Origin of the sequence: Sphingomonas sp. CFBP9019 (genome assembly GCF_034045155.1) — a bacterium.
Lineage (GTDB): Bacteria > Pseudomonadota > Alphaproteobacteria > Sphingomonadales > Sphingomonadaceae > Sphingomonas > Sphingomonas aerolata.
Window position 1 is genome coordinate 849,571 of record NZ_JAXCWK010000001.1, and the last position, 115,343, is coordinate 964,913.

94 protein-coding genes and 1 pseudogene (2 of these 95 only partly in view) are annotated in these 115,343 nt (G+C 64.2%); 28 read left to right on the plus strand and 67 right to left on the minus strand.

Going from position 1 to position 115,343, the window contains the following annotated elements:
• From SOM18_RS03615 to SOM18_RS03645, 7 genes and pseudogenes are all read right to left on the minus strand, one after another.
• Nucleotides 1-1,193: the 5' portion of an MFS transporter gene (locus SOM18_RS03615; RefSeq protein ID WP_320481295.1), read on the minus strand. It extends 112 nt beyond the left edge of the window; 1,193 of the gene's 1,305 nt are visible here — the first part of the coding sequence; it begins with the start codon at nt 1,191-1,193; its stop codon lies beyond the left edge, outside the window.
• A gap of 9 nt (nt 1,194-1,202) precedes the next feature.
• Complete coding sequence (locus tag SOM18_RS03620; protein ID WP_031441442.1) at nt 1,203-2,138, minus strand: alpha/beta hydrolase; 936 nt, start codon at nt 2,136-2,138, stop codon at nt 1,203-1,205.
• Nucleotides 2,139-2,189: 51 nt separating this feature from the next.
• Nucleotides 2,190-3,593: an FAD-binding oxidoreductase gene (locus tag SOM18_RS03625; protein WP_031441443.1), complete on the minus strand. Its 1,404-nt coding sequence runs from the start codon at nt 3,591-3,593 to the stop codon at nt 2,190-2,192.
• Between the two features lies 1 nt (nt 3,594).
• A complete protein-coding gene (locus SOM18_RS03630) occupies nt 3,595-5,754 on the minus strand; it encodes a TonB-dependent receptor (protein ID WP_031441444.1) in 2,160 nt (719 codons plus the stop codon).
• Between the two features lie 129 nt (nt 5,755-5,883).
• Nucleotides 5,884-6,768: pseudogene (locus SOM18_RS03635) on the minus strand (SDR family NAD(P)-dependent oxidoreductase).
• On the minus strand, nt 6,656-8,140 hold the full coding sequence (locus SOM18_RS03640) for a carboxylesterase/lipase family protein (protein WP_320481296.1): 1,485 nt from the start codon (nt 8,138-8,140) through the stop codon (nt 6,656-6,658). The pseudogene SOM18_RS03635 and the gene SOM18_RS03640 overlap by 113 nt, the downstream one beginning before the upstream one ends.
• A 131-nt stretch (nt 8,141-8,271) precedes the next feature.
• On the minus strand, nt 8,272-8,721 hold the full coding sequence (locus SOM18_RS03645; RefSeq protein WP_031441447.1) for an NUDIX domain-containing protein: 450 nt from the start codon (nt 8,719-8,721) through the stop codon (nt 8,272-8,274).
• A gap of 322 nt (nt 8,722-9,043) precedes the next feature.
• Between SOM18_RS03645 and SOM18_RS03650 the strand changes: the two genes are divergently transcribed.
• Together SOM18_RS03650 and SOM18_RS03655 are read left to right on the plus strand one after the other, a co-directional pair.
• Nucleotides 9,044-10,216, plus strand: a complete 1,173-nt coding sequence (locus tag SOM18_RS03650) for an alpha-hydroxy acid oxidase (RefSeq protein ID WP_031441448.1) — start codon at nt 9,044-9,046, stop codon at nt 10,214-10,216.
• Nucleotides 10,217-10,602: 386 nt separating this feature from the next.
• Nucleotides 10,603-12,450, plus strand: coding sequence for a M61 family metallopeptidase (locus SOM18_RS03655; protein WP_031441449.1), 1,848 nt, complete (start codon nt 10,603-10,605; stop codon nt 12,448-12,450).
• Between the two features lie 266 nt (nt 12,451-12,716).
• On the opposite strand, the gene SOM18_RS03660 is transcribed toward SOM18_RS03655, so the two are convergent.
• From SOM18_RS03660 to SOM18_RS03670, 3 genes are all read right to left on the minus strand, one after another.
• Nucleotides 12,717-13,079 carry an ArsR/SmtB family transcription factor gene (locus SOM18_RS03660; protein WP_200874055.1) on the minus strand — a complete coding sequence of 121 codons (363 nt, stop codon included), beginning with the start codon at nt 13,077-13,079 and terminating at the stop codon, nt 12,717-12,719.
• The gene (locus SOM18_RS03665) at nt 13,076-13,543 is read right to left on the minus strand and encodes an SRPBCC domain-containing protein (protein WP_152555530.1); all 468 of its coding nucleotides are present in this window, start codon (nt 13,541-13,543) and stop codon (nt 13,076-13,078) included. Before SOM18_RS03665 ends, SOM18_RS03660 begins: the two co-directional genes overlap by 4 nt.
• Nucleotides 13,544-13,774: 231 nt before the next feature.
• On the minus strand, nt 13,775-14,449 hold the full coding sequence (locus SOM18_RS03670) for a DUF1349 domain-containing protein (protein ID WP_197975291.1): 675 nt from the start codon (nt 14,447-14,449) through the stop codon (nt 13,775-13,777).
• Between the two features lie 53 nt (nt 14,450-14,502).
• Between SOM18_RS03670 and SOM18_RS03675 the strand changes: the two genes are divergently transcribed.
• Together SOM18_RS03675 and SOM18_RS03680 are read left to right on the plus strand one after the other, a co-directional pair.
• Nucleotides 14,503-15,084, plus strand: coding sequence for a TetR/AcrR family transcriptional regulator (locus SOM18_RS03675; protein WP_235188425.1), 582 nt, complete (start codon nt 14,503-14,505; stop codon nt 15,082-15,084).
• Nucleotides 15,085-15,235: 151 nt separating this feature from the next.
• Nucleotides 15,236-16,336, plus strand: a complete 1,101-nt coding sequence (locus SOM18_RS03680; RefSeq protein WP_031441454.1) for a biotin carboxylase — start codon at nt 15,236-15,238, stop codon at nt 16,334-16,336.
• A 129-nt stretch (nt 16,337-16,465) separates the two neighbouring features.
• On the opposite strand, the gene SOM18_RS03685 is transcribed toward SOM18_RS03680, so the two are convergent.
• Entirely contained in the window at nt 16,466-18,931 is a 2,466-nt protein-coding gene (locus SOM18_RS03685; RefSeq protein ID WP_052380981.1) for a zinc-dependent metalloprotease, read from the minus strand.
• A 119-nt stretch (nt 18,932-19,050) separates the two neighbouring features.
• On the opposite strand from SOM18_RS03685, the gene SOM18_RS03690 reads away from it, so the two are divergent.
• From SOM18_RS03690 to SOM18_RS03700, 3 genes are all read left to right on the plus strand, one after another.
• Nucleotides 19,051-19,545 (plus strand): Lrp/AsnC family transcriptional regulator, encoded by a 495-nt coding sequence (locus SOM18_RS03690; RefSeq protein ID WP_031441456.1) that lies wholly within the window; start codon nt 19,051-19,053, stop codon nt 19,543-19,545.
• Nucleotides 19,546-19,804: 259 nt separating this feature from the next.
• The gene (locus SOM18_RS03695; RefSeq protein WP_320481297.1) at nt 19,805-22,921 is read left to right on the plus strand and encodes a TonB-dependent receptor plug domain-containing protein; all 3,117 of its coding nucleotides are present in this window, start codon (nt 19,805-19,807) and stop codon (nt 22,919-22,921) included.
• Between the two features lie 52 nt (nt 22,922-22,973).
• The gene (locus tag SOM18_RS03700) at nt 22,974-24,608 is read left to right on the plus strand and encodes an amidohydrolase (RefSeq protein WP_031441458.1); all 1,635 of its coding nucleotides are present in this window, start codon (nt 22,974-22,976) and stop codon (nt 24,606-24,608) included.
• Between the two features lie 473 nt (nt 24,609-25,081).
• On the opposite strand, the gene pcaD is transcribed toward SOM18_RS03700, so the two are convergent.
• The 16 genes from pcaD to SOM18_RS03780 all read right to left on the minus strand — a co-directional run bounded on the left by pcaD (nt 25,082) and on the right by SOM18_RS03780 (nt 42,176).
• Nucleotides 25,082-26,260 (minus strand): 3-oxoadipate enol-lactonase, encoded by a 1,179-nt coding sequence (gene pcaD / locus SOM18_RS03705; RefSeq protein ID WP_031441459.1) that lies wholly within the window; start codon nt 26,258-26,260, stop codon nt 25,082-25,084.
• A gap of 4 nt (nt 26,261-26,264) precedes the next feature.
• Complete coding sequence (locus SOM18_RS03710; protein WP_235188427.1) at nt 26,265-27,365, minus strand: lyase family protein; 1,101 nt, start codon at nt 27,363-27,365, stop codon at nt 26,265-26,267.
• A gap of 48 nt (nt 27,366-27,413) precedes the next feature.
• Entirely contained in the window at nt 27,414-28,139 is a 726-nt protein-coding gene (gene pcaG / locus SOM18_RS03715) for a protocatechuate 3,4-dioxygenase subunit alpha (protein ID WP_320481298.1), read from the minus strand.
• A complete protein-coding gene (gene pcaH / locus SOM18_RS03720) occupies nt 28,129-28,836 on the minus strand; it encodes a protocatechuate 3,4-dioxygenase subunit beta (RefSeq protein ID WP_031441462.1) in 708 nt (235 codons plus the stop codon). Before pcaH ends, pcaG begins: the two co-directional genes overlap by 11 nt.
• Nucleotides 28,833-29,513, minus strand: coding sequence for a 3-oxoacid CoA-transferase subunit B (locus tag SOM18_RS03725; protein WP_200874057.1), 681 nt, complete (start codon nt 29,511-29,513; stop codon nt 28,833-28,835). Before SOM18_RS03725 ends, pcaH begins: the two co-directional genes overlap by 4 nt.
• The gene (locus tag SOM18_RS03730; protein WP_031441464.1) at nt 29,510-30,220 is read right to left on the minus strand and encodes a CoA transferase subunit A; all 711 of its coding nucleotides are present in this window, start codon (nt 30,218-30,220) and stop codon (nt 29,510-29,512) included. Before SOM18_RS03730 ends, SOM18_RS03725 begins: the two co-directional genes overlap by 4 nt.
• The gene (gene pobA, locus SOM18_RS03735; RefSeq protein ID WP_031441465.1) at nt 30,217-31,398 is read right to left on the minus strand and encodes a 4-hydroxybenzoate 3-monooxygenase; all 1,182 of its coding nucleotides are present in this window, start codon (nt 31,396-31,398) and stop codon (nt 30,217-30,219) included. The genes SOM18_RS03730 and pobA overlap by 4 nt, the downstream gene beginning before the upstream one ends.
• Nucleotides 31,399-31,425: 27 nt before the next feature.
• Nucleotides 31,426-31,818 carry a C-glycoside deglycosidase beta subunit domain-containing protein gene (locus SOM18_RS03740; RefSeq protein ID WP_031441466.1) on the minus strand — a complete coding sequence of 131 codons (393 nt, stop codon included), beginning with the start codon at nt 31,816-31,818 and terminating at the stop codon, nt 31,426-31,428.
• A gap of 11 nt (nt 31,819-31,829) precedes the next feature.
• Nucleotides 31,830-32,852, minus strand: coding sequence for a sugar phosphate isomerase/epimerase family protein (locus tag SOM18_RS03745; RefSeq protein ID WP_031441467.1), 1,023 nt, complete (start codon nt 32,850-32,852; stop codon nt 31,830-31,832).
• Between the two features lie 25 nt (nt 32,853-32,877).
• On the minus strand, nt 32,878-34,059 hold the full coding sequence (locus SOM18_RS03750) for an MFS transporter (protein ID WP_235188428.1): 1,182 nt from the start codon (nt 34,057-34,059) through the stop codon (nt 32,878-32,880).
• Nucleotides 34,060-34,162: 103 nt separating this feature from the next.
• Nucleotides 34,163-35,236, minus strand: coding sequence for a fumarylacetoacetate hydrolase family protein (locus SOM18_RS03755; protein WP_320481299.1), 1,074 nt, complete (start codon nt 35,234-35,236; stop codon nt 34,163-34,165).
• Nucleotides 35,136-36,575, minus strand: a complete 1,440-nt coding sequence (locus SOM18_RS03760) for an MFS transporter (RefSeq protein WP_031441470.1) — start codon at nt 36,573-36,575, stop codon at nt 35,136-35,138. The genes SOM18_RS03755 and SOM18_RS03760 overlap by 101 nt, the downstream gene beginning before the upstream one ends.
• A gap of 2 nt (nt 36,576-36,577) precedes the next feature.
• The gene (locus tag SOM18_RS03765; protein ID WP_031441471.1) at nt 36,578-38,263 is read right to left on the minus strand and encodes an FAD-dependent oxidoreductase; all 1,686 of its coding nucleotides are present in this window, start codon (nt 38,261-38,263) and stop codon (nt 36,578-36,580) included.
• Complete coding sequence (locus SOM18_RS03770) at nt 38,260-38,892, minus strand: gluconate 2-dehydrogenase subunit 3 family protein (RefSeq protein ID WP_031441472.1); 633 nt, start codon at nt 38,890-38,892, stop codon at nt 38,260-38,262. The genes SOM18_RS03765 and SOM18_RS03770 overlap by 4 nt, the downstream gene beginning before the upstream one ends.
• 11 nt (nt 38,893-38,903) lie before the next feature.
• Nucleotides 38,904-40,991, minus strand: coding sequence for a TonB-dependent receptor (locus tag SOM18_RS03775; protein ID WP_235188429.1), 2,088 nt, complete (start codon nt 40,989-40,991; stop codon nt 38,904-38,906).
• 516 nt (nt 40,992-41,507) lie between these two features.
• Nucleotides 41,508-42,176, minus strand: coding sequence for a TetR/AcrR family transcriptional regulator (locus tag SOM18_RS03780; protein ID WP_042467529.1), 669 nt, complete (start codon nt 42,174-42,176; stop codon nt 41,508-41,510).
• A gap of 154 nt (nt 42,177-42,330) precedes the next feature.
• Here SOM18_RS03780 and SOM18_RS03785 point away from each other — a divergent pair, with 154 nt between their 5' ends.
• From SOM18_RS03785 to SOM18_RS03825, 9 genes are all read left to right on the plus strand, one after another.
• Entirely contained in the window at nt 42,331-43,437 is a 1,107-nt protein-coding gene (locus SOM18_RS03785) for an LLM class flavin-dependent oxidoreductase (protein WP_031441475.1), read from the plus strand.
• The gene (locus tag SOM18_RS03790) at nt 43,434-44,000 is read left to right on the plus strand and encodes an NADPH-dependent FMN reductase (protein WP_031441476.1); all 567 of its coding nucleotides are present in this window, start codon (nt 43,434-43,436) and stop codon (nt 43,998-44,000) included. The genes SOM18_RS03785 and SOM18_RS03790 overlap by 4 nt, the downstream gene beginning before the upstream one ends.
• Nucleotides 43,997-46,357: a beta-glucosidase gene (locus tag SOM18_RS03795; protein ID WP_031441477.1), complete on the plus strand. Its 2,361-nt coding sequence runs from the start codon at nt 43,997-43,999 to the stop codon at nt 46,355-46,357. Before SOM18_RS03790 ends, SOM18_RS03795 begins: the two co-directional genes overlap by 4 nt.
• 48 nt (nt 46,358-46,405) lie before the next feature.
• The gene (locus SOM18_RS03800; protein ID WP_192070880.1) at nt 46,406-47,308 is read left to right on the plus strand and encodes a VOC family protein; all 903 of its coding nucleotides are present in this window, start codon (nt 46,406-46,408) and stop codon (nt 47,306-47,308) included.
• Entirely contained in the window at nt 47,287-47,751 is a 465-nt protein-coding gene (locus SOM18_RS03805; protein WP_244654671.1) for a nuclear transport factor 2 family protein, read from the plus strand. The genes SOM18_RS03800 and SOM18_RS03805 overlap by 22 nt, the downstream gene beginning before the upstream one ends.
• A gap of 11 nt (nt 47,752-47,762) precedes the next feature.
• Nucleotides 47,763-48,917 (plus strand): alpha/beta hydrolase family protein, encoded by a 1,155-nt coding sequence (locus tag SOM18_RS03810; protein WP_031441480.1) that lies wholly within the window; start codon nt 47,763-47,765, stop codon nt 48,915-48,917.
• Complete coding sequence (locus SOM18_RS03815) at nt 48,914-49,693, plus strand: cyclase family protein (protein ID WP_031441481.1); 780 nt, start codon at nt 48,914-48,916, stop codon at nt 49,691-49,693. The genes SOM18_RS03810 and SOM18_RS03815 overlap by 4 nt, the downstream gene beginning before the upstream one ends.
• Before the next feature lie 538 nt (nt 49,694-50,231).
• On the plus strand, nt 50,232-52,871 hold the full coding sequence (locus SOM18_RS03820) for a TonB-dependent receptor (RefSeq protein ID WP_320481302.1): 2,640 nt from the start codon (nt 50,232-50,234) through the stop codon (nt 52,869-52,871).
• Between the two features lie 22 nt (nt 52,872-52,893).
• The gene (locus tag SOM18_RS03825; RefSeq protein ID WP_031441483.1) at nt 52,894-54,486 is read left to right on the plus strand and encodes an alkaline phosphatase D family protein; all 1,593 of its coding nucleotides are present in this window, start codon (nt 52,894-52,896) and stop codon (nt 54,484-54,486) included.
• 103 nt (nt 54,487-54,589) lie between these two features.
• Here the strand turns inward: SOM18_RS03825 and SOM18_RS03830 are convergent, their stop codons facing one another.
• The 11 genes from SOM18_RS03830 to SOM18_RS03880 all read right to left on the minus strand — a co-directional run bounded on the left by SOM18_RS03830 (nt 54,590) and on the right by SOM18_RS03880 (nt 66,978).
• Nucleotides 54,590-56,161, minus strand: coding sequence for a sensor histidine kinase (locus SOM18_RS03830; RefSeq protein WP_042467531.1), 1,572 nt, complete (start codon nt 56,159-56,161; stop codon nt 54,590-54,592).
• Nucleotides 56,152-56,862: a response regulator transcription factor gene (locus tag SOM18_RS03835; RefSeq protein ID WP_081874380.1), complete on the minus strand. Its 711-nt coding sequence runs from the start codon at nt 56,860-56,862 to the stop codon at nt 56,152-56,154. Before SOM18_RS03835 ends, SOM18_RS03830 begins: the two co-directional genes overlap by 10 nt.
• A 25-nt stretch (nt 56,863-56,887) precedes the next feature.
• Complete coding sequence (locus SOM18_RS03840) at nt 56,888-57,388, minus strand: hypothetical protein (protein WP_042467533.1); 501 nt, start codon at nt 57,386-57,388, stop codon at nt 56,888-56,890.
• Nucleotides 57,385-58,176 (minus strand): exosortase/archaeosortase family protein, encoded by a 792-nt coding sequence (locus tag SOM18_RS03845; RefSeq protein WP_320481303.1) that lies wholly within the window; start codon nt 58,174-58,176, stop codon nt 57,385-57,387. The genes SOM18_RS03840 and SOM18_RS03845 overlap by 4 nt, the downstream gene beginning before the upstream one ends.
• Entirely contained in the window at nt 58,131-60,440 is a 2,310-nt protein-coding gene (locus SOM18_RS03850; RefSeq protein ID WP_031441489.1) for a VIT domain-containing protein, read from the minus strand. The genes SOM18_RS03845 and SOM18_RS03850 overlap by 46 nt, the downstream gene beginning before the upstream one ends.
• Nucleotides 60,441-60,885: 445 nt before the next feature.
• Complete coding sequence (locus SOM18_RS03855; protein WP_031441490.1) at nt 60,886-61,752, minus strand: RDD family protein; 867 nt, start codon at nt 61,750-61,752, stop codon at nt 60,886-60,888.
• The gene (locus SOM18_RS03860) at nt 61,730-62,752 is read right to left on the minus strand and encodes a stage II sporulation protein M (protein WP_031441491.1); all 1,023 of its coding nucleotides are present in this window, start codon (nt 62,750-62,752) and stop codon (nt 61,730-61,732) included. Before SOM18_RS03860 ends, SOM18_RS03855 begins: the two co-directional genes overlap by 23 nt.
• Nucleotides 62,749-64,059, minus strand: a complete 1,311-nt coding sequence (locus SOM18_RS03865) for a DUF58 domain-containing protein (RefSeq protein WP_031441492.1) — start codon at nt 64,057-64,059, stop codon at nt 62,749-62,751. Before SOM18_RS03865 ends, SOM18_RS03860 begins: the two co-directional genes overlap by 4 nt.
• Complete coding sequence (locus SOM18_RS03870; RefSeq protein WP_183936660.1) at nt 64,056-65,012, minus strand: AAA family ATPase; 957 nt, start codon at nt 65,010-65,012, stop codon at nt 64,056-64,058. The genes SOM18_RS03865 and SOM18_RS03870 overlap by 4 nt, the downstream gene beginning before the upstream one ends.
• On the minus strand, nt 65,009-66,223 hold the full coding sequence (locus tag SOM18_RS03875; protein ID WP_320481304.1) for a hypothetical protein: 1,215 nt from the start codon (nt 66,221-66,223) through the stop codon (nt 65,009-65,011). The genes SOM18_RS03870 and SOM18_RS03875 overlap by 4 nt, the downstream gene beginning before the upstream one ends.
• Nucleotides 66,220-66,978 (minus strand): DUF4129 domain-containing protein, encoded by a 759-nt coding sequence (locus SOM18_RS03880; RefSeq protein ID WP_320481305.1) that lies wholly within the window; start codon nt 66,976-66,978, stop codon nt 66,220-66,222. Before SOM18_RS03880 ends, SOM18_RS03875 begins: the two co-directional genes overlap by 4 nt.
• 105 nt (nt 66,979-67,083) lie before the next feature.
• Here SOM18_RS03880 and SOM18_RS03885 point away from each other — a divergent pair, with 105 nt between their 5' ends.
• The 5 genes from SOM18_RS03885 to SOM18_RS03905 all read left to right on the plus strand — a co-directional run bounded on the left by SOM18_RS03885 (nt 67,084) and on the right by SOM18_RS03905 (nt 72,072).
• Entirely contained in the window at nt 67,084-67,896 is an 813-nt protein-coding gene (locus SOM18_RS03885; RefSeq protein WP_031441288.1) for a hypothetical protein, read from the plus strand.
• 249 nt (nt 67,897-68,145) lie between these two features.
• Nucleotides 68,146-68,661: a hypothetical protein gene (locus SOM18_RS03890; protein ID WP_152555518.1), complete on the plus strand. Its 516-nt coding sequence runs from the start codon at nt 68,146-68,148 to the stop codon at nt 68,659-68,661.
• Nucleotides 68,662-69,023: 362 nt separating this feature from the next.
• Entirely contained in the window at nt 69,024-69,791 is a 768-nt protein-coding gene (locus SOM18_RS03895; RefSeq protein ID WP_031441286.1) for an SDR family NAD(P)-dependent oxidoreductase, read from the plus strand.
• Entirely contained in the window at nt 69,788-70,684 is an 897-nt protein-coding gene (locus tag SOM18_RS03900) for a glycosidase (protein WP_320481306.1), read from the plus strand. The genes SOM18_RS03895 and SOM18_RS03900 overlap by 4 nt, the downstream gene beginning before the upstream one ends.
• Nucleotides 70,685-71,151: 467 nt before the next feature.
• The gene (locus SOM18_RS03905) at nt 71,152-72,072 is read left to right on the plus strand and encodes a TonB family protein (RefSeq protein WP_081874354.1); all 921 of its coding nucleotides are present in this window, start codon (nt 71,152-71,154) and stop codon (nt 72,070-72,072) included.
• Nucleotides 72,073-72,277: 205 nt separating this feature from the next.
• Here SOM18_RS03905 and SOM18_RS03910 read toward each other — a convergent pair whose 3' ends face one another.
• The 12 genes from SOM18_RS03910 to SOM18_RS03965 all read right to left on the minus strand — a co-directional run bounded on the left by SOM18_RS03910 (nt 72,278) and on the right by SOM18_RS03965 (nt 86,460).
• Complete coding sequence (locus SOM18_RS03910; protein ID WP_031441284.1) at nt 72,278-73,198, minus strand: VOC family protein; 921 nt, start codon at nt 73,196-73,198, stop codon at nt 72,278-72,280.
• 382 nt (nt 73,199-73,580) lie between these two features.
• Nucleotides 73,581-75,113 (minus strand): hypothetical protein, encoded by a 1,533-nt coding sequence (locus SOM18_RS03915; protein ID WP_320481307.1) that lies wholly within the window; start codon nt 75,111-75,113, stop codon nt 73,581-73,583.
• Nucleotides 75,113-76,507 carry a DUF4139 domain-containing protein gene (locus SOM18_RS03920; protein ID WP_031441282.1) on the minus strand — a complete coding sequence of 465 codons (1,395 nt, stop codon included), beginning with the start codon at nt 76,505-76,507 and terminating at the stop codon, nt 75,113-75,115. Before SOM18_RS03920 ends, SOM18_RS03915 begins: the two co-directional genes overlap by 1 nt.
• A 618-nt stretch (nt 76,508-77,125) precedes the next feature.
• Nucleotides 77,126-77,509 (minus strand): IS5 family transposase, encoded by a 384-nt coding sequence (locus SOM18_RS03925; RefSeq protein WP_081874353.1) that lies wholly within the window; start codon nt 77,507-77,509, stop codon nt 77,126-77,128.
• Nucleotides 77,470-78,018, minus strand: a complete 549-nt coding sequence (locus SOM18_RS03930) for a hypothetical protein (protein ID WP_128082159.1) — start codon at nt 78,016-78,018, stop codon at nt 77,470-77,472. The genes SOM18_RS03925 and SOM18_RS03930 overlap by 40 nt, the downstream gene beginning before the upstream one ends.
• An 820-nt stretch (nt 78,019-78,838) precedes the next feature.
• A complete protein-coding gene (locus tag SOM18_RS03935) occupies nt 78,839-79,921 on the minus strand; it encodes a TauD/TfdA family dioxygenase (RefSeq protein WP_320481308.1) in 1,083 nt (360 codons plus the stop codon).
• Between the two features lie 11 nt (nt 79,922-79,932).
• On the minus strand, nt 79,933-81,054 hold the full coding sequence (locus SOM18_RS03940) for a PLP-dependent aminotransferase family protein (RefSeq protein ID WP_320481309.1): 1,122 nt from the start codon (nt 81,052-81,054) through the stop codon (nt 79,933-79,935).
• A complete protein-coding gene (locus tag SOM18_RS03945; protein ID WP_081874350.1) occupies nt 81,047-82,183 on the minus strand; it encodes an alpha-hydroxy acid oxidase in 1,137 nt (378 codons plus the stop codon). Before SOM18_RS03945 ends, SOM18_RS03940 begins: the two co-directional genes overlap by 8 nt.
• Nucleotides 82,174-83,196, minus strand: a complete 1,023-nt coding sequence (locus SOM18_RS03950) for an amino acid--tRNA ligase-related protein (protein WP_031441276.1) — start codon at nt 83,194-83,196, stop codon at nt 82,174-82,176. Before SOM18_RS03950 ends, SOM18_RS03945 begins: the two co-directional genes overlap by 10 nt.
• 12 nt (nt 83,197-83,208) lie before the next feature.
• The gene (locus tag SOM18_RS03955; RefSeq protein WP_152555516.1) at nt 83,209-84,177 is read right to left on the minus strand and encodes a hypothetical protein; all 969 of its coding nucleotides are present in this window, start codon (nt 84,175-84,177) and stop codon (nt 83,209-83,211) included.
• A 113-nt stretch (nt 84,178-84,290) separates the two neighbouring features.
• Nucleotides 84,291-85,610 carry an aspartate--tRNA(Asn) ligase gene (aspS, locus tag SOM18_RS03960; protein WP_052380961.1) on the minus strand — a complete coding sequence of 440 codons (1,320 nt, stop codon included), beginning with the start codon at nt 85,608-85,610 and terminating at the stop codon, nt 84,291-84,293.
• Between the two features lie 478 nt (nt 85,611-86,088).
• A complete protein-coding gene (locus tag SOM18_RS03965) occupies nt 86,089-86,460 on the minus strand; it encodes a hypothetical protein (RefSeq protein ID WP_160172651.1) in 372 nt (123 codons plus the stop codon).
• A 305-nt stretch (nt 86,461-86,765) separates the two neighbouring features.
• Here SOM18_RS03965 and SOM18_RS03970 point away from each other — a divergent pair, with 305 nt between their 5' ends.
• Nucleotides 86,766-87,494, plus strand: a complete 729-nt coding sequence (locus tag SOM18_RS03970) for a response regulator transcription factor (protein WP_320481310.1) — start codon at nt 86,766-86,768, stop codon at nt 87,492-87,494.
• Nucleotides 87,495-88,626: 1,132 nt separating this feature from the next.
• Here SOM18_RS03970 and SOM18_RS03975 read toward each other — a convergent pair.
• From SOM18_RS03975 to SOM18_RS03985, 3 genes are read right to left on the minus strand one after another with little or no spacing between them, the layout of a single operon-like run.
• On the minus strand, nt 88,627-89,310 hold the full coding sequence (locus tag SOM18_RS03975) for a TetR/AcrR family transcriptional regulator (RefSeq protein WP_200874046.1): 684 nt from the start codon (nt 89,308-89,310) through the stop codon (nt 88,627-88,629).
• Between the two features lie 37 nt (nt 89,311-89,347).
• Complete coding sequence (locus SOM18_RS03980) at nt 89,348-90,121, minus strand: SDR family oxidoreductase (RefSeq protein ID WP_031441272.1); 774 nt, start codon at nt 90,119-90,121, stop codon at nt 89,348-89,350.
• Entirely contained in the window at nt 90,118-91,812 is a 1,695-nt protein-coding gene (locus SOM18_RS03985) for an AMP-binding protein (protein WP_235188410.1), read from the minus strand. Before SOM18_RS03985 ends, SOM18_RS03980 begins: the two co-directional genes overlap by 4 nt.
• Before the next feature lie 243 nt (nt 91,813-92,055).
• Between SOM18_RS03985 and SOM18_RS03990 the strand changes: the two genes are divergently transcribed.
• Together SOM18_RS03990 and SOM18_RS03995 are read left to right on the plus strand one after the other, a co-directional pair.
• Complete coding sequence (locus SOM18_RS03990) at nt 92,056-93,672, plus strand: flavin-containing monooxygenase (protein WP_031441270.1); 1,617 nt, start codon at nt 92,056-92,058, stop codon at nt 93,670-93,672.
• Nucleotides 93,659-94,636, plus strand: a complete 978-nt coding sequence (locus tag SOM18_RS03995) for an alpha/beta hydrolase (RefSeq protein WP_320481311.1) — start codon at nt 93,659-93,661, stop codon at nt 94,634-94,636. Before SOM18_RS03990 ends, SOM18_RS03995 begins: the two co-directional genes overlap by 14 nt.
• On the opposite strand, the gene SOM18_RS04000 is transcribed toward SOM18_RS03995, so the two are convergent.
• From SOM18_RS04000 to SOM18_RS04025, 6 genes are read right to left on the minus strand one after another with little or no spacing between them, the layout of a single operon-like run.
• Complete coding sequence (locus SOM18_RS04000) at nt 94,596-95,357, minus strand: SDR family NAD(P)-dependent oxidoreductase (protein ID WP_320481312.1); 762 nt, start codon at nt 95,355-95,357, stop codon at nt 94,596-94,598. The genes SOM18_RS03995 and SOM18_RS04000 overlap by 41 nt on opposite strands.
• A gap of 10 nt (nt 95,358-95,367) precedes the next feature.
• The gene (locus SOM18_RS04005) at nt 95,368-96,561 is read right to left on the minus strand and encodes a lipid-transfer protein (RefSeq protein WP_320481313.1); all 1,194 of its coding nucleotides are present in this window, start codon (nt 96,559-96,561) and stop codon (nt 95,368-95,370) included.
• Nucleotides 96,558-96,977, minus strand: a complete 420-nt coding sequence (locus SOM18_RS04010; RefSeq protein WP_042467409.1) for a Zn-ribbon domain-containing OB-fold protein — start codon at nt 96,975-96,977, stop codon at nt 96,558-96,560. Before SOM18_RS04010 ends, SOM18_RS04005 begins: the two co-directional genes overlap by 4 nt.
• On the minus strand, nt 96,974-97,495 hold the full coding sequence (locus SOM18_RS04015; RefSeq protein ID WP_031441265.1) for a MaoC family dehydratase: 522 nt from the start codon (nt 97,493-97,495) through the stop codon (nt 96,974-96,976). Before SOM18_RS04015 ends, SOM18_RS04010 begins: the two co-directional genes overlap by 4 nt.
• Nucleotides 97,492-97,935: a MaoC family dehydratase gene (locus SOM18_RS04020; protein ID WP_042467407.1), complete on the minus strand. Its 444-nt coding sequence runs from the start codon at nt 97,933-97,935 to the stop codon at nt 97,492-97,494. The genes SOM18_RS04015 and SOM18_RS04020 overlap by 4 nt, the downstream gene beginning before the upstream one ends.
• Nucleotides 97,935-100,460 carry a TonB-dependent receptor gene (locus tag SOM18_RS04025; protein WP_235188409.1) on the minus strand — a complete coding sequence of 842 codons (2,526 nt, stop codon included), beginning with the start codon at nt 100,458-100,460 and terminating at the stop codon, nt 97,935-97,937. The genes SOM18_RS04020 and SOM18_RS04025 overlap by 1 nt, the downstream gene beginning before the upstream one ends.
• 188 nt (nt 100,461-100,648) lie before the next feature.
• Here SOM18_RS04025 and SOM18_RS04030 point away from each other — a divergent pair, with 188 nt between their 5' ends.
• Nucleotides 100,649-101,809 carry an acetyl-CoA C-acetyltransferase gene (locus SOM18_RS04030; protein WP_031441262.1) on the plus strand — a complete coding sequence of 387 codons (1,161 nt, stop codon included), beginning with the start codon at nt 100,649-100,651 and terminating at the stop codon, nt 101,807-101,809.
• Between the two features lie 443 nt (nt 101,810-102,252).
• Here the strand turns inward: SOM18_RS04030 and cobA are convergent, their stop codons facing one another.
• The 8 genes from cobA to SOM18_RS04070 all read right to left on the minus strand — a co-directional run bounded on the left by cobA (nt 102,253) and on the right by SOM18_RS04070 (nt 112,961).
• On the minus strand, nt 102,253-103,083 hold the full coding sequence (cobA, locus tag SOM18_RS04035; RefSeq protein WP_152555514.1) for a uroporphyrinogen-III C-methyltransferase: 831 nt from the start codon (nt 103,081-103,083) through the stop codon (nt 102,253-102,255).
• Nucleotides 103,070-105,679: a molybdopterin-dependent oxidoreductase gene (locus SOM18_RS04040; RefSeq protein ID WP_320481314.1), complete on the minus strand. Its 2,610-nt coding sequence runs from the start codon at nt 105,677-105,679 to the stop codon at nt 103,070-103,072. The genes cobA and SOM18_RS04040 overlap by 14 nt, the downstream gene beginning before the upstream one ends.
• Nucleotides 105,676-106,023: a nitrite reductase small subunit NirD gene (gene nirD / locus SOM18_RS04045; RefSeq protein WP_031441259.1), complete on the minus strand. Its 348-nt coding sequence runs from the start codon at nt 106,021-106,023 to the stop codon at nt 105,676-105,678. The genes SOM18_RS04040 and nirD overlap by 4 nt, the downstream gene beginning before the upstream one ends.
• Nucleotides 106,020-108,488: a nitrite reductase large subunit NirB gene (gene nirB / locus SOM18_RS04050; RefSeq protein WP_320481315.1), complete on the minus strand. Its 2,469-nt coding sequence runs from the start codon at nt 108,486-108,488 to the stop codon at nt 106,020-106,022. The genes nirD and nirB overlap by 4 nt, the downstream gene beginning before the upstream one ends.
• Entirely contained in the window at nt 108,485-109,702 is a 1,218-nt protein-coding gene (locus tag SOM18_RS04055; protein ID WP_031441257.1) for an alginate export family protein, read from the minus strand. The genes nirB and SOM18_RS04055 overlap by 4 nt, the downstream gene beginning before the upstream one ends.
• Nucleotides 109,702-110,985, minus strand: coding sequence for a nitrate/nitrite transporter (locus SOM18_RS04060; RefSeq protein WP_081874355.1), 1,284 nt, complete (start codon nt 110,983-110,985; stop codon nt 109,702-109,704). The genes SOM18_RS04055 and SOM18_RS04060 overlap by 1 nt, the downstream gene beginning before the upstream one ends.
• Nucleotides 110,986-111,177: 192 nt before the next feature.
• The gene (locus SOM18_RS04065) at nt 111,178-112,386 is read right to left on the minus strand and encodes an ABC transporter substrate-binding protein (protein ID WP_031441255.1); all 1,209 of its coding nucleotides are present in this window, start codon (nt 112,384-112,386) and stop codon (nt 111,178-111,180) included.
• The gene (locus tag SOM18_RS04070) at nt 112,383-112,961 is read right to left on the minus strand and encodes an ANTAR domain-containing response regulator (RefSeq protein WP_031441254.1); all 579 of its coding nucleotides are present in this window, start codon (nt 112,959-112,961) and stop codon (nt 112,383-112,385) included. Before SOM18_RS04070 ends, SOM18_RS04065 begins: the two co-directional genes overlap by 4 nt.
• A gap of 429 nt (nt 112,962-113,390) precedes the next feature.
• Here SOM18_RS04070 and SOM18_RS04075 point away from each other — a divergent pair, with 429 nt between their 5' ends.
• The 3 genes in view from SOM18_RS04075 to SOM18_RS04085 are tightly spaced (each overlapping or abutting the next) and all read left to right on the plus strand, a layout consistent with a single transcriptional unit that may run on beyond the window.
• Nucleotides 113,391-114,518 carry an ABC-three component system protein gene (locus SOM18_RS04075; RefSeq protein ID WP_042467405.1) on the plus strand — a complete coding sequence of 376 codons (1,128 nt, stop codon included), beginning with the start codon at nt 113,391-113,393 and terminating at the stop codon, nt 114,516-114,518.
• The gene (locus SOM18_RS04080) at nt 114,515-115,015 is read left to right on the plus strand and encodes an ABC-three component system middle component 2 (RefSeq protein WP_320481317.1); all 501 of its coding nucleotides are present in this window, start codon (nt 114,515-114,517) and stop codon (nt 115,013-115,015) included. Before SOM18_RS04075 ends, SOM18_RS04080 begins: the two co-directional genes overlap by 4 nt.
• Nucleotides 115,015-115,343, plus strand: the 5' end (the start) of a protein-coding gene (locus SOM18_RS04085) for a hypothetical protein (protein ID WP_031441251.1). 1,528 nt of this gene lie beyond the right edge of the window; 329 of the gene's 1,857 nt are visible here — the first part of the coding sequence; it begins with the start codon at nt 115,015-115,017; the stop codon falls past the right edge of the window. Before SOM18_RS04080 ends, SOM18_RS04085 begins: the two co-directional genes overlap by 1 nt.

Sequence of the window (115,343 nt, forward strand, 5' to 3'; positions counted from 1 at the left end):
CCGCCCAGCATGCCGCTTGCAGCCGCGACCAGCGTGGGTGCGAGGCCGTAGCCGATCAGCCCAGCGATCGCGATGAGCGCGCCGATGCACAACCCGCGCAGTTCGTTGGGAATCAGCACGGTCAACGCCACCGAAGTCACAACGCCCGTCACCGCACCGCACGTTACCAACAGACCCACGGCGACCCCGAACAGCGGGACCGAGGGCATGATCGGGAACAACGCCGCGGGTACGCCGAGCGCGGCGGCAAGGATCGCACCGATCAGCAGGCCACCGCGGCGGACGCTCTTTTGCCCGCGATCGGCGGACAGACCACCGACGATCGCACCGACCACGCCGGCACCGAACAGCAGCGCGCCCATCCAGCCGGCGAACTGGTCGGGTTGGAGGTGGAACGTTCGCGACAGGACCGGCGAAACCCAGATCCCGGCCGCGGCATCGGCCATCACGACGCTGATCTGGCCGACGAACAACGGGATCAGGAACACGCGGCGCGCCCAGAGTTCGCCGGCCACGACCTTGAACGGCGCATGCGTGCCGGCCGCAACCTCCTGCCGCACCGGTTCGCGCAACAGGAACAGTGGCAGGATGGCGAGCACGCTGACGACCGCCAGGCACAGATGCACACTTCGCCACGGCATCATGCCTGCGAACCAGGCTGGCGCGCGGCCATGTGCGAACAGCCCGAACAGTGCGCCCGACAGTGCCAAGGCGAGCGCGACGCCGAGCGACTTGCCGAGGTTGACGATCAGCATCGCCCTGCCCCGCTGCGTCGGAACGCAGAAATCGGCGCACAGCGAGAGCGCCGCGGTCAGCGCGCCGGTCGTGCCGATCCCGGTCAGCATGCGTGCGACGAACAGCAACGGAACGCTATGCGCGAGCCCGGTCAGCACCGTGCCCAGCGTCCACACGAACGCGAGTGCGATCACCATTCGCACGCGGTTGTAGCGATCGACCATGATGCCGATCGGGATCGAGAACACCGCCAGCGGCAGCGCCGCCGACAGCCCCTGGATAAGGCTCAGCGTATAGTCGCTGAGGTGAAGTTCGGCTTTCGCGCCTTCCTGCACCGTGCCGAATGCGCCCATCATCGTGAAGCCGACCGCCATGGCCAGCGCGAGCGCGAGCAGCGGCAACAGCGTCTTGGCAAACGGCGGTGCGGCCGCCTCGATCGGTCGGGCGAAATCTGTCATTCTGGATCCTTATGCAAGCGCACGGCGCAGAGCCTCGTGGCTGTCGCGGCGTGCCTGTTGCGAGACCGGACCGTCGGCGAAGATGTCGAAGGCGTGATAGCCGCCGGGATAGACGTGAAGCTCGACCGGCACTCCGGAGCGGATCAGCCGCGTCGCATAGTCGATGTCCTCTTCGACGAAGAGATCGAGCGCACCGGTCGCGATATAGGCGGGCGGCAGGTTGCCCAGATCCGTCGCCCGCGCTGGTGCGGCATAAGGTGACACGGCGTCGCCACCGGGCGCGTGGCCGAGCAACGCGGTCCAGCCAAAACGATTGCTCTGCGCAGTCCAGACGAACTCGCCGGCATAGGGATGCGGCGGTGCGGTACAGCTACGGTCGTCGAGCATCGGGTAGATCAGGTGCTGGAATGCAAGCGCATGTTCGCCCCGGTCGCGCACCATCAAGGCCAGTGCCGCGGCATACCCGCCGCCCGCACTCTGCCCCATCACGCCGAGCCGCGCCGGATCGATCCCGAGCCGGTCGGCATGGGCGATCGTCCATACCAGTCCTGCGTAGCAATCCTCGATCGGGCCGGGAAAGTTCGTCTCCGGCGCCAGCCGGTATTCGACCGACACCACGACGCATTGCAGATCGGCGACAAGCGGACGAAGCAGCGGATCATAGTCGGACACCTTGCCCATCACATAGCCGCCGCCATGGATGTGATAGATGCACGGCAGGGCGCCGGTGACGCCCGCCGGGCGGAAGACGTGCAGGTCGATATCGGGCGCCCCGGCAGGCCCTGGAACCGTATGGATCTCCAGCGTCGCCAGGGTTTCGTCGGCAGGCGGCAGCATCGACGGTCGGTCGCGCATCGCCGGCAGGATGTCGGCGGTGAGCGAGATCTGCGGCATCATCTCGAGCAGCGGGCGCAGCGTCGGATCCACCAGGTGCAGGCTGTCCATCATTCTCTCCACGATCCTTGTTGTGACGCGCGTCCGATACCGGAACGGCGTTTAGAACGCGAAGATCTTGCCCGGATTGAACAGATTGTCGGGGTCCAGCGCGTGCTTCAGCGTCCGCATCAGTTCGACCGCGTCGCCCAGTTCAGCGACCAGCCAGTCCTGCTTGCCGATGCCGATGCCGTGTTCGCCGGTGCAGGTGCCGTCCATCGCAAGCGCGCGCTCGACCATCCGCGCGTTGATTGCCGAGACCTCGGCCAGTTCCGCCTCGGACTCCGGATCGATCGAGAAGACGACATGGAAATTCCCATCGCCGACATGCCCGAGAATGGTCGCGGGGACCGACGACGCCTGGAGGTCGGCCTTGGTCTCGCCGATGCACTGCGCCAGGCGGCTGATCGGCACGCACACGTCGGTCGCCCAGCCGACTGCGCCCGGACGCAGGTTGACCGCCGCGTAATATGCCTCGTGCCGGGCCTTCCACAGCTTGGAGCGTTCCTCGGGCAGATTCGACCAGCGGAAGTCGCCGCCGCCATTCGCCGCCGCGAGCTCGCGCACGGTCTCCGCCTGTTCGTCGACATAGCTTGGTGAGCCGTGGAATTCGAAGAACAGCGTGGTCAGTTCGGGGTAATCTAGCTTCGACCAGGCGTTGACCGCCTTCATCTGCATGTCGTCCAGAATTTCGACGCGAGCGAGCGGCACGCCGATCTGGATCGCCTGAACCACCGTATCGACCGCGCCGTTCAGCGTCTCGAAGCTGCACACCGCGGACGAGATCGCCTCGGGAATGCCGTGCAGCCGCAGCGTCACCTCGGTGATGATGCCGAGCGTGCCTTCGGAGCCTACGAACAGCCGGGTCAGATCATAGCCCGCCGCCGACTTCCGCGCGCGACGGCTCGTACGGATCTCGCGGCCATCGGGCGTCACCACGCGCAGGCTCAGCACGGCCTCGCGCATCGTGCCATAGCGCACCGCATTGGTGCCGCTCGCGCGCGTCGCAGCCATTCCGCCGATCGTTGCATTCGCACCGGGATCGATCGGGAAGAACAGCCCCAGGTCGCGGATATGCTCGTTGAGCTGCTCACGACGGACGCCGGCCTGTACCGTACAATCAAAGTCCTCGGCGTTGATCGACACGATCTGGGTCATCTCGGACAGGTCGACCGAAACGCCACCATGCACCGCCAGCGTGTTGCCCTCGATCGAGGTCCCCGCACCGAACGGGACGATCGGCACCTTGGCCGCGGCGCACAGCCTGACGAGATCCACCACTTCCTCGGTCGACCGCGCGAAGACGACCGCGTCGGGCAGCATCGGGGCGAAATGCGCCTCGCTGCTGCCGTGGTGGAGCCGCATCGCGTCGCTCATGTGCAGCGCAGTGCCGAAACGCTGCTGGAGCGCTGTGACGAACGCCGGATCGAGCGGCGCCCTTTCGATCTGTTCGACGTGCATGGTCATCCTAGAACCGGAAGCTCGCGCGCACGCCGTATCGGCGGCGGTCGCCCTGGATGGCGAGGTTCGACGCCAGCGGCGCAAGCCCGGCCCGCACCAACGCCGATTTGTCGATATAGCTTTCGATGAATTTGGTATTGAACAGGTTGGTGCCGAACGCGGTTACCGTCAGGCCACTGGAGAAGCGGAAGCCGAGCGAGGCGTTGGTGATAGCATAGGCCGATAGTCTTGGCGCGACATCGGGGTCGAGCGACGACCCGATCCGGCTGCCCTTCCCGAAGATCCCCGCGTCCAGCAACACCGCGTTATCGCCGACCGGGACGGTGTAGGTGGTGTTGAAGTTGAAGTTGTAGTCGGGCGTGAAGATCACACGGTCGCTCGATACATGGACGCCGGTGGTCGCGAAATACTGGCTGTCGTCGGTGATGCGGGCATGGAGATAGGAGGCGCCAGCGTCGATCCGCCAATGATCGGTAAGGCGGAGGTGCGCTTCCAGTTCGGCGCCGTAACTCTTGACGGTGCCGGTGTTCAGGTTGATCGCGACGAAGCCGCCCGTGGCACTCGGCGCCAGCGAGTTCTGACCGATGAAGTCCTTGTAGTCGTTGTAGAATATGTCCGCGTTGATCGTCAGGCGGCGGTCGAATGCATCGAACTTCGTGCCCAGCTCATAGGTCCAGACATTATCGCCCTTGTACGTCGCGTCCTGCGGGCGCGTACCCGGACCGTTCTGGCCACCGCCGCGGATTCCCTTGGCCACCGAGGCATAACTCATCACCGCCGGCGTCCAATGCTGGGTCAGCGTGACGCGGGGTTGGAACTGGTCCTTCTTATAGACCGGCGCGGTATAGGGCGTCACGCCGTTGACTTGGCTCGCGACCAGCTTCTGATGATCGTAGCGGCCACCGACCGCTAGATCGAGCGTGCCCACTTTCAGGAAAGCGGTCGCGAAGATCGCGCGCGTGTCGTTGCGGACATAGGTCGACGAGGGCGTGGTCGAGGCGGGCAGCGGAAAGGCCGGGCCCAGCAGCGCGCGGAAATCGATCGTCGTCAGCTGATCACTCACCTGCGTGTAACGGTTGCCATACAGCCCGATGAGCGTCGAAAACGCATCGCTCCACTGCGTATCGAAGCGCAATTCGGCCGTCTTGGTCTTCAAGGTCGAACCACCGCGGGTACGGAGCAGGTCGACCGCACCGAAATCGCCGTCATTGACCCCGAAGAGGTTCTTCTGGTTGTACGCCCCGATTGCGGTGATCTTGGTCTTGAGCGATGCGACGTCGAACTCGCCTTTCACGTTCGCGCCGTAATAATCGATCACCGCCCGGTTCAGCACGTTGGTTGCGCCATCGAGCCGGTAATCGGTCGGCCCGGCGACATGGATGTACGACGTGCTACCGCCTGCGGCCCGGTCGTAATTGCCGTTGACGGTGAACACCGCCCAGTCGGCGGGCGTGAAGCGGAGCGTGCCACCGACGCTCTGCTGCTTCAGCGGGTTCATGTCGCCGATCGTCAGCGTGTTGCGCATGAAGCCGTCCTGCTCGTGATAGGACGCGCCGATCCGGAACTGGAGCAGGTCGCGGACGATCGGCCCGCTGACCGACCCCGAGACCGAGGCGTAGTTGTCCGTACCGGCGATCGCGGCGTCGAACCGCCCCTCCCACTCATTACCCGGCTGGCGTGTGATGACGTTGATCGCGCCGCCCAGCGTGTTGTTGCCGAACAGCGTCCCCTGCGGCCCGCGCAAAACCTCGATCCGCGCGACGTCGACGATCGGAGAGTTCAGGTATGATGTGTTCGGCTGATAGACGCCGTCAATGAAAATGCCGACGCCGGGCTGCACCGTGTCGATCAGCGTCGTACCGATACCGCGGATCGACACGAATGCGCGGCCGACGCTGTCGGAATTGATGTTGAGGCCCGGCGTGTAGGACGCGATGTCCTTCACCGTATTGACCTGCAATTCCTTCAGTCGGTCGCCGGAGATCGCCGTCACCGCGATCGGCACATCCTTCAACGATTCCTGGCGCTGACGTGCGGTGACGATGATGTCGTCGGAGCGTGCGGGAGGTGTCGCCTTTGCCTGATCGGCGGCGTCTTGCGCGGATACCGGCGTGGTGACGAGCGCGGCGACGGCGCATCCTCCGGCGAGCAATGTCTTGAAGCGCATTGGATCCTCATCCCCTCAGAGCGCCGATCCATCGCCGGCTACTTCTAGGCTCCAAGCTATCTGATAGCTGACCTGTCTGAAAGGTTATCGACTGTGCCGCCCGGCTCGCGGGCTTCGCCGATCGGTACGCTACCAGCAGCTATAGCCGCCATCGGCGAGCACGATGCTGCCGGTCATCAGACTGGCCGCGTCCGAGGCAAGGAAGGCGACGATCGCCGCGACTTCTTCAGGTTCCCCCAAGCGCCCCTGCGGCGTACCGTCGATCTAACGCTTGTACATCTCCCCCTCGCGGTCCGCGAAGCTGTTGAGGACGGTGTTGATATAGGTCGGCGCGACGGCGTTCACGCGCACACCTCGCGGCGCCCATTCGGCCGCGAGGCTCTTGGTGAGCTGATGCACCGCGGCTTTGGATGCGTTGTAATAGCTTTGCGGTTGCGGCCGGTTGACGATGAAGCCGCTCATCGAACCGACATTAACGATCGCGCCCTTCCCTGCCGCCAGCATGTGCCGTCCGAAGGCGCGTGCGCACCAAAAGGTGCCGTTGAGATTGACGTCGAGCACATTCAGCCAATGCTCGTCGGCGACGTCCTCCGCGGCGGTTTCGCTCCGCGCGATGCCGGCATTGTTGACGAGAATGTCGATCGCCCCGAGCCGATCGGCCAGGGCGGTGACCTGTGCAGCGTTCGTCACGTCCATCACATCGCCGTCGACCGCGTAGCCCTTGTCCGCAAGCGCAGCCCGCCCCGCCGCGATCGCCACCGCGTCGCGGTCGGCTAACGTCACGTGTGCGCCCATTTCGGCTAACGCCTCGGCACAGGCGAGACCGATTCCCGCCGCGCCACCCGTCACGACAGCACGGCGGCCGGTCAGCTTTAGTCGTTCGAGATACATGACCCGTCCTTTACGGCAGATAGGGTGCGGCGGGCATGACGGGCTCATGCCGCGCCTCCTGCCGAACCAGGGAATAGACCTGCCGAGTCTTGGTATCGAATTCGGCCCAAGGCAGGCTGCCATCCGTTGCGAACCGGATCCACAGCGCGTGAATCCGGTTGGCGAGGTCTTGCGGTGGGTTGGGTCCGCACAAGCCCTGCTCGCCGGTTGCGGTCGCCAGCGTGTCAAACACGAACGGCAACTCCATCCCGTGCGACGCACCGAGTTGGCCGCCGAACATCGGCGAACGCCAGTCGAACTCGTACATGTGCGTGCGCCCTTGGTGCGCCTCAGCAAACCTGCGTGCGGGCCAGCGAAAGACGAGGTCGTTCATCGCGTCGGTCAGCGCTTGGCCGGACTTCCTGCCCTTCGCCCCGATACCATATGCCTTCAATACCTTGCGGGCATGCGGTTGCGACTTGTGGAGGACATAGGTGGCCAGCAACCGCCCGATCTTGTCCCGCACGCCGGTCGGGACGAGGTACAGGTTCATCTCTTCCGCGTTGGTGCCGATCAGCAGGTCGACTTGCGCGCCCGCACCGTTCGCTAGCGCATCGAGCGGACGCTGCGGCAGCACGTCGTCGCCGTGGACGGGCACGAAGCGGCTGATTCCGAACACCGGTTCGTGCCCGCCCTCGTCGCGCAGATCGATCCGTGCGGTCGGCGCGGATACCGCCTCTACCGCGTCGATCAGCGCATCGTACGGTACGCTGCCAAAACCACTGACGTCGGGAGTGATTTTCAGGATCTTCGCCAGCTTCTTCACCAGACGCTGCATCACCGGCACCGAGCGCGTCATCCCGCCATGGCCGCTCTGAACGATCGCGCGCCGGAACAACCCCCTTGAGAGCGGGGATGCCATCAGGTCGGCGATCGCCATCGCGCCGGCGGATTCGCCGAACACCGTGACGTTGCCCGGATCGCCGCCGAACTGGGTTATGCCGTCCTGTACCCACGTCAACGCCGCGATCATGTCGCGCAGGCCAAGGTTCGTCGGCACGCCCGGGATCGGCAGGAAGCCGTCCACCCCCATCCGATAGTTGATCGCGACGCAGATCACGCCGTCGCGCGCGAAGGTGCCGCCGTCCTGCACGGGCGCATCCTTGCTACCGATCACGAAGCCGCCGCCGTGGATGAACACCATCACCGGCAAACCGGTCCGGTCGTCATCGGGGCGCCAGATATTCGCCGTCAGATATTCATCGCCCGACACCCAGCCTTTGCCGATCAGCGGTACGATATCGAGGCCGGGAAATGCCCTGGTCCGCTGCGGCGCGTTGGGTCCGGCCACCGTCGCGTCGCGCACCCCGGACCACGGCGTGACCGGTTGTGGCGGCGCGAACCGGTTCGCACCCACCGGCGCCGCGGCGTAAGGCACGCCGAGGAACCGCAGAACACCGCCCGCAGCGTTTCCCTGCACGATACCGTCGGCGGTCGAGACCATAGGTTCGCTCACGATATTCTCTCCTTCGGATCCGCAGCAGCGGTCGGAGGCAAAGGTAGCAGCCGCGGGACGCCCGTCTCGAACTCAGGCTATGCCAATCGTTGTTTTGATCGTGCCGTACGGCGGGCCAGCAGCCGCCCGCATTACCAGGCCCCCGTTCCGGTCGCGCCCTGCCGGTATTCGGCGATGCGCCGTCGGGTCGCCGAGGACGTAGTCTCAGGAAGGTCGTCCACCGGGAACCAGTCAGCCTGTTCGATCTCTTGCAGATCAGCACGACCCAGGGTTCCGCTTGCTGCCGTTCGCACGATAAAGATCACGATATGGTCGTCCTTGCTCTCTCGGCGACTGTGATAGACGCCCAGCACCCGCTCGATCACCGGGTCGGCAATCGCCACTTCCTCGGCAAGCTCCCGCACAAGCGCGGCGGCGATACTTTCGCCCTTTTTCACGCCGCCGCCCGGAAGATACCATTGATCGACATAGGTATGCCGCACCAACGCGACCCTCTCGTCCAGATCCAGCAACACAGCGCGGACACCGATCGTGCGCGGCCGGCTGATCCGCCAGACCAGCCTTGCTACCCTGCCGACCATCCGATGATATATCCCCACGCGCTCGTTTCCCTGCCTGTAGTCGACGCTTCGCGGTGATACCCTAGAACAGGGCCGTACGCTCCAAATGCCTTCGGTGCGCATAGTCATGCAGCGGTCTTGCACAGTAATTGGTTTCGTCGCCTGCCCCGAATGCGCGCAGACTGCGACAGCTCTCCTGATATCCGGATCACGGGGACGACGCGTCGGGAATACGTCTGCTCGCCGTGCTTGCCATCCCGGACATCGGGGAGGGGTCAAGACGTGGGAGAGTGATGGTGAATCAGGGTGCGCAACTGTTTGCGATCAAGACGCGGGCACGGCCATGAGGCAGCTTCACCGGGCGAACAATGTTGCTGACCTGCGCCTCATGGCACGCAAACGGCTGCCACGACCGATCTTCGACTATATCGACGGTGGCGCCGACGACGAAGTGTCGCTGCGCCGAAACGTCACCGCATTTTCAAACTACGAGCTGGTGCCGGACATACTGAACGACGTCTCTGCAGTCCGGACCGGCACGACGCTGTTCGGACAACCATCGCGCTGGCCACTGATGCTGGCGCCGACGGGGCTCACCCGGATGTTCCACGGCCATGCCGAACTGGCCGTCGCTAGGGCTGCTGCGCGTCACGGCATAGTGTACAGTCTGTCGACGATGGGAACGACGCGGCTGGAAGACCTTGCCCAGGCATTTGCCGGACCGAAGGTTTTCCAGATCTATATCTTCAAGGACCGCGGTCTGACCGCAGAGTTCGTCGCGCGTTGCCGGGATGCAGGCTTTCACGGGCTGGCGCTGACCGTCGACACGCCGGTCGCCGGCAACCGCGAGCGAGACAGACGTAGCGGACTGTCCCTGCCGCCCAAGCTGACGCTGAAGTCGTTACTGAGTTTCGCGCGGCATCCGTCATGGTCGCTGCCCGCGCTGACAGGGTCCAAGTTCGATCTTGCGAACGTGAGCCACAGGATCGACGCGCTCGCGTCGGGGCCGATGAGCCTGTTCGATTATATCGGCGGCCAGTTCGATCGGTCGGTCGGTTGGCGCGACGTCGAATGGCTCGCACGCGAGTGGAACGGGCCGCTCGCGATCAAGGGCGTGATGACACTCGAGGACGCGCGACGTTCGATCGCGTCGGGCGCGACCGGCGTGATGGTATCGAACCACGGCGGACGCCAGCTCGATGGAGCGCCCGCCCCGATCGACCAGATCGCAGCGGTACGCGACGCGGTTGGCGGTGGGCCGGACGTCATCTGCGACGGCGGCATCCGACGCGGCTCGGACGTGGCGAAGGCGTTGGCGCTCGGGGCAACCGCCTGTTCGATCGGGCGCCCCTATCTGTACGGCCTCGCAGCCGGCGGAGAAGCAGGCGTCGATCGCGCTCTGACGTTGTTGACAGAAGAGTTCGAGCGCACGTTGACGCTCGCCGGTGTGAGCGATGCAGCAGCCCTGTCACGTGGCCATGTTCGGACTCGGGAGAACCGGCGTGATATGGCGTAGCTCTCGGCTTGAATGAGAGCGCCATGTTCGCTTGCGCTACTGCGCAGGCTTAACGATGCGTGTGTATCCGACGCCTGCCGCCTTGGCCGGATCTGATCTGTTTCTGCATAACTATACTCAAGAAACCAGCCTAACGCCTTGATCTAACCAACCAAAATTCGGGCTCTTGCTCCAATTTGCTCCAAAATCAGATTCGCCTCCAAGACCGGCCGTTCCGACGGCTTTCAGCGTCTCGCAACTCCGGACGCTCGTTCATATCCGTCACACGACTACGCGATAATCTCGGCTTTAGGTCTTTCCTGCCGTTCCTCCTCGGCTGGCGGGAGCATTGACAAGGTGAATGTCGATCGATCCTAGGTGCCGATAGACGATTCGGGGGACCATCCATGAAGACGATTTTTGCGACCTGCACCGCCACGCTGGCGTTGCTCGCCGGCCCCGCGATTGCACAGACCAAGGCGCCAGCGGCGACCCGGTACGAGATCGCTTTCCCCAACGCGGTCCATCATGAGGCACAGGTGACCGTCACCTGGCGCGACCTCGGACCGGCCCCCTTGCGCGTCCAGATGTCGCGCTCCTCGCCCGGCCGCTACGCGATCCACGAATTCGCCAAGAACGTCTATTCGCTCGCCGCCAAGGATGGCCGCGGTCGCGCGCTTGCGATGACGCGGACCGACCCCTATGGCTGGACGATTCCCGGGCACGACGGGACGGTAAGCGTCACCTACACGCTGTTCGGCGATCACGGAGACGGCACATATGCGCAGATCGACGCAACCCACGCGCATCTCAATATGCCCGCGACCTTTTTGTGGGCGGTCGGGCAGGACGCGCGCCCGATCAGCGTCCGGTTCGTGCCCTTCGACGCCAAGTGGAAGGTCGCGACCCAGCTCCAGCCGACGGGCGACCCCTACACGTTTGCCGCGCCCAACTTCCAATATTTCATGGACAGCCCAACCGAGCTGTCCAATTTCGATTTGCGCGAATGGCAGGTCGGAGAGGGATCGACGCGCGCCACGATCCGGCTCGCGGTCCATCACGACGGCTCGCCCGCCGACCTCGATCGCTTCGCCGCGACCGCCAAAAAGGTCGTCGCGCAGCACATAGCGATGTGGGGCGAACACCCCGCCTACGACTTCGGCACCTACACCTTCATCGCCGACTATGTGCCGCAGATCAGCGGCGACGGCATGGAGCATCGCAACTCGACGATCATATCGCAGCCGCGTTCGTTCACCGCGGCGAATTTTGCGCAGATCGACACACTCAGCCACGAATTCTTCCACAGCTGGAACGTCGAGCGCATCCGCCCTGCCGAGCTCGAACCGTTCGACTTCACCCGCGCCAACCCGACCCCGTCGCTCTGGCTTGCGGAAGGGTTCACCCAATATTACGGGCCGCTGATAATCCGCCGAGCGGGCGAATCCGCGGTCGACGCGTACCTGCGCGGGGTCGGCTCTACCGTCAACGCGCTAACCACTGGCACCGCCCGCCGTTACGGCGGTCCGCAGGAAATGAGCCTGCGGGCGCCGTTCGTCGATGCGGCAAAGTCGATCGACGCGACGAACCCCAACATCTTCGTGTCTTATTACACCTATGGCGCCGGCCTCGCGCTCGCCCTCGACCTGACATTGCGCCAGCGTTACCCGGGCATCACGCTCGACACGTTTATGCGCCACCTGTGGCAGACCTTCGGCAAGCCCGAGCGCCCCTATACCCGCGCCGACCTGTCGCGCGCGCTGGGCGAGGTTACCAAGGATCCCGCCTTCGCGGACGCCTTCTTCAGGACCTCGGTCGATGCCGAGGCGCTCCCCGACTATGCCCCCCTGCTCGACCAGGCGGGTCTGAAGCTCCGTCCCGCCAACCCGACCGCCGCGTGGCTCGGCAACGTCCGCCTCAAGACTACCGGCAACGACGTTCGCATCGACGGCGCGCCCGCCCCCGATACTCCGCTCTACCGCGCCGGCCTCGACAACGGCGACCAGATCGTCAGCCTAGGCGGGACGGTGATCACCAGCGATGCTGACGCGGCAGCGGCGCTTGGCCGTTACAAACCCGGCCAGACCGCCGACATCACCTACCGCCAACGCGGCCTCGACCGCCGCGCCACGCTGACGTTCCTCGCCGACCCCACCGTTGAGGTGGTCCGCTACGAAACCGCAGGGGTTAAACCAACCGCCCAACAACTCGCGTTTCGCGCCGCGTGGCTCGGGCCGGATGTGGTGGCCAACTAGGCAGGGTCGACACTCAGCGTTTCAAATGCGCTGAAGGCTGGCCCTTGGATGTCCAAGGGATCGGCAGCGCATGACGACGGAGGAGAAAACTGTTGGGCTACTTAGAGGCCACGACGACCCGTTGCGGACGTTCGCGGGCTCGTTTCGGCTTCTCAACTTCGGCCGCTCGTTCATATCGCAAAAGCCCGATCCGAGCGGCTTGGTTGGGGACATTCCCGCCGATTGCAGTGATAACCCGAACGACAGCTCTATGCAGAAGCCGACGTTCAGGCGCAGTCTTCGTTGGAAACGATGCCGCTGATCAAATCATCAAGGCGGTTCAGCCGCGCGTTCCATTCCTGACGGTGATAGTCGATCCAATCCTGCAACGGCGCGAGCCCGGCAGGATCGAATTGACAGGTGCGCACCCGTCCAAGCTTGGTCGAGCGGGCGAGCTTGGCTTCCTCAAGCACGGCAAGGTGCTGGCCTATTGCCGTCTTGCTGATCGCCAGTACCGCAGCGAGTTCCGAAACGCTCGCGGGCCGCTCCGCAAGATGACTCACCATGCGACGGCGATTGGCGTCACCGAGCGCATGAAACAGAAGGTCGACCCTCGACGAGCGGACAGACTCTACGGCAGGCTGCATCATGCGGGCTGCAGTTCCGAAGCCATCGTGTCGAGCAGGAAGTCCCACCCCATCCGGCGCATTGCCGGGCCGTCGGCGCCTTCGAAATAGACCGCCTGGTGCGTCAGCAAGACCTCGCTCTTGTCGTCGAGCGGCGAAATTTCCACGGTGACCACGGCAGCAGACACGCGGGCCTGATCGACGTCGAGCGTTTGGAAGAACACGATCCGCGCGTTATCGACGATCTCAGCATAGGTTGAGGTCCAGCACAGCTCCCTTCCCGCGATCGGAGTGCCTGGCAGCATCCTGGCGGTGAGCTTCTCCTCACCGCCCGGACGAAAGTCGAAGCTATAGGAGAGCGGCTCGTGTCCGGGACTGGCGGCGTACCACCTGCTCTTGCGGTCCTGAAAAGCGAAGGCGCCAAAAATCGCGGGCGGAGCGGCATCGCAGGTTTTGCGGATTTCGAAGGTATCGTGTGTGATGGTCATCGACTTGCTCCTCAGTGAAGCTTTGACTTCACTAAATTTCAGGAGCTCTTTGGTCAAGTCTGTACTTCACTATTGCGCCCGCGACTGTTGGATCGGCGATGGCCACGGGAGGACCGAGGCGTCACCGGCACCGATGGTTGTCACGCACCGTTCAGGCGGGCAGGCCTTTTTCGCGATCACGATCGCTGTCGATGCGCGATTATAGCGGTCGAGCCACCCAGCGGCGCGCGATCAACTCAGGTCGTGGAGGTCCTTGCCCAACGGGGCTGTAATGCTCAGGTCCGAGAAATGCACTTCCAGTCCGGCACGTTCCGGCGTGCAGGCCATCGGTCCAACCTGATAGGCGGGGGCGATCGGAAAGGGTGCCAGTCTGACCAAAGGCCACGTCTTGCCGTCCGCTGAGACCTGTAACCGCAGGACGCCCTTGGCGACCGTCGCGCGCATCCAGAAATCCTGCGCGTCATGCTCATAGGGGCCGGTCGCCCAGTCGGACTTGCCATCGGTCAGCACGCTGCTCATCATGGCGCGCCCGTCGGACAATTCAATCCCCGCCTTGACCCAGCGCCGTTCGTCGACCCGCACCATGATGCCGGCCTGATCGTAGAGTTTCTGATACTGGCCGCGAATGCGCAGTTGGGCGGTGAACGCGGCAGGCGCGGTGAAGCCGAGGAAATGACCGCTGTCACGGGTGAAGCCGTAATGCGTCTCGCGCCAGAAATCGCTGCCCTTGTCGGTGACGAGCGTCAGGTCTCCGCCGGGTGCGGCCTTCCAGGCCTTGGGCGCATTCAGCCAGCGACCGTCACGGCGCCCAAGCGCCGAGATTGCCGAGCCCTGCGCGGTCGCGACGCCGGCATTTCCCGCGATCGCAAGCGCTGCGGCACCACCGATTACCGCTCGCCTGCTCACCCGATCCTCCGTCATAGCCGCTGCCTTCCAATCACCCTCAATATTATGTACATATGTACACATGCCGAGATCGAGGTAAAGAGGCGATGACCCAAGAGTCCCGGCGCAACGATCCGACACGGCGGCAGCGCATCGTCGATGCGACGCTAGGAGTCATTGCCGATCTTGGAACCGCGGCAACGACTCATCGCCGCATCGCCGAGGCGGCGCAGGTGCCGCTCGGCTCGGTCACCTATTATTTTGCGACGCTGGAGGACCTGCTCGCGGCCGCCTTCCTGCAACTGGCGGCGGAATCCTCTGCGGCGTTCCGCGCGCGCCTGGAGTCCGCGACGGACCGCGCAGAGGCGTGTACGGCAGTCATCGACATCATCGCGAACCAGGTCTGGGCGGAACCGCGCACGTTGTTGTTGAGCTACGAACTCTACGCCTTCGCGGCCCGGCACCCACCGGTCAGCGCGGTCATGCAACATTGGATGGACAGCAGCCGAGGCGCCCTGGGCCGCTTCTTCGACCCGCTAACGGCGCGCGCGCTTGACGCGCTGATCGAGGGTATCGGCATCCACAATTCGATCGACCGCGCCCCCCTAGAGCGCGATGCGATCAGGACCATCGTCGAGCGGATTGCCGGGTGTTAGCCGGTCCGATCCATCAGGGCACCCCAGCGCAAATGGCGCGACGGTCAGGGTCAAGCCGATGCATGAGGTATCACTGCCGCATGACCGCATTCGGTGCCCCTTTCACGCGCGCGCCGCTCCGGGCTAATGCGCGGTGCGCAGGAGATTATTCATGAAAACAGCACCGGTCGCCCTTCTCTACCAAGCGCTTCCACCACCGCTGATCGACGGACTGCGAAAGGACGCGAAGCCGGGCGGATATTCAGATGGCGGCGCCGACATTGCTTTCGCCTTGCGGACGGCTGGGGTGGATGTTGTCACACCCGCCTCCGCGCCAGACCCTTCAAAGGCACTCGACTGGGTATTCCCGGACACGGCCGAGGGCATCCGTAGCGCAGGCGCGGCCGGCGCATCGGTCCTGTGGGCGAACACGGTCTTGTTCGAAGGACATCCGCTCGAGACGGCGATGGTCGACTTCGACATCGTCGGGCAGCTTCCTGCGGCGATGCAGGCGTTCGACGACAAGTTCGAGACCAACCACCTTCTTGCCAAGGCTGGCCTGCCGGTAGCACGATCGTTTCTGCTGTCCGGCACGGCGAAGGAGAATGTCTGCGCACTGGCCGATGTCGAGGACGCGTGCACTACCCGCGGCATGTCCTTTCCGATGATCGTCAAGCCGGTGCGCGGCCGTGGTAGTCAGGGCGTAACCCTGGTGGAGAGCCTCGGTGCCCTGCGCGATGCCGCGACTGCGTTGATCGCAGCCGCCACCTTCGGCGACATGCTGATGGTGGAAGAATTTCTCGATGGTGACGAGATGACCGTCACCCTCATGCCGCCCGCGTCCCCGCGCCCGGATGGTTCGCGCGCACCGACGCACTGGGCCCTGCCGCCCGTGTACCGCTTCGATCAGCGCGGCGGAGTAGCCCCTTATAATGGCGACGTTCCGGTCACCGCCAACAGCATCGCAATCAGCCCCGGGCGGCTGCGCGATCCCGCGATCGTGGCGATGATCGACAGTTGCGTCTCGGCAGCCGCGCTGGTCGACGCGCGGCAATCGATCCGGATCGATTGCCGCGCCGATCGTCATGGTCTGTTCAAATTGTTCGACCTCAACATGAAGCCCAACATGACGGGGCCGGGCCGCCCGGGCCGCGAAGATCAGGATTGCCTCTCGGCGATCGCCGCCCGTGCCGACGGTTGGAGCTACGTCGATCTCTTGCAGGCGATGCTTGCTGCCAAATGGAGGTTCGAGCCGCCAGGGGAGCTTAGCTGAGAACATCAGCTACGGGGCGGAAGTACCGGCCCATGCTTCCGGCCAGACCCACAAGCGGTCGTCCAAAGCGTTCGTTCCACCTCCCGACTTCCGACATTCGTTCATCTCGATCCGACGTGATCGGATCGCTCAATCGTCGAACCAGCCCGTATCGCCCCCGATCGGCATGCCCGGCGGAATGGTCGGCACCGCGCGCCGCTTGTCGAGTTCGCGCGTCAGTCGGTCCTCGTCGGTCAGGAGCAGCGCGACGTGGCGGCTCCAGGCGCCATCCTCGTCGCTGCCGGCCTTGGCCAGTCGCGTCGCGATCCCGCGCAGCCGATCGCCAAGCAGCGCCGCGACGTCGGGCGACGTCGCATCGTCGCGCGCCGTGGCGGCCAGCGTCATGATCGTGCGATAGGCGATCCGGCGGCCGACCGCGTCGCGCCGTGCCGCGACCGTGGCGGCGATCAGCCGGTCGAGCAGCGCGTCGACGCCGGGCATTCCCGGGTCGCGACGATGCTGTTCGTACACCCGCGCCAGCCGCGCCGGCGCCAGCAGCGAGTCCAGCGTCACCTGCGCGGCGACATCGGCCGCGACCAGCGGGTCGAACGCGGCGGCGCCGGCATTGCGGAACACCTCCTGATCGAACTGCACGTCGCTGCGGCCGTTCATCGGCGACGACAGCGGCATCACCAGCGTCGCGGGCACGGTCAGCACATCCGGCGAAAGCGTCGCCAGCAAGGCGGCGATCGCCGCGTCCTGCGTGGCGGCGGCAACCGGCGCGGCGGCCGGATGATTGTCGCCCGCGACCGCATAGGCATAGTCGATGCCGCCGACCAGCTTGCCCACCGCATCGATATCATAGCGATGCAGCAGCCATACCGGCACGAACTTGCGCCGCAGATCGGACAGAGCCTCGCCACTGCGCAACACGCCGGGCCCGAACTGCGCAATCGCGATGCGGCGCACCGCCATCATGTGGTTGAGCGAGGCGACCGGATCGGGGCCGTCATCCCACATGCTGCCCCAGGGGCTCGGCGTATCGGACGCGCGGCCGTCGATGTCGGTGATGAAGCGGACGCCCTTCGCCTGGATCGCGAGCGCCTTGGCCCGCGCGGCCACGTCCGGATCGGTACCGGGCGCGGCATCGGCATACAGCCAGTCGACGGTGAAGTCGTCCCACACCCCCCCGCCCTTCGCATAGGCGTCCGACAGGTCGATCCGGCCATCGGTCAGCTTGATGCGTGGTCCGGGATAATCCATCACCGTCGTCCGGTCCTGCGTGCTGCCCGCGAAATTGTGCATGAAGCCGATCGCATGACCGACCTCATGCGCGCCGAGCTGGCGGATTCTGTCGAGCGACGCCCTGACCGGATCATTGCCGCTGCCGCTGTTGGTCTGCGCGGCGCCGACCAGCCCCTCGAAGATCGCCATGTCCTGCCGCACGCGCAGCGCGCCGATCACGACATTGCCCTTGATGATCTCGCCGGTCCGCGGATCGACGATGCCGCCGCCATAGGACCAGCCGCGCGTCAGCCGGTTCGACCAGTTGACCATGCTGTACCGCACGTCGAGCGGATCGGCGCCGGCGGGCAGGATCTCCGCACGGAACGCGTCGATCAGCCCGGCCTTGTCGAACGCGGTCGCCCAGTAATTGACCCCTTCCAGCAATGCGGTGCGGATCGGCTCGGGCGCGGCGCGGTCGATGTAGAAGATGATCGGCTTCTTGACGCGGGAGCGGGCGGCGGCCGGATCGACCTTTTCCAGCCGGAAGCGGTTGGCGAACTGCTGGACGACATCCTCGCCCAGCGGCGTCCCATAGTCGTAATATTGATTGCCCCCCGCCGCCGACCGGATGTCGAACTTGCGCGAGACGAAGCCGGGCGCAGGCAGCCGGACGAAGCTGTGGTGGACGGTGAAGCCGATCTGCCGTGGCTCCGCCGCGATCCGCTCCACCTCGCGGCCCGGCGTGTCGGTCTGATAGGTCTGGAGCGCATCGACCTCGATATTGTCGGGGAAGACCTTGACCGAGCCGGCATCCGCGACGCTGAGCGCATCGACCAGGCGGAACCCCTTGCCCGCCGCCGATCCGCCGCCCGCGCCGGCCATCGCCCAGCTCGCGTTCAGCGACTCGGCGATCCCCACCGTGTCGCGCGTCAGGAACGGGGCGATGTCGACCGTCACGCCGCCATCGGCTTCGGTCGCGACGATGTCGAGCATCGCCATGATGCTCGTCGGAAAGCTGGTGCGCCCGCCCGTCGCGACGCCGGCATCACCGGTCGCGCGAAACTGGTGGTTTTCGAACGTCACCGCGACCTTCTTGCCGATCCGCCGGAACGCGACGATGTGTTCGGGCCCCAGCATCCCGCGGTCGAGCCGCAGATTGGCCGAGCCGATACCCGTCCGGAGCGAGGTCGCGTAGAGGAACCGTCCCGACGCTCCGTCCGCATCGGCGGCGGGCAGCGTGACGAGGATACGTCCCTCGGCCGGCAACGCCCTGACCGGCAGCAGCGCCGCCTGCGTCGCCGCCCGCGCGACCTGCTGCGCTGCAACGGGTCCGCCCCCGCTCGCTGCGGCCACCAGCCCGACCGTCGTACCCCAGATGATCCCGCGCATCGCCTCGTCCCCCAATTGCTGCCATGCAGCAAACTAGCATGATCCAGGTTGCGGTATCCGGTGATATTGCGCATTTTCGAAGCTTGGGTGACGTAATTCGGCAATAATCGGGGTAAATGATGCACGAAACCGAAAACAATCTTGTCGATCCTACCGATTACCGGCTTCTGCGCGAACTGATCCGCGATGGCCGCGCATCCGACGTGATGCTGGGCGAGCGCATCCATCTCTCGAGCACCGCGACCGCTCGGCGTCGCAAGATCCTGGAGGAAAACGGCGTCGTCGCGGGCTACACCGCGAAGCTCGACATGGCGAAGCTGGGGTTCAGCATTACCGCGATGGTCTCGATCGAGCTCAGTTCGCAGGCCGAACATGTGCTGAACGAATTCGAATCCGCGGTGATCCTGTGTCCGTCGATGTCGTTCTGCAGCTTCGTGTCGGGCGAGGTCGACTTCATCATGATCGTCCATGTCCGGTCGTTCGAGGATTACGACCGTGTCTATCGCCGCGAACTGTCGATGCTGCCGCATGTCGCCCGGATCCGCAGCAGCTTCCTGATGCGCGAGGTCGCGCAGCGCTCGGTCGCGCCGGCGGCGGTCAACGATCAAAGGTGACGTTCAACGCGCCGAAATCACAACTTAATAATATCCGGCACGCCGCAAAACATCAATGATTGCTCAAAACGTCGCCGATTCCGCAAAAGTAACATAGATTTCATCTCCATATTGCGAGGAAGCGGCAGGCGGCATCTGATAGTCTCCGGGTCGGAACAGGACCGGGATACCCGGCCATCGAGTCCAACAGGCAGGAACCAGCGAAAACATAAACGAGGGGATATCTGGACGGCACCCGATCACCTGAAGGGGGCTCTCCATGACTGTTCTGTATGGCGCCGACGCCGGCGCCTTCTCGATGCGCGCCCGGCCGACCAAGCGTTTGAAATCGGCCAGCCTCGTCAGCGTGGGCGTGCTGGCGCTGTGTCTCGCCACGCAGACTGCGTCCGCCCGGACGGTTGCGGGCCCGCCCGATACGGCGCTCCAGACCGAACGTGGCCCGGCCAAATCCTCCCCGACGGATCAGGAGACGACGAACGTCCCGGGCGGCAAGCCCGAACTCGCGACCGATCCCGTCACCGGCGACGTCGTGCCCGGGGACGACACGATCGTCGTCACGGGATCGCGGATCGAACGCGACGGCTATAGCGCCCCCACCCCCGTCAGCGTCATCACCGCCAAGGAACTCAAGGCGGAAGCGCCCGCCAACATCTCCGATTTCGTCAATACGCTGCCCGCCGTGCGCGGCAGCGGCACCTCGGCCAGCAGCAACGGCTCTCTCAGCAACGGTGCCGCCGGCATCAACTCGGTCAACCTGCGCAACCTCGGCGCGAACCGCACGCTGGTGCTCTTCGACGGCCAGCGCTCGGTCGCCTCGACCACCACCGGCCAGGTCGACGTCAACACCTTTCCCCAGGCGCTGATCGAGCGGGTCGAGGTCGTGACCGGCGGCGCCTCGTCCGCTTATGGCTCGGACGCGGTGTCGGGTGTCATCAACTTCATCCTCGACCGCGACTATACCGGTTTCAAGATGGAGTATGAGCACGGCGTCTCCACCTATGGCGACGCGCCGAACCACAAGGTGACGGCGACCGGCGGCAAGGCGTTCGCGGAAGGGCGCGGCCATCTGATCGTGTCGGGCGAGCATTTCTCGCAAAAGGGCATCCAGACGATCGACCGCGACTGGAACGACAGCGGCTATTTTCTGGCGAACAACCCCGCCTATTCCGCGGCACGGTGCACCGACGCCGCGTCGCTGAACACGCCCTGCGTCAATGAATTCCTGATCGCATCGGGGATCGGCACGGGCCAGTTCACGCCGGGCGGCCTCGTCAGCACCGGCCCGTTGCGCGGCACCTATTTCGGCTCGGTTGATCCCGCGACTGGCAAGGCGAGCGTCAACCAGCTGAACTTCGGCGCCACCAGCGGCCAGTGGATGGTCGGCGGCGACACCGACATCACCACCGCCGGCCATCGCAGCAGCGCGACGTTGCAGCCCGAGGAAAAGCGCAGCAGCGTGTTCGGCCGGCTGAGCTACGAGGTCTCGCCGCTGGTCGAACTCTACGGCCAGTTCTCGTACAGCAACTATCGCGGCCAGAGCTATTATCAGCAGACGCCGACCACCGGCGTGACGATCCAGCGCGACAACGCCTATCTGCCCGATGCGACGCGCGCGGCGATGGCGGCGAACAACCTCAGCTCGATCCAGATCGGCACCAGCAACATCTTCCTGCCGCCGCAGGGCAGCGACAACGAGCGGCAGGTATTCCGCTACGTCGCCGGCGCCGACGGGGCCTTCTCGACCGGCACGATCGACTGGAAATGGGGCGGCTATTACCAGCTGGGCAAGACGAAGACGAACGAGCGTTTGACCAACGCCTGGAATGTCTCGCGGATGGCGGCGGCGACCGACGCGGTCGTTGCCGTAGCGGGCAACAGCGGCGGATACGCTCCCGGCACAATCGTGTGCCGGATCAACGTCGATGCGAATGCGGGCAATAACGACCCGTCCTGCGCGCCGCTCAACCGGCTCGGCACCAACGGCGCCTCGCCCGAAGCGATCGCCTATGTCCTCTACAATGGCCGCCAGCCGCTGCGGAAACAGGAATTGAAGCAGGAAGTCGCGGCGATCAACTTTTCGACCAACAGCCTGGTCGACCTGTGGGCAGGCCCGATCTCGGTGGCGTTCGGCGCGGAGTCCCGCAAGGAATCGGTCACCGGATCGGTCGACCAGCTCTACCAGCCAAACGTCGCCAACGGCGTCACCACCGGCACCTGGATCTACGGCAACTACCTTCCGACCAAGGGCCGGTACACCGTCAAGGAAGCCTATCTCGAATCGGTCGTCCCGATCTTCAAGGGCATGGATTTCAACGGCGCGTTCCGCTTCACCGACTATTCGACCTCGGGCACCGTCGAGACGTGGAAGACCGGCCTGACCTGGCAGGTCATCCCGGACATCAAGCTGCGCGGCACGATCTCGCGCGATATCCGTGCGCCCAATCTCAGCGAGCTGTTCGCGCCCGGCACGGGTCGCACCAACACCGTCAACGTGCCGCAGGTCAACGGCAGCATCGCGGCCAACCAGTTCAACGAATCCACCGTCGGCAATCCGGACCTGCGCCCCGAAATCGCCAAGACCTATGGCGCAGGCGTGGTGCTGACGCCGACCTTCCTGCCGGGCTTTGCCGCCTCGGTGGATTATTACGACATCAAGCTCGACGGGGCGATCGACTCGCTGCTCGCGCAGACGATCGTCGACCAATGCTATCAGCAGGGCATTGCCGATGCGTGCTCGTTCATCTCCACGACCGGGGGGCGCGGCGCGACCGCTCTGGGGCTGCCGGTGACGAGCATCGAGGTGAAGCCGACCAACTTCGTCAGCGTGAAGACGCGCGGCTTCGATATCGAGTCGAGCTATCGTCGGCAGGTCGGTCCCGGCACGATGACGCTGCGCGCGCTGGCCAGCTACGCGTTCGAGATGACCAGCAATAACGGCGTGACCGCGACCACCGATCTGGCCGGCCAGAATACCGGTGGCCTGCCCGACTGGACCTATCGTTTTACCGCCGGCTATGATCTCGATTCCGGGTTCAGCGTCCAGGGCATCGCCCGCGGCGTCAGCGGCGGGGTCTACAACAACAACTACGTCGTCTGCTCCACCGACTGCCCGCTCTCGACCGCCGATTACCGCACGGTCAACATGAACCGGATCGACGGCCAGTTCTTCTACGACGTCAACGCAAGCTACGCGTTCGAGACCGGCGGCGCGAAGGCACAGGTCTTCCTGTCGATCCGCAACGTGCTGAACAGCGATCCGGTGCTCGTCGCCAACGGGCCGACCGGCAACAACACCCCCGCCTATCCGCAGACGAACCGCGCGCTCTACGACGTGCTCGGGCGCGTGTTCCGGATGGGCGTGCGGATCGGCCTCTGAGGGCAGGCGCCCTCTCCCACCCCTACGACATCACCGTTCAGGAGATAAAGACATGGCCGATACCCGCCCAATGCTCGCCGCGCTGATCGCCGCCGGCCTGTGCAGCACCGCCGCTGCCGCCGAACCCGCCCCGATCCAGGCGTCCACCGCCGCAACAGGCATCGATCGCGACGCCTTGAAGAAACAGGCGGTCACCGATGTCGAGGCGCATGCCAAGCTGATCCAGCAGATGGTCGATTCCCTCTTCAGCTTCGCCGAACCGGGCTTCCAGGAATTCCAGACGATGGACTATCTGACCGGCATCCTGAAGAAGGAAGGCTTCACCATCACCCGGGGCGTCGCGGGCATCCCGACCGCCTGGACCGCGACCTGGGGCACCGGCGGACCGCTGGTCGCGCTCGGCAGCGACGTCGACGGACTGCTCGGCCTGTCGCAATATCCCGGCTCGCCGACGCTCAAGCCGATGATTGCGGGCGCACCGGGCCATGGCGAAGGGCATAATTCGGGCATGCCGATGATGATCGCCGCCGCGATCGCGGCAAAGGACGTGATGGTGAAGAACAGGATCCCCGGCCGGCTGATGCTGTGGCCCGGGGTCGCCGAGGAACTGCTCGCGACCAAGGCGTGGTATGTCCGCGAAGGCCTGTTCAAGGGCGTGGACATGTCGATCTTCGCGCATGTTAGCAGCGATTTCAGCACCGGCTGGGGCAATAGCGGCAACAACGCGCTGGTGTCTGCCGAATATACCTTCCACGGCAAGACCGCGCACGCGGCGGGGATGCCGTGGGAGGGGCGCAGTGCACTCGACGGGGTCGAGGTGATGGACGTCGCCTGGAACATGCGCCGCGAGCACCTGCCCGTCACGCAGCGCTCGCACTACGTCATCACCAATGGCGGCGGGCAGCCCAACATCGTCCCCGACCTCGCCAGCGTCTGGTATTATTTCCGCGACCTGGATTTCGGCAGCGTCCGCGATCTCTACACGACGGGCAACGAGATCGCCGATGCGGCCGCCAGGGCGACCGGCACCACCGTCGAACACAAGCTGCTCGGCTATGCCGCGCCCAATTACGGCAACAAGCCGCTGGCGGAAGCCGCCTATGCCAATATCAGCGCGGTCGGCATGCCGAGCTGGAGCGCCGACGACCAGGCCTTCGCCAGGACGGTGCAGCAGACCAACAAGCGAACCGTCAAGCCGCTGCCCACCACGGTCGCCGAACTGTCGACGCCGGCCAACCGCGAACGCTCGCTCGGCGGCGGATCGGACGATATCGGCGACATCATGTGGACCGTGCCGACGATCACCGTGCGCTATCCCTCCAACATCCCCAGCATGATCGGCCACAACGTGCTGTCGGCGATCGCGATGGCCACGCCGATCGCGCACAAGGGCGCGGTGGCGGGCGCCAAGGCGGTGTCGATGACCGTGCTCGACATCATGACGACGCCGCAGCTCGTGACCGACGCCAAGGCGTTCCAGCAGACCGTGCAGTTCAAGGACCAGAAATACGACCCGGTCGTCACCGCCAACGATCCGCCGGCCATTCACTTGAACACGGAAATTATGGAACGGATGCGGCCGGCGATGAAGAAGTTCTACTACGATCCGGCCAAACACCCGACCTATCTCGATCAGCTCGGCATCAAATATCCGGCGCTGGCAGCGTCGACGCCGACGTCCGACTGACGACCGTTACCAGGCTCGGGGCGATGGTGACGGCGCAAGCTGCTCTGTCACCATCGTCTTCCCAATGAGCAGACACTGCCGGGCGATGTTGGCCGCCACGTATTCTACCAGATCCTCGCCGCGACAAATGCATGCCTTGCCACGTCGATCGCACGCGTGGCCAAGTTGCCCGACGACACAGCCTGAAGGGACGGAGAGGCGTCGGCGGGAATCCTGCCGGACGGACGGGTCCAGACGCCTGCCGAGGGGCGATTTCGTCGTCTTACCTTACGGGGCCGTTCTCGGCGGCGTGCGCCTCCTCGCGAGAGCTTCCAGATGACCCATAACCGGTCATTCAAAGCGCCCGTCCCCATTCCCAATTTTGGCCATTCGTTCATCGCCGCGCCAGAGCTCTGCGCCCCTATTTCATCGTGGCCGCGCCGTCGTCAAGGCCGGTTGACGAACCGCCAGCCGAGCGTCGTGTCCTTCAAATTTCAACTGTCAGAATCGAGCTCGGCAATGATCTTGCCCGCTTCGGCGAAGGCGGTATTTGCCGCGGGGACGCCCGCATAGATGGCCGATTGCATCAGCACTTCCTTGAGTTCCTCACGGGTGAAGCCGTCACGCATCAATCCGGTGCGAACGTGAAGCGCGAACTCCTCCCAACGACCGAGTGCTATGGTGATCGCGAGCACGATGAACCTACGGCTCCGGTCATCGAGGCCCGGCCGGCCCCAAATTTCATTCCAGGCGATCCGGGTGATCATCGCCTGGAAATCGGCGGTGAAGTCAGTCCGCCCGGCCAGCGACGCGTCGACCCACGCATCGCCGAGTACCCGGCGCCGGTTGAGCAGCCCCGCCTCGAACAATGTGTTTGCGGCACCGTGGGTATCGGCCGGTTTCAGGAAATCGCGAAGCGTTACTGCAAGCACAGCGGGTGTCTCAATTGGTGCGAGATGTGCGGCGTCGAGATGCACCACCCTTGCGTCGGGAACCGCTGCCACGATGCGTTCGCCATGCCCCGCAAACGGCGTCGAGATATCACGATCGCCCGCGACGACGAGCGTCGGCATATCGATCGCCGGCAACCGCTCGATCAGCGCCATATCGCGGATCGCCGCACCGCAACCCGCATAGCCGGCATCGGCCATCGCGATCAGCCCCTGCCGCACGCTTTCGGCCGCGCCACCGTGCATCGCCACGAAGCGCGGCGACAGGAACCGGCCCATGGCCATATCGGCTATTGCTGCCGTACCCTCTGCGCGTACGAGCTCAATCCGGTCACGCCATGCGCCAGCGTCCATCGTCGCCGACGTGCAGACGAGCGCGAGCGCGGTAATTCGCGTCGGGTACGCCAGTGCCAGTTCCATTGCGATCATTCCGCCGAGCGACACGCCGGCAACGGCCGCGGTCTGTACCCCCGCAGCGTCCATCACTGCGACGACATCGTCGGCCAGCATCGCGAGGCTGTAGTCACCATCAGGTGCGTCTGATGCGCCGTGCCCGCGCGTGTCGATCCGCAGGAGCCGGAAGGCGGGCAGCAGATGCGGGACGCTGGTCTCCCACAACGCCATGTCCGTGCCGATCGAATTAAGCAGGACGAGCACGGGCAGGTCGGAGGCTCCGTCGAGCTTCCAGTAAAGGCGCGCGTCGTCACGGATCGCGAATGGCATGAAGTTATCCTTCGTCTCTGGCGACAAGCGCGCGGACAATGGCCCCGCTTTCGCCGATATCGGTACCGATATCGGCATCGCACAGGTTGCGCGCGATCGCGTCTTCGTCGATCTCCAAACCTTCGGCGACGCTAGCCATTGCATCGGCCGCACCGGCCGCGAGCAGGAACAGGTCCGCGAGTACCGGTCCCTCCGCCTGCCAGCCGCCAAGCCCGCGCTCTTCCTCCTGCGGCAGTCCGACAAGTAGGGTCGCGGCCAAACCCGGTACACGGAGCGCTGCCGACAGCGCGATCTGGCAACCGGTCGGATTGCGCTTGTGCGCCATGGCCGATGATCCACCGCGACCTGCAACGGCCGGTTCACGCGCCTCCCCAACAGTGTTTTGCGACAAGAGCGCTATGTCGCGCGCCATCTTGCCGATTGCGCCAGTCGCTATGGCCAAGCTCGTGCCGATGGCGGCAATGCCGATGCGGCGCGCATGCCATGGCTCGCTGACAGCCAGGCCGAGATCGCTGGCCATGATCGATGCAATGGCCAGACCCGCGCCATCGAGCCCCGCCCGCGCACCCGCAGCGCCTCCAAGCTGAATTCGCGCATGGTCCTCGACGTCGCGCCGCAGCCGCTGAGCAGCATCGGCGACGCTGGCCGCCCAGTGCGCGATCCGCAGACCGAACGCGACGGGTAACGCATCCTGCAACAACGTGCGGCCGACCGCCGGTGTCTCAGCGTGACGCAGGGCCAAACGACCAAGCGCATCGACGATGCGGTCGAGGTCCAGGAGTACCAGGTCGGTCGCTCTCCGCGTCTGCATCATCAATACGGTATCGGCGACATCCTGGCTGGTCGCACCCTTATGGACCGCTTTCCTGGCATCACCATCCAATGCGCCACGTAAGCGCGTGACGAGGGGTATCGCCAACGTGCCAGCCAGCGCCGCTTCCTCGGCCAATGTCGCAGAATTGATCGGCACCGTCATGCAGGCGTCGACAATTGCCACCGCCAGCTCGTCCGAGATCACTCCTTCCGCCGCCTGCGCTTTCGCCAAAGCGCCTTCGAATGCGAGTGCGTGAGCGATGGTGGCGTCGTCGTCGAAGACGGCCAGCATCGCAGGGGTCGTTGCAGGCCGCATGCGGAGGCGATCAGTCATCCGCCATCATACCGCAAAGAAGACCGTTTCGGCATCGCCTTGCAACCGGATGTCGAACCACCAACGCCCGCCGTCTCGCCGGTTAGCCACCAGTGTATTGCGACGGTCTGCCGGAACCGCGGTGAGCACCGGATCCTCGTCATTGCCTTCGCCATCAGCGAAATACAGCCGCGTCGCGAGCCGTTTGATGATACCCCGCGCGAACACCGACACTGCCAGATGGGGTGCCTGCAGCGTGTTGCCGGGTCCCGGCACGCGCCCCGGTCGAATGGTGCGAAACCGGTAGACCCCGTCCTGATCAACCGACGCGCGGCCGAAGCCAATGAAGTGGGGGTCGATCGGCACCGTCTTTCGTCGATCATCGATGCTCATATAACGCCCCGCGGCATTGGCTTGCCAAATCTCGATCATCGCATCGAGAATCGGCACGCCCTTCCCGTCGAACACCTGCCCCGCGATCTCGATCACCTCCCCCTCGGGCGTGCCGGTCGGTGACGACAGGTTGAGCAAATAGTGCTCTTCGCCGAACAGGTCCGTACGGGCGCCCATGTCCGACTTGCCGACGAGATCGGCGCCGCCTTTCCATGGCAGGCCGTAATGGAAGAAGGGTCCGACGGTCTGCCACGGGGTCTGCCCGAAAATCGCCGGATCCTGGTTATCCATCCGCGGTGGTGCCTCTCGGTCCTCGATGGCGATCCTGAAGGCGATCCCCGGGGAGATCTCAATGGTCATGGTCGTCATCCTCGAACGGCGTCTCGTCACGCCCCTTCAGCACAATGTCGAACAGATAGCCAAGCGCCCAGGCGGGCTTCGTGCTCTTGATATCGAAGCGGCCGACCATCCGCTGCCGGGCGGGCATCGGTATGGCGTTGGCGATCGGATCGATCTCGACCAGCGGATCGTCCGGGAAATACATCTGCGTCACCAGCCGCGTCGCAAACGCAGGGCCCAGCAGCGACAGGTGAATGTGCGCCGGCCGCCACGCATTCTTGTGATTGCCCCACGGATAGGCACCGGGCCGTATCGTGACATAGCTGTATCGCCCGTCGGCATCGGTGACGACCCGCCCGGCCCCGGTGAAGTTCGGGTCGAGCGGTGCGTCCCAGGTGTCTGCGGAATGAATATAGCGGCCCGCCGCATTGGCCTGCCAGATCTCGATGACGGTGTTGGCAACCGGGCGTGCGCGATCGTCGAGCACGCGCCCGGAGACGATGATCCGCTGACCTTGCGGTACGCCCGGATGTTGCGCTGTAAGATCGATTCCCGAGGGCCCTACCATCAGGCGGTCCCACGCGCTGGGACCGGTCGTCTCTGTCAGCGTCGGTGGGATCGCGATCAGAGGCTGGCGCGGGCTGCGATCGACGCTCGAGCGATAGTCGGGATGCAGCGAGGGCGACAGCCCCGCCTCATCCGGCGAATAGGCGATCACGCCGCGCTCTCCTGCGCGAAGGCGCGCGCGTCGAATGCCGTACCCGTCTTCGTCCGCACCTCCTCCAGCGTCACGCCCGGCGCCAGTTCCACCAGCGTCAGGCCGCCCGCCTGCTTGTCGCAGGCGAGCACGCACAGGTCGGTAATGATCAGGTCGACCACCCCCTTGCCGGTGAGCGGCAGCGTACACGCCTCCAGGATCTTGGGTTCGCCCGCCTTGTTGGCGTGATCCATCACCACCACGACCTTACGGACACCGGCGACCAGGTCCATCGCGCCCCCCATCCCCTTCACCATCTTCCCGGGGATCGTCCAGTTTGCGATGTCGCCGTTGGCGGCGACCTCCATCGCACCAAGCACCGCCATGTCGATATGCCCGCCGCGGATCATCGCAAAGCTGTCCGCGCTGGAGAAGAAGCTCGACGTCGGCAGCGCGGTGATCGTTTGCTTGCCCGCGTTGATCAGGTCGGGATCGGCCTCACCCTCGAAGGGGAATGGTCCCATGCCCAGCATGCCGTTTTCCGACTGCAGCGTGACGTTCACGCCGTCCGGAATATAGTTAGCGACCAGCGTCGGAATGCCGATGCCAAGATTGACGTAGAAGCCGTCCTGCAATTCGTGCGCCGCGCGCGCGGCCATCTGCTCCCTGGTCCAGCCTTTGGTTTGGTCGGCCATCATGTCGTCTCCCGGTGGCGCTCGGTAAGCTTCTCGATGCGCTTCTCGTTGATCGTGGACAGGACGATGCGGTCGACATAGATGCCGGGAACGTGGATGCAGTCGGGATCGAACGCGCCTGCCTCGACGATCTCCTCCACCTCTACCACCGTGACCGCGCCCGCGGTCGCCATGTTCGGGTTGAAGTTGCGCGCGGTCTTGCGGAACATCAAATTGCCGGCCGGGTCGGCACGCCACGCCTTGATGATCGACAGGTCTGCCTTTAGCCACGTCTCCCGCACATAGTCCTCGCCGTCGAAGGTCTCGACCGGCTTACCTTTCGCGACGACCGTGCCGACACCGGTCTTGGTGTAGAACGCCGGAATGCCCGCACCGCCCGCGCGGATACGCTCGGCAAGCGTCCCCTGCGGCGTCAGTTCCAGTTCCAGCTCACCGCTGAGATATTGCTGCTCAAACAGCTTGTTCTCACCGACATAGGACGAGATCATCTTTGCAATCTGGCGACTTTCCAGCAGCATCCACAGGCCGAACCCGTCCGCCCCCGCATTGTTGGAAATGACGGTCAGTCCCGTAACGCCTGCTGCGCGAATTTCGGGGATCAGGCTTTCGGGGTTGCCAGACAGCCCGAAGCCGCCCGACATGACGGTCATGCCGTCGAACAGCACGCCTTCGAGCGCGATCGCAGGGCTGTCGTAGATCTTGCTCTTCATGCTGCCCCCAGGGGAAGTCCGACATAATTCTCCGCGAGCGACCGCTGCGCCGCCTCGGAGCCGCGAATGTAATCGAGTTCGGCGATCTGGATCCGGCGATCGAATCCGTCCATCGCCGGAAACCGGTGCGTGACGGACGTAAACCACCACGAGAACCGCTCGGCCTTCCAGACCCGGGCTAGCGCGCGCGCCGAGTAGCCGTCGATGCCGGCGTCCGATCGATCCTTGTATTTCTCGACCAGTGCCTCGGCGAGCATCGTCACGTCCGATACCGCCAGGTTCATGCCCTTCGCCCCGGTTGGCGGGACGATATGCGCTGCATCGCCTGCAAGGAACAATCTTCCCCACCGCATCGGCTCGCTGACGAACGATCGCAGAGGCGCGATAGCCTTCTCGAACGACGGCCCCCGCGTCACCTTCGCACCGACTTCAGGGCCGAGGCGCAAGCATAGTTCATCCCAGAACCGGTCGTCAGACCAGTTGGCGATGTCATCGTTGAGCGCGCACTGCACATAATAGCGGCTGCGCGTGGTCGAACGCATCGATGCGAGTGCGAAACCGCGTTCATGGTTCGCATAGATAAGTTCGTGATCGACCGGCGGCACGTCGGCGAGAATGCCAAGCCATCCAAAAGGATAGGCCCGCTCGAACGTCTTGATCACGTCCGCCGGGATCGCGCCGCGACTTACGCCGTGATAGCCGTCGCAGCCGACGATGTAATCGCAGTCGAGCCGCTGCTCACGGCCATGCAGCGACCAGGTTACCGCGGGACGCGCGCCCTCCAGATCATGCAGTGCGACATCGCTCGCGTTCCAGACGATCGACAGGCCGCGTGATTCCGCCGCATCAAACAGGTCGCGCATCACCTCTTGCTGGCCATAGACGGTGACTGTCGAACCACCGGTCAGCGCTGCCATGTCGATATGGAACATCCGGCCATCAAGCGACAAATTCGTGCCACCGTGAACGAGGCCTTCCCGGCCCAGCCTGTCGGCCAGTCCGAGCTGACGCATCAGATCCGTCGTGACCTGTTCGAGCACGCCTGCGCGGACACGCCCTTCGACATATGCGCGGTCCCGCCGTTCGACGACGACGGCGTCGATGCCCTGCAAGCGGAGAAGATGCGCGAGAAACATGCCGGCGGGGCCGGCGCCGATGATGGCAATCTGGGTACGCATGCCTGTCGATCCTGTCGTCGGGCCCCGTCAGGCGGCCAGCGAGATGGTCTTCACGCACCGCGTCGTCGGTACGAACGGCAGGTACGAGATCCGCATCCGTTCCGCGAGTTCCAGCCGATGCTCGCCTGCCGACAGTCCACCGTCCTTCAGCACTGTCACCGTGGCGACCTCGCCGAAATTCCAGCGGTCGCCATGCTCGTTCTCCATCTCGTCGAGCGTCCAGGTGCGGCCGCGGAGCGTCAACCGCACCGCTTCCCGCGGTATCGCTTCGCCGTCCAGCGTCACTGCGACGTCTTCGACCATCGAGAGGCCCAGGCCCCGGTAATAGGGCAGTCTTGCGCCGAACGAGAAGCCGATAGCCGCGCCGTTTTCCGCGACGTTTGCGACGGTGTCTTCGCAGATCATGTGTTGATCGAACATCGTATCTACCTTCAGGCTGCGCGTGCGGAGGAATTGGTCGTGGCGACGGGCTCGTCGATCAACCGGGCAAGCATCGCCTGCTGGCGGCGGACCTGCTCGACGGACTCGACCGGATGAGCGTCTTCGATCCAGCGATTGCCTTCGTATTCGGAGCAGATGTAGCCGGAGTATCCGCCTTGCTTGAGAACCTGGACGATCTCGTCATAGGGGATCGACGGTTCCACAAGGTCCTCGGTCATCTCGTAGAACTTGCCGTGGACGTTGTGGATGCGTCCCATGAAATCGAGCATGCGCTTGGGTTCGTAGGCTGCATTGTGACGCAGCGTCTCGGCCATCGCCATCGCGGCCCCCTCGCCACCCATCTCGCGCACGTTCATCACGATGTATTCGCTGAGCGTACGGTCCTCATATGCCTTCTCGATGTAATCGGCGATGTGACGCGGCGCGCCGTTACGGATGAAGCGCTCCTTCCAGACGGGCGGGAAGCGATGCAGGAACATGCCCATGTCGGGCAGGAAACCCAGCGCGCTGCTGCCCGATTTCTCGTACGCCTCGGCATGCCGGACGATCCAGGGATGATCGAAGTGCAGAGGCGCGTGCACCTCGAGGAGGATCTTGATGCCCTTCTCCTCGGCATGAGGCGCACTGGCAACAAGCACCTCAGGCGACACCGAGACCAGCGACCTGACGAAGCGCATACCGAGCGCCGCGGCGAAATCGATATCGCGCTTCATGCTGGCGACCTGCTCGTCAAGCGCCATGACGCGGCCGTTGTAGCGCTTGTAGTCGAGCATCGCATCATGCGCGACGGGCACTGTCCCGTACTTCGTCATCAGGGCATGCCAGTCGGTGATCTTGTTCTCCGGAACGGGCTGTTCGGGCCACCCCCAGAATGTCTGTTCGCCGATGACCTCGATTCCGGTCGCGCCCATTTCCGCGCAGGTCCGGATACAGTCCTCTAAAGTCATCTTGCCGAGGAACGTCTCGTTCTGGAAGCTGTAGAGGCTGACGCCTCGCTTTATAGTTCCGGTCATGCTGATCTCGTTTCAGTCTAAAGGGTCAGGCCGTGGCGGCGGTAAGGGCTGATGGCGTGCGACGGCTGGCGACGAAGGCGATCAGCGCAACGACGATGCCGAGAACGCCCATCGCGAGGAAAGCCGATTGCATCGTGCCGAAGGCGTCGTTGAGCTTGTGAACGAACCAGGGACTGGAGAACTGGCCGAAGAAGAAGCAGGCGGTCCAGATACCCATCCCGCGGCCGCGATGTTCGAAGGTGAGCTTCGAGCTGGCCCAGGCGATCAGAACCGGGACCGCCATGCCGACGCCGGTCTGCTGGATCACCAACCCGGCAATCATCCAGCGATAGTCGACCGCCAAGCCGATACCCGCCAGTCCTACGCCGACCAGCAGGAACAGCGTACCGATCTGCACCGCATTGGAGCGGCCGCTCATCAGTCTGAAGATGACCGAGCCGAGCACGACGAAGAGGCTGGGGATCGCGGTCAACTGACCAAGCCGGGCGCCGTCCTGTACACCCACTTCGCGGAATGCGAGGCCGCCGTTAATGATGAAGACGTAGTAGAGTGCCGAGGCCAGCAGGGTCACGCCGCCGATCAGTGCAATCACAGCCCACGGGAACGGCGTAGAGATATCGGGCGCAGCAACGATCTCCTTGACGGTCGCGCCATCCTTCTTTGGCTCGAACAGAAAGGCGAGCATCGCGAGGAAAATCGGAAAGGCGACCAGGTAGACGAGGAAGATCCCGTTCCACTGCACGCCGCTGGCTGCACCCGACAACAGGATGACGCCCGATGCCATCAGCGGCCCGGCAAGGCCCTGCAACAACAGCCAATCGCGGCGCCCGCGGTCATCCCAGTAATCGCCGAGCAGCGTGTTGACGATCGTCAGAATCGCCGCCTCCGCAACCCCGAGCAGCAGTCGCGAAGCGAACACGGCGTTCAGGCTATCGAGAAAGAAGGGTGCAGTGCCGAAGATGCCGTAGAAGAACGTCGCCCAGATTAGTAGAGGCCGCCGCCCGAACTTGTCGATGAAGAACCCCGCAAACGGCGCGATCAATGCGATGGTCAGGCCAGGCGCCGACACCATCAGCGGCACCTTCCACCGTGCGTCGGGGTCGGCCGAGAAATGGTCGATGATCGACGGAACCGCCGGAAACATCGATACGATGGCGAAGATCGGCAGGAAAGCCGCCGTGACGATGGTGATGCCCTGCGGCACCATCGTTAACCTTCGTATCGAATCCAGTATCGAACGCATTCCGCCTCTCCCGCCATGTTTCGCCACGGCTTTAATAGAACTAGCATTCTAGTTATTGATCGGGCTGTCAAGCCTGTACCACCCGCTGGTCAATCGCACCGAACAGCGGCGCTCCGTCTCTGGCGCGTGCCTCCATGCGGACCCGATCACCGAACGTCATGAAGCCGGTGGTCGCGGTGCCGGTATCGACGATCTCGATACCGCGTCGCTCCGCGATGCAGGACGAACCGACGTCCCGGAAATTCGCGTTGGAGACGGTGCCCGATCCTATGATCGTCCCCGCCGGCAACTTTCGGGTAGCAGCGGCATGCGCAATCAGCTGAGCGAAACTCCACGCCATCGCCCCGCCTTGCGCGCGTCCGAACGAGCGGCCGTTCCAATCGACTTCGAGTGTCAGATCCACGCCGCCTTCGGCCCATGCCGTTCCGACCGCGTCGGGCGTCAGCGCGACCGGCGCCATGCTGCACGCCGGCTTGGCTTGTATCCAGCCGAACCCGGTCTTCATTTCGGGGCCTGCCAGCGCGCGCAACGACCAGTCGTTGATCTGGACGACGAGCCGGATCGCTCTTGCACACTCCTCGACCGGTGTACCGACCGCGACATTGTCGAGAACGACTCCGAACTCGCCCTCGAAATCGATGCCGTGCGAAAGGTCCGGAAATGCGACATCCTCGTGACCAGACAGGAAATGGTCGGACAGTCCCTGATACATCAGAGGCCGCCCGGTTTTCTCCGGAACGATACCTAGGACCTGATCCATCAGTTCGCCGTGCGACGGGTAGGCGGACCCGTCCAGCCATTGCCAGGCGCGTGGCAGTGGTGCCATCGCGGCAGACGGATTGAAAGCTTCCCCCTGCCCTGCTTCCACTCGCTGCTGAGCCGCACGGCACAGGGGGATTAGATGATCCCAATCGTCGAGCAGCACCTGAAGCGTAGCGACGCCTTCCACCAGCAGCGCTCTGGCGTGGTCGATCGAGACGACGGCCAGCCTGCCGTCGCGGCTGCCGTCATTCAGAGTCGCAAACCGCATCTTGATCCTTTCAATCGGTGTCGAATAGGCGCTGGGGAAACCGTCGGCTGAGCACGGCGACGCAGAACAGTAGCAGACATATGCTGATCGCTGCTGGGATGAGCGCGGCACGTGTCTCGGGCGCGGACGTCGCCCCACCCGCCATGACGAGGAACAGCGTTCCGACCGTTGCGGCACCGCCGGCGTTTCCCAGTTGCTGGACCGTCTTCAGCGCACCGCCTGCAGCGCCGGCATGACGCGTGTCCACCCGCGCGAGCGCGATCGGCGACAGCGGCCCCGCACAGGTTCCCATGCCGAGACCGGCGATCAGGAGTGCAAAACCGATCAGCGGCACGCTGCCGCTGGTTGCCACCGTCACCGTCACCCCGGCCACCCCCAGCGCCATTGCCCCGGAACCGACCGCCAGCACCGAACGGCCCAGACGTGGCAGGATACGGCGACCAAGCAGGCTGATCCCCAGCCCTACGCCGACGGCGAATGGAATGTGCAGCAATCCGGCCGACAGCGGGTCAAGGCCGAGCCCGACCTGCAGTACCAGCGTCAACACTAACAGGAACCCTCCCCCCGCCACAGCGAAGACGAGCGACGTCAGCAGGCCGTTGGAGAAGCTGCGATCCTGGAACATCGCCGGATCCAACAACGCCGAGCCAGTGCGCACAGTCTGCCGGCGCAGATGCCACCACAGCACCATCCCGAGCGGTACGGTCGTCGCGAACAATCCGAAGCACCACCATGGCCAGTCGAGCGCACGCGCCTCGATCAGTGGGAACACGAGTGCAAACAGCAGGGCGACGACGAGCGCGTTCCCCGCCCAATCGATCCGCAGACGGTCGGGCGAGCGTCCTTTGGGCAGGAGATACCAAGCGGCGACGATACCGGCAGCACCGATCGGGAGGTTGATCAGGAAAATAGCCCGCCAACCGAGGCCCGCGATGTTTGCCTCGATCAATGCGCCGCCGATCACCGGTCCCAATACCGCGGTCAACCCGCCAAGTACGCCGAAGAACGACAGCGCCGCAACTCGCTCATGGGGAGGATAGAGGAGCTGGACCAAAGCAAGAACTTGCGGCCCCATGCACGCCGCGGTCGCCCCCTGTACCAGACGCGCGACGATCAGCGCGGTCGGCGTGGGCGCAACACCGCACAACAAGGATGCGAGCGTGAAGCCCGACATGCCGCCGATGAACATCCGGCGATAGCCAAAGACATCTCCCATGCGGCCGCCGCTGATGAGCAGCATTGCGAAGGCCATCGAATATCCGGCCACCATCCATTGCACCGCAACCGGTCCGGCGCCGAGGTCGGCACGGATCGCGGGAATCGCGATATTGACGATCGTGCTGTCGAGCACGTCCATCACGAATGCCACCGTCAGCGTCGCGAAGGCCAGCGTGCGGGCGCGCGGCGCGAGCGATGACGCCTGATCGCGTGCGCTCGCCACGGTCGTCATGGCTAGATCGTGCCTTCTCGAAGCATCGACACCGCGTTGGCACAGGCGCGCGCCGTCAAGGCCATGTAGGTCAACGACGGGTTCTGGCAGGCGGACGAACTCATTGCTGCGCCGTCCGTCACGAACAGGTTCGGTACGTCATGCGCACGGTTCCACTTGTCGAGCACGGACCGGGCCGGGTCGTTCCCCATCCGCGCGCCGCCCATCTCGTGGATCGCCGACCCGCCGGCGCCTGGCTGATCGAAGCCGAGAAAGACATGACCGCCTGCAGCCTCGAGCATGACCTTGGCCTGGCCCTTGGCATCGGCAAGCGCGGCATGTTCGTTCGCGCCGTGTTCGAACGCGATGTTCAACACCGGGGCACCGTGCGGATCGGTCTTCACGCGGTCGAGGGTCAGGCGATTGCTGGCGCGTGGCAGGCTTTCGGCGAAGGTGACGAAGATCATCCGCCAGGGTCCCGGATGCCGCAACGACTCCTTGTAGTCCACGCCGAGCCCTGCCGCCCGTTTACCGGCCGTCCATGTGCCCTGCAGCGCGCCGCCCTGGAAGCTGTAGCCCCGCGTGAAGCCGGCACCGTCCTGTTGGTCCAGATTGCGGAACCGGGGCACCACGATCCCGGTCGGGCGGTTGCCGTAGCTGGTATGCGTTTCGAAACCCGGCATGGCCGCGATGCCCGATAGTGTGGTCGCGTGATCCATGATGTGCGTGCCGAGCACACCCGAGCTGTTGGCGAGCCCATTGGGGAAGCGTTCGGAGGTCGACCGTAGCAGGATATGGTTGGAATTGAACGCGCCGGCATTGAGGAACACGAGGCGGGCCGTCGCCGTACCGCGTTTGCCGGTCTTGACGTCAAGATACCGCACGCCCGTCGCGCGTCCCGTTACCGGGTCGTGATCAACGCCCTCGACGACACTGTCGGTGATGACCGTCAGATTGCCGGTGGCCTTGGCGGCTGGCAACGTCGAACTCTGCGTGGAGAAATAGGCGCCGTAGGAACAGCCACGCGCGCAGATCGAGCGATACTGGCACTTCGACCGCCCTTCCTTCGCTTCGGTCAGATTGGCGGTTCGGCCGACTGTCAGCCGACGATCGGGAAACGTGTTCATGAACACGTCGCGGCAATGCTGCTCGACCGCGTTGAGCGCCATCGGCGGCTGGAAACGTCCGTCCGGCAGAACCGCCAGCCCTTCGGCCGCACCGGATACGCCGATGAAGTCCTCGACCCGGTCGTACCAAGGCGCGAGATCGGCATAGCGGATCGGCCAGTCGAGGCCGTGCCCGTCGGCCTTGTTCGCGCCAAAATCATAGTCGGACCAGCGATAGCATTGTCGGCCCCACGTCAGCGACCGTCCGCCCATCTGGTACGACCGCCACCAGTTGAAGTCCTTGCCGGCGGGAACCGCGTAGGGGTTCTGGCGGTCGTTAACGAAATGATGTTCGGTAAACTCGGTGAAATGCCGGTTCATCGATTGGACCGGATACTCCGCCCAATAGCGTTCGGCATCGCCCATCCCGCGGAACGGGAGTTCCCAGGGTGCCAGTGTCTCGGTTTTGTACCCGGTGCCGTGCTCGATATCGCGGCCACGCTCGATCATCAGGACCTTCAGCCCCGCCTGCGTCAGTTCCTTGGCCGACCAGCCACCGGTTATTCCTGACCCGACCACGATGGCGTCGAATTCCTGCATCATCCGAACTCCACCGCTGTCCAGTCGCTTGAAAAGGCCCGATCCGACGGCTTCAACGGCACGTCGGGATCCCAGCGTCCAGGGACCAGTTCATACTGGAGCTCCTTCGAACCGCCCGCTTCCGACGTGTAGTATCCCGTCAAGATCAGGTCCTTGATCTTGTGCCAGGGATCCTTGTCGTTGCCCGGCGCGAACGCGCGCGTGTCTATCGCCGTCAGCGCAGCGCGTTGGGCAGCGGGTGTCGCCTGGTTGAAATCGCCCCCCGCCTTGATCCGCAGCATGATCGCGAGATCGTCGAGCAGATATAATCCGCCCCGTGGCGTGGGTGCGGGACCACCACCTTGGATCGCGGCACCGGATGCGGGTTCGCGCGTCCCGTCGAGCCCGTGATTAAGCGCCAAAACGACGAAGTCCCCAACGCCGACGTCGGACGCACCCGGCGTGTCCGTGCGCGGAATGACGAGATCGGAGACTGTGTCGATCATCCGGCGCTGGTCCTCGGTCGCCTCCCCCTTCTCGCCCTGACGGGCTTTGCCCCAGATCCACAGTGGTGTCCCGACGAGGGCGGCGAGCACAAGCCCGCCGCCGATCGCGGACCGCCTATCGAATTCGCCGAGCCCGTTATCCGCCACGTACCTGTGTCCTAGAACTTGATCGTCGCTTGCGCACCGTAGGTCCGCGGGGCACCGAAACTGAAATTGTAGACGTTGATGCCACCCCCGGTGAAGAAGCCGTAGCCGATCGGCCGTTCGTTCTCGAGATTGCGAACGAAACCCTGGATCGAGAAGCGATCGCCTGGTGCCGAATATTCGAGGCTGAGATCGGTCTGCGTGTATGCCTGCTGGCGCTCGGCTTCCCAGTTGAACGGCGTCAGGAAATACTGCGACTTGAAGCGCGAAAATCCACTTGCGACGAGCTTGCCGTCGCCGATCGGGAAGGTGTGATCGTAGCCGACCGCGATCGTGACCTTTGGTGCCTGAGGTGGCGTGTTGCCGGACAGGTCGATCGGGAACGTCCCATTCAAACCGGACACCGCACCCGGGAAGTCGGTGAACTTCGCATCCAGGTAATTGAAGGTCAGATGCGCGCGATCGCGATCGGACAGGACGAACGTGCTATCGGTCTCGATACCCCAGATCCGCGACTTGCCCGCGTTGAGCGTCCGGGCACCGACCGACGTATCGAGTAGCACCTGAACCTGCTGGTTGGTGTATTTGTAGTAGAAGGCCGAGACGTTGAACTCGACCGTCCGATCCGCAAAGCGGTTCTTCGATCCGATCTCATACGCCGTCAGCGTCTCCGGTGCATAGTCTCCAACATTGTCGAAGCCACCGCCCTTGTAGCCTGTCGAGACCTTCGCATAGAGCAGGTTATCACGGGCCGCCTTGAAGTCGACGCCGGCGTTCCACGTGACCTTGTTCGATTCCTGGCGCGGGAAGGTGGTGACGGCACCGGGCGATCCGTCAGCGGGTGGCGTCGGCCCGGAATTGAACTGGAAACCGTAATTGTCGTAGCGGCCACGCTTCTTGTCGTCCGTGTAGCGAATGCCGCCCGTCAAGCTGAGCGTGTCGGGCAGAACCCAGTAGGTAGCCTGACCGAATGCGGCTTTCGACGTCGAGTCGACATAGGGTCTATAGAAAAAGTTCAGGAAACTACCGTTTGGTCCCGCTTGCGGCAGGAAAAGGCCCCGGGCGATATCCTGCGACTCCTTGTAGTAGAATCCGCCAGCCTGCCAGATGAATGCGCCTTCCTTGCCGCCCGCGAGACGGATTTCATGGCTCTGCGTGTCGGAGTCTATCCGGTTGTTATAGTAGGTGAAGACGGCCGGCACGTACCCGTTCAGGGGCTGGCGCGAGCTGACGTTCACGTCGCGGTAGCCGCCGATATAGCTGAGCGTCGCAAAATCCAGATCCAGGTCCGCGCGACCACGGACCGCATATTGTTTGGTCCGAAAGAAACCGACATCGGCCAGGGGATAGCTGTCGCGGTCGAACGTCGGCTTGAACTGCGACGGCACGATTGCACCGGATGGCAGCGTGACCAGGCCAGGCGAGGTTGCCGAGACCTGAACGCCGAATTGCGACGGCGCGCTCTGGTTCACGTCGACATATTCGCCGGCGAGGTAGAGTTTCAGACGGTCGAACGGCTCGGCATAGATCGAGGCTCGGAGCGCGTCGGAGTTGCCCGTATCGCCCTTTCCGCCGGGGGCGTTGTTCGTATAGCCGTCATGATCGGAATGGAGGCCCGCGATGCGGACGGCCACCTTGTCACCAAGTGGCAGATTGACGGCAGCTTGCGCCGTCTTTGAATCATAGTTGCCGTAGCCGACCGTCGCGAAGCCGGAAACGTCACCCAGCAACGGCTTGGCGGCGATCACGTTCAGTGCGCCCGCCGTCGAGTTGCGACCATACAGTGTTCCTTGCGGGCCACGCAGGATTTCGACCCGCTCGAGATCGAACAAGGCGGCATTCAAGGCGACCGGGCGGTTGATGTACTCGCCGTCGATATTGATCGTCAGTGCGCCGTCTGCGGTTTCTGAGACATCCTGGCTTCCGACACCGCGGATGCTGATGCGCGTGAACAGGGTTTCGGTCGTCAGGTTGAGGTCGGGTGCGAGGCGCGTAAGTCCGTTCAAATCGCCGACGCCGCTCTTGATGAGCTGATCCCCGTCGAACGCACGCATCGCGATCGGCGTATCCTGGATTCCGGTAGCGCGCTTCTGCGCAGTCACGATGATATCGCCTAACTGACCCGCATCGTCCTGCGCTGTGCCTGCCGTTGTCGCTGCGCCGTCCGTCGGTGTCGCTTCGATGGGAGCCGGGGGAGCTTCGGATGGTGGCGTTTGCTGAGCCTGCGCGGTCGCGGTCATCGCCAGCGTTGCGGCTCCGGCCAAAAGAACACGGATTACGGGTGCATTGCGCATTATGATCCTCTCCCTTCTCGATCGGCGGGTTTTTCCCCGCGCTGGTACGAATAAGAACTATGGTTCTAATAGATGCTTTGTTAGGGCTGTCAAGCAGTGGCATCAGCGCCGCAAGAGCCGGCGACATCAGATATTTACGTGGTCAACCAGCGCCATACCCGTAGTCGTGACGGCGAACTGGTTTTGGACGATGCCCGGCGTACGAATGACACGTTTTTGCACGAGCGCCGGCAGCATCGGCGAACTGCTGCGCGCCTTAGGGTCGACATTTCGGTCCAGGCAGTCGCGCCGGCGCTCCGGCGCGATTCTTAGCGTTCCCTGCGATCAGTCGGCTGAACGAAGATATGCAGACGCCATATGGCCGAGATCCTCTTTCAGGACCTTCCATTCCCCTTCCACCCCATTTCCAGGGGTAGCGCCGAAACCAAGCGCACGTGCAATCGCAGAATAGGCGATGCGATAAGCAGACGCGACGGCGCGTTCGGGATCGGGCCGCTTAATCTCGTCACGATGCGCCAGAAGCGCCGTGCAGACCAGGTTCTCCACCTCCATGTAGCTGCGTTTGCCGGCAGCCAGCACGATGGGATCCGATCCGGCACGCAGCATCATCGGGCGCATCAGATCGGCATGTTCGTGAAGACATTCGGCGATCCCATCGATGATCAAGGGAACGAGTGTCCTGAGATCATCGGCTTGCGACTCGGCACGGTCGACGACTTCGCGTTGCGCCTTGTCGACGGCGAGCAGCACACGGCCCTGCACCGCTCGGATCAGATCGTCCTTGCTGTCGAACCGGTTGTAGATCGAACCGATCGAAACTTTGCCAGCCTTGCTGACCTCGAGAAGCGTGAAATCATCGCTGCCGCGTTCGCGCAGCAGGTCTTCAGCCGCGGCGATCATCCGGTCGTACGACGCTCGGCTACGCCCCTGCTGCGGGACGCGCGAGGGCGTGGCGGCAAGCTCCATTTCTATCGTCATCGCTTTTGCAGGCATCGCGAACGTCCCCGTTGACACGCGGCGCAACAGGCCGCTATCACTCAATTCAGAATGACGGTTCTAGTTCTGAACCGCTACTAGTCAGTTACACTTTGTGACGGACGAAAGGCAAATCGGCAGGGGACAAACCCGCCACTTCGGGAGAGATTTGATGCGATTTTCGGTTTTCTTGAATGCCCGCACCACGGCTGCGGACCAGGACCGTCAATTGATCCTCGATCTCGTCGATCACGCGAAGAAAGCCGAGGAGCTTGGCTTCGACGCGGTCTTTCTTCCCGACCATCACTTCACCGGCTACATGCCCGTCGCGAGCGACCCGATGATGTTCGCCGCTTATCTGGCCGGCCAGCTGAAGAAAGTGCATTTCGGCTTCTCGGTCACCTCGGTTCCGCTTCACAGTCCAGTCCGCTTTGCCGAACGCGTCAACATCCTGGATCAGTTGACGGAGGGCAGGCTGCTGGTTGGCGTAGGGTCCGGCACCACGCCCGAGGAGATGATTGGCTTCGGCGTGAACTACAAGGAAGCCTCGGCGATTGCGGAGGCCAACCTTGCCATCGCCGAGAAGCTCTGGGCCAAGCAGATTGACGACGCGCCGATCGAATTCGAGAACGGACCCTATAAGGGCAAGGTGCTGCAGCGCATCGCGCCTGCGATGTACGGCAAACGTCACGCGCGGCTCATGCCCGTTGCCATGAAGGAGGCCAGCGCACGCCGTGCCGCGGAGCATGGCTGGCCGGCGTTCATCCCCGCGTTCACGCCGCCGAACATCGGCGGCACCGAGCCGCTCAAGCACGTCACCAAATACTTCACCGCTTATCGCGCCATGCTCGAGGCGGCCGGTCATGACGAGGCGATCGTCGCGGATGCCCTGTCCTGGACAACCCACACCTATCAATGCGTCCACATCGCCGAAAGCGACGACCAGGCACGCGAGGAACTGGAGATCATCCTGCGCGCCTACCAGGCTGCGGTCGATCGCGAGAAATATTATAACGACGCAGCCGAGCGCGATGCCGCGAACCATAAGACCGACGACACGCCAATGGCGCTTACCGAGGACTGGATCGCGACCTGGTGCCTGCACGGCAGTCCGAAGACGGTCGCCGACCATCTCGCGCCTTATGCAGAGCTCGGCATCGGCAACGTGCTATGCGGCACGACGACCGGGCCGCTCGATCCGCAGCGGCTCGAATGGGCGAACCGCACGCTCGACCTTTTGGCACGCGACGTCGTGCCACAGTTCAAGTCCGCGCAATGATCGCGCCGTACATCGTTGGCATCGGGGGGACCACGCGGCCCGGATCATCCGGCGAACGGATGGTCAGAGCGGTTCTTGCCGCGACTGAGCGGAACGGGGCGACGACGCGCATGTTCGGTGGTGCAGAACTGTCTGCGCTCCCCCATTTCGCCCCTGAAAACGCCGAGCGCAGCGATGCCCAGCGCGAATTCGTCGAAGCCGTCCGCGCCGCCGACGGGATCGTGATCGGCTCGCCGGGCTATCATGGCGGCGTGTCGGGTCTGGTGAAGAACGCCATAGATCTCCTCGAGGATCTACGGGACGACCGCCGGGTCTATTTCGATGGCCGTGCCGTCGGGCTGGTCGTCACCGCAGCAGGCTGGCAGGCCTGCGGCGTCACGCTTCAGGCATTGCGCGGGATCGTGCATGCGATGCGCGGCTGGCCGACCCCGATCGGCATTGCGGTGAATACCGTCGAGCAGCAACCGTTCGCGCAGGACGGATCGCTCGCCGACGACGGCCTGCGACGTCAGGTCGCGATGCAGGCCGACCAGATCCTGTTGCTTGCCGGAGCTACGCGATGATCAACGACACGCTGCTATCGTTCACGGCGGGCCGCGACATGTGGTCGACCGTTGCCGCGAACGACGTCCCATCCGCCAAGATGGCCGACGGTCCCATGGGCATCGCGAGCGGCCGGGTCGACGAGCGCGACGTATCGATCCTGACTCCGAGCGGCATCGCACTGGCGGCAAGCTGGGACCGGGCACTCGCCGGCGTTGTCGGCGCGCTGGTCGGCGGCGAAGCGAAGCGCAAGGGCGTTGACATGGTGCTGGCGCCCAATCTCAATCTCGCTCGCTCGCCGAACGCCGGCCGGGTGTTCGAGATGTTCGGCGAAGATCCCCTGCTTGCTGGAACGCTCGGCGTCGCGTGGAGCAGGGGTTTGCAGAGCCGCCGTGTCGGCAGCATCGCCAAGCATCTGGTCTGCAACGACTCCGAAACGCAGCGCGATCGGTACGACGCGATCGTCGACGAGACGACGTTGCGCGAAATTTATCTGCTTCCGTTTGAAATGGTGGCCCGGGCTGGCTGTGCCGGCATCCTGACGGCCTATAACCGCGTCAACGGCGACTATTGCGCGCAGAACGCGCCCGTCCTGACCGACATCCTGCGCCACGAATGGCGCTACGGTGGTTTCACGGTAAGCGACTGGTTCGGTACGCATGCCGGCGCGGAGTCCCTGAACGCGGGGCTTGATCTCGAAATGCCTGGCCCCGCCCGGTTCATGGGCACGAAGCTGCGCGACGCAGCGGCTGATGGTACAGTTGGTGTCAACCGGGTCGAGGAAGCGGTCGACAGGATCCAGATCGCTGCCCGAACCTGGGCCGGCGGCGATGCAGGCGCTGAGCCGGGGGATCGAGATACCATCCTGGCCCAGGCAGCCGCCGCTGGTTTCACGCTGCTGCGCAATGATGGCGACCTGTTGCCGGTTGCGCCGGGCAGCGTTCGCCAGTTGGCGGTCATCGGACCAAATGCGCTCGCCCCGTGCTTTCAGGGTGGCACGTTCGCCAAGATCGCGCTCCGCCCCGATGCGATCCCGCCGGTCGAGGCGCTGCGCGCGCGGTTCGGCGCGGAGACGATCGTCTTCGCTCCCGGCTGCCCCCCCTCGCCGCGGCTGCCGGCAATGCCTGCACTCCCCGCGCGCGATCTCGGCGATGGCTGCGACGTCGGCATGACCGTCGATTACTTCGGTGGCCATGATTTCTCTGCAAGCCTGCTCGGCAGTGAGACGCGGAACACCAATTCGCTGACGTGGTTTCACGGTATGCATGACCTCGGCGCGTTCGACCGCAACGGCGGTATCCGGGCCAGTGGGCGGATAATGCCGACGGTCACGGGCATGCACCGCCTGCACATCGGTGGCACCGGATCGGTACGACTGGTCGTTGATGGCCGGCAGGTGTTCGCTGCGGAACGCGAGATCCCGGCAAGCGACGTCATGGGCGCGCTGAAAAGCGGCGACAGCGACCATGTCGAAGTCCTGCTCGAAGCGGGGATACCTGTACTGATCGAAGCAGAGCTTCGGTACACGCCAGCACGTGCCCATGGGTTATGGTTCGGGCTTGGGGTACCGAACGACGCGGCAACCTTGCTGGCCGAGGCGGAGGCAATCGCTCGGGGCGCCGACGCGGTGCTGCTGCTCGTCGGCGAGACCGCGGACGCTGGCGTTGAAAGCAAGGATCGCGATACCACCGCGATCCCCCTCGACCAGCAGGAACTCGCCGCGCGCGTGATCGCCGCCAACCCGCGAACGATCGTAGCGGTCAATGTCGGGCACGCCTTCGATACAAGGTTCGCCACCGACGCCGCGGCGTTGCTGGCGGTCTGGTATCCAGGCGAGGCGTTTGGGCCTGCGCTCGCCGCGGTCGTCGCAGGCGATCTCGAACCATCGGGGCGCCTGCCCGTCGCACTGGCGGCATCGGAGGACCAGTATCCCGCGTTAGATGCGACCCCCGACGCCGACGGCCGGCTGCCTTATGCCGAGGGCATCGGCATTGGCTACCGCGGGATGATCACCGCGGGCATCCGTCCAGCGTTCGCGTTTGGCGAAGGGCTTGGCTACGGCCGCTTCACCTACGTCGCCGCAACCGCGACCACCCGGTCCGATCACGGCGTCGATTTGGTCGTGACCGTGCGCAACGACGGTTCGCGCGACAGCGCCGCCGTCGTCCAGGCGTATCGTACGGACGGTCCTCTGGCTGGTTTCGCCAAACAGGTCGTCGCTGCGGGCAGCACGGTGGACATTCATCTCGTCGTCAATCCGATCGCGCTGCGGCGATGGAGCGGCAATCGATGGGTGTTCGCATCGGGTCCGACCACGCTGCGCATCGGCGGATCGTCGCTGGACCTTCCGCTGTCGGCAACCGTCGCGTTCGACTGACGATGAATTCACAATGCCGGCGCTGATCGGCAGGCAAGGAGAGTGGATATGGCACGCGTTTCAGAAGTCCGTTACGTCGGCTATGCAGTTCCAGACCTGGAAGCCGAACGGCGGTTCTACGCCGACGTTTGGGGGCTGACGGAGGTCGAAGCCGATGACGGCATGGTGTATTTCGCCGCCGCAGGCACGCCCGAGAAATATGTCGTACGTCTCCGTCAGGACGCCGTACAACGGATCGACGTGATGGCATGGGCAGCCGAGACGCGCGCCGACGTCGATGCCCTTTTCGCGCAGGTCAAAGATGCGGGGGGCAAGATCATCACCGAGCCTCACGAGCAGACGACCCTGGGTGGCGGCTACGGCTTCCGCTTCTTCGATCCTGATGGCCACACGCTGGAGGTCTCGGCGGAGGTCGAGCGAGGGGAGTCCCGCGATCTGAAGCGCGGCGAGGCGATCCCGGTCAAGATCAGTCACATCGTCATGCATTCGCCTGACCACCGGGCGACCGTGGCGTGGTACGAGAAGGCACTCGGTTTCCGTGTCTCAGACTGGCTCGGCGACTTTATGTGCTTCATGCGCTGCAATGCGTGGCATCACCGTCTCGCCTTCCTACCAGGACCGCCGTGCCTCAACCACGTCGCCTATGACGTGCTGACGATCGACGACATGATGAAGGGCATCGCCCGCCTCAAAAAGAACGACGTCGACATCAAATGGGGACCGGGCCGCCATACCGCGGGTAACAACACGTTCAGCTATTTCACGACGCCGGCGATGAACGTCGTCGAATACACGTCGGAGCTGGAAGAGGTCGACGACGATCATCACCAGCATACGGTTCATGTCCCCTCGCCGGACACGATGGACCAATGGGGTACGGGCGTTGGCGGTCCACAGACTATGCCGAAGCCCGCACCCGATGCAGGTCTATGGACACCAGCCGCGGCATGATCCGGGCCGGTATAGCCATGGCCGGCATCGCCCTGATGGCGATGCCGGTCGCGGCCCGTCGAGCCGACGAGACCGAACGAAATCGCGCGATCATGACGCGGTTCGCCGATATCCTGTACCGCGCGAAAGACGTGCGGCGAGCGTTCGACGACTTCGTGGTTCCGGACTACGTCCAGCACAATCCCGGCATCGCCGACGGTCGCGCATCGGCCATAACGTCGCTGGAGCCCTTGTTTTCGACGCCCGGCGCGACATTCGTCGTGAAACGGATCGTCGTTGATGGCGATCTGGCGATCATCCATTTGTTCGGTCGCGGCGATCCGAAGACGGCTGGCGGCGCCGTAGCGGATATCTATCGCCTCAAGGACGGTAAGATCGTCGAGCATTGGGATGTCATCCAGCCAATGCCGCAATCGTCCAAAAACCCCCACCCCATGTTCTGAGTATCTGCACCATGGCCATATTCCAATATTTCCCCAATAATTACGTCTGGAACCTCTCGGTCGACATCGCGATCGAAAGCGGTGCGCGGATCGGCGAGATCGAGGAGATGTGCCGCCCTCTGCTGGAAGCAGCACAGTCAGGCGAGGACGCGGGTACCCCGCAGTTCATGCGCGAATGGGTCAAGATGGCCGACAAGCTGGTCGTTCTTGCCGCCGAGGACGAGACATTGGGGCGGCACTTATCCGCCGGCACCAAACTCCAGCGCGCAAGCCTCTACTACATCACCGCCGAACGGATGCAGGGACAAGGCACGCCGGAGCGCAACGCCACGTTCGCAAAGGGTCAGGACAGTTTCCGGCGCGCCATGGCGCTGGGCAAGGAAAACGCGGAGCGCGTGGAGATTGCGATTCCGGGAGGCATGGTGCCGGGGGTTTTCACGCAAGCACCGGGCAAGGCGCCCGTCGTCGTGTTCGTCAACGGGCTCGATAGCTGCAAGGAGCTTCTCTACTGGACCGGCCTACCTCAGGCCCTGCTGCGCCGTGGAATATCCACCTTGTGCATCGATCAGCCAGGGTCGGGTGAGGCGCTGCGCTCAGGCGGGCTGCACGCCACCCACGAAAGCGAGCGCTGGGCGACCCCTGTCGTCGACTGGCTGGAAAAGCTAGCCGGCGTCGATGCTACGCGGATCGGGCTCTCGGGCATCTCGCTCGGCGGGTATTTCGTACCAAGGGCGGTCGCCTTCGAACCACGGTTCGCTGCAGCAGCGGTTTGGGGCGCCAACCACGACTGGGCGGAAGTGCAGCAGAAGCGCCTGCGCCGCGAGGGCGAGAATCCCGTGCCGCACTACTGGAATCACGTCATGTGGGTGTTCGGTGCCAAGGACATGGCCGAGTTCCTCGACAAGGCTGCCGGCATGACGCTCGAGGGCATACTGGACCGGATCACGGTGCCGTTCCTGGTGACGCACGGCGACAATGACAGACAAATCGGCCGCGACTATGCGCACCGGACCTACGACCAGCTCGTCAACAGCCCCAAACGCGAACTCAAGTTCTTCACCGAACGCGAAGGCGGTGTCGAGCATGTCGGCGTCGATAATATGAGCTTCGGCCGCGACTTCATCGCCGACTGGCTCGCAGAAGCATTGGGAGGACATGTCGCATGAAGCGGACGTTCATCGACCTGTCGATCACGCTCGATCCCGACGTGATAACGGATCCACCGTTCATGCGACCCTCGATCGCATATCAGACGCACGACCAAACCGTCGCTGAGCTTCAAACCTTCTTCCCAGGTGTCACTGCCGAACAAGTTCCCGGCGGGCTGGGGTTCGCTGCATCGGAGACGTTGACGCTGTCGACGCATAACGGAACGCATCTCGATGCACCGTGGCACTACCATCCGACGATGAACGGCGGCGAACGTGCGATCACGATTGATGAAGTGCCTCTGGAGTGGTGCTTCCAGCCGGGGGTCAAGCTCGACATGCGGCACTTCCCTGACGGTCATGTCGTGACGGCGGACGAGATGGCGGCAGCGCTCAACGCGGCCGGTCACACGCTTCGGCCATTGGATATCGTGCTGATCAATACGGCCGCTGGCGCGGCGCTCGGCCAAGCCGACTTTCTCGCGAAAGGATGTGGCATCGGCTACGAAGCTACGCTGTACCTGACCTCGCGCGGCGTTCGCGTGACGGGTACCGACGCATGGTCTTGGGACGCGCCGTTCGGCCACACCGCCAAGCGGATTGAGGAGACGGGCGACACCTCGCTGATCTGGGAGGGGCATAAGGCAGGCCGAGACATCGGCTATTGCCACATGGAAAAGCTCACTAACCTTGATCGCCTACCCTGCAACGGCTTCATGGTTTCCTGTTTTCCAGCAAAGATAAAGAATGGCTCCGCTGGCTGGACACGAGCGGTCGCTATCCTAAACGATTAAGATAGCCGCTTCAGGATTTTGACGCGCAATTTCAGCCAAACGTTTAGGTCCCACTCAAAAATTGAGGCGATTTGCCGCAATTGTGACCTAAGATATGACAATTAATCTAGATTTATAACTAGCCCAGGAATGACCCATAAGTCGCCGTTCGGGTGCCCTTCCCCGCCTCCCAACTTCCGCCCTTGTTTCATGGAGTTCCACGGCAACGCTTGCCATCCGTTTAAGCGGTCGGTCGAAATGACTGCCTGGAAATCGATGGCTTCCAAAAGTCATCCCGAACGATGCAAGATTAGCCGCCTTGCCTGGTCGCGCTGCTGAGTGCGGGCGTTGCTCAGTACTGAACAGCTTTGATAGGCGGCCGAACAGTGCGCCTTAATAATGCCGACCGTCATAAAAGGTCATCATAACTGACGCGATTATGTCGCGTTGATATCATAGGCGAGGCGCTCGAGACCGCAGATTGGTCTTACATTGGGTGGGCCAGCCGTTCCGTTCTGGGGAAGCCTCTTTGCCCGCCCCTTTCGGAGATGCTGGCTCAATGCTGTTCCTTTCGCCCGCCAGACGCGTCCGGTTGGCCGCGTCCGCGGCCTGTGCGCTTCCGCTGTTGTTCGTAGCTAGTGCCGCAAACGCCGAAGACCCGACCGCTGATCCCGAGCAGACCAAGTCCGACATCATCGTCATGGGCGATCGCGCGATCCGCTCGGACAAGGAGCAATCGACGTCGGTACGTGACTCTATCGTGTTCGACGATCTCGAAACTCTGTCCGCCGACGGCAGCGTTGCAGGCCAGTTGATCCTGCTGCCCGGTATCAGCGCGATTGAGGATGGCGATGCGCCGCGCTTCGTCAGCATCCGGGGCATCTCGCCCGATCTCAACCAGACCACGATCGACGGGATCACGCTCGCGACGATCGGCAATGACGGCGAGGGTTCGCGCAAGGTCAATTTGCAGCAAATTCCGTCCGAACTCGCGTTCCACAACGACGTCTACAAGACATTTACCGCCGAACAAAATGGCGCGGCGATCGGGGGGATCGTCGACATCGTCACGCGCAGCGCGTTTGCCCTCAAGCGCCGCTATGTCATGGTCGACGGCTATGGTATCTATTCGTCGTTCAGGGGCGATGGCGGCAGCAACGCCGGCAACGGCAGCACGCCGCATTTCGGCGCCGGTGGCAAGATGGTGTTCGCGGACAAGTTCGGCGCGGGCGATCAGTTCGGCGTGGTCCTGTCGGCGCGCTACGAGAACCGCATCCGCAACTCGCGCAAATGGTGGCAGGACACCAAATATTACTTCAGCGACGCCGGCAAGAAGCTGGCCGGCCCCGACGATCCCGCGTGGAACGGCATCGCCGTACCGTACAACCATAGTTACGGCAGCTATACCAACCGCCTCCAGACTGCGGGCAGTTCGGCGAAGTTCGAATGGCGTCCGCTTGGCACCGACATCTATGCGTCGCTGCTCAGGTTCAATTATCGTCAGTGGGAATCCTCGACGATGAACAAGAATGATTACTACACCAAGAACAGTGTCAGCGACCTGACCGCGGAGGGTGGCGGATCGGACATCAACAGCCTCTATTCACGCTATCGCTACGATACCTGGAACAAGGCGACGGTCGGCGCGATCGGCAATGTCGAATGGCACGACGACCGCTCGTCGTTGCGCGTTCGCGGCGGTTACACCCGCGCCCGGTACGACAATACGCAGCCCTATATCGGTGTCCGCGCCTATCCGACTGGCCTTTCGCTCGACTGGGCGGCGGGCAATGACGGCACCGGCGGGCTGCCTTACGTCACCGGGATCAACAAGCCGGGCCTCGTGCTCGGATCGCCGTACAAGCTCAGCACAGCGCAGACGACATACCGCATGGCCAACGAGGGGCTGGCGAATGCGCGCGTCGATTATGGATGGAACGCCGAGCCCGAAGATCGTGGCTTCGGGTTCGTCACAGGGATCGAATTCCGCAACCTGGAACTGTCGCGCAACGTCGATATGACCGAATACAAGCTTGGCCAGGCGATGAACGCCTATCTCTACGATCCAGGCTATGTGCCCGTGGGCGCACCGCAATCGTTCCCGTGGGTCGACTGGGCGCGCGTGAAGAAGGAGTTGTGGCCCAAGTTCGTCAAGGACGTACCCAACTCGACCTACGACAGCATCACCGGGGATTATCGATACACCGAGCGGCTGGTAACGCCGTTTTTGTCGCTCCATTACGCCACCGACGATACCACGCTGGTCGCGGGCGTCCGCTACGACCATACGCGCTTTTCCGCGTTCCAGCCGACGATCACCGGCGGCACAGCGTCGGCGGTGATGACGCGGAACAAAGGCGGGTACCAATACCTGTTGCCGTCGTTCTCCGGCATCCAGGACTTCGCCGGCGGCAAGAAGCTGCGCTTTTCGTACAGCCGCACGCTCGGCCGCCCTACACCGGGCAATATCGCGCAACCGGAATCGCTCAATTGCGGCGACGAGGACAGCGGCGGGGCGGATTGCTCGATCAGCCGCGGCAACCCCGATCTGCGCCCACGTCGGTCGGACAATCTCGATGTTCAGTTCGAGCAGTATTTCCACAAGGACGGCATCATCTCGCTCGGCGCGTTCGCCAAGTGGATCAAGGACGACATCTTCACGCTGACCACGACGCAGCTGATCGACGACGTCAACTACCGGGTCCGCCAGCCGCTCAACGCCGACAATTCGCGGCTGTACGGCGTCGAGTTCCAGGCCGCCGATCACGATGTCAACCTGTTCGGCCAGCGGATCGATCCGTTTTTCAACGCAACCTGGCTGAAGGGACGGATGTCGATCACCAGCGATGCGGGGACGCGGACCCTGGACCGGCTGATCTACCAGCCAAAGTGGATCATCAACGGCGGCGCGACGCTTCGCCTGCCCGCGATCGACGGCGCGTTCCGCACGACCGTCACGCACCGCGGCAGCTACATGGAGGGCATCGGCGAGACCGCGCAGGACGACAACGGCCGCGCGGAGCTGACCACCGTCAACCTCGGCCTGTGGCACCGCGTGACAAAACACGTGACGTTCAAATACGAGATCACCAACCTGCTCAATGACCAGCCGAAATTCCTGGTCGGCAACGGCCTTCGCTACGTCAGCGAAGTCGACGACTATGGCCAGGGTGCCTTTTTCCACATCATGCTGCGCTGATAAGCCGAACAGAGGTACGACCATGTACGAAGTCGATCGCCGCTATCTTCTGTCCGCCCTGGGAAGCCTGACCGCCGCTGGTGTCCTGCCTTGGCGGGCCTCCGCCGCCGAGGTGCGGCCCCGCAACCTGATCGAGGCCCCGCGCTTCCCCACCCCGCCGTTCACGTTGGGCGTCGCGGCCGGCGATCCCGATGCCACGGGCTTCGTCATCTGGACGCGGCTCGCGCCCCTACCGCTCCAGCCCGATGGCGGCATGATGATGGCCCCTGTGCTCGTTGCCTGGGAGGTCGCCGCCGATCCCGACTTCCGTCAGGTGCTTCAGCGCGGCGAGGCGATCGCACACCCTGAGCTGGCGCATTCGGTCCATGTCGAGGTCGCCGGACTCGCTCCCGCACGCCCCTATTGGTACCGCTTCACCTGCGGCGGCGAGCGTAGCGGCACCGGGCGCGGGGCGACCCTGCCCCCGCCAGGCGCACCGCTCGACCGCGTGCGCTTCGCCGTCGCCGGCTGCCAGCATTACGAGGAGGGCTATTACACCGCATGGCGTCACATCGCCGCCGAACCGATCGACTTCGTGTTCCATTACGGCGACTATATCTACGAGGGGCCGGACCGCGGCGAACAGGCGCGCGGCGCGAAGAAGCCGCTGGTGCGTCGCCACCTCGGCCACGAAATCTATTCGATCGGCGATTACCGCCAGCGCTACGCCCAGTACAAGAGCGATCCCGATCTCCAGGCCGCGCACGCCGCCGCGCCCTGGTTCGTCAGCTTCGACGATCACGAAATCGACAATAATTGGGCCGGCGACATCGATCAGGACAACACCACGCCGGAGGTGTTCCGCACGCGGCGTGCGATGGCGATGCAGGCCTATTACGAGCATATGCCGCTACGCCGCTCATCGATGCCCGACGGATCGCACATGCAAATGTACCGCGGCGCACGCTTCGGCGATCTGATGGACGCGTTCTTCCTCGATACACGGCAATATCGTTCCGATCAGGTCTATGGCGATCGCGATGCGCCGCAAGGACCGGACGCCTTCGCGGCCGACCGGTCGATCACGGGCGCACCGCAGGAAGCATGGCTGTTCAAAGGCCTCGATCGCTCGAAGGCACGCTGGAACCTGATCGCGCAGCAGGTGTGCCTGATGAACCTCGGCTACCACAAGGCAGGGCAGCCCGAGCAGCTTGTCTCGATGGACCAATGGTCAGGGTACATGAACAGCCGCCGCCGCCTGCTCGCACATATCGACGCGCGGTGCCCCGGTAACGTCATGACCGTCAGCGGCGACGCGCACCGCCATTACGCCGGCGACCTCATCCAGGATCACGGCAACGGCAAGATCATCAGCAGCGAATATCTCGCTACCTCGATCAGCTCGGGGGCGGACGGCGTCGGCGAGGACGACGACTATACCCGCTCATCCCGGACGGAAAATCCGCATCTCAAGGCGCTCACCGACAGGCGTGGCTATGTCTTGTGCGACGTCGACCGCGATCTGTGGCGCGGTGACCTGAAAGTTCTGGACACGATCGCGACGCGGAACGGCACGCTCTCGACGCACACCACCTTCGTTACCGAGCGTGGCAAGCCGGGGTTGCAAAGCGCCTAACCCGTGCTCAGAAGTCAGAAGCGTAGTCCACTCGTATGCCGAGAGACGACCCATAAGCCGACGTCCAGACGGGTTTCACCGCTTCCCAAAATCGGACTCTCGTTCATCTATTTCTCCGGACTTTTTCTCCGACGAATGATCTACCGGCAGGAAAGGTAAGCACAAACGCTGCGCCCTGTGTTGAGGGTAGAAGGTCGATCGCAGCTTTTTCCGCGGACAATAGAGAGCGGGCGATCGGTAGTCCTAGTCCGGTACCGCCGTGAAGCCGTCGGCTTGTGAAGAACGGTGTGAAGACGCGATCACGATCGCCTGCCGAGATACCGTGACCATCGTCCTCGTATCGGATCGACACCGCTGTGGGGTGATGATCCAGCCGAAGCGTCGCGGTACATGCGCCAGCCTGGCTGCTATTCTGGGCCAGTATCCGCAAGACGGCCGTTAGGAGTTCCGCGCCGATCGGTACATCGCCATCGTCCTGCAAAACGATCGATATCCCGACGTCGTCCAATCCGCTGACGACGTTGCGCAATGTGCAATGGCCCGCCTGTGTGGTCGCCATATCAGCCCGCGCGAGTTCCAGCAGCCGCTGGACCAGTAAGGCAAGCCGGTCCGCGTCGGCGCCCGCGTTGGCGAGAAATCGCTGTCGTTCCGCATCCGTCATCTTATGCTCGCCAAGCAGTTCGAGTGCGCCGCGGATGCCGGTCAGGGGAGTCTTAAATTCGTGGCTCAACGCTGCGGCGAAATCACGCAGATAGCGGGCGCGGGTATCGATACGGTCGGCCATGGTCGCGAAGTGCGCATAGAGTTCTCGAATCTCGATCGCAGCGGTGACGGGGGCCTCAGGGATAATCACATCGCCGCTCGCGACGCGCTCGGTTGCGCGGGTCAGTTCACGGATCGGGCGGGCGATACCGCGCGACAATAGTCCCGCGAGCATCAGGAGCGTCAGAAAGATCGACACAACGCCCAGCGCGATTTTACCGCGATCTTGATAGATCCCGAGGAACAGTCCGCGCGGTGAACGCGAAAGCATGACGACGCCGACGACGCGGCCACCGACGATCACCGGCCGCACATGATGGACGCGAATCGTGCTCGCACGGCTGAGCCATTCGAGCGGCGATCGCAGCCCATAGGGGTTGTCTGTCCGGAGCCGAAGCGTGGTCGCCACGCGCCCGTCGAGAGCGCGGCGCACTTCGAGAACGTCGGCGTAGCTTTTTCCCAGATCGTCATGCCCCACGACCACGACGCCCGCGCCGTCGAGCAGTCGGGCCGCGGACAGCGTGACCGCCGCGGCGTCTTCCATCACCGGCGCCAGCCCGCGTGCGATTTCGATCGCCCCCGGGTTGGCCACGCCGGCAGACTGCGCCGGAGGCATTTCGTCGAGCACCGGATCGCTGCGCAGGTCGATCGTCGGCGGCTCGGGCGCCAGCGGGCGATTGCCCTGCGTGTGGTCGCCCCACGCCGCCCGGTACGCCGCCGCGAGCACCGCGCCCTGCGCGATGAGTTCGGCCTCGGTCTGCTGGACCAACGTGTTCTCGTACACGCGCAGGGCGACCGCGCCGACACCGGGCAGCGCAGCCACGAACACGAAGGTCGCGAGCAGGATCGTGCGGATCGACAGCGCCGGCCAATGGCGTTTCGCGATCCGCTTGCCCGTTGCGATCAGCCGCATCGGCCGAGGCGATACCCGACACCGCTGCGCGTCTCGACCAGATCATCGAGCCCCGCGCGGGCGAATTTGGCGCGCAGGTTGCGGACATGGCTGTCCACCGTGCGGTCGGTCATCGCAAAGCCGGGTCCGTGCAGCCGGTCGATGATTGCGTCGCGGCTGAAGACTTTCGACGGCATAGTGGCGAGCAGCGCGAGGAGTTGGAACTCCGTTGCCGTCGTCGCGATGGGCTCGGCGTCCACGCGCGCTTCCCAAGCGTCAATGTCAAGCGCCAGCCGGCCGTAGCGGATGACCGTTGCGGGCATCGGCGGCGGTGCCGGCACGCCGCGCTTTAGGATCGCGCCGACACGCGCGACGACCTCGCGCGGCGAGAAGGGTTTTACGACATAGTCGTCGCCGCCGATCTCGATCCCGACGATCCGGTCGATCTCGTCGTCGCGCGAGGAGAGGAACAGGATCGGCAATCGGGCCTGCGCGCCACCCGATGCGCGCAGCCGCCGACACAGGTCCAGCCCGTCGAGCCGCGGCATATTGATGTCGAGGATCATCAGGTCGGGGACATTCTGCTCGACCGCGGCCAGCGCCGCCTCGCCGTCGCCAGCCTCGGCCACGCTCATACCCGCCCGGCCGAGCGCGAAGGCCAGCAGATCGCGGATATGCGGATCGTCATCGACGATGAGAATATGATGGGTCATCGCGTACATTGCTGGCGCTTTCCGGTGGCCGGCGTCAACTGACGCGCTCCACTGTCATGACTGCAAGCCAGGGCCCCACGCTGTCGCCGGTGAGCGCCGGCCAATACCAGCTCGGCACATCCGAATAAGTGGTCCCGTTCGCGGCGCGGATATGTTCGCAGACCTTCAAGCGTACGCCGCCTCGTTGCGCACCAAAACAGGAAGATCGGCCACCAACTACGGTGCGCATGGGCAGCGGCGCAATCGCGTAGCCCAACGCGGCGAAACAGTCGCGCGGCGGGTGGAGCAGCCGTGTCGCACGGGCGACCTGACGTAGCACGATCTGCCGCTGCCCGTCGCCGAACCGCGCGACATGGCCGGGAAAGTCCCGCGCGAGCATCGCGTCGCCGGGCCCTGTCGGAAGACGTACGAGCGCGCGCCCCTCGAACCGCGTCGGCCATGGCGTCAGCGGCGGCAGCAACAAGGCGCGCTGTGGCACCAGCGGTGCCCCAGCGGCGAACACAGTCGCCAGCGCGAGCGCGATCGCACGCTTCATAGCGACATCCTTCGGCGGGTGAGTAGCAAAACGGCAGTGCCTGCAACGAACGCGAACGCGGCAAGTCCCACCGCCTCATGGACTACCGGGCCGTGCAGCATCGGGATGAAACCGCTCTCGACATAGAACAGGCTTGCGGCACGCAATGTGTTGCCCGTGATCGCGACCGCAACAGCGCCCGCCAGCAGCAAGGCGAAACGGAGCGGCGGGGCCCGAACGATCGCTCCTACGAGGCTCGCCAGAACAAGGAGCGCCCACAGCATCCGCACACCACTGCACGGCCCGTCGAACAGTAGTTCGCGGCCATGCCATTCTAGCGCGACGCCCTCAAGCGTGACGCCGATCCCGTTCATCCTTAGCAACCCCGCTGTCAGGAGCGCGGAGACACGGCGCAGCGGTCCGGCGACCAATATGTCGAGCGTCGGCAGGATCGGCACCGCCAGCAGCGCCAGCGCCAGCACCGGCCATCGCAACCGCGGCATCGCGCTCCAGCTCAGCCCGGCGACAACCACGCCGATCTCGATCAGCGCCACGCTGGTCAGAGCCGCAGCGGCGCTGGCGACCAGCACGGCGACCACCCCATCGGCTCGAACTTCGTGCGTTGCGTGGACCAGCGCCCAGCCGAGCGCGGCGAGCAGCGCCAGTGTTGTCGCGAGCCCGACGCCGTCGGCGCGACCGGCCAGCAAGGACAGGCCGTGCCAACCGCCGCCCGCGACGATCACGGCGGCGATCCGCGCGGGGATCACGCCGCCACCGCCCGCAAGTCGCGCTGTCGTTTGACCAGCCATGCGCCGGCCAGCGCCGTCAGGATCAAGAGCGCCCAGGTTTCCGGCTCGGGCACCGTAGGCACCGCGTCAGGATCGGGGACCGGCAGCCCGTTCGCGGTATAGTCGTGAACGGTCTCGAGGACGACAGCGCCGCTGACGGGCGTGATCACGTTGACCCGATGCGCGAGGCTTATTGCGCCCTCGCGTGCTTTGCCCCGACTGCCGCCCATCCCCGCTAATCGCTCGGCTGCCCAGAGCCGCACGATATGCGGCGCCCCCGTAATTGCAGCGCGAGCGAGCGCGGTCCTCGCGACCGTCCAGCGCGGCGCATTCCCGCCAACATCGGCTAGGATTATGCGGAGATCCGCCGTTGCATCGCCGCTCGGGGAGGGCAATCGCGCCGTGTCAAACCAGCGGTTTCCGGCGAGCGTCATCGCTCGTCCTGGTGCGACCTGATACCGGACCAATCGCGGCAGCGCGGGAAGCCGCTCGAGCGCTTGCTCCAGCGCCGGCTCGGGCGAAGTGAACCGGATAGGCTGCGCACCGTGCAGCCACAGCAGCGTGGCATCGGCACGTGGCATCGCCTGAAGCGCAACCGCAAGCCCGGCACGGTCGTCCTGTCCTCCCCGGAAGCTCATACCCGCCAGCACCGCGCGCACCTCCGCAGCCTGCTCGCGCGACCAGGGACGCGGCATAACGAAGCCGGGCTCGTCGCCAGCGACGACCAGCCCGACGACACGCCCGGGAGCAATCGCCTCCAACGCAGCCGGCAGCGCGGTGGCGATGGCCGCCATGTCCGCTGCGCTGTCTACGACCAGCATTACCGGGCCGCGTGATGAGGTTTCCCGCACGATCCGCTGCTCGACCGACACAGCTGCAGCCTTGCCTTGCATCGCCATGCTGCCGAACGTCGTCAATGGCACCGTCACCGGGGGCAATGTCAGGCGAACTCGCCCGGTAAGCAAAGCCGCATCGTTCAGCGCCGTGCGCGCCGCCCTGTCCCCCTCGATCCAGATGGCGTGTCGCAGGTCGGCGTCGAGATCGAAATTGCGCTCGACCATGGTCGGCAAAGCCAGCGTCCGGCGCCCGTCCGGCCGGATCGCGAACGGCGCGGTCACGCCGATCCTAAGCCGCATCGACGCACGCGGCTGGATCGGAAAGACCTGTACAAGCAAACGTTGCGCGCCATCGGTCGTCACCAGCAGGGGATCGCGCGACGCGCTGACCACCTTCCTGTACGCAGCCCGCGTCTCGCCGCGGCCGGCGATGCTCGCCTCGCGCGGCTCGCCGTTGATCCACAAGGTCGCGCGCGACGCGACTGCCCCCTCCGGCAGCGCAATGTTGAAACGCGCCTCGCGCTGTATGTCGCCCCGGTTGGCCAAGTCGATCGTCCATTCGAGATAGGCGAGACTGTCGCGTGCGGCGACCGCGCCGTCGATACGCGATCCCGCCAGTGCCAGATCCGGCACGCGCCCGCCGACCGCCTCGCCGCCCTGGTCATCGTCCCACGCGAACAGCCTCGTCCGATCGCCGACGGCGTACCCCGGCCGCGCAGCGGCGTTGAATGCCTTCCCCGTCACTCGGTAATAAAGCTCGCGCGCCGCGTCGGTCCGGCGCTGTTCGTTCCAGAACACCCCGTTGGTCCAGGCGGACACGAGGAAGCTCGCGACGCCGCTCGCACGTGCGCTATCGCCATAGGATTGGCGGAGCAGCATGTCGCGGTCGCCGAGGGCGCGCATGAGCGCCACCGCGCTCCGCCGCCGCTGGACGCTCCCGTCATAGCGATCCAGGGCGACCTGCGTGATCGTGGCGGGCAGATCGACCAGCAGCAGCGCGACCACGCCCAACGCGACACCGCCGACAGCGATTCGGCCGCCGCAGTCGCGCGATGCCGCCGTTTCACCCGTCCAACGAACCGCAAAAACTAGTCCCGCGAGCGGGGCGAACGGCAACAAGCCGATACCGACGAGAATGATCGCGATGAACGCGAAGGGCAGCATCGGCAGAAACAAGAGACTATAGCTCGCCGCCACCGCGATACTCACGCCGCCGACGATCACCAACCACACAGGCGCCGTATCCTCCGTCCGCAGTGCGCGCCAGAGCAGAAAGTTGACGATCGGTACCAGGGAGATGAGGACGACATGGCCGATCGTCGGCACCGGATCGAAGAACGCACCGGCACAGATCCCCGTCACCAGTTCGATCAGGATCACGATGGCGGGAAAGATACTAGCGACGACAAGTGCGCCTGTGCCCGGGCGGGAATGGTCGGGATACGACATGGCGAATGGCTCCTTCGGGAGCCGTTTGCCGCAACGATGCCCAGCCGAGATGATGACTCCGTGAAGACTTTCGGGAAAAGATGTGCAGGAACGGTGCAGACGCGGAGTTAGGTAGCGACTTGAGTGAGGCCCCCCGATCTGACCTGGGTATGATAGCAAGGCAGGAGCGTTTCGCGGGACCGCCGCCATTGCGAGATGGCCACTACTGCCGCACTTAACCAACTCAACTTACGCCATTTGTTCATCACGAAGGTAAGTCCGCCGCGCACAGAAAGCCGCAGTCCAGCGCTCTAGGGTGCTGCGAGGATTGCACATTTCTACAGGTCCTGGGCCGACCTCTTGTCGTCTTGCGGCACCCGCTTTCGGCGCCTCGAAAATAGATAAGAGTGCCTCAAGAGCTTCTAGGCAGCGGTCGCAGTTTTTATCAATCACCGCGCGGTCCGAACTACGGTTGGCTTACGGCGCTGAGCTTGTCGAGGCGGCGTCGGCCCACCAGTAGTCCGCCCTCCAACCTAGCACAGAGAGCGGCGTAATAATCGGCGAGGAAGCCGTCGTCGTCACGATCGTCGGGGAGCCCCGCCTTGCGCCGGATCGCCGCCGCGACGGTGATCCGGGCAAGATCGTCGCCGCCACGGATCACGTCTTCCAGCGCCTGCAATTCGTAGATGCCGTACAGCGCCAGCGCCGCTTCGGAAAAGACGTGTCGCGGCCGACCGCCGGCCGATGCGAGATCGGCCGCCAGCGTGCGGACGGCGGTCTGCACCACCCAGGTTCCCGCGACCAGATCCCCGATCCGCAACCGGTCGCGGTTGAACAGCGGGAAGAACAGGAAGATGCCGCTCCACAACAACGCGAAGATCGTCAGGAACGCATCCGCGGTTCCCATCGCCGCGTGCGCGCCGAGGAACGAGAGCGGCAGGAACACCTCGATCTCGCGCATCGCGTTGCGCGCGAGCACGGCGCCCGCGGTCAGCCGCGCGCCGTCACGCGCGACTACGCGCAGCTTCATCACGCGCTTGCCCGGGGTCGCGCCGCGCCCACCCATCTCGAACAGGACGAACCAGCCGTTGCGCAACACGAATGCGCCGATCAGCCACAGGATCTCGGCGATATCCGCGCGGGTGGCGTGATCCAGTGCGGATAAGGCGAACGTCACGGCGATCAGCACGACCAGCATCAGGAGCATGTCGATCAGGAACGCCGCAGCGCGCGTCCCCGCCCCGCCCAGTTCCAGCTGCAGGTCGACACCTTCGGGCGTGACGAAGCTGCGGCGCCGGGCCACGGGTGCCTTAGTCTGCCGAGCGGTGCGCATGACGCCTCCCCATGCCGCAATAATAGATCAGCCACGCAGCGAGCATCGCCGCGCCGATCCCCGCGCGCGCACCGTCGCCGGTCACCACCTGACGACCGACGCCCTCCAGCACCGCTGCGATCGCGAGCATCAGCACCACGCCTGCCGTGGCGATCGCGGCGGTGCGGCCGGCGGCGACCACCGCCTCCATCCGTTCCTGCCCGCCGGGAAACGCGATGGCGGTGCCGATGCGCATCCCGGCCGCGCCCGCGATCATGACCGCGAACAATTCGGTCGTGCCGTGGATTGCCAGCCAGGCCAAGAAGTTCGGACCCAGCCCCTTGGCCGCGAACACCGCGACCATCGCGCCGAGCATCAGCCCGTTGTAGAAGATCAGCAGCGCGGTCGGCACAACGAAGGCGAAACCGAGCGCGAAGGCGAAGATCGCGATTTGGGCGTTATGGCCGAACAGGAAGCTCGCGAACACGCCCAGCCCGTCGTCCTTGCTCTGGTACAGCGTCGCACGCAGCGCTGCCACCGACGCGCTCGGATCGCGCCCGCCCGCCATCCCGGGGGGGACGAGGCTTGCGAACCAGGTCGGATCGGCCCGGACCAGCATGTAGGCCGCGACCGCGCCCGCGACCGTCAGGAACGCCATGACCAGAGTCTCGCGCCACAGCGTAGCGACCGCAGTCGGCCATCCCCTGGTGAAGAAGCGCCCGAGATCCCGCCAAGCCGAATCCGACACGCCGTAGAGCTGGAAGTAGGCGCGCGCGCACAATTGCTCGAGATAGGCGACCAGCGCGCGGTCGAGCGACGTCTCGCGCGCGACCGACAGCGACGACAGCGTGGACCGGTACAGCAGCGGCAGCGCCAGCAGGTCATCGTCGGACAGCACGCGGACCGAGCGCTTCTCGATCCGGCCGAGCAGCGACTCCAGTCGCGTCCAGTCCTGTTCGTGCGCGGCGCGGAAGCGGCTGGCGTTGAGCAGCGGCGGTGCGATATCGACGAACGCGCTCACAACAGGCTCCTCCGCTTGAGATCGACATAGCCTTCGACCAGCCGTTCGGCGACCTGGTCGTACGGACTCTCGATCACATGGACGCCCAGGCGGCGCAGGCGCAGCAGCACCAGCCGCCGGTCGCGCAGCAACGCCGCGGCGGTCACCGCGCGGGTCACGTCGGCGGGCTGTTCGGGCGCGCGATCGACGATCGTCTCCAGTTCGTCGTCGCGCAGGACGACGATCAGCATGAGATGCGTCTTGAGCAGCCGCGCGACCGCCTGCACCATGAAGTCGGCGGAGATCGGATCGGTGAATTCGGTGAACAGCACGATCATCGACCGCCGCGTCAGCCGCGCCGCCAGCGTGGTCAGCGCAAAGGTATAGTTGGTCTCGTCGCCGCTGTAGTCGATGCGCGCGGCAAGATGCTGGAGTTCGCCCAGCGCCCCCGCCCCGCCGATGAAGCCGCTAGCGATACGCGGGCGCGAATCGAACGCGTGCAGCGCGACGCGGTCGCCAATCTTCAAGGCGAGCCACCCGGTCAACAGCGCCGCCGAGACCGCGCGATCGAGACGCGGGATACCGCCGACGGGTTCCGACATCTGCCGACCGGAATCGATCGCGAAGACGATCTGGCTGTTACGTTCGGTCCGGTATTCCTTGGCATAGAGCTTCCTGTGCCGGGCGGACTGTTTCCAGTCGATCGCACGCCGGTCCACACCCGATCGGAACTCGACCAGCGCGTCGAAATCGGTGCCGTCGCCGCGGTCGCTTTGCGCCAGCAGGCCCTGCACCGCATGGCGCTGGAACAGCTGCGCGCCCTGCCGCCGCACCGCCTCGATATCGGGCAGGATCGGCAAGCTCCGGTCCCCGTCGATCCGCGCCTGGCGCCACGCCAGACCGAGCGGCCCCGCCCAGCGCACCCAGATCGTGCCGAACCGCGCCGTGCCGCGGCGCAGCGGCGTCATGGCGATCGTCCCGGCTCCCCGGCCCGCCGCCAGCGCAACGTCAAGGGGCGCGGCGTCGGCGAACGCTAGCAGCGGATCGGGCGCGAGGGCGACTTGCGCTGCACTCACGGCCCGCCGCGCCGCGATCCCGATCTCGATCGGCACGCTCAGGGCAACCCCGACCGCCGTCGATCGCGGCAGCGCCAGCACGGCACTCGCCTGCGCACGCCCCAGCACCGCATCGGCAACGACGAGCGTCAGGACGGCGAGCGGCCAGCCGAGACCCGCATACCAGGTCGCCGGAAACAGCATCGCGACCAGCAGCGTGACCGGGACTCCGATCGCCGCCGCCAGCACCGCCATGCGGGTCGGATAGATCAACGCGGGGCCTCGATCGTCTCGATGATCTGCGCGACGACATCCTCGATCGCGCGCCCGCCGATCTCCGCCGCGGGCGACAGGATCAACCGGTGGCGCAGCAACGCGGGCGCCAGCGTCTTCACGTCGTCGGGTATCACGAAATCGCGGCCGTCCAGCGCCGCGCGCGCCCGCGCGGCCCCCGCCAGCATCGCGCCCGCACGCGGCGAGGCGCCGCTTTCCAGGTCGGCCACATCGCGCGTGCCGCGGACCAGCGCGACGATATAGTCGATGACCTCGTCCACCAGCCGCACGTTCGCGACCGTCCTGACCGCTGCATCAATCGTCGCTGCGTCGGCCCGCGCCTCGATCCCCCAGTCCGCCGGCGACATCGCCGCCGACCGAGCGCCATGGTCGGCGACGATCCGCCGCTCCTCCTCCGCGGTCGGATAAGACACCGTCTGCTTGAACAGGAACCGGTCGAGCTGCGCCTCGGGCAGCGGATAGACGCCCTGCTGCTCGATCGGGTTCTGCGTCGCGACGACGGTGAAGCGGTCGCTCAGCGCCAGGCTCTCGCCGTCGATCGTGACGGTGCGCTCCTGCATCGCCTCTAGCAGCGCCGCCTGGGTCTTGGGCGAGGTGCGGTTGATCTCGTCCGCGAGCAGCAATTCGGTGAAGATCGGCCCTCGCGTCAGCGTGAAGGTCGACGTCTGGAAGTTGAACAGGTTCGCACCGATGATATCGCCCGGCATAAGGTCGGGAGTGAACTGGATACGACCGAACTCCAGCCCGACCGTTCTGGCGAACGCGTGGGCGAGCAACGTCTTGGCGGTACCCGGCGGCCCTTCCAGCAGGATGTGCCCGCCCGCGAACAGCGCGACCAGCAACAGGTCGACGGTCGCGTCGTGCCCGATCACGGCCTTGCCGATCTCGGCCCGGATCGCCTGCCCGAGTGCCTTAACCTCTTCTACCGTCACTGTGTCTTCTCCTGTTGCCATCGGTGCAGCGCTTGCGCGGCTGCCAGCATGTCGGTGCGATGTGTGGCGCACGATGCGTCGGCGATCAGCGTGCTGAACCGCGTCGCGCCCCCAAGATTGTCGAGATAGCGGTCCGCGTCCTCGTCCGTCAGCCGAACGGGAACGCCGAAGATCGTCCGCGCCCGCTCGCGGATCAGCGCGGCGTAGCGCCCGCCCAGCATGCCCTCGCGCCCCGCCTTGCGGACGATCATCGCGCTGTTGTCGATCAACGCGGTCTTGCCGAACGCGATCGCGCGCGGCGGCGGGCGTGCCGCGCCGAAGCGGACCAGCGCCTGCCATCCGACCAGCGCCAACGCCGCGAGGATCGCCAGCGTCATCGCGAGGAATGGCGGCTCGAAGGCGAGCTTCAACGGGCTGCGCGACTGGCCGAGGCCGTTCAGCGTCACGTCGAACGCGATACCGCGCGCGCCGGTGGCATTGACGAAATCGAGCAGGTCGAGCGCCGCCCGGGCACGGTCCAGCCGGCGGATGCCGTGATTGTTTAGCAGATCGGGGTCCGCGAGAATGTACGTGTTGCTGCCACGGACCTGCCCCAGCACGACGCGGCCCGCCTCGTCGGTGATCAGGGGTATCAGCGCCGCCGAGGTCATCGCCTGCAGCGGCCGCGGCGCCGACGCCGCAAGCGACGCCGGTGCCCAGCTGACGGCATGCAGCGCGCGCCCGCCGCTCGAGCGCCGCGTGACGGTCACCACCGTAGCGGGTGCAAGCACGCCGGCGGGGTCGAACGACGGCAGCACCCCGCTGACGTCCACCCAGCCGCTCGTCTTGTCGTCCGCGACTGTCACCCATTTCGGCAGCACGATCAGCGTCGCCCGGCCGCGCCGCGCCATTATGAACTTGGTCATGTCGGTCGTGCCATGCTCGGGCGTCGCGACGACCAGATCCTCGGTCTCCCAGCCTTCCTCCGCCCGCAGCACGCGGGGGCGGCGTCCGGTTGCTCGCGCCAGCTCGACGATACCGGCATAGCCGGTCGCGGCGTTCGACAACGCATGCGCACCGGCATTACGCCCGGATTTCAGGTCGGGTGCATAGGCCCCCAGAAGCAGCGACCCCGCGAACCCGATCAGGCCGATGATCAGCAGCAGCGCCACCGTCAGCGGCGCGAACACCCTGTCCGCACGGCTCGCGCCGCCGATTGTCACTGCGCTCATGCGTGCCACCGCCCCGGCAGTGCCAGATCGGCATAGGCCGAGCGGGCGCTCTGCCAATCCGCATCAGTGACGCCGCGTCCGCCGAACAGGCTCTGCTCGACCAGCCCCGCAATGCGCGCGAACAGCGGACGGACCGCGGACGGCAACAGCGGCGCGGACGCGAGTTCGCGGCTGGTTAGCGACGGTCGCCGCAGCGCCGGACGTCGCCGGGCGATGTCGTCGATCGAATGGAACAGCAGATAATGGATGGCCTCGGCATAGCCGCCCTCGCCCGCGAGCCGGTCCGCCTCGCGCAACCAAGCCCGCGCCGGTGCCGCGTCGGGCACCCAATCGCCGCTCTCCGCCGCCGACGCCGGGCCGGCGGCGCGTCGTCGCGCGGGAAGCCGCCATTCGCCCGACCGGATGCGTTCGACCACCATCCAGACCACCGCCGCCGCGATTCCGGCAAGCAGGGTCCACAGCAGGATGCGGGCATAGGGGGCGTCGGGCATCAGGTTCGCCAGCCAGAGCAACAGCCGCCCGATCGGCCTGAACAGATCGGCGAGCCAGCGTCCTAGCGTTTCCAGCCATGCCGGCGGCTTGGGCAGCGGCGGCGGGCGGGTCAGACCGAACTGGATCGACGGGTCCGCCCTCAGCGCGGCATGCGCCGCAGCCAGTCGATCGGCCCCCGCCGCCGGATCGTGTCCCGAAGCCCCGATGATACCCTCCCAGCGATGATAAGCCGTCCCCAGACCCGACTTAGCCGGATCGGCCACCGGTGCAATCTGCCATTCGCCTCTCGCGTCTCATCCGGCATGATCCAACTGGACAGCGCGACGTTCGCTCGCCACCATCATCGACAGGGACTTGGGGGAACAACAATGGCCAGCCACACGATCGCCGAGCGGAGCCACGGGATTTCCGTGGGCAACGTGTTCGGGCGCAGCGCGAACGTCATCAAGGCCAATCCGCTGGCGACGCTCGGCACCTGCTTTGCCCTGGTCGCGCTGCCGTCGCTCCTGCTCGGCCAGATCGGCCTCGGCGCAGCGGTGTTCCAGAATTTCCAGCAAGGGCAATATGCGCTGGCCGGAGTCTACGGACTCATCGTCGGCTGGCTGTGGCTGATCGCCAGCGGGGCACTGATCCAGGCGGCGGTTGCGCATGACGAGGGACGACCGGCTAACCCGCGCGAGATGCTGCAGGTCGGCGTGTTGCGGTGCCTGCCGCTGTTCGCGGTCTATGTGCTGATGCTGCTCGGCCTATGGGTCGGCACGATATTCCTCGTCGTGCCGGGTATCATGCTCGCCGTCATGTGGTCGGTAGCACTGCCCGCGATCGTCGCGGAGCGTCCGGGCGTGTTCGGCGCTTTCGGCCGCAGCCGTGCCTTGACCAAGGGCGCGCGGTGGCACGTGTTCGGAATCTTGCTGTTGGCCTTCGTCATCTACATGCTCGCCTCGATCGCGATCGGGGTCGGGAGCGTGGCAGGCTATGGCTCGCTGGGTGCCCTCACCGGCGGGGGTCAGGTCCAGATGCCGGTGCCGACCCAGCCCTCGTTCGTCGTCCAGCTGCTGCAATCGATCGTCACGACCGTCGTACTGACCTGGTTCACCACGGTCGGCGCCTCGCTTTTCATCGAATTGCGCGACTGGAAAGAAGGCCCCGACGCCAATCGGCTCGCCGACATCTTCGCCTGACTTCAGCATTGCGGTGACTGTTTGCGAACGAAGACCCAGAACCAGACGTTCACGCCCCTTCCCTCGCATCCCAACTTCAGACGCTGGTTCATCTTTGCGAATGACCGATTTTGAAGCCCGGCTATCCACTGCCGAATGTCGTGATGGGGAAGTAAGTCCTTCGATCCGATAGTTAAGGTAGCACCTATGCGCTCACCCGCATCGTCGCTACCCCCGTACCCACGAGCAGGAAAATTCGAGGAGCGTGTGATGCGTCATCATACTTTATTGGCGGCGATAGCAGTTGCCATGTTGAGTTCTACCTCAGGCTCAGCGAGCCCGGCGCAAGCTGTGGTTTCGGGCATCTATGAACTGGACACTGCGCAAAGTGACAACGCTTTCAAAGTGATCGATAGCGCTACCGCCACCATTTCCGACGACAAGCGCCCTCGTGTTCGGATGAGGCTCCGCAAGTCCATTGCGGTGAATAGGATTAGAATTTCCACCGGAGGAGGTCGAGTCGGCCTCGCCTATGATGCCAAAACACCTATCGTAGTTTGGATAGGCGGAGATCCGATCACTTGGAAGCTCATCCCGGAGCTTGTTTTCGATGTATCGGTAAAAGCTGATGGTGGAACCGTCGCTCTGACATTCCGCGGCGACGACAGCGAGCGAACCTCAAAATACCATACTGTCGGCCAGGATTTGGTGGAGAATACCACCATCATCAGTCCACTGCTTTCTACGCCGATCGTCTATAAGCAGGTCTTTAAAAAGACCAGCTGACCTGATCTACGAACAGACCTCTGACAAGAAGCCGTTGAACGGTCTTCGTCGCATAGACGCGGATGCCGGTTGAGATGGTCTGCCTAGCCTCTACTTCTCGGCGCGCCACGACTATGATCGAACGGCAGCAAATGGGTGATTACCCCCTGCCCTACGGCTTCCTGCCAGACCAAGTCCCGGTCAGTCACAGGTCAATCGCCCCTTCATGAAACCGGACGTCCATTCATCGGCGATAAGTGGGCGTCCAGAACCCGAGTTACCCAGTTTGAAATACTCGCGCTCCCGCCGCGCAGGCGAAGGGTACTTTATGGCAGCGAATTCATGCAACTCGAGGTCACGCCGCAGGTTCAGCGGTGATGACCATGTTCGACAATCAGATTGCTATCGTCACCGGCGGTGAATCCGGCATTGGCGCGGCCTGCGCCAAGGTGTTGGGCGACGCCGGGGCCCGCGTTGTGATCACCTATTTGAGGGATGCCGCCGCGGCGCACGCGGTCTGCACCTCGATCGGTGGGTCCAACCGCGCGATCGCGGTGCAAGTTGATGTCAGTGATGAAGCCGCGGTCGAACGACTGTTCGCGGAGGCCGAAAAAACGTTCGGCATGGTCAGCCTGCTGGTCAATTCGGCCGGATTGAACATGAGCGGCGTGATGCTCGTTGACATGGAACTTACGCAGTTCGACCGGGTCATCCGTTCCGATCTCTACGGTCCGTTACTTACCTGCCGACGAATGGTGCGCGCGCTCGAGGCAAAGAACGCGACGGGGCGGATCGTCAACATATCGTCGATTCACGAACGCGCGCCGCGACCGGGCGGCGTCGATTACGACTCAGCCAAGGGTGGCCTGTCGCAGTTGACGGCCACGCTTGCACTAGAGCTCGCGCCGAAGGGCATTGCGGTGAATGGCGTCGCGCCTGGGATGATCCTTACGCCGATGAATCAATCCGCACTGGATCATCCGGACGAGCTGGCGGCGAAAGAGGCGGCAATCCCTTGGAAGCGCGCCGGTCGGCCCGATGAGGTCGCGGCGCTGGTCGCTTTCCTGCTGTCGCCGGCCGCGGACTATATCACCGGCACCACGGTAACGATCGACGGCGGGCTGTCATTGACTGTGGCGCAAGGCGCATGACGATCGCCTATGCGGTCGAGCAGCTCGACACGGTAACTATCTCCGCTACGTCTGTGATCGACGGCATGGACATGATGAGCCCGTTCGTCTGGAGGGAAGGCAATCTCTACCGGATCATGGTTCGCGGCGTGCCGCATCCGCTCGGGCCCTGCGATCCGACCGGTATCATTGCGCGCGGAGAGAGCCGCGACGGGCTGGCCTTCACTATGGATCCGGGGCTCGCAATCACACCCGGGCCGGGTGCTGAGGACATGGGCGGATGCGAGGATCCAACCGTGCTCGTGGCCGGCGACGAATATCTCGTCTATTATACTGGCGTGGACGCTGCGCGCGCGCAGGGATGCATGATTTTAGCTGCGGGGCCCGACCTGACCGCGCTGGTCAAGGAAGATCTGGTGCTGAAGGCACCACCCGGCGAAGGCAATATCAAGGAAGCGACGCTCGCACAGACTGCGACCGGAGATTGGCGCCTATTTTACGAATATGCGGCAAAGGGCGCGTCGCGGATCGGCGTGGCGGGCGGGCCGACCCCGAAGGGTCCTTGGACTGTCCTCCCCGACCCTTTCGGCATCCGCGAGGACAGCTGGGACAATTGGCATCTGTCGACTGGGCCTATCTGGCAGTCGGCGGGGCAAGATCCGGTGATGTTCTACAACGGCGCGACGCACGACGCGCGCTGGCGGATCGGCTGGATCAGCTTCAGTACGGATTTCGCGCGGGTGACGGGGCGTGGGCTCGAGCCGCTGCTCGTGCCGCCACCAGCGCTGACCCGCGAGGCCACCGACATCGCGTTTGCCGCGTCGAGCGTGGCGGAGGGCGACCGGATCGCGCTGTACTACTCGCTGGAAGACCGGATGCTACGGCGGGCGTTAATCAGGCGATATGGCGGTTAAAAAATTGGAAGCGGTAAATGTAGATTGCGACTCTGCGTCGTCTGCAATGACCCAGAAGCAGTCGTTGAACGCCCCCTACGCGCTTCTCGACTTCCGAACATTCATTCATGTCGATCTCCGCAGTAGCAGAAGCCAGGCCGAGCGATGAGGGCCGCTGATGGCTTGAATGAGCCGTCCGGCTTTGGGCGAGAGCGGACGTAGGTATGCCGAGACGTGAGCATAAGTACGGACGTCCGCCCCCCGGGAAATACTGCCGCAGCGGCGGAGGGCTTCTCTACCCTCCCGCGAGCGTAGTGATCGCTAATATGTTCGTTACTTCGGTGCCAAGCGTCTGAGGCCGCATGCTAGCCCGTCTGCGAACCACGCTTTTACGGCATTAAAATCGGCGGGCGCTTATAGATCTGCGTGCCGCCGCAACGGCTTGTTCACCCCTCTCTGCAAAGGGCGGTGTCACAGGGAGACTGTCGATGCATTTAGATCTTGTTTCGGCCGTGCTTGTCGCCGCCGCAGCCGTGCCGTCCGCAGCCCCAGTCCAGGGCGACTTCGACGGCGATGGCCGATCCGACACGGCGTCCATCGTCGGCAATGCCGAGGGCTCGTTTGATGTCGTCGTGCGGTTCGCAACCGGGCGGATCGCGGTGGCGGACAGCGGCGTAGACGATGCGGCACGACTAACGACCATTCTAGCCGCGCGCGTCAGACAGAGTTGCGCACCGCTCGCGCGATCGGCGCCCGAATGTTCCGGCGCGCTCAGCCCGAGAGACGGGCTGTACTTCAAGCGCACGCGTGGCGACGTCGCCAGCCTGGCGATCTGGTCGCGGGGCAATTTCACTAAAATATTCGGATTGTCAGTCCGCGACCTAGCGGCGACGGGGCCGGCCGCGTCCGCGCCGCCCGGGACCGTCCGAACGCCCGCGACATTGCTGTCGCTGGCTATCAGCGCCGAGGGTAAGGTCACCGCCTGCACGATCGCCGAAAGCAGCGGCAATGCCGCGCTCGATCAAAAGGCGTGCGCGATCATGCTGGCTAAGGCGAAATTCCGGCCGGCGATGGACCGACGCGGACAGCCGGTGATGACGACGAAGCGAATACGCCTGTCGTGGGCGATCGACCGAGCAGGCGTCATGCACACGCCGGTCAGCGGCGGCAGCGTAGATACCAACGCGGCTATGACCGACGGCGGTACACGCCGCGCCGGCCCGACTAACGGCATGTTAGCCGTTCCTTCCGCGATCCAGACGCAGACGGCGTCGGCGTCCGTGGGCCGACCCGTCGCCCGCCAAGAGCCGCCCGGTCAGACGACAGCAGAGCGGTTCGAACAAGCACGCAAGGCGGTTCAGCCCGTGCGTGGCCGCGATCCGATTTACGGTGCGACGATCAGCGATTAGGCCGAACAGCATCGCCGGCAGACTTCCCTTTGCTCTTCCATGCCTGATCCATAGAATCCGCATGCCGATCCGCCCCGAGAACCATTTGCTATATCCGACCCATATGTCTCTCTAATGGTTGACCTTACGCCATGATCCAGATGCGGTCACTCGAACCCCGCTTCCTTACTCCGTCTTTCTGCCCTTCGTTCAACGTCGCCAGTACCTACCTGGTCGGGCTCTCGGCCGTGAAGGATGAGCAGCACGGCTTGGTCACAGGCTGGAACTCCATCAGCTCGATCCGCGTGCCGTCGGGGTCGTAGAGGTTGGCCTGCCACTTGCCGTCCAGGCCCATTTGTGGACCGTCGTGACGCGGGCCTAGGCGATCTTCCCGATACAGCGTCGTGACGGCGGCCTGCAAATTGGGAACGCCCAAGGATAGGTGGTTAAGTACGCCTAGCTGGCGGGCGTCGACCTTGCTCACCGGCACGCCCGAACCCGGACCGATCATCATGTATTCCAGCCAGTCCCGCCCGTCGGGCGTCTGCTGTGACACCCAGTCGACCTTGTCGGGCTCGAATGCGCCATACCAGTACGGCCGAAAGCCGAGCAGGCGGCGGTACATCCTGTCCTGCTTGGCCCGGTCGTGGACGGCGTAGCCGACGTGGATGATGCGCCCGCTAATCGCGCTGGGAACAGCGTTGGCGTCAGCGCTCGCGGATTGCACGAACTGGATCCCGTTGCCTTCTGGATCGCGCAGGGCGAACCAACGATCCCCTTCGGTAGAGCGCTGCATCGCGCCGAGGCCAGAGACGTCTGACGCGGCCAGCCAGACCCGCAGCGTCGCCGCGTCCGTTGTCGAGTAGGCGACGTGCGCCAGCATGCTGGGCCCCTGTCCGGCGGGTGCGGGTAGCACCTCCACGAACTGGCGCGAGCTTAGATAGTAGCGGACGCCGGCCGGGTTCTCAGGGTCCGCACCCTTCCGGGCGCCCAGCACATGCGTGTAGAAGTGCTCGGACTTTGCCATGTCCCGAGCATAAATAGCGAGGTGCGAAACGCCGGTGATGCCTGGGCGCGGACCCGGCGGCGCCTTGGCCCCGAGCAGAGCGGCAGCTGCACAGGCAAGAACTGGGATACGACGGGCCATGGCAGCCTCTCCTCACCCGGCCGCGTTTCGGGCCGTGGCTGGCAGCGTAGGGAGCGATGCCGACGCTGTCACGTGCTCACGTGTTGGTCCTTGTCGATACTGTTGCCGAGGAGTTTGATGCCGCTATCTGCTAGGGTGCCGCGCAGGAACAAGAAGCGGTCTTGGTGCCGAACACTGACCCGCACCGCCGCTCTTTGGACCCAAAAGGCGACGTTCCGAACGCCCCTTCCGCTCGCCGAAACCTGTCATCCATTCATGTGCCGCAACTGGCGGGGACGGCGAGGCATTGTAGCTGCCACCAGTACACGCTTCCTGACCCTATTTAGATCTTGAAATCAGGCGAATGCGGTATCGCCCGACCTGGGAGGTCGAAGCGGGCCGGTCAGTAACGGTAACGCAAAATGGCGCGACCGCCCGGCGGCAGGGTCGGCGACCAGGTGAGGATCCCGTCGGTTCGGTTGAGCGCCTTGTCATCGGCCTCGATCGCCTGGCCCGCCGCTCCGATCGGGACGTCGAGCGTCGCCGGAAAAGGGTTGGCGTTAGTCGCCGTCAGCACGACCTCTCGCGACAATGCTTCCCCCGGAGCCGCCACCGGCACGCGCGACGCAACGATAGCCTGGGTCAACATAACCTGGCTGCTGATACCTGCCGCTAGGCGCACCGTCTCGCCAACCGTGCGGTCGGTGACCGCGCCCAATCCCAGCAGCAGGCGTCCGCCAGCCCGCTCGGCGTAGAGTGCGGTGCTGCCGGCTGGCATCGGCACGCCCAGGCCGCCAGGTGTATCGTTCTTCATCACGAGCACGATCGACGTCGGCACGCCGTCGAGCTGCTGGCCGGGATACACCGCGCGTCGGTAGCGACGATCGACCGGCACGCCCTTTTGAAAGAGCAAAGCAACTTGCTTTTGCGCGCGTGCGGCGACGGTCGTGGGCGTCGGTATGCGATAAAGCTTGAGATCGCCAAGATCTTCGGGAGGGGGCGGCGGCGGGGGTGGTGCCGGGGGCGCCATCATCGGCGGCGGGGGGGGCGCCATCGCGCGCGACGCCGTCACCACTATCTCGTCGGCAGGCTCAAACTCCGTTTCGGGCAGATCCGACGTCGTCGTGCCGAGCGGATAGCAGACCAGCCGCAGCCCGCCCGCCGCCGCCGGAACCGCGGGCAACGCCACCCGGTTGAGCCGGCCCGCGACGGCCTGCACCTCGGCCTTCGGGAACACTTCCGGGTTGCTGTTGGCGAGGGTCAGCCAGGCAAACAGGTCGACCGTTCGCCCGTTCGCGGCGAGCGCAGCGACGTAGCTCGCCCGCCAGTCGAACCCGGACGCGAGATAGGACAGACGCACCGTGACCGTGCGCGCCGCCGGGCTGATGGTCGTTACACTCAGCACCGGCTTGCTCGACAGGCCGCCTGGGACGCCGGCGAACGCCAGCCGCTCCGCGAGACCCGAACAGCGTAAAGCCTCGATCCCCGTCACCGTGCGGAGGATGACGCCCGGTGCCGGGCCGGCGACAACGGTCGCGGGCTCGCTGGTCGGTCGTCCGGTCGCCCTTTCCGTTCGGGTCAGCGTCACGTCACGACCCAGCGTACCGTCGACGAGCGAGGCCGGCGACAACAGGCGGGCGTCGCGGTTCTTCTCGATCGTGCCGCCGGGCAGGCCGTCGATAACTGCGCTGACCGGCACGATCCCTTGCGCCACGCCCTCGAACCGCAGAACCGCCGGTCCGCGCGGCAGCCGGACGCGACGCGTCTCCGTCACCAATGCAAAGCCACCGAGATACTGGAGGGTCATCGCCCCGCGGCCATAAGGTGCCCGGTACACCGTGAGCGAGACGCGGTCCGGCGCGGACGAGGTGACGGTCGTCTGCGCCTCCGCCCTGCCCACCAGCAGCGCGACCGCCAGGAGCAGCAGATGGCGCATCAGTAGCGCGTGTCGAAGGTCGCCGTCACCGTGGTGCTGCCATTGGCCGGCACCGATACCTGCCACGCCAGCGTGCCGGCGGTGCGACGTTCACCCTTCGCGCTGTCCTCGACGACCCGGACGTCGCCCCAGTCGAGCCCGCCCTGGATGAGCTCGACCGTGACCGGACGGGCGCGGGCGTTAGTCAGCTTGTACTGCATCGCCGTGCGCCAGCGGCTGTCACCCTGCCGCGTGCGCGACACGGTGACGGGCTGCACCTTCACGTCGAACGCGTCGCCGGTGGGAAGCGCGATGGTCGACCCTTGCGGGGTATGCTCGATCCGGTTTTCGCCGGTGAACTGCGGCTGCCCGCGTGCATCGCGGACATAGACCCGGACCACCCCCGCCGGCAGCGCATCGCCCAAGCCTGCTGCCCCCGAGTTACTGAACCGCAGCACCGACTGCGCGCTGCGTGGTTCGTCCGAACTGCCGAGCCAGCCATTCTCGAACCGATAGCCCGCGCCCGCCGCCACGCCCTTGGCATCGAGGAAGCTGACCTGCTTGGTCTGCTTGTCGGCGATCGTGGTGCGTTCGGCCAGCGGATAGAGGTAGAAGTCGCCGAGCTGCTCGCGCGCGGCGCTCTCGGTGCCGGGGCGTGTCGTCGTTCGGCGGCGCGGACGCGGCGCATAGCCGCCGCTGCCGTCATCGTCGGCGCTGCCGACCTCGCCGGCGACCAGCAGCGTTTTGGCGTTAGCGAACGTCGTCCCGCTGCTATTCTTCAGTGTTACCCAGCCCTGGATATCGACCGTGCCGCTCTTGTCGTCGAACAGCGCGACGTAATCGGCGCTCCAGCCGAGCCCGCGGCTCAGGTAGGACAGCGTCGCCGGACGGGTTCCTCCGCGCGTGCTGGCCAGTGTCACCGACAGCGTCGGGCGCGCCCGCAGCGCGTCGGGCACCCGGTCGAACACCGCGCGCACCGGCAGGCCGTCGTCGCGCAGTACCTCGACATGACCGTTCACTTCGATGACCACGCCGCCGTTCACCGCCAGCACTTTCGCGCGATCGCGGGTTTCCGCGCCGGTGGCCGGATTGGTCCGCACCAGCGTGATCGTCTCGCCGACCGCTTTCTCCATCAGGCTCGACGGGCTGAGCAGGTCATAGTCGAAATTCTGCTCGACGATCGCGGCATCGGGCACGGTCAGCGACACCGTTTCCGGTCGGATCGCTGCGCTCACGTCGGGGAAATTCTGTTGAACCCGCCCGCTCGCCAGGTTCAGCGGACGGATGTCCTGCACCAAGGCGACGTCGTTGGTGTAGATGGTGACCGACACGTCGCCTTGCGCCGTTCCGGCGGTCGAGGAATCAGCAGGGGGCGGCAATTGCTGAGCGGCTGCCGAAATCGACCCGAGCAGCATCACCAAACCACACGCTCTCGAGATGCTTTTGCGCACGCCACTCTCCCCCGGTCCTTGCTATAATGGCGAGACCGCATCAGAAGGGCAACGCGACATTGTGGGTCTGATTTTCTGACCCAAACAACGGCGCTTGTTCGCTCTGATCGGTGCGATGCGCCATTAAGGTTATGATACGTTGATCATAGCCAAAATGACGGTGTCCGCGAGAGCGACGGCGGAGAGCAAGTCCGTCGGTTACTGGTCGTAGCGGGTGCCGATACGCCGCCAATCCTTGGAGCGCCCGAACAAGATATTGATCCGGTAGACGCCGAGCTCGGCGACGCCTTCCCACCGAATCTGCAAAGACCCAATTGTGGACGTTCGCGCGCCCTTTCCCGCTTCCCAACTTCGGACGCTGGTTCATTTTTGCGAATGACCGATTTCGAAGCCTCGCTATCAGCTCGCGAATGTCTTGATGGGGAAGGTGAGCATACATTGGTTTAGTCGACGGACGCGACTTCCCAGGCCGCGTCGATGCAATCTCGTTCGGCAACGAAGCCGGGTTCAAAGGTGGGCATATCTCCCAACCCCAGCCTATTCAGGTCAAGGTGCTCCAAGCAGACAAGAACACAGTCTACGCTAGGCGGCGTAGACGAATTTGAGCAGGTAGCGGGTGGCAGCGATCTGGATCATGCTGAGGGAGCTTTCGGCGAGTTGGTCGTATTGGGTGGCGACCGCGCGATTGATCTTGAGATGACCAAACATGCGCTCGATACGATTGCGCTCCTTGTAGAGGGTGCGGTCATGGATGATTGGCTTCTTACGGTTGGATCGTCTTGGGATGACGGCGTCGATCCCGCGGCCACGTAGATCGTCACGGATGGCGTCGGCGTCGTACCCCTGGTCACCCAGCAGCGCCGGCTCAACCTCGGGCAGTACAATCAGCGTGTCGTACGCCTTGCAGTCGGCGGCTTGCCCACATGTCAGATGGAAGGCGAGCGGTCGCCCACAAGCATCGGCGATGCAGTGAACCTTACAGCCGAACCCGCCCCGCGAGCGGCCAAAAGCCTGTCGATGAGTCCCCCTTTACCCCCGCTGCCGAGACGTGGGCAAGGATGGTGGTACTGTCGATGCTGTAGTGGCCGGTGACGCAGCGGCGGAAGGGCGGCCTCATGCCAGCCCTCGATCACCCGCATGTCGACGAAGCCGTCACTCTCGGCGGCGGTCAGCACCGCGGTCGACAAATGACCGAGCAGCGTCCGCCGCGTGCCGAACCCGGCTTCGACGAAATACGACACGTGTGCGCCGGGCAGTGCTCGGTCGTCTGCACCGGTTGGCGTGGCCTCGGCGAAGACCGCACTCTCGACGCGCATGATCCGGTGCTCGTCCATCGCCGGCCCCATCCGCAAGAAATCGAACGGATGGTCCGCAACGGGCAGGCCGGCCACCCCCAAGACTTCTTCGCCATCGACGAAAAACTGCTCCCAGCCGCCCGGCGCTACGATCCCGAAGAACTGCGTGCGCGGCGCCACGCTCTGGTAGCTGTGCGTGTCGCCCGGTTCACATAGGCAAAATCGCTGGGGGTGAGCACATGCGCGGTGTCGCCGGACCACACTTGCAGCTTGCCGCGCGTGACGAACCAGGTGTCGTGCTCGCGCTCGTGCCAGTCCATTGAAATCGGGCCCCGATCGAGCAGCGCGTCGCACACCACCGCGCCGAAACCGCCCGCGGCCTGCTCGACGCCGGCGAGCGTGCGGATGACCTGGCCTGCGACCAGATGCGCGAGCCCCTCGCTCGCGCTGAGACCATAGGGGCCGGCGCTGGGACGAGTCGTGATCGAGCGTCATGACTTTCTCCTAAAAGGCGTCAAGCGAACGGCCTGGCGAGTTGCGCCGCCTTGCACTGCGAGGTCTTGGGCGGCGCGATACCCCATTGGTCGCTGCGGCCGGGCGCATAGGTTCAGTCGCCCGCCGCGCCGACGCGCCGACGCGCCGACGCGCCGACGCGGCAATCGTCGTCGACCTAGAGCACTTCGGCGGTGTATTCGATCACGAACCCGAAAACGGGTCGACGAAATAGGTGAACAGGTTGTCGCCCGGTCCGTGCCCCCCCCCGGCCCCCAGCCGATCGGGAACCGGTGGTCGACCATACGCCCGGCGGCACGCATCACGCTCTCCAAGGTCGGCATCTGGAAGGCGATATGGTTCAGCGTGCTGACGGCTGCGTCGGCGATCGCGATCCAGTGATAATCGTCGTTGGTGCGCACGAACGCCATCATCTTGGAACGATCGGTCAGCACGAGCCCCAGCGCATCTGTGAAGAACCGCGCGTCATATACCCGGACGGCCAACGTCAAGGAAGTTGGCGGCTATTCAATCCCAACGGCCGCGCGGTTGCATAGGCGCGGACGAACCAGCGATCTTTGCCGGTCCACGTTGGGGTGTATGCCGGACGACGGTGAAGGCAGCGCCAGTTGTCAATCACCACCAAATCGCCCGATTGAACGGGCAAAACTAATGGAACGTCCGGCAAGTTCAGCACCGTCTCGAAGTCGTGAAGGGCATCGGCAGCGCGCGTTGTCAGGCCTAGGCAATGCCCCTTGTTGTAGCGCGAGATCAAATTCCCCTTTTCGTCCTGATCAAGTATCGGTAGCGATGTGAACGTACGGTTTTGCTCGACAGAATCAGGCGTCGTGACGGCAAAATCCGGACGCTTCAGTATCGCGAGGCTGCGAGGCGAAAGCCGCTCCGTGACCGCGTTCACCAACGCTACCGTCATCGGAACTGTCGGGTCGGCCTTAATTACCCCGAAAATCAGCCAGCGCGGCGGCGGCGTCAGCAACGTGGGATCATTATCTTGGAACGGTCGGTATGCACCGTCCATGTGCCATGGCAGGTCCGCACTCCAGCCATGCGAACTAACGGCGCGCTCAGCAGCTGGGACGGCGACAACATGGCGCACGATCCGTCCGTCGTTTTCGTCAAGGAAAGCGCAGGCGCTTGCCCTCATGAGGCCAATGACACCGAATACCTTGAACAGGGTTGCCGCAAACGTCGCTGGCGGTGCGTAGCCGGAATAGGGCGCCGGACCGGGTGCCAAATCTGGAGAGAGCCCGCGCAGCCAGACGACGGCCGCCGTGTCGATGCTGTGTTCAAGCTGAAGACCTTCAGCGCGAAGCAATTGTCGCAGATACCAAGCGCCTTGCCGCTCCCACCATTTTGGATCTTTTTCAGGATCCGGCATGCGGAGCCTGTTTTCATCTATCGAACGCACCCATCGCCGGCTTTTCTGAACCACTAAATCACTTACCTGTAGTGCGGCGACCGAGGTATTTACCTCGTTGGGTGCGATCGCACTTCGATTAATCGAATACAATTGAGCAGCCGAATTAATGTCCGATAGCGGAGAGCCGGGTTCGGTGCTGCGATCGTGCATGATCCACTACCTTAGATTGCTGACTGTTCGTCAAGGATTCGGCGCAGCCGTGCCATTCCCTCCGAAAATTCCTCCGGATCAAGACCCTGGAATGGTAATCGAAGGAACGTCTTCCCACCCCGGATCTCGTCCCACGGCATGAACGCGCTGCCTCGTGCGAGGATTAGGCCCGCATGGCGTGCGGCTTCCAGCACGGCGGTCTCGCTGGCCGTTGTGGAAAGGTTGAGGCTCAGGAAATACCCGCCCTGTGGCTCGGCGAGCAACTCGCCGCCGAACAGTTGCTTGGCAACCGCGACAGCGGCCTGGCAACGTGGCCCTAACAATTGCACCGCGTGAACAATGTTGCGTTCAACCAATCCTTCAGCCATCGCGGCGGCGGCGACGGCCTGGCACAGGGGGGACGGCGAGAGATAAATGTTCTCCGCACACCGCGCTAGTGCGCCTGCCAGATCCGCTCCGCAAACAGCGTAGCCGATACGTAAACCCGGTGACAGCGTCTTGCTAAATGAGCCGAGCGTGATTACTTGATCCGGCGCCAACCGCCGAAGCAATGGTAGCGCTTGCCCGCGATACCGTAGCTCGCGATAGGGTATGTCCTCGACGATCGTGAGACCATGGGTTTGCGCTACACGCGCAAGATGATGCCGACGCTCCATGCTTAGCGTCGCCCCGGAAGGATTCTGGAAGTCGGGGATGAGATACAGCACGGCCCCAGGGTGGCGGGACACCAATGACTCGACCCGATCGACATCTATACCATTACTGTCAATCGGGACGGGATGGATATCCGCGCCCCGCCGCGTGAAGATGCCGATAGCGCGATCATAGGTCGGTGCTTCGACCAGCACCGGACGAGGCCCCTTGTCTAGCAGGGTCGCCGCAATTAAATCAAGTACTTGCAGCGATCCGCTGCCGATGAAAATCTCATCGGCGTCGATCTCGCCAAGCCGGTCCGCGATCTGGCGGCGCAACAGTGGGTCACCCAGATACCCACCAATTGGCGCATACTGAAAGAGCTCAGCGCGTTCCGAGACCAAGCGGGCAGTGATGGCGCTCAACGCCGCCGTGGGAATTGCCCCGATCGGAGGTATGCCGCGGTTCATATCTATTATCTGTCGGGTGCGTTCAAGCATGGCTGAGCATGTCCGCCGCCGGGGAGGAAACAAGACCGTCCCAAGCCGCCATTGCCAGCGGAAAGGCGGATCCGGCGACGCACCCTGGGGCGATCTCGCTGACGCTACCCAGGCCCAACTGAAGCAGCGAATCCCGAAATTCGTCTGCCAGTATCTGTAGACACGTCGCGACCCCATCCTCGCCGTAAGCAGCCAGACCCCAAAGATAGGGACGGCCCACGCATACGGCGCTCGCCCCAAGCGCGAGGGCACGGACGATGTCGATCCCGGACCGGATGCCGCCATCGAACAGGATAGGCACGCGCCGGTCGACCGCCTGCGCGATCGTCTTGAGGGCCAGCACCGCCGGCAGCGCGCCATCCAATTGGCGACCGCCATGATTGGACACTATTAAGCCGTCGGCGCCCTCGTCCAGCGCACGCAGCGCGTCGACCGGACGAAGGAGACCTTTCACCAGCAGCGGCAGACGAGTGCGCGCGCGGATCCAGTTCAGCTCCGCCCAGCTAAGCGGCATCCGGTCGAGTCGCGCACCGCCAGGAACCGCGCCGTCAAACAAGCCCAGCGCGCGAAGCGTCCCAAAATCGAGGGTGGCTGGAACCGTAAATCCCGCGCGCTGGGCCGCGATGCGTCGAGCGCCGTGATCAGCATCGACCGTAACGACGATCGCCCGTGCACCCGATTCGGCCGCATAATCCAAAGTCCGACCGATATCGTTGCGCGAGCGGTAACAATAGAGCTGGAACCAGCAGTCGCTGCTGCCTGCGCGCACTATCTCATCGAACGGATAATGGCTGTCGGTACTGATGATCGTGGTAGTGGACGAGGACGAAGCCCCTCGCGCCGTCGCCAATTCCGCCTCCGGGTGGAGCAAGCGTTGGGGACTGGTGGGAGCAAGCAGGATTGGGGTCGGCAGCACACGGTTGAACAGCCGAATTGACAGATCGGGCGGTTGCGCCGCGCTGGTCAATACAGCGGGGCTGAGGAATAGACAATCGAGTGCCCGGCGGTTCCAGGCGATCGTGGTTCCGGCGCCGGCCCCCCCTGCGACATAGGCCCATGTCCCTGGATCGAGGATCGACTGCGCATCGCGTTCCAGATCCTCAATACAAAGGACTATGTTCAGGCGCATAGCCTTTGTCCCTCATCGATCGTAGCGTTGGGCCCCTGATCATGAGCAAAGCGAAGCTCCAGGATGTCGGATCTGCCCGCGCAGTAGCGTATCAGGCGTTCGAGGCCGAAGCCCAGGCCGCCGGTTTGCAGCGCAGTCCGATCTTTCCAAGCCGCATACTGATCGTGGACCACAGGGCCGAGATTGCGGGCCTGTTGTCGGATATCGTCCCCTGAATGGGGGCGAAGCCCGCCGGTCGCGACCTCGCCGTAGCCGCCCGGCAGCACCAAATCATAGGTCGCGAAAGTGCCTGATCCGTTACGTCGATACAGTGAGTCCCGAACCCCTTCGGGATAATCGGTCAGCCAAAACGGCGCATCGAACTCGTGCGAAAGGGCATTTTCCTCGGCGTGGGTGAGATCGCCCACAGCATGGGGGTTGACGCTGCCGCCGGCGCCACGAACGCGGTCTCGCGCGTCGGAGAAGGGAAGCCGGACGAAAGGGCGGCGGCCTAAAGCGGCGATGCGGCCGATTGCATCCTTGTCCATTGTCAGCTCCTGCGACGGGCGGGTCAGTATTGTTTCCGCCATTGTCGCAAGAACACGCTCGATCGTGGTGAGTACGTCATCCACGCTCTCGGTTCGCCATTCGATCTCGACCTGAAAAAAGGTATACAGGTGCCGGCCGCTTTCATGTTCACCGTCCATCAGCAACCGGAGGCACGGCGCAACGCAATAGACCCGCTCGGCAAATTCGAGTGCCAGTTGCTTTTCGACGCAGTGGCTTACTGGCAGATAGTAATAATCGGCACCGATTGCCGAAACGGTTGGGCGGCCTTGATCATCGGCAATGGAACGAACGGTAGGCAGAGCGCGATCGCCTAGCACGGCAAGGCTGTGGCGTGCGCCCGGTTCAAACCGCTTGGATAGGATCGCTGGCAAGATCTCGGCGAAGCCCGCGTCATGGAGTGCACCACGGAGGGCGTTGAGGACCTGGCCGGTCCAAGCATAGGCTTGGTTGGGAGCAAGGGTCATTCTCAGTCTCCTTCAATAAACGGTTGAGAGCCCGGCTACCGCCGATGCGCGCGTGTCTATCGCTAGCCGGTCGAAGCCTTCGGTAAGCGTCCGCGACAAATCGTGTCGCAAAGGGTCTCCCGGTCCGAGATGCCCGTTGGCGGCGAAAACTATGCTGCGCATATGACGCACGATATAGCTCGGCTCGAGATCTACGAGCGCGCGGCGCACTGCATTCGGCATGGCGTCGAGCGCGAGCAGCAGGTCCGACATGTCCGCGTCATGGCCCCCGGCAGCGCGCGGATCCTCGCAGTAGGGTTTTATCCGCACAAGCGCGGTTAGCGCGACATAGGCCGCCGTACCCGAAGCGAGCTTGGCCGCGTCGAGCTTGAGCCGTGATTCCCGCGGGCACAGCAACATGAGGAACGACGTAAGTGCGAGGCCGTACGCATTGTTGCCACCCAGCCGATCAAGCTCGTAAAGCAGGTCGCGGAATTGAAGCATTCCGCCATGGCGAGCCCGAAGCGATCCCCGCGGCAGGTCTACCCCTGCGATGGCGATAACAGTTTCGGTCCACATGCCAACCGCGTCCTGCAGCTGCAGTGTCACCTTACTGTGCGCGGAAAAGGCATTGGAGGTATCGACCACGGTCTCTGTGCTCGTCACGGTGCAACCGCCCGCGCGGAGCAGCGCGGCGATCGCCTTGGCCGTACAGACCTGGCGGAGCACATCGAGCGGCCCGCTTGACACGGCGTTCATGTCAGCGTGCATCAAGGTCGCACGTCGCCAGGGCAGCACCGGTTCAGGCCTGTCGCCGACCCGAGCCCAGTCGCGCATCACATCCGATGAAAGGCGCAAATAGAGGCTTGGCGGCACCGCAATGACGGCCCGTATCCAGGGCAGCGGCGCGAGTTGTCGCGCCGCCCAGCCGGCGTCCATCGTACCATTCTGGGCGAGCCGCACCCTTACCGCGCGCTGGCCATATGGCGAGCGTTCGGCCACGCCGATGTCTTCCGCAACGACTCCGGCGGCGATCAGTTCTTGCCTGAGCCGCGCGACGATGGGACCGTCGCAAGGTCCTACGGCGTCGATCGCGCAGAGGCGCGCTGCCCGAGTCATGGTCGAAACCGCGTCGGACTGCGATAGACGAAGCTGGTCTCACCGATAGAGGACTGCCCCAGCAACACCATTAGTAGCCGATTTATGCCGAGCCCGAATCCGCCATGTGTTGGGCAACCATGCTGGAACATGGGGAAATAAAAGGGATTGAGATAGCGTTCCAGCAGCGCTGCTTCGATCCCGGCTTGGCGAGTCTGCTCTACGAGCGGCTCGTAGCGATGCTCTCTCTGGCATCCCGAACTGACCTCCAGACCGCGCCACAATAGGTCGAAGCTGCGCCCTTCAAGCGCTTTTTCGGCGGTTCGCATGGTGTAAAAGGAACGTTCTGATTGCGGAAAATCGGTAACGAACACAAAGCTCTGTCCATAAAGTTCCTGGTAATATTTGCAGAGCGCCTGTTCGGCGCGCTGGGTCATCCTCCTCTGACCGCCCGGTTGCGCTTCGCCCACAATGCCGAGCGCGTCAGCATAGCTGATGCGTGGGATCGGTGCGGATGGAGGCTGGACCTTAACTCCGAATGCACGCTCGATGGCGGCGCCATGGATCTGCTCAACTGCCACTAGGGCGTGGCGCAGGAGGTCCTCTTCGAGATCCATCAGCTCGTGGTGCGACTCGATCCATGACATCTCGACGTCCAGGCTGGTGAATTCGGTGGCATGGCGGTGTGTTTCCACCTCTTCCGCCCGAAACGACGGGCCGACTTCGAACACTCGGTCAAACCCAGCTGCCATGGCGAGCTGGACATAAAATTGCGGTGATTGCACCAAACACGCAGATTCGCCGAAATAGGGTAGGTGGAATACCGCAGCGCCGGATTCGCTACCGCCGGCGGTAATCTTTGGGGTCTGGATTTCCAGGAATCCGCCTTCCACCAGAAATTTGCGGGCGGCAGCCAAAAATGTTGTCGCCACGTCGAAAATGAGCAGGCGCTCGGGCACCCGAAGATCGAGGTGGCGTCGGTCGAACCGGTCGTTGGTGTCGCTGCCCGCGGGCGATATTTCCGCCCGGGCGACGACTTCGATCGTCTCGGCGTGGATCTCTTGACCGCCATATCGGCCTGCCGGGTTTGCCACCAAACGCCCCGTCACCTGCACCGCACTTTCGAGGGGCACGTCGAGCCGGTCGGCGCCCCGTCGGACGATCTGCACCGTTCCGCTCCGATCCCTGACGCTCCAGAAATCGATGTCGCGCCCGCGCCGGGCGGACGAAATCCAGCCGCAGACCTTTACCTGCTGGCCGGTAAACTTCGACAAGTCGCCAATCAAGGATCGCAAGGGACGGGCTGTCACGGCTTCGGGTGTAAACGGGAGATTCATCGCGCCGCTTTCCCTGCAATTGATCGGACGCCGCCGCCGCGAAGCGGAGGGGCCGCGATGCGCGATGGCGCGCCCAGCGGGACTCGAACCCGCACCTTACGGTTTACAAGACCGTTGCTCTTCAGACCGGTTGTCAGGACCTTGTGGTGAACACCCCCCCGCAGCGCCGCGCCAAACCTGGTGCTGACGAACGCTCGTCTGTGGCCCGTCGACCGGCCCCCGTTCCCAGGAACCAGCCAGACTGACCAAGTTCGGCAAATGCGTTGAAGTACTCGGTGATCCGTTCGGGTGGCCCTTTTTCCAATTGAGCTATGGGCGCTTAAACATCGGTGTCTCAAAACGTTGGTATTGGACGGGGCATGACGCGGCGCAGGCCATGCCACCGTGCTTTGCTCGGAGCGGCGGCACGGCGCCCGTTGCGCAGCGCTCGGCCGGATCAATCGGCGGCTCTCGATCGATCAGCCGACCCTCGACATCATCAGGCTACTCTGGCTGCGGCTGTGACCGCACTCGATGTCAGCGCCTCGGCTACCCGGGTGGGCAGGATTCCGGCCAGTGTTTTTGACACTGTCTCGGAAAGTGTGGCGCCGAGCTCGGAGAGCTGCAGCATTGTCGCCAGTGCCTTTGACAGGCTCTGTGTCAGTGCCTGTGTGATGCCCGCTGTCGCCGACTGTGTGACGTCAGCTGTAATCGCCGATGTAACGGCCGCTGTCTGAAGCGACTGTGTAAGAGCGCTTGTGACGCTTCTTGTCGCCGCCGCTGTAACTTCCGCTGTCATCGACTCTGTAATCGCTTGTGTCAGCGATTTCTGGCTCAAGGCCTTGAGTATGTGATCATCCATTTTCTTCACCTCCTTTCCTGATAGATTTGCCGACAGATGTGCACCACGCGACGCACGGCCGACGTCGTCTACTATTTCAAGGATCGATGATGGGCACATGAGCCAAATGGATGGTGTCGATAAAAATACGGTAGGTGCATTATGGCTTGCGATTATAGTCCTTTGGCATGGACAATAATGCACATAGATTCGTTATATGAATGATTAGATCAATGACGTATATTATTGTATAGGCTGAGCCTTAGAGACATTTTTCGTTTCAAAAAATTAATGCGGTGATTGACTAGACGGAACGAAATGGCGGGGGATGCAATATGGGCGGACAGTTTGTTTCGCGGGTCATGGTCCTGGGACTCGCGCGGCTTCACCGCGAGGTGCTAGCACAGTGCCTCGCTGCCCATCCCGAGTTCGAGATTGTCGATGCGCGAGACGGATGGAACGATGCACCACTTGATCGCATCCCGGCAGTTGATGTCGTGGTGGTGGATACACCATCGCTCGCCGAGTCCGCGGTGCCACCCTGCCTTCGTCAATATGATGGCACAGCCCGGATTATCGCGATTGCCGGATGTGACGACTTTCTCGGCGCGGGTTGGATGCAGGCCGGACTGGTTGGCCTGATTCCAACCGACGCGTCAAAAGAAGATCTGGTCGACGCAGTGCGAAAGGCTTGCGCTGGAGAATTCGTCTACACGCCTGTAGTTGCCGCAAAGCTCCTTAGTCGACTCGCCTGCCTGTCCCACAATTTTAGAGAAGCTGACATTGTCTCCCGACTTACATTTCGCGAGAGCGAGATATTGGAACATTTAGAGAGAGGCCTTTCCAATAAGGAAATCGCCAGAAATCTGACTATCGAAACTGCAACGGTCAAAAATCACGTTCACAGCATTCTCAGCAAGCTCAATGTGAAGCGCCGTAGCAAAATTCCGCAGCTATTGCGTGATTTAGAAAATTCTGATGGCCCTCTATATAATAGTCGAATTTTTGCGCAACGTAATAAGTCAGGTGCTACCAATGTTCATCGAAGATACTTCGGTCACTGACCCGTCCAGTTATTCCGTCAGGCTCAGTCTTTTTCGATAGGCAATAAATATCATGCCCTCATAAAAATATGACAAATATTTCATAATCTTCAGATACCTTATAACGCATTCAGCCGCTACCGCTTTAAATATCGAACCTCAGTAGTTTTCGGAATACAAACTTTATCTTTTATCATAAATATGTTATGCATCACTTTGATAGTTTTAATTCTTATAATCAATCTTTTGTCATCATCCATGCCCAAATTGAAGCATCAAGAATCTGATTGTTCACTCAGGATATTGCCTGCACTGTTTTTGCTAGATCACTTTTCTCCGGGCCGCCATGCCATCTAGCTTCCGACGAAGGTCATAATCTTCGTTCATCCAACAATAGCGCAGATTATCTCTAAGCATCCGCGGCCAAGCGATATCCGCTGCGGCAAAGCCGCCTGTCCACTGACGGTTTGACCTCAGGCAATCGACCATGGCATTCGTTCCAGTGCCCAGCACGTCTGCTCTCGTCGAAAGCCATCTTTGGCGGAGCCTGTAAGGAACGACTGCTTGGCCCCACTTCTCGCCGTTCAGCAAGAACGGCCCTCGTCTGAGGCGATTGGTCAGAGCGGGTGAATGAACGTTCGCAACAGGCGCAACAGGGAATCGGACAGGCCGCCCTCAACCTTCACAACTGCGTCTTCAGGAATATGAACCTAGCTGATCGAACGACGCTCCTCGTGTGGGGGCGGAGGGAGATCGGCCTCAAGCTCCGGAGCTTGAGCCATCAACATCCTGAAACGTTGCCGATATATCGCCCGCCGCACAACTCTAGACCGTGCGGGCAGCGTGGCTGAAGCAGATCGACAAGGTTGTCGTACCACGCGAGCTCACTCGCCCCCGCCACGCCATCGCTAAGATACGGGCAATCGACGAACAGCGGCGCATTGTTACAGAGTCGAACCCGGCTAGCTCAGCTCGGTGCCCTTGAAACCAGGTTCCGCTCGAAACTAGGCAATTGAAGACCCAAATACCGACATTCGTGAGCCGTTTTTCACTTCCAAGGTTCGGTCATTCGTTCATTTTCAAAACGCACGCGAAGTATATGTATCGCGGCATAGATGCACGATTTTAATTACTTTGCCCGGCGTGGCCGCTGCTAATAGGGCGACTCGAGGCCGCTCAAGATCATTTCTGCGAAAACCTTACCGATCTCGTCGGCGGATGCGCCACGATCCGGCTTGTACCAGCGGTGCGACCAGTTGAGCATGCCAAGGATCCCGTAGGCAACAATCCGCGGCACGCCGACCCGGCGAAAGCTCTTGTCGGCATAGCCCTGCTCGACGATGTCGATCACCGATTGTTCGATGTTGCGATTGAGCTGCCGCATATGCTCGGACCAGGTTGATCGCGTGTCGCTGACGTGCGTCAGATCCTCACGAATGTAGATATACAGCAGCGGATAATTGGAGCCGTATGAGTTCATCAGCGCGGTGATCAGTTCGCGCAACTTGCGGGCCGGACTGATCGGACTGTCGGCGATGCGGCGCGCCAGTTCCGCATTGCTTTCCAGGACCGTGCGGACGATCTCGTCGAACATCTGCTCTTTTGACGAGAAGTAATAATAGAGCGTGGCGCGATCGACGCCGAGTTCGGCCGCGACCGCGCTGACGCTCGCCGCGCTGTAGCCGAGCCGGTGGAAGACGCGGACCGCCGCCTCAGAGATTTCCTGGCGGCGGTTCTGATAGGATTCGCGGGGCTCCTTCCCTGCGGCAGATCGTCGCTTGCCGATCAACGATGGTTGTTTTGCCACTCTGATGCCCTTCGATGCGAGATCCCGCACTAAGGGCTCGGGTCGCGCTTGGCGAGGGCGCGCAACCTCAGCCCCTCGGTGCGCCTGCGACGTAAAGCACCTGCCCGGTCACGAAGCCGGACCGTTCGTCGGCAAAGAACGCGACTGCCTGCGCAATATCATCGGGCAAGCCGGGGCGCCCGACATGGATCCCGCGCATCATCTCGGTCACCATATCCTCGAACGGCATGTTCATGCGCGCCGCGACCGCACGCGTCATGTCGGTGACGACGAACCCCGGCGCAACCGCGTTGGTCGTGATGCCATGACGGCCCAGTTCGATCGCCAGCGTCCGCGTGATGCCCTGAACACCCGCCTTGGCAGCAGCATAATTCGCCTCACCGATCACGCCGAGCGCGGCGATGCTCGACAGGTTGACGATCCGGCCCCATCGCGCGGCGCGCATATGCGGCTGCACCGCCCGACACATCAGGAAGACCGAGCGGAGGTTTACCGCCATCACGACCTCCCAATCATCCAGCGTCATCTTCGCCAGCGTCCGATCGCGGAGGATGCCGGCATTGTTGACCAGGACAGTGGGCGCCCCGAGGTCCTCGGCGACGCGCGCGACCCCGGCGACGACCGCGTCCTCGTTCGATACGTCGACGGCGACCGCCAGCGCGCGGCGTCCGGTCGTCTCGATCCGGCCGACCGTCTCGGCGCAGGCGTCGGCATCCAGATCGAACACGGCGACGTCGTGGCCATCCGCCGCAAGCCGCGTGGCGATCGCCGCGCCAATGCCGCGCGCGCCCCCGGTGACGATTGCGATCTTGCGGTCGGGGGGGGTGAAGATCGTCGTCATGGCAACTCCAGGATTTGCAGGGCCTGTTCGGTCAGCAGGAATTTGCGCGCCCGGCCGGACGCCGTGGTCGGGATCGCCGCCGCATCGACGAGCAGGATATGCCGCGGTACCTTGTACCGTGCGAGACGCGCGGCAATCAGCGTCTGGAGCGCGGATCGGTCGAGCGTCGCGCCCGGCCGCGCGACGACGAACGCGACGCCCACTTCGCCCATCCGCTCGTCGGGGATCGGCACGACATGCGCCTGCACCACATCGGCATGCGTGGTCAGGAGATCCTCGATCTCGGTCGGCAGCACCTGTTCGCCGCCGCAGCGGTACGATTCCTTGGTCCGGCCCAGCAGCGTGATATAGCCGTTATCGTCGATCCGGCCCAGATCGCCGGTGCGCAACCAGCCCTCGGCATCGAACGCCGCCGCGGTCGCCTCGGGCTTGTTGTAATAGCCCTGCGTCACGCCGTAGCCGCTGGCGACGAGTTCGCCGGTCTCGCCATCGTCCAGGACCGCGCCCGTGCCGGGATCGACGACGCGGTAGGTGACGAGCCGCCCGCCCTGCTGCGGATCGCCGGCGACGCCGACGTCGCGCTGGCGGCCATTCGTCGTCAGCAACCGCTCGACCGGATCGTCGGGACGCGTGACCGTGGTCGATGCGGTCGTCTCGGTCATGCCGTAGCCGGTGGTGATCTCGTCCACCCCCAGCCCCTCGCGGAGACCCTGCCACAGGCGCTCGGGCGCGCGTCCGCCCGATGCCAGCACCGCATGCCAGCGCGACAGGTCGTACGTCCCTTCCCCCGCGGCATCGAGGACCGCGAGCGACATCGCCGGAATCAACAGGGCATCGGTCGCATGATGCCGTGCAATCGCCGCCAGCGTCGCGATCGCATCGAACCGCAACTGCGGCACGATCGCGCCACCGACGAACGGCACCGCCAGCAATCCTTCGACATAGCCGAACACATGATACATCGGCAGCGAGAACAGGATCCGGCGACCATCCTCGAACGCCCGCGCATAGGCGCTGCCATAAGCAGTACGCATCAGCATGTCGTGCGTCAGCAGCACGCCTTTCGGCGGCCCGGTCGTGCCCGACGTGTAGATGATGTCGCAAACGGCGTGTGGATCGACCGTGATCTCCGCGCAGCCACCGCCGGCTTCGAGCGAATACAGCATTCGTGCAGCGCCACGGTCCGGCGCCTCGCCGGTCGGCAGCACCGCGACATGCCGCAGGTTCGGCAAGCCTTCCCCGCCTCCCGAATCTTCCCACCCCGGCGCGATCTGGTCGAGCATGTCGAGATAATCGACCCCGCGAAACCGATCCATCGTGACGAGCAGCACCGAGTCCGACTGATCGAGCAGATAGCGGAGTTCGTCGCAGCGATTAAGGATGTTGATCGGCACGCAGACCGCGCCGATCCGCGATACCGCATATCTGATCGCAACGAATTCGGGATAGTTCGCGAGCACCAGTGCGACCTTCTCGCCGGGTGCCACGCCGAGCGCGACCAGCCCGGCCGCCAGCCGCTTCGACCAGGCGGCGATCTCGGCATAGCTCCAGCTGCGGTCGTCGGTGATCACGAACGGTCGATCCGGCGTCGCGCGAACCGTATCGTCGAGCACCGCGTGCAACGTCCGGGGCTCCCAGACGGGCATCGCGGCCCGCAACGCCTGCTGCCGATCGGCGACCGATCCCATCATCTCCTGCACACCTCGCCATTGCCGGTCCGGTACGGCGCGACGCCATCCGGCCGGAGGTCAATCCTTGGTCGACCAGGGCCGACGACGGCAATCTAATCCGGCGAAAACGGGATCGTCAATGTAGTCGTGGAAAATCGCGTGGATGTGAACGCGGGATACGCTGTTGCTACGTCGCAACGATCTTCCACACAACCGTTGACTGGCATGGGAAAATGAGGGATTACCGATGGACAGGAGAGGTCCATGACGACGTTCGTTGACGCATTGGTGGTCGGTGCCGGGTTCGGCGGTTTGCGGACGTTGCATACGCTACGCTCGCAGGGATTCTCGGTCGCCGTTCTCGAAGCGGGCGACGATATCGGCGGGGTCTGGCAGTTCAATCAATATCCCGGCGCGCGCTGCGACGTCGAAAGCTACGACTATTCCTATCGCTTTTCGCCCGAGCTCGAACAGGAATGGCGCTGGAGCGAACGCTACGCGACGCAGCCCGAAATCCTGCGATACATCAACCACGTCGCCGATCGCTTCGACCTGCGCCGCGACATCCAACTCCGCACCCGCATGGAACGCGCGACGTTCGACGAGGCGACCGCCCGCTGGATCGTCGAGGCGAGCGACGGGCGTTGCTGGAATGCCGAAAAGCTGATCCTCGCGGTGGGACAATTGTCGACGCCCAAGGATACGCGCTATCCGGGTCAGGACGATTTTACCGGGCGCGTCATCTCCAGCGCACGCTGGCCGAAGGACAAGGTCGATTTCACGGGCAAGCGTGTCGCGATCATCGGCACCGGATCGTCGGGCGTGCAGATGACGCCGGTAATCGCCAGGGAAGCCGCGCACCTCACGGTCTTCCAGCGCACTGCAAATTACTCGATCCCTGCCGCCAACGCACCGGTCACTGACGCGGAGGACCGTGCGGTGAAGGCGGACTATCCGGCACGCCGCGAGGCGGCGCGCAATTCGCCGAGCGGTCTCGGTTTCGTGCCCGACAACCGCGCGGCGATCGACGTGCCCGAGGCTGAGCGCAACGCGGCGTTCGAGACTGCGTGGAACCGGCTCGGCTTCGGATTCGCGCTGACCTTCAAGGATATCCTGCTCGACCAGCAATCGAACGATACCGCGTCCGCGTTCATCCGCGGCAAGATCGCGGAACAGGTCGACGATCCAGCGCTGCGCGCCAAGCTCACGCCCGGCGACTTCCCGTTCGGAACACGCCGCCCGTCTGTCGACAGCGGGTATTTCACGGCGTTCAACCGGCCCAATGTTTCGCTCGTCGACATCAGCGAAACCCCGATTGAGCGCTTTACCGAGCACGGCATCCGGACCAGAGATGCCGAATATTTGTTCGACATCGTCATCTACGCGACCGGGTTCGACGCATTTACCGGATCGCTGCTGAAGCCGGAGATCGTCGGTCGCGGAGGGTACACATTGCGCGAGAAATGGTCGGCGGGGCCGGTCAGCTTTCTTGGCATCGGCGTACACGGCTTCCCCAACATGTTCGTTATCGTCGGACCGGGCAGTCCCTCGCTGCTGAGCAACGTGTTGCTGTCGACCGAGGAGCAGGTCGACTGGCTGGTGGCCCTGTTCGATCATTGCCGCCGTGCCGGGATCAACGAAATCGAGGCGACCGGGGAGGCCGAACGCGACTGGGTCGCGCATGTAAACAAGCGGGCGCAGGAAACCCTGTATCCGAAGACGCCGTCCTATTATCTGGGCGCCGAAATGCCGGGCAAGCCGCGCGTCTTCATGCCATATTCCGGGGGTGTCCGCGGCTATCGCCGCATCCTGGAGAAGACCGCGGCCAAGGGCTATGAGGGGCTGACGCTGCGCACGGTCGGCCAGCATGCCGATGCCTGACGACGCGCCCGATCCGGCGTTCGACGCGCTGCTCGGCGACCCGCGCATGGCGTTGCGCCGGCCACCGCCGCATCTGTTCCTCACCGATCTACGCCGCGCCGCGAACGCGTTCCAGGCGCGCACGCCGAGATCCGACGTGGCAGCGGTGGCCGATCACGTCGTGCCCGGGCCGGGCGGACCGATCCCGGTACGACTTTACCGTCCGACGCTAGAGCGAGCCGCCGCAATCCTGTTCTGCCACGGTGGCGGCTTCATCTTCGGCAACCTCGACACGCACGATGCGATGTGCCGGACACTCTCCAATGCGAGCGGCCGGACGGTCGTCGCGGTCGACTATCGGCTGGCACCCGAACACCCCTTCCCCGCTGCACTCGACGACGCGCAGGCGGCACTCGAATGGCTTCGACGAGAGACACGGTCGCTCGACCTTGATCCCGATCGTATCGCCATTGCCGGGGACAGCGCCGGCGGTCACATCGCGCTCGGCCTCGCGCTGCGCTGCCGTGACGAAGGCGTCCCGCTCGATCATATCGGCCTGATCTACCCGCTGCTCGATCCCGCTGGCGACAGCACTTCGGCGGTGGAGTTCGCGCAAGGCTATATGCTGACCGCCTCGTTCCTCGCATGGGCGTGGGACGCGTATCGCGGCGGGGGCGTGGCGGATCCGGCGGTCGATCTGACGCGCGCCGATCTGCACGGCCTGCCGGCGACGACGATCGTCACCGCGCAGTTCGACCCGCTGCGTGACGAGGGCGAAGCGCTCGCCCGGCGATTGAGTAACGCCGAGGTCGACGTCGCGCTGCGTCGGTATCCGGGGATGATCCACGGCTTTGCCGGCCTGCCGCAGCTGACACCTGTCGCCGATGCGGCGATCGCGTTCGTTGCATCCCGGATCGCCCCGTCCCAGGCCAGCGCGCCCCAGCTCAGCGGGGGGCCATCCGGATCGCCCCGTCGAGACGGATAACCTCACCGTTGAGCATCGGGTTGGCGATGATCGACGCGATCAGCTGCGCATATTCCTCCGGGCGTCCGAGCCGTGACGGATGCGGTACCTGGGTGCCGAGCGAATCCTGTGCGGCCTGCGGGAGTCCCATCAGCATCGGCGTCAGGAAGATGCCCGGTGCGATCGTCATCACGCGGATCCGGTGCTGTGCCAGGTCGCGCGCCACGGGCAGCGTCAGACCGACGATGCCGCCCTTTGATGCGGCATAGGCTACCTGCCCGACCTGCCCGTCATACGCCGCGACCGACGCGGTGTTGACGATCACGCCGCGCTCCTCGCCGATCGGTTCCGCCGCCGCCAGGCGTGCGGCGAATTTTGAGATTATGTTGAAGCTGCCGACGAGATTGATCTCGACCGTCTTGCGGAACAGGTCGAGCGGATGCGGCGTCCCGTCCTTGCCGACCGTCTTCACCGCCGGCGCGATGCCTGCGCAATTGACCAGCACGCGCGCGACGCCGTGCGCCTGTTCCGCTTCGGCCAGCGCATGCGCTACGCCTTGATCGTCGGTGACGTCGACGCGCGCGAACCGTCCGCCAATCCTCGCCGCGGTCGCCGCGCCAATATCGGCGTTCAGATCGAAGATCGTCACGCGCGCGCCTGCTTCGGCCAGCATCGCCGCCGTGCCCTCGCCCAATCCCGAGGCGCCACCGGTCACGATCGCGGCAATATCCGTCATTAGCATAATCTTGTCCTCACGCCTTCAGGATGACCGAGCCGCCGTTCGCGCCGAGCCCCAGCACCGCGGACATGCCGATGCGCGCACCGGGAACCTGATGCCCTTCGGCCTGTCCGCGCAGCTGCCATGTCAGTTCGCAGATCTGCAGCACGGCCTGCGCGGTGGTCGCCTCGCCGAACGACAGGAATCCGCCGCTTGGGTTGATCGGCAATGTTCCACCGATATCCAGCTCGCCGCGTTCGAGCATCCAGTCGCCCTTCCCCGCCTCGTAAAATCCGAACTGCTCGGGCCAGGCGAGGATATGCCATGCGGTATTGTCCGCCATTTCGAGCACGTTGACGTCTTCGGGCCCGATCCCCGCCATCGCGCAGGCCCGCGCGACCGCGTTGCCGACCTCGCTGGTATGTGTGACGCCCGCGCGCACGCTCGAGGCGATCGTCGGAATCCGGCGGCCGGGATCGCCGAAACTGCCCGTTGCGATCGCGCAGCCCGCGACCGCCACGGCCGGGCGTCCGGTCCGCTTCATCCACGCCTCGCTGCCCAGGATAATGGCCGCCGCACCGTCGCTGACCGGGCAAATCTGGAGCAGGTGAAGCGGATCGGCGACCATCGGCGATGCGAGCACTTCGTCGACCGTCGTTTCCTTGCGGAACCGGGCCAGGCGGTTCCCCGCGGCGTTGCGGCGCATCAGCACCGCGGCACGCGCAAGCGTTTCCTTGCTGGTGCCGAGTTCGTGCATCCGCCGCTGTGCCTCGATCGCCCAATAGGCGGGGTTGGTCGCGCCCATCGCAACCCAGCGGAGGTAATCGCTGTCGCTGATATCGTCCTGGCTGCCGGGCGGGCGCGGGATGAACCCCTTGGGCATCCGCTCGGCGCCGATCACGCACACCACCTCGTGCTCGCCGCTGGCGATCATTGCGTGCGCGGTGTGGAACGCGATCGCCCCGGCCGCGCAGGCGCCGCCGACGTTGAGACACGGGATGCCCTGTTCGGCCACCGCCTGAACGATCTCGTTGGCATGCAGCCCCCAGCCCATGCCGCCCTCGAACCGCGAACTCGCCGCGACGAGTCCCTGAACGTCGGGCCAGCCAAGCCTCGCATCGGCGAGCGCGAGGTCGATCGCCTCCAGCGCGAGTTGCAATTGTGGCTTGTCCGGCCACTTGCCCCACGGATGCGCACCGGCCCCAAGCACATAGACGGGCTGAGTCATGGTTCGATCTCCGGCGCGAACTTGTAGGTCAGCACGAGGCCCCGCTCCGCGTCCGCGTAGAGCGGCTCGGCGACCAGCCGGACAGGCCTGCCGATCGCGATCCCGTCGAGCGCAAAGCCCGAAAGCATGCCCATCACCTCGAGCCCGTCGCCGAGGTCGACCAGCCCGATCGCGTAGGGCTGCCAATCGTCGATCCGGAACAGCGACGGCGGCTGATACCGCTGCACGGTATAGCTGACGAGGATACCGCGGGTTGGCAGCACCGCGCGTTCGATCGTCTTTTCCCGACAGTCGGGGTTCCGACAGCTCGGCGCCTGCGGGAAATACACCGTGTCGCACGCGGTACACCGCGTACCGATCAACCGCGGTTCGTCGCCGTGAAGCGCGAACAGCCCGTCTGCGACCATCGCGCTCATAGCGACAGGATATCCCGCGTTTCACGGAAATAGAGCGTGCCGTTCGCGACATCCTCGACGGTCACCGCATGCCGGACGTACCGCCGCTCGCGCTTCACATATTTGTCGGTGGCGCGCGTCGTGATCCGCACCGTCGCGCCGACCGGGATCGGCGCGAGAATCTCGGAATCATGGTTAGTGTGGATCGATCCGATCGCAAACGGTTTGGTGTGGTCGAACTGCACCGACAGCACGAAATGCGAGACCAGCAGGGGCGGCACGATTGCGCCGCCGAACGGGGACTCGCCCGGGATCGTCCAGCTGTTCATCCGCCAGCCCTCGTACCACGGATTGAAATCCTCGACGCCGTCCGCGTACAGGATCACGAGTTCGGGACTGATCGTCAGCTCACGCGACAGTTCGTCGCCGATCTCGACCATGTCCCAATAGGTCGCGGCACCAGCCTCGAGCCCGTCGATGAAGTCCCGCGTCTGTGCGATCTGGACCGGCGACATCGGCCGCAACTGGTCGGTGCTCATGCGCGATCTCCCGTCACGTCGACATCGACCTCGACGAAGCCGACGGTCTTCTTCTCACCCTCCTCGTTGTCCGCCCAGACATCGACGACGAACCGGAAGCCATCGCCCTTGGCGATCTTTTCGCGGACCACGCCGTGCGTCGTGATGACCTCGTTCGCGAGCGTCGAGGCAATGTATTTGCACACCACGCGCGCGCCGGTGAACATCGCCGCGCCGAAATGGTTGACGCACATCTCCGCGATATAGGCGGACGACATCTCGCCGGTCTGGATCGGTGCCTTCAGCCCCGTCGCGCCGGCATAGACCGGATCCCAGTGGTTAGGATTGAACCGCCCCCACAACCGCGATCCCATCAGCTGGATCGCCGCCTGCTTCTTGAGCGGTTGCAGTTCATACCCGACCGGAGTGTCGCGCGTGACCAGCAGATCGTTCACATCCATCAGAATTTCCCCGAAAGCTGCAACGCGACTTCACGTCCGCGCGCGATGACGCCGCGTTGTTCGCTGATCGCGCCTGGGACGCTCGCGCCCCCAGTGCGGTCGGCTGCGTAGAGCAGGTAATATTTGTTGGTCAGGTTGCGACCGATCACCGACACCGACCAGCGATCGTCGATCTCGGCGACGCGGGCGCTTGCGTTGAACCGCCAGAGCGAGCGCTGCAGCGTCGATGGCGCCATCGTCTCCGCCGCGTAATAGCTGCCGCTGTAGAAAGCGTCGCCCGTCACGGCGAGCTTGTAGGCGCCGAGCGGAATCGTGACTTCCGCTCCGCCATTGCCGGCCCAATCGGGGGACCGGGCGGGCGCACGACCGTTGAAATCCTGTTGCAGCGTGAGCGCGGTCGCGTTGACGAACGAACAATTCGCCGGGGCGGTGGCGGTCGCGCGGACCGTACCCGTGGGGAAGGCATAGCCATAGCATTGCCCGACGAAATTGCGGAACCGGTTATGCGTATAGGCGATCGCACCGTGCAGCGTCAGCGCCTGGAACGGCGCGTAGTTCACCTCCGCCTCACCGCCGCGCTGACGGACTTCGCCGGCATTGTTGATCGTGTAGGCGACGCGCGCGGGGTCATAGGTGTTCACCTGCAGATCGGTGAACTTGTACGCGAACGCCGCAACGTTGACGCGCAGCCGGCCATCGAGGAACAGCCCCTTTGCGCCAGCCTCGAACCCGCGCGCCTTTTCGGAGTCGAAATCGGTATCGCCGATCCGTGTCCCCGTCTGGAGCGGGCTCGTCAGCCCGAAACCGCCCGACTTGAAGCCGGTCTTGTAGGCGATGAACAGCGTCTTGCTACTGTCGGGCCGCCACGTGACCGTCGCTTCGGGCGAGACGTTGCTGTCCTCGAACTTCCCCTCCAGATAGCCGATCCGGCTCGATCCGGGGTAGGCGGTGTTCAGCGTGTTGAACGTGCCAATGCCATAGAGGTTCTGCTTGCTGAAGCGCTTGCGCTCGCGCGTGTAGCGCGCGCCGCCCGCGATCTCGATCGTCTCGACCGGCTTCACCAGGACCTGCGCGAACCCCGATAGCGTATTGCCGGTCTGGAGGCTGAAATCCTCATATGTCGAATAGCGGTTGGCCGCGGCGTTGTAATTGCCGTCGTTTAGCTTGGTGTCGTTGTTGTCGTGCAATCGCGACGTCTGATAGAACCCGCCGGCCATGAAATTGAACGGGCCCTGCAGGTCGCTGGTGACGCGAAGTTCCTGCGAGAACTGTTCGGCGCGCTGTTCGTTGAAAAATGCGAGCTGCGAGTAGCTGGTCTGGTCCAGCCCCGAGAAGAACCGGTATTTCGTGTAGTTGTAACCGGTCGTGGTATCGATCGACACGGCTCCCAGCTTCCAGCCCAGATCGATCGCCTGCGTCAGGACCGTCAGCTTGCCGTAGGGCGAACCGTCCGCGGTGCCGCCACGCATCGTCGTCGAGATCGCGGCGGGCAGGTTCCCGATCGTCGTCCGGTTGTCGACCACGCAATCGGCCGCCGGATCGGCGATGCCGTACATGCGCGGCGTCGCGCCCGTGCAGGGGCCGATATTCTGCGTCGCGGTGCCGGGCCCGGCGTCCTTGTTGCGGGCGAAGAAGGATTTGGCGCGGAACGTGAAGTTGTCCGAAGGTTCGCCTTTCAGCGTCAACCGCGCCAGGATTTCCTTGTCGCCCGGCCGCGTATCCGTGGTGCCGGGCAATTGCGCCGCCCCCGCCGGGGCGCCGGTGGCGGCGCGGTAGAAGGGGTTCGCGATCGGCCGTGCGGTATTGCGCAGCCAGCCGTCCAGATTGCGATAACGCACCGCGAGACGCGCCCCGAACGTCTCGGAAAGCGGCCCGGAGATCGCGACGTCCGTCGTGCTCTCGTCGCCGACGAATTCATAGGATGTGCGCCCGCTGATTTCCAGCCGGTCGGTCGGATCGGCGGTCGCGATCGAGATCACGCCAGCCGTGTTGTTCTTGCCGAACAGCAATGCCTGCGGGCCCTTCAGTACCTCGACCTGCTGCACATCGAAGATGCCGAGCTGGGCGATACGGCCGTCGCTGGTCTGTACGCCGTCGATCGCGACCGACACCGCCTGCTCGAACCCGGCTTGGTTGGCGGGCGAGCTGATCCCGCGGATCGCGATCGATCCACCGCCGTTCGACTTGTACGCGCCGATGATGACGGTCGGCGTCAGTTCGCCGATCTTGCTGAGGTCGGTCGCATTGTTGTTGGCGATCTGCGCCTGGCCGACGACCGAGACGATCACTGGCACGGTGTTCAACGTCTCGCTGCGCCGCCGGGCGGTAACGACGATATCGCCGGTCGAGGCTGGTTCGGTCGAAGCTGGTTCGGTCTGGGCTTCGGCCTGCCCAGCCACTTCCGGCCCCGACGTCGAACCCGGCGCCGTCTGTGCCGTCGCGGGCAGCGCGAGCAGCGCCAGTCCCGAGATTCCACTCGCCAGCATTCCCCTGGTCATCGGGGCCCGCTTCATCGTGCCGCGCATCGTCAGCCTCCTGTTTGCATCCTCGCCACGCCGCCCTCGCTGGGGCAGTCGCTACGGTAAAGCTGACGCAGGCCTTGACGGTTGTCAATGCATGCGTTGACGAATTGCGCAAGTCCGGTCATCGTGCGATGCAGGGGATCATTCCAACCGCGAGACTCCTTGCGGCGCCTGTATTAGGATGGAAATCAATGGCAGATGCTTTCATCGTCGATGCGTTGCGCACCCCGGGCGGACGTCGCAAAGGCCGTCTCGCCGGGGTACACCCCGCCGACCTTGGCGCCATCGTTCTCAACGCCCTCGTGGATAGAACGGGGATCGATCCGGCGGCGATCGAAGACGTAATCGTGGGCTGTGTCAGCCAAGCTGGCGAGCAGGCGTTCGCGCTCGGGCGCAATCTCGTGCTGGCCTCGCGGCTACCCGACAGCGTTCCCGCCGTGACGATCGACCGGCAATGCGGATCGTCACAACAGGCGCTGCATTTCGCCGCGCAAGCGGTGATGTCGGGCACGCAGGACGTGGTGATCGCGGCCGGCGTCGAAAGCATGACGCGAGTCCCGATGGGATCGAACTTCCGTCTCCACGCCGAGGCCGGGCTCGGCACCGGTCCGTGGAGCGAGGCGATCCGCAATCGATATGATGTCGCGGACTTCAGCCAGTTTACCGGCGCGCAGATGGTCGCCGACAAATACGGATTGACGCGCGCGGACATGGATGCCTTCGCGCTCAACAGTCATCGCCGCGCCGCAGCGGCGATCGAACGCAGCGCTTTCGCTAACGAGATCGTTCCCGTCGACACGCCCGCAGGCCCGGTGACGCAAGACGAAGGCGTCCGGTTCGACACGTCGATCGAGGCGATCGGTGCGGTCAAGCCACTGATCGAGGGCGGCACGATCACCGCCGCGAATGCGAGTCAGATGACCGACGGCGCCAGCGGCGTCCTGATCGTCAGCGAGGCTGCGCTGAAGCGCTTCAACCTCACGCCGATCGCGCGTGTCCACACGCTCACCGTCACCGCGGGCGATCCCGTGATCATGCTGGAGGAACCCATTCCCGCCACGGCCAAGGCGCTGGCCCGGGCTGGACTGTCCTTTGCCGATATCGATCTCTACGAGGTGAACGAGGCGTTCGCGGCCATCCCGCTGGCATGGCTGAAGGCGACCGGGGCTGATCCCTCCCGCCTGAACGTCAACGGAGGCGCAATCGCGCTCGGCCACCCATTGGGCGCGAGCGGGACGAAGTTGACGGCAACTCTCATTCACGCGTTACGCGCGCGCGGCGCGCGCTACGGACTCCAAACAATGTGCGAGGGGGGCGGAATAGCGAACGCAACGATATTCGAAATTGTTTGACGCTTGTGGTATGATTACGCGACCGGTCGCACGACCGACGTCGAAGACGTCCAATAGCTCAATTCGACAAACCGAAACTATATATAATTACAAAGTCAAGTGATAATTCACTTGCGCCTTATAATGAACGATAACGCTATTGCTTATATCATCATAGATTCTGAACTTTTGATCTTGCCCCCCCTTCATTTGCGAACGGTTTTCTTGGATCGCACTAAGACCCAAAAGTTGCCATTCCCAGAGCCTTTCCGCGTTCCCAACTTCCGACATTCATTCATCAGTCCGCGATCAACCGGCAGCGCCGCGGGAGCGGGCGGAAGGTGGGACTTTGAAGCCGTTCGCTGCTTGCCCCGCGAACGGTTGCTTCAAGCGAAACCGGACATCAAACCTCCATGCGACCTCCAGCTTCGAACGAAAAGATCTGGCAGCGAGCTGGCGACCGGTCAGATCGCTCCTGAAGGCACCGCGAGCAAGCCTCCGGCGAGTGCGCCGCTGCCGCTAACCTGGTATGTAAACTGGGCAAGTCGCGACGCGCGTTGCGCACGTATTGCTTCTCCGACCAAGATCAATGCAGGGCCGGCACCTGAAGCGCGGTCGATCACGAGCGCAAGCAGATCGAGCCGGGTATGGACGAGACGTTCCGACGGAAGGCTGACATCGCTCGCGATCAGCACCGGGGTCGCCGGGTCGACGCCGTTCGCGATCAGCTGGCTCGCGATGACGGTTGCGGCTCCTCGTCCCATGTAGAAGGCAATTGTCGCCGAGGCATCTGACAGCGTAGCCCAGTCGAGATCCAGCGTATCGCCAGCACGCGCGTGCGCGGTGACAAACCGCAACTGGCGGGCCGAGCCGCGCAGCGTCAGCGACAGGCACGCGCTGGCGGCGGCGGCACTGGCGGCGGTGATGCCGGGGCAGATGCGTACGCGGAAACCGTGTGCGGTCAGCGCGTCGATCTCCTCGGTCGAGCGGCCGAAGATCGACGGATCGCCGCCCTTCAGCCGCACCACCCGCTCCCCGGCGCGCGCCGCCGCGACCAGCAGTGCGTCGATCGCGGGCTGCGTCTTCGAATGCCGCCCGGATCGCTTGCCGACCGAGACGCGCCGCACATGGGGCGGAATCAGGTCCAGCACCCCCGGCCCGACCAGCGCATCGTAGAAGACGATGCTCGCTGCGCCGATCAGCTTCTCGGCCTTGCGCGTCAGCAGATCGGGGTCGCCGGGCCCCGCGCCGACCAGCCACACGTCGCCGGGTGCGATGAGTTCAGACATGGACACTCTCCTGGACGGGCAGCAATTTGGCGATGGCGGGGCGGCACGACCCGCAATTGGTGCCGGCATGAAGCGCGGCACCAACCGCTTCGACGCTGACGAGCCGGTGGCGGGTGATCGCGGCGAGCAGGCTGTTGAGCCCGACGTCGAAGCACACGCAGACGATCGGCCCGCGATCGGCCGCGGGCGTAGCCGGGCGGCCGGCAAGCACTTCGAACGACGCGGCATTGGGAACGCCGAGCTGGTCGAGCAGCCAGTCGCGCGGCGGCAGGTCGGCGCCGCGCGAGACGAACAAGGCTGCCTCCAGCCGGCCGTCAGCGACCACCGCCGCGCGCACCACGCCGCGCCGCGCGTCGATCATCTCGGCACGCTCGCCGGCTGGCAGCAGCGCGGTGAGCGCAGCGGGATCGCCCTCGCCCGCCAGTTCGATCAGCCAGCCATGCGCGGTGCGGATCCGCGTCCAATAGGCGCAATCGAGCCCACTCGGCCGCGCGCGCGACACGAGGAAGCCGGTCCAGCCGGGCTTGTACGACCCGGCGCGCGCGGGGGTGTTCTTGAAGCCCGGCTGGCCCGAGACGGGGTCGCGATCCTTGCCGGGGAGCAGTCCCGCGCGGCCGCCGGCGCTGGTCTGGTCGGTCCAGTGGATCGGCACGAACAGCTCGCGGCGGCGCTGGTCGGGGGTGATCGCGACGCGGAAGATGCTGGCGCCGTGCGGCGTCTCAACCCGTGCGAGCGCGCCGTCGGCAAGGCCGAGCCGCTGCGCAGTATCGGGATGGACCTCGACCAGCGGCTCGCGACGATGCTGCGACAGCTTGGGCGACAGCCCGGTGCGTGTCATCGTGTGCCACTGGTCGCGGTAGCGCCCGGTGTTGAGGCGCAACGAGTAAGCGCGGCTGGCGTCGTCGCGCGGCGCGTGGACGACGGGCACGAGCCGCGCCTTGCCGTCGGGCGTCAGGAAAGCGCGCTCGGCGAACGGCGACGCGCCGCCCCATTGGAAGGGTGTCATCGCGTCATACGCCGCATTGGTGATTGCCGCATGATCGGAAATGTCGAGCAGCCGCGCGCCATCATTCTCGAACCCGGTCTGCGCGGCGAATTCGCGAAACACGCTCGCGGCGCTGCGATAGTCAAAACCGGCGAATCCCATGCGCTGTGCGACCTCCGCAATCGCCCACCAGTCGGCGCGCGCTTCGCCCGGCCGCGGCAAGAAGCCGCGCTGGCGCGATACGCGACGTTCGGAATTGGTGACCGTGCCGTCCTTCTCGCCCCAACCGAGTGCGGGCAGCTTCACCTGCGCAAACCGCAGCGTGTCGGTCTCGGCGATGCAGTCGGACACCACGACGAACGGGCAATTGGCGAGCGCGACGCGCGCCATGCGGGCATCGGGCATCGACACGGCGGGGTTGGTCGCCATGATCCACACCGCCTTGATCCGGCCTTTGGCCATCGCCTCGAACATGTCGACCGCTTTCAGCCCAGGCCGCGAACAGATTGTCGGCGACTGCCAGAAGCGCTGCGCGCGGTCGCGCTCGGCCTCCGAAAACCCCATGTGCACGGCGAGCGTCGAGGCGAGCCCGCCGACCTCGCGACCGCCCATCGCATTGGGCTGGCCGGTGATGCTGAACGGCCCCGCGCCGGGCATGCCGATCCGGCCGGTGGCGAGGTGGAGGTTGATGATCGCGTTGGCCTTGTCGGTGCCGCTGGTCGACTGGTTCACGCCTTGGCTGAACAGCGTGATCGTGTGCGGGTGATCCGCGAACAGATCGTAGAACGCCTGCAGGTCGGCTGGCGCGATGTCGCAGACGCGCGCGACGTCGGGGTTCGGCAGGGTCTTCCAGAAGCCATCGGGGACGCTCACGCGCTCGGCGAGCGCCTTGCCGTCGAGCCGCCAGCTATCGCGCATATGCGCGAGCAGTCCGGTGAACAAAGCGACGTCGCTGTCGGGCGCGATCGCGAGATGGAGATCGGCGCGCTCGGCGGTCTCGGTGCGGCGCGGGTCGATCACCACCAGCTTGGTGCCGCGCGCCGCCCGCGCCGCCTCGATCCGCTGCCAGATCACCGGATGGCACCAGGCGGTATTCGATCCGACCAGCACGATCAGGTCGGCGGCATCGAGATCGTCATAGCTGCACGGCACGACATCCTCGCCGAACGCACGAACATGCGCCGCCACCGCGCTTGCCATGCAGAGCCGCGAATTGGTGTCGATATTGGCGGTGCCGATAAAGCCCTTCATCAGCTTGTTGGCGACGTAATAATCCTCGGTCAGCATCTGGCCCGAAGCGTAGAAGGCGACGCTGTCGGGGCCATATTCGGCGATCGTCGCGGCGAAGCGCTGCGCGACATGGTCGAGCGCGTCGTCCCAGCTGGTCTGGCGGGTGCCGATCATCGGGTGAAGCAGGCGGCCTTCGAGGCCGATCGTCTCGCCGAGATGGGTGCCCTTGGAGCAGAGCTTACCGAAGTTGGCGGGGTGATCGGGATCGCCGGCGATCGTCGCGGTTCGGTCGCCGGTCCGCGTTGCGAGCACGCCGCAGCCGACGCCGCAATAGGCGCAGGTCGTCCTTACATTTAGCCCCTCCCCTGAAGGAAAGGGGCTTATCATGCCGCTACCCCCGCAAGCGCTTCAGCTCGGCCGATCAGGATCCGCCCGCCATCAATCTTGACCGGGATCACCGGCACGCACCCCTTGTCCTCTCCGAGCGCCTCGCCCGTCACCAGCGAGATCCGCCAATTGTGCAGCGGGCAGGTCACCGTGGTGTCGTGGACGATCCCCTGGCTGAGTGGCCCCTGTTTGTGCGGGCATTGGTTGGCGAGCGCATAGACCTCGCCATTGGCGGTGTGGAAGATCGCGATCTCGCGCCCGCCGCGTACCGGCAGCGTCCGCGCGCCGAGCGCGGGGAGCTGATCGACCGGACCGATGTCCAGCCATTCGCCGACCGCGCTCATGCCGTCACCAACGCAGGCGCCGCCAGCGGACGGATCTCAGCGAGATGCTGGTGGAGTTTGTAATCCTCCCCCGCCGCGCGCTTTGCCCAGGGATCGTCCTGCATGAAGCGCTGCGAATAATGGAAGCGCGCGGTCAGCGCCTTGCGGCCCTCCACGTCCTCGACGATCCGCGCCTTGATATAGTCGAGCCCGACGCGCTCGACCCACGGCGCGGTGCGATCGAGATAGCGCGCTTCCTCGCGGTAGAGCTGGATGAACGCCGCGCAGTGATCGAGCGCCTCCTGCTCGGTCGCGACCTTGCACAGGAAATCGGTGCCGCGCAGCTTGATCCCGCCATTGCCGCCGATCGAGAGCTCGTAGCCGCTGTCGACGCAGATCACGCCGAAATCCTTGATCGTCGCCTCGGCGCAGTTGCGCGGACAGCCCGACACCGCGATCTTGAACTTGTGCGGCATGAAGCTGCCCCAGGTCATCTGCTCGGTCTTGATCCCGAGCCCGGTCGAATCCTGCGTCCCGAAGCGGCACCATTCCGAACCGACGCACGTCTTCACGGTGCGCAGCGCCTTGGCATAGGCATGGCCGCTGACCATCCCCGCCGCATTGAGATCGGCCCACACCGCGGGCAGATCCTCTTTCTTGATGCCGAAGATGTCGAGACGCTGGCCGCCGGTCACCTTGACCATCCGCGCCTCGTATTTCTCGGCGACATCGGCGATCGCGCGGAGTTCCCTGGGATTGGTGACCCCGCCCCACATCCGCGGGACGACCGAATAGGTGCCGTCCTTCTGGATGTTGGCGTGCATTCGCTCGTTGACGAAGCGCGACTGGTTGTCGTCGACGAACTCGCCAGGCCAGGCGCAGAGCAGATAGTAATTGAGCGCGGGGCGGCACGACGAACAGCCATCGGGCGTCGTCCAGTGCAGCGCCTGCATCACCTGCGGGATCGCCTTGAGCTCTTTTTCGAGAATCAGCCGGCGGACGTCCTCATGCGTGAAGCTGGTGCATTTGCAAACGGTCGGCGCGCTGCGCTCGCCGTCGAACGCGTCACCCAGCGTGACCGCGAGCAACCCCTCGACCAGTGGCGTGCACGACCCGCACGACGCCGATGCCTTGGTGCACGCGCGGACCGCGTCGAGCGTGCACGCGCCGCCCGCGATCGCGCCGACCACCCTGCCCTTGCTGACGCCGTTGCAGCCGCAGATCTCGGCATCGTCCGCCAAAGCCGCGACTGCCGCATTAGGGTTTGCCGATGCCGCTCCTCCGCTGGCGAACGCCTGGCCGAAGATCAGCGCGTCGCGGATGTCGGCGACGTCCTGCTGCTTCCTGAGCAGATCGAAATACCAGTTGCCGTCCTGCGTATCGCCGTAAAGCACCGCGCCGATGACGCGGTCGTCCTTGACCACGACGCGCTTGTATATGCCGCGCGAAGCATCGCGCATGACGATGTCCTCACACCCTTCGCCGCCCGAGAAGTCGCCCGCCGAGAAGACGTCGATCCCCGAGACCTTCAGCTTGGTCGAGGTGACCGATCCGGTATAGCCCGAGGGCGTCGCGACGAGCCTGTCGGCAAGGCTGCGGCACATCTCCCACAGCGGCGCGACGAGGCCGTAGACGAGGCCGTTATGCTCGACGCATTCGCCGACCGCGAGGATGTTGGCGTCCGAGGTCACGAGATGATCGTCGACATGAATTCCGCGCCCGATCGCCAGGCCCGCGGCGCGCGCGAGCTTGACGTTGGGGCGGATGCCGACTGCCATCACCACCAGCGCCGCGGGTATGTCGCGCCCGTCCTTGAGACGGACGCCCTCGACCTTGCCCTGGCCGTAGATTTCGGCGGTATCCGCGTCGGTCAGGATCGTCTGCCCCCGCGCCTCGAGCGCGGCCTTGAGCAGCCACCCTGCCGCCTCGTCGAGCTGGCGCTCCATCAGCGTCGGCATGATGTGAAGCACCGTGACCTTCATGCCGCGCAAGCTCAGGCCATGCGCCGCCTCGAGCCCGAGCAGCCCGCCGCCGATCACCACCGCATCCCCGCCAGCGTCCGCCGCACGCAGCATCGCACCGACATCGTCCATGTCGCGGAAGGTGACGACCCCCTGCAGATCATGCCCCGGCACCGGAATGATGAACGGGTCCGAGCCCGTCGCCAGGATGAGTTTGTCGTAGCTCTCGACCCGGCCCGATCGCGCGGTGACGGTCTGGATCTTGCGGTCGATCGCGACGACGGGGTCGCTCGCGACGAGCTCGATCGCGTTGTCGGCATACCAGGCGAGATCGTTGATCACGATGTCGTCGAACGCCTTGTCCCCGGCGAGCAGCGGCGACAGCATGATGCGGTTGTAGTTCACGTGCGGCTCGGCGCCGAAGATCGTGATGCGATAGCGGTTTGCGTCACGCGCGAGGATTTCCTCGACCGCGCGGCAGCCCGCCATGCCGTTGCCGATGACGATCAAATGGGGTTTGGTCATGAGAAAGCCCAATCCAGGGAGAGCCAGAGTTTCTTGGTGTCGGTCGCGAAGCGGTCAGCGCGATAATCGGCATATTTGAGGAGCGCGGTGTATCGGCCCTTCCGGACGCTGACCTGCGCATCGACCTCGTTGCCGTAATGCTGGCTGAGCCGGTCGCTGTCGAAGCGATGGTAGCTCGCGATCAGGCCAATCGCGTCGAGCCCGGCGACCGTCTTCCAGCCATGACCGACCGAGCCGTAAGCATCGCGCAGGCCATTGGGCGGGGTGACGAGGAACTTGTCGGCCCAGCCGTTGAACTTGTGCAAGGTGGCGAGCGGAGTCTGGAAGCTGGTGACCGCGACGCCCTTGTCCGCGCCGAGCACTTCATACCCGCCGGTGAGCGACAGCGCCTTGGCAGCAATACCCAGTTCGCCCGCATAATAGTCCGCGTGATAGCGATTCGGGTTGCGGTGATAGTCGCTCTGCGAAGCGAAGCTCGCCAGATAGGTCAGCTTGACCGTCTTGCTCAGCGGATAGGCACCCACGAAACGCCCGCCGTAGCTCTGGCTGGAGTTGACGAACACCTGCCGCTCGTCCTGGTCGACCAGATACGCAAAACCCGTCAGCGTGCCGAGGCTGGTCTTGTACGCCAGATTGGCGAGGAGATTGTCGCCGCCAATCTCGGCAAGCTTTGCAGGACCGAAGCGATTGCCGCCATCGATCCCCCAGATCGTACGGACATTGTTTGCATAAATGACATCGGCCTTGAGGTTCTTGATCGCCGACCATTCGACCCGCACCGCATCGAAGGTCTGCTCATTGTCGCGCCACGCGACCGCGCCGACGAAGCGCTGGTCGTCGAGGTTGATCGCCTGCCGCCCGACAGTGACGACGGTCTGCTTGAGCCCGCGATATTGCAGCTGCAGCCGGTTGAGTTCGACATTCTGCGGATCGGGAACGATCGGGTAAGCGGTCTTGCCGTTAAGCCCGCTATTGTAGGCCGGGTTGATCGCCAGCGTTGCCTCGGATTCGGCGAGGAAGCTGAAATCGCTGAGCTTCGCCTCGAACCCGCTGCGGAGCCTGACCGTGACCGCGTCGGCGTCCTTGGCAAGCGGCACCTGCTCGACATGCTCGTAGCGCAGCCGCGCATCGACCAGCGGGGTGAATGTGAGCGGGTCGGCGAGGGCCGGTGTCGCCACCAGCCCTCCCAATACGAGGAGCGACAGCGCGCGCATCAGATCCGCGCGCCGTTCGCCGCGGTCCAGCTGCCGCGCCAGTGGCGCTTGACCTTGAGGATGCCGAGCAAGGCGATAACCGCGAGCCCGGCGAAGATCAGGAAGCCCGGCGACGTGCTGCCGGTCCACTGCTTGGCGAAGCCTAGCGAGGAGGCCAGGTAGAAGCCGCCGACCCCGCCGCCGAAGCCGACCAGCCCGGTCATCACGCCGATCTCGCTGCGGAAGCGCTGCGGCACGAGCTGGAACACAGCACCATTGCCAAAGCCGAGCGTAGCCATCACCAGCAGGAACAGGCCGAGCGAGACGAGCAGCGAGGCAGGTGCGGTGCTGATCGCGACCAGCGTAATCGCCGCCAGTAGATAGACCGCGGTCAATGCGCTGATCCCGCCGATCCTGTCCGCCACCGCGCCGCCGATCGGCCGCACCAGCGATCCGGTGAAGACGCACGCCGCGGTGCAATAGCCTGCCATTACCGGAGTCAGTGCGAAACGGTCGGTGAAATAGACCGGCAGGCTGGCGGCGAGCCCGACGAAGCCGCCAAAGGTGACGCCGTAGAACAGCATGAACCACCAGGTGTCGACTTCCTTGAGCACCGACAGATAGGCAGCGAACGGCTTAGGCGCGGGCTGGCTCGGCGAGTCCTTCGCCATCACCATGTAGAGCACGAACACGATCACCAGCGGGATCACCGCCAGCCCCAGCACCGCGTTCCACCCGAACGCCTTGGCGAGCAGCGGCGCGAACAGCGAGGCGAGCACAGTGCCCGAATTGCCCATGCCCGCAATCCCCATCGCCTTGCCCTGATGCTCGGCCGGATACCAGCGCGAGGCCAGGGGTAGGGCGACCGCGAAGCTCGCCCCGGCAAAGCCCAGCACGACGCCGAGCGCGAGCGTGCCCTCGAAGCTGTGCACCCCGAACAGCCAGCCGATCGACAGCCCGGCGATGACGATGATCTGCCCGATCGCCCCGGTCTTTTTCGGCCCGATCTTGTCGACGAGCAGCCCGTTGACGAGCCGCAACACCGCGCCGGCGAGCGTCGGCACGGCCACCATCAGCCCCTTCTCGGCGGGCGACAGTGCCAGCTCCTTGGCGATGATCGGCGCGAGCGGGCCGAGCAGCACCCACACCATGAAGGCGAGATCGAAATAGAGAAACGCGGCGATCAGCGTCGGACGATGCCCGCTCTGCCAGAAGCCGGTGGCACCCGGCGCGGTCGGCTTCGCCCTGGCACGCTTGCCGGTCCCCGCCAGCCCCGCGTCAAACCCTGTCTGCAGCTGCGTCATCGTCCCGATTCCCCCCTCGAGCAAACGCAAAAAAGCCGCCGCGGCGCTCGATCATGCGAGACGCGACGGCGACTTTGCCAGATTGTTGGTGATGCCGAAGACGCTACCCCGTTGCAGCGTCTCGACGATGACCGAAAGCTGCATCGATTCGCGCCGCAACGCAACAATTTTCTGGGACGCGGTGCTTAAAGCTCAGAATCCACCCAGATAGCCGGCCAGATCGGCGGGATCGAAGCTGCGCGCATCGAAGAATCGGTCTGCGCCGAGGATCAGCCGCCCCTGTGTGGTGCCCACGCCCAGCGCTTCGACGATCCCGCCCTCGAGCTTCGAGCTCGCCCCCGGCAGCGGGACGCCCAGCGGCCGCAGCGCAGCGCGATAGACGTCGGGGCGAAAGACGCGCTGCGCGGCGTCATAGCTGGTGGCATTTGCTGAAACATGGCCGGCAATCGACATCTGCGCATAGAGCCACGCTGCCTGGCTGACCCATGGAAAGTTGGCCGCCTCGCGGTGCTGGAACATGAAGTCAGGCACGTCGATCGGCGCCGCTCCTTGCGCAAACACGATGCGGTCCGAGATCGCGTGGCCGATCAGCGTCGCCGATCCATCGAGATAGGCCGGACGCGCGAGGATTGCGGCGATGTCCTCGCGCCGTGCCGGATCGACGAAAGCGACGCCCGCCCGGTACAGCGCGCGCAGCAGGCGGTGGGTAAGGTCGGGATCCTCCTCCATCCGCGCGGTCCGCATCGCCAGCACCTTCTCAACGCCGCGCAGCCAGATCTGCGACGTCACCGCGACGATCACGCCGACGCCGCGATCGACCGCGACGCTGTTCCACGGCTCGCCGACGCAGATCCCGTCAATCTCGCCCGCGGCAAGCGCGTCGGCGGCGAAGGGCGGTGCGACCGTGACGATCGCGACGTCGGCGTCGGGATCAATCCCGCAGCCGATCAACCAATAGCGCAGCATGTAATTGTGGCTCGAATAGCGATGCACCACACCAAAGCGCAACGGCGTGCCGCGCTCGCGCGCCGCCTGCGCGACGATCGCAAGCCGCGCCCCGATCGCCGCGACATCGCCCGGCGCGCCCACGGCTGTGACCTGCGCGGCAAGATCGGGCCGCAGCGTGATCGCATTGCCGTTGAGCCCGAGCACGAACGGAACCGACAGCGGCGTCGCCGGCCGCCCCAGCCCCAGCGTCGTCGCGATCGCGAGCGGCGCGAGCAGATGCGCGGCATCGCTATGGCCATAGAGCAGCCGGTCATTGACCGTGGCCCAGCTGATGTCGCGGATCAGCTCGAGCGAGATGCCCTCGGCCTCGGCAAACCCGAGTTCACGCGCAAGGATCGGCAAGGCGGCGTCGACCAATGGCAAAAAACCGATGCGGAACGGCGTGGTCGTCATAAATCCCCCATCAGCCGGTTGGCGGTGACGATCGCGTCGGCGACATCGCCGATCCGCCGCCCGCTATCCATCGCCGCCTTGCGCAGCGCGGCATACGCTGCTGGCTCGTCGATCCCGCGCTTCTTCATCAGCAGCGCCTTGGCCTCGTCGATCGCCTTGCGCTCGGCGAGCGCGCTGCGCGCTTCGTCCAGTTCGGTGCGCAGCCGCGAATAGGCGCGAAACCGGCGGATCGCGAGTTCGAGGATCGGCCGGATCCGCTCCTTCTTCAGCCCGTCGACGACATAGGCCGACACGCCCGCATCGATCGCCGCCTCGATCCCCGCCACGTCGCTCTGGTCGACGAACATCGCGACCGGCCGCGCCATCGCCTTGGACAAGGCGAACAGTTCTTCCAACTCGTCGCGGTGCGGATTGGCGAGGTTGATCAGCACGACATCGGGCGACAGCGCCTCGAGCCGCGCGGCGATCCCGCGTCGATCGACGAAGATCGTGACATCGCTCAGGCCCGCATCGCGCAGCCCTTCCTCGATCACCGCCGCGCGCGCGGCACTTTCATCGACAATCGCGATCCGCAAATGCGTGTCCCCCGTGACGCCCTTAGACCGATGACATAGAAGACCAAAGCTGATTGAGCGGACGATCTCCTGAAGCCTTGAGCACGTTTACGACGACAGATTCTGAGACTGCAAATGCATCATGGAAGCGGCGATAGCGGGCGCACTGCCGGCCGGGCGCTCACCGGCAGCTTCTGTCACTATCAGACGTTTACCGTAACTGATTGGAATGACCGGCTCTGGTCGATACCTGCCCTCCGCCTCAGCACGTCGACCCAATGTCGGTCGTTCTCGGCAGTTTAGGTGCGTCCCGAAACCGGCCATTCGTTCATGCGGCATGCAGCGTCGCGATGACCCGGATTCTGATCGAACGTCAGCTAAAGCAGACGCTCCCAGGACAAGTCTATGGCCAAAGGCGACTGACAAAGGCAGGGTCTGTCCGGGGGCCATGTGACGAAAAGCAAAAACGACCAGATACCAGGCCAAGTATCAGAGTTGAAACCGCTCACGCCGTGGCCAGGTGCGAATGCACGCTTGCTCGGTCTCGGTGTCGGATTGCCAATATCGGCGTTCGATCGTCTTGCGAACTTTAGCGCTGCGGAGTTCGAGCGATTTACCTTGGAATGGGCGACCGACTATCTGGCTGTTAAAAGACCGGAAATCGTCGAGGTTCAGCAGCGGGGTGGCGCAGGCGATAAGGGCCGCGATGTCATCGCCTGGCATGATCCAAGCACTGTCCCGGTTCGTAAATGGACGCTCTATCAGTGCAAGCACTATGGGTCAGCACTGGGTGCTGGCACAGCAGCGGCAGAAATCGGTAAGGTGCTGTTCTATAGCCACCGTGGCGACTACTCCTTCCCAGAGGAGTATCACTTCGTAACTCACAAGGGCGTGACCTCGCCGTTCCAGGACCTTCTGGATAAGCCCGAGGACCTGCGGAAGTTCATTATCGATAATTGGAACGAGCATTGCCGGAGCAAAATCCGTAAAGATCCTGCTGAACTGACCGCCGAACTCAAAGCCCACATTGAGAGCGTCCCTTTCGCGGCTTTCCGTGCGAAACAGCCGCTGACCCTTTTGAACGAACATGCTCAAACCAAATATCATCTGACCGTTTTCGGCGCGCCCTTGATCGATCGCCCAAAGCCACCCGAACCGCCATCCGCGGTGACAGCTGGCGAGAACAAATATGTCGCGCAGCTCATGGAAGTGATTTCAGCCGATCTTGGCCTCACTGTGTCGAGTCTAGCAGATTTCCTGCATTCGGATAAGCATCGCCGATTGTTCGATCGATCACGCCTGACCTTCTATCACGCCGAAGGACTCAAGGAGCTGGCGCGGGATCAGATGGCTGACATTGCGTTCTTTGATACACTCCTGAAGGAGTTCCACGACGGCCTATACCACTGGCATACCGGCGAGCCTGCGGGCTATCCGCGGCTGATCGAGACCGTTAAGGCGTCGCAGACCATTCAGCTCAGCAAGCACGCGCTTGAGCCTAACGTTCTCCCGAACGACCGAGAGGGCATGTGCCATCAAATGGCGAACGAAGGGCAAGTCCGGTGGTGCGACAAATGAGCTGGCCGCATCAACAGGCACGACCGTTTAACACCCCGATAGAGTCCGGAATGCGGCTTCTTTTCGCACTTGAGGAGGCCAAGGGCGAGGCCTTCGATCTCCAGCGACTCGTGTCTTACGACTATCTTCTTGTCCATTCCGGCGACGTGGAAAGTGGCCCGGCGAGCCTTCACCCTGCCGTGCCCTTCAGGGGAGGAGAGCTTTTGGTAAAGCGAGAACTCGTTCGCATGGGTCTCGACACCATGTTCGCGAAGGAGCTTCTGGAGAAGAGTTTCGAACCTACCGGCATTTGCTATCGCGCTACGGCACTCACTGGCGCGTTCCTGAAATTGCTCGTGTCCGCCTATGCATCTTCGCTGCGTGAGCGGGCGACCTGGGTGGTTGCACGTTTTGCGGCCTATACAGACGAAATGCTGGAAAGTTACATGACCGAAAATGTCGGTCGCTGGGGCGCTGAATTTGATCGTCTTACCGCGATCAAGGAGCTGGAACTGTAATGCTCCAAATTAGGGAAATACGTCTCACGGGCCCGAATGTTGAAGACGCTTCGGTCAAATTCGGTCCAGGCCCGAATATCATCGCCGGTGAATCCGATACTGGAAAAAGCTACCTGCTTCATTGCCTCGACCATATTCTCGGGGCAGAGGAGCTGAAAAAGCGCATCCCGCGAGCCGAACCCTACGACGAACTGAAAGTCGAGTTTCAGAATGCGGCGGGCGACTATCTCGCCCTAGTGCGCAGCCTTTCCGGCGGTGATCTCAAAGCGTATCGCTCCCAGATCGACGCCATCGATGGAAATGGCGAGGCGATCGCCTACCGGCGGCA

Coding starts and splice junctions, on each gene's coding strand:
- SOM18_RS03665 (WP_152555530.1), bottom strand. CDS start 13,543: ATGACCATCACACACGATACCTTCGAAATCCGCAAAACCTGCGATGCC.
- SOM18_RS04020 (WP_042467407.1), bottom strand. CDS start 97,935: ATGGATGTGAACGATCTGCTGGTCACGCGCGACACTCCGGTCGGGTAT.
- SOM18_RS03690 (WP_031441456.1), top strand. CDS start 19,051: ATGCACGAAACCGAAAACAATCTTGTCGATCCTACCGATTACCGGCTT.
- SOM18_RS03760 (WP_031441470.1), bottom strand. CDS start 36,575: ATGACGACCGTGGCGAGCGCACGCGATCAGGCGTCATCGCTCGCGCCG.
- SOM18_RS03835 (WP_081874380.1), bottom strand. CDS start 56,862: ATGTACGCGATGACCCATCATATTCTCATCGTCGATGACGATCCGCAT.
- SOM18_RS04060 (WP_081874355.1), bottom strand. CDS start 110,985: ATGACGCAGCTGCAGACAGGGTTTGACGCGGGGCTGGCGGGGACCGGC.
- SOM18_RS03780 (WP_042467529.1), bottom strand. CDS start 42,176: ATGCCTGCAAAAGCGATGACGATAGAAATGGAGCTTGCCGCCACGCCC.
- SOM18_RS04080 (WP_320481317.1), top strand. CDS start 114,515: ATGAGCTGGCCGCATCAACAGGCACGACCGTTTAACACCCCGATAGAG.
- SOM18_RS03750 (WP_235188428.1), bottom strand. CDS start 34,059: ATGGTGCCGCAGGGCATCACCATCGTCACGGCGGCTTTCCTGCCGATC.
- SOM18_RS03765 (WP_031441471.1), bottom strand. CDS start 38,263: ATGATGCAGGAATTCGACGCCATCGTGGTCGGGTCAGGAATAACCGGT.
- SOM18_RS03885 (WP_031441288.1), top strand. CDS start 67,084: ATGGCCAGCCACACGATCGCCGAGCGGAGCCACGGGATTTCCGTGGGC.
- SOM18_RS03800 (WP_192070880.1), top strand. CDS start 46,406: ATGGCACGCGTTTCAGAAGTCCGTTACGTCGGCTATGCAGTTCCAGAC.
- SOM18_RS03630 (WP_031441444.1), bottom strand. CDS start 5,754: ATGCGCTTCAAGACATTGCTCGCCGGAGGATGCGCCGTCGCCGCGCTC.
- SOM18_RS03810 (WP_031441480.1), top strand. CDS start 47,763: ATGGCCATATTCCAATATTTCCCCAATAATTACGTCTGGAACCTCTCG.
- nirD (WP_031441259.1), bottom strand. CDS start 106,023: ATGAGCGCGGTCGGCGAATGGCTGGACATCGGTCCGGTCGATCAGCTC.
- aspS (WP_052380961.1), bottom strand. CDS start 85,610: ATGAATCTCCCGTTTACACCCGAAGCCGTGACAGCCCGTCCCTTGCGA.
- SOM18_RS03995 (WP_320481311.1), top strand. CDS start 93,659: ATGCCGATGCCTGACGACGCGCCCGATCCGGCGTTCGACGCGCTGCTC.
- SOM18_RS03655 (WP_031441449.1), top strand. CDS start 10,603: ATGAAGACGATTTTTGCGACCTGCACCGCCACGCTGGCGTTGCTCGCC.
- SOM18_RS03910 (WP_031441284.1), bottom strand. CDS start 73,198: ATGGCCCGTCGTATCCCAGTTCTTGCCTGTGCAGCTGCCGCTCTGCTC.
- pcaD (WP_031441459.1), bottom strand. CDS start 26,260: ATGCCATTCGCGATCCGTGACGACGCGCGCCTTTACTGGAAGCTCGAC.
- SOM18_RS03855 (WP_031441490.1), bottom strand. CDS start 61,752: ATGCGCACCGCTCGGCAGACTAAGGCACCCGTGGCCCGGCGCCGCAGC.
- SOM18_RS03850 (WP_031441489.1), bottom strand. CDS start 60,440: ATGTCGTATCCCGACCATTCCCGCCCGGGCACAGGCGCACTTGTCGTC.
- SOM18_RS03990 (WP_031441270.1), top strand. CDS start 92,056: ATGACGACGTTCGTTGACGCATTGGTGGTCGGTGCCGGGTTCGGCGGT.
- SOM18_RS03625 (WP_031441443.1), bottom strand. CDS start 3,593: ATGACCATGCACGTCGAACAGATCGAAAGGGCGCCGCTCGATCCGGCG.
- SOM18_RS03895 (WP_031441286.1), top strand. CDS start 69,024: ATGTTCGACAATCAGATTGCTATCGTCACCGGCGGTGAATCCGGCATT.
- SOM18_RS03795 (WP_031441477.1), top strand. CDS start 43,997: ATGATCAACGACACGCTGCTATCGTTCACGGCGGGCCGCGACATGTGG.
- nirB (WP_320481315.1), bottom strand. CDS start 108,488: ATGACCAAACCCCATTTGATCGTCATCGGCAACGGCATGGCGGGCTGC.
- SOM18_RS03825 (WP_031441483.1), top strand. CDS start 52,894: ATGTACGAAGTCGATCGCCGCTATCTTCTGTCCGCCCTGGGAAGCCTG.
- SOM18_RS03820 (WP_320481302.1), top strand. CDS start 50,232: ATGCTGTTCCTTTCGCCCGCCAGACGCGTCCGGTTGGCCGCGTCCGCG.
- SOM18_RS04065 (WP_031441255.1), bottom strand. CDS start 112,386: ATGACGACCACGCCGTTCCGCATCGGTTTTTTGCCATTGGTCGACGCC.
- SOM18_RS03970 (WP_320481310.1), top strand. CDS start 86,766: ATGGGCGGACAGTTTGTTTCGCGGGTCATGGTCCTGGGACTCGCGCGG.
- SOM18_RS03790 (WP_031441476.1), top strand. CDS start 43,434: ATGATCGCGCCGTACATCGTTGGCATCGGGGGGACCACGCGGCCCGGA.
- SOM18_RS03710 (WP_235188427.1), bottom strand. CDS start 27,365: ATGCTGGCCGTCTTCGACGACGACGCCACCATCGCTCACGCACTCGCA.
- pobA (WP_031441465.1), bottom strand. CDS start 31,398: ATGCGTACCCAGATTGCCATCATCGGCGCCGGCCCCGCCGGCATGTTT.
- SOM18_RS03890 (WP_152555518.1), top strand. CDS start 68,146: ATGCGTCATCATACTTTATTGGCGGCGATAGCAGTTGCCATGTTGAGT.
- SOM18_RS03815 (WP_031441481.1), top strand. CDS start 48,914: ATGAAGCGGACGTTCATCGACCTGTCGATCACGCTCGATCCCGACGTG.
- SOM18_RS04000 (WP_320481312.1), bottom strand. CDS start 95,357: ATGCTAATGACGGATATTGCCGCGATCGTGACCGGTGGCGCCTCGGGA.
- SOM18_RS04040 (WP_320481314.1), bottom strand. CDS start 105,679: ATGATAAGCCCCTTTCCTTCAGGGGAGGGGCTAAATGTAAGGACGACC.
- SOM18_RS03875 (WP_320481304.1), bottom strand. CDS start 66,223: ATGAGCGCAGTGACAATCGGCGGCGCGAGCCGTGCGGACAGGGTGTTC.
- SOM18_RS03905 (WP_081874354.1), top strand. CDS start 71,152: ATGCATTTAGATCTTGTTTCGGCCGTGCTTGTCGCCGCCGCAGCCGTG.
- SOM18_RS03985 (WP_235188410.1), bottom strand. CDS start 91,812: ATGATGGGATCGGTCGCCGATCGGCAGCAGGCGTTGCGGGCCGCGATG.
- SOM18_RS03745 (WP_031441467.1), bottom strand. CDS start 32,852: ATGACCGGAACTATAAAGCGAGGCGTCAGCCTCTACAGCTTCCAGAAC.
- SOM18_RS04025 (WP_235188409.1), bottom strand. CDS start 100,460: ATGCGCGGCACGATGAAGCGGGCCCCGATGACCAGGGGAATGCTGGCG.
- SOM18_RS03660 (WP_200874055.1), bottom strand. CDS start 13,079: ATGATGCAGCCTGCCGTAGAGTCTGTCCGCTCGTCGAGGGTCGACCTT.
- SOM18_RS03935 (WP_320481308.1), bottom strand. CDS start 79,921: ATGCACGATCGCAGCACCGAACCCGGCTCTCCGCTATCGGACATTAAT.
- SOM18_RS04055 (WP_031441257.1), bottom strand. CDS start 109,702: ATGCGCGCGCTGTCGCTCCTCGTATTGGGAGGGCTGGTGGCGACACCG.
- SOM18_RS03900 (WP_320481306.1), top strand. CDS start 69,788: ATGACGATCGCCTATGCGGTCGAGCAGCTCGACACGGTAACTATCTCC.
- SOM18_RS03845 (WP_320481303.1), bottom strand. CDS start 58,176: ATGGCTGGTCAAACGACAGCGCGACTTGCGGGCGGTGGCGGCGTGATC.
- SOM18_RS04010 (WP_042467409.1), bottom strand. CDS start 96,977: ATGAGCGCGATGGTCGCAGACGGGCTGTTCGCGCTTCACGGCGACGAA.
- SOM18_RS03700 (WP_031441458.1), top strand. CDS start 22,974: ATGGCCGATACCCGCCCAATGCTCGCCGCGCTGATCGCCGCCGGCCTG.
- SOM18_RS03840 (WP_042467533.1), bottom strand. CDS start 57,388: ATGAAGCGTGCGATCGCGCTCGCGCTGGCGACTGTGTTCGCCGCTGGG.
- SOM18_RS03945 (WP_081874350.1), bottom strand. CDS start 82,183: ATGCGCCTGAACATAGTCCTTTGTATTGAGGATCTGGAACGCGATGCG.
- SOM18_RS03785 (WP_031441475.1), top strand. CDS start 42,331: ATGCGATTTTCGGTTTTCTTGAATGCCCGCACCACGGCTGCGGACCAG.
- SOM18_RS03915 (WP_320481307.1), bottom strand. CDS start 75,113: ATGCGCCATCTGCTGCTCCTGGCGGTCGCGCTGCTGGTGGGCAGGGCG.
- SOM18_RS03740 (WP_031441466.1), bottom strand. CDS start 31,818: ATGTTCGATCAACACATGATCTGCGAAGACACCGTCGCAAACGTCGCG.
- SOM18_RS03730 (WP_031441464.1), bottom strand. CDS start 30,220: ATGAAGAGCAAGATCTACGACAGCCCTGCGATCGCGCTCGAAGGCGTG.
- SOM18_RS03620 (WP_031441442.1), bottom strand. CDS start 2,138: ATGGACAGCCTGCACCTGGTGGATCCGACGCTGCGCCCGCTGCTCGAG.
- SOM18_RS03950 (WP_031441276.1), bottom strand. CDS start 83,196: ATGACCCTTGCTCCCAACCAAGCCTATGCTTGGACCGGCCAGGTCCTC.
- SOM18_RS03650 (WP_031441448.1), top strand. CDS start 9,044: ATGAGGCAGCTTCACCGGGCGAACAATGTTGCTGACCTGCGCCTCATG.
- SOM18_RS03695 (WP_320481297.1), top strand. CDS start 19,805: ATGACTGTTCTGTATGGCGCCGACGCCGGCGCCTTCTCGATGCGCGCC.
- SOM18_RS03645 (WP_031441447.1), bottom strand. CDS start 8,721: ATGGTCGGCAGGGTAGCAAGGCTGGTCTGGCGGATCAGCCGGCCGCGC.
- SOM18_RS03805 (WP_244654671.1), top strand. CDS start 47,287: ATGGACACCAGCCGCGGCATGATCCGGGCCGGTATAGCCATGGCCGGC.
- SOM18_RS03725 (WP_200874057.1), bottom strand. CDS start 29,513: ATGATGGCCGACCAAACCAAAGGCTGGACCAGGGAGCAGATGGCCGCG.
- SOM18_RS03920 (WP_031441282.1), bottom strand. CDS start 76,507: ATGCTGCTCGGGTCGATTTCGGCAGCCGCTCAGCAATTGCCGCCCCCT.
- SOM18_RS03980 (WP_031441272.1), bottom strand. CDS start 90,121: ATGACGACGATCTTCACCCCCCCCGACCGCAAGATCGCAATCGTCACC.
- SOM18_RS03940 (WP_320481309.1), bottom strand. CDS start 81,054: ATGCTTGAACGCACCCGACAGATAATAGATATGAACCGCGGCATACCT.
- SOM18_RS04005 (WP_320481313.1), bottom strand. CDS start 96,561: ATGACTCAGCCCGTCTATGTGCTTGGGGCCGGTGCGCATCCGTGGGGC.
- SOM18_RS04015 (WP_031441265.1), bottom strand. CDS start 97,495: ATGAGCACCGACCAGTTGCGGCCGATGTCGCCGGTCCAGATCGCACAG.
- SOM18_RS03830 (WP_042467531.1), bottom strand. CDS start 56,161: ATGCGGCTGATCGCAACGGGCAAGCGGATCGCGAAACGCCATTGGCCG.
- SOM18_RS03685 (WP_052380981.1), bottom strand. CDS start 18,931: ATGCGCGGGATCATCTGGGGTACGACGGTCGGGCTGGTGGCCGCAGCG.
- SOM18_RS04030 (WP_031441262.1), top strand. CDS start 100,649: ATGGCAGATGCTTTCATCGTCGATGCGTTGCGCACCCCGGGCGGACGT.
- SOM18_RS03675 (WP_235188425.1), top strand. CDS start 14,503: ATGTACACATGCCGAGATCGAGGTAAAGAGGCGATGACCCAAGAGTCC.
- pcaG (WP_320481298.1), bottom strand. CDS start 28,139: ATGACCATTGAGATCTCCCCGGGGATCGCCTTCAGGATCGCCATCGAG.
- SOM18_RS03680 (WP_031441454.1), top strand. CDS start 15,236: ATGAAAACAGCACCGGTCGCCCTTCTCTACCAAGCGCTTCCACCACCG.